Source organism: Thalassospira sp. MCCC 1A01148 (assembly GCF_001613795.1).
Classification (GTDB): domain Bacteria; phylum Pseudomonadota; class Alphaproteobacteria; order Rhodospirillales; family Thalassospiraceae; genus Thalassospira.
In genome coordinates, this window is the sequence record NZ_LPVZ01000012.1 from 171,672 (window position 1) to 286,320 (window position 114,649).

113 protein-coding genes (2 of these 113 only partly in view) are annotated in these 114,649 nt (G+C 54.4%); 84 read left to right on the forward strand and 29 right to left on the reverse strand.

From position 1 onward, the window contains the following. The 26 genes from AUQ43_RS03675 to AUQ43_RS03800 all read left to right on the forward strand — a co-directional run. On the forward strand, positions 1–203 hold the final stretch of the coding sequence (locus AUQ43_RS03675; RefSeq protein ID WP_062954581.1) for a biotin--[acetyl-CoA-carboxylase] ligase. The gene continues 556 nt to the left of window position 1, outside the view; 203 of the gene's 759 nt are visible here — the last part of the coding sequence; its start codon lies off the left edge, out of view; it ends in the stop codon at positions 201–203. A 43-nt stretch (positions 204–246) separates the two neighbouring features. After that, the gene (locus AUQ43_RS03680; RefSeq protein WP_062954584.1) at positions 247–1,038 is read left to right on the forward strand and encodes a type III pantothenate kinase; all 792 of its coding nucleotides are present in this window, start codon (positions 247–249) and stop codon (positions 1,036–1,038) included. Between the two features lie 87 nt (positions 1,039–1,125). Continuing rightward, on the forward strand, positions 1,126–2,802 hold the full coding sequence (locus AUQ43_RS03685) for a ribonuclease J (protein ID WP_181838573.1): 1,677 nt from the start codon (positions 1,126–1,128) through the stop codon (positions 2,800–2,802). A gap of 105 nt (positions 2,803–2,907) precedes the next feature. Next, positions 2,908–3,312, forward strand: a complete 405-nt coding sequence (gene mce / locus AUQ43_RS03690) for a methylmalonyl-CoA epimerase (RefSeq protein ID WP_062954586.1) — start codon at positions 2,908–2,910, stop codon at positions 3,310–3,312. 113 nt (positions 3,313–3,425) lie between these two features. Further along, on the forward strand, positions 3,426–3,665 hold the full coding sequence (locus AUQ43_RS03695) for a DUF1467 family protein (protein WP_062954589.1): 240 nt from the start codon (positions 3,426–3,428) through the stop codon (positions 3,663–3,665). 483 nt (positions 3,666–4,148) lie between these two features. Beyond that, positions 4,149–4,643 carry a hypothetical protein gene (locus AUQ43_RS03700; protein WP_232310573.1) on the forward strand — a complete coding sequence of 165 codons (495 nt, stop codon included), beginning with the start codon at positions 4,149–4,151 and terminating at the stop codon, positions 4,641–4,643. Between the two features lie 162 nt (positions 4,644–4,805). Then, positions 4,806–6,131 carry a proline--tRNA ligase gene (gene proS / locus AUQ43_RS03705; protein ID WP_062954594.1) on the forward strand — a complete coding sequence of 442 codons (1,326 nt, stop codon included), beginning with the start codon at positions 4,806–4,808 and terminating at the stop codon, positions 6,129–6,131. 120 nt (positions 6,132–6,251) lie between these two features. Continuing rightward, positions 6,252–7,502, forward strand: coding sequence for a lipoprotein-releasing ABC transporter permease subunit (locus AUQ43_RS03710; protein WP_062954596.1), 1,251 nt, complete (start codon positions 6,252–6,254; stop codon positions 7,500–7,502). Then, on the forward strand, positions 7,495–8,229 hold the full coding sequence (locus tag AUQ43_RS03715; RefSeq protein ID WP_084271981.1) for an ABC transporter ATP-binding protein: 735 nt from the start codon (positions 7,495–7,497) through the stop codon (positions 8,227–8,229). Before AUQ43_RS03710 ends, AUQ43_RS03715 begins: the two co-directional genes overlap by 8 nt. Positions 8,230–8,318: 89 nt before the next feature. Further along, a complete protein-coding gene (gene dnaE, locus AUQ43_RS03720; RefSeq protein WP_062954598.1) occupies positions 8,319–11,804 on the forward strand; it encodes a DNA polymerase III subunit alpha in 3,486 nt (1,161 codons plus the stop codon). Between the two features lie 231 nt (positions 11,805–12,035). Then, a complete protein-coding gene (gene rpsB, locus AUQ43_RS03725; RefSeq protein WP_062954600.1) occupies positions 12,036–12,815 on the forward strand; it encodes a 30S ribosomal protein S2 in 780 nt (259 codons plus the stop codon). A gap of 87 nt (positions 12,816–12,902) precedes the next feature. Further along, positions 12,903–13,826, forward strand: a complete 924-nt coding sequence (tsf, locus tag AUQ43_RS03730) for a translation elongation factor Ts (RefSeq protein WP_062954603.1) — start codon at positions 12,903–12,905, stop codon at positions 13,824–13,826. 166 nt (positions 13,827–13,992) lie between these two features. Next, positions 13,993–14,724: a UMP kinase gene (pyrH, locus tag AUQ43_RS03735; protein ID WP_062955241.1), complete on the forward strand. Its 732-nt coding sequence runs from the start codon at positions 13,993–13,995 to the stop codon at positions 14,722–14,724. A 2-nt stretch (positions 14,725–14,726) separates the two neighbouring features. Next, positions 14,727–15,290 carry a ribosome recycling factor gene (gene frr / locus AUQ43_RS03740; RefSeq protein ID WP_062954605.1) on the forward strand — a complete coding sequence of 188 codons (564 nt, stop codon included), beginning with the start codon at positions 14,727–14,729 and terminating at the stop codon, positions 15,288–15,290. A 2-nt stretch (positions 15,291–15,292) separates the two neighbouring features. After that, a complete protein-coding gene (locus AUQ43_RS03745; protein WP_062954607.1) occupies positions 15,293–16,033 on the forward strand; it encodes an isoprenyl transferase in 741 nt (246 codons plus the stop codon). Continuing rightward, positions 16,020–16,838 carry a phosphatidate cytidylyltransferase gene (locus AUQ43_RS03750; RefSeq protein WP_255356097.1) on the forward strand — a complete coding sequence of 273 codons (819 nt, stop codon included), beginning with the start codon at positions 16,020–16,022 and terminating at the stop codon, positions 16,836–16,838. The genes AUQ43_RS03745 and AUQ43_RS03750 overlap by 14 nt, the downstream gene beginning before the upstream one ends. Positions 16,839–16,877: 39 nt before the next feature. Beyond that, positions 16,878–18,038 (forward strand): 1-deoxy-D-xylulose-5-phosphate reductoisomerase, encoded by a 1,161-nt coding sequence (locus AUQ43_RS03755; protein ID WP_062954611.1) that lies wholly within the window; start codon positions 16,878–16,880, stop codon positions 18,036–18,038. A gap of 38 nt (positions 18,039–18,076) precedes the next feature. Continuing rightward, the gene (gene rseP, locus AUQ43_RS03760) at positions 18,077–19,180 is read left to right on the forward strand and encodes an RIP metalloprotease RseP (RefSeq protein ID WP_062954613.1); all 1,104 of its coding nucleotides are present in this window, start codon (positions 18,077–18,079) and stop codon (positions 19,178–19,180) included. Continuing rightward, entirely contained in the window at positions 19,180–21,501 is a 2,322-nt protein-coding gene (gene bamA / locus AUQ43_RS03765) for an outer membrane protein assembly factor BamA (protein ID WP_062954615.1), read from the forward strand. The genes rseP and bamA overlap by 1 nt, the downstream gene beginning before the upstream one ends. Continuing rightward, complete coding sequence (locus tag AUQ43_RS03770) at positions 21,501–22,079, forward strand: OmpH family outer membrane protein (RefSeq protein ID WP_062954617.1); 579 nt, start codon at positions 21,501–21,503, stop codon at positions 22,077–22,079. Before bamA ends, AUQ43_RS03770 begins: the two co-directional genes overlap by 1 nt. Next, the gene (gene lpxD, locus AUQ43_RS03775; RefSeq protein ID WP_062954619.1) at positions 22,079–23,098 is read left to right on the forward strand and encodes a UDP-3-O-(3-hydroxymyristoyl)glucosamine N-acyltransferase; all 1,020 of its coding nucleotides are present in this window, start codon (positions 22,079–22,081) and stop codon (positions 23,096–23,098) included. Before AUQ43_RS03770 ends, lpxD begins: the two co-directional genes overlap by 1 nt. A gap of 11 nt (positions 23,099–23,109) precedes the next feature. Further along, entirely contained in the window at positions 23,110–23,559 is a 450-nt protein-coding gene (gene fabZ / locus AUQ43_RS03780; RefSeq protein ID WP_062954621.1) for a 3-hydroxyacyl-ACP dehydratase FabZ, read from the forward strand. Between the two features lie 2 nt (positions 23,560–23,561). After that, on the forward strand, positions 23,562–24,365 hold the full coding sequence (gene lpxA / locus AUQ43_RS03785; RefSeq protein WP_062954623.1) for an acyl-ACP--UDP-N-acetylglucosamine O-acyltransferase: 804 nt from the start codon (positions 23,562–23,564) through the stop codon (positions 24,363–24,365). Beyond that, positions 24,346–25,209 carry an LpxI family protein gene (locus tag AUQ43_RS03790; RefSeq protein WP_062954625.1) on the forward strand — a complete coding sequence of 288 codons (864 nt, stop codon included), beginning with the start codon at positions 24,346–24,348 and terminating at the stop codon, positions 25,207–25,209. The genes lpxA and AUQ43_RS03790 overlap by 20 nt, the downstream gene beginning before the upstream one ends. Then, positions 25,199–26,365 carry a lipid-A-disaccharide synthase gene (gene lpxB, locus AUQ43_RS03795; RefSeq protein ID WP_062954627.1) on the forward strand — a complete coding sequence of 389 codons (1,167 nt, stop codon included), beginning with the start codon at positions 25,199–25,201 and terminating at the stop codon, positions 26,363–26,365. Before AUQ43_RS03790 ends, lpxB begins: the two co-directional genes overlap by 11 nt. Before the next feature lie 136 nt (positions 26,366–26,501). Then, positions 26,502–26,942, forward strand: coding sequence for a VOC family protein (locus tag AUQ43_RS03800; RefSeq protein WP_062954629.1), 441 nt, complete (start codon positions 26,502–26,504; stop codon positions 26,940–26,942). 97 nt (positions 26,943–27,039) lie between these two features. On the opposite strand, the gene AUQ43_RS03805 is transcribed toward AUQ43_RS03800, so the two are convergent. Next, on the reverse strand, positions 27,040–28,347 hold the full coding sequence (locus AUQ43_RS03805; RefSeq protein WP_062954632.1) for a citrate synthase: 1,308 nt from the start codon (positions 28,345–28,347) through the stop codon (positions 27,040–27,042). Between the two features lie 110 nt (positions 28,348–28,457). Then, the gene (gene gltX, locus AUQ43_RS03810; protein ID WP_062954634.1) at positions 28,458–29,864 is read right to left on the reverse strand and encodes a glutamate--tRNA ligase; all 1,407 of its coding nucleotides are present in this window, start codon (positions 29,862–29,864) and stop codon (positions 28,458–28,460) included. A gap of 171 nt (positions 29,865–30,035) precedes the next feature. On the opposite strand from gltX, the gene AUQ43_RS03815 reads away from it, so the two are divergent. Continuing rightward, positions 30,036–32,144 (forward strand): ComEC/Rec2 family competence protein, encoded by a 2,109-nt coding sequence (locus tag AUQ43_RS03815; RefSeq protein WP_255356098.1) that lies wholly within the window; start codon positions 30,036–30,038, stop codon positions 32,142–32,144. 85 nt (positions 32,145–32,229) lie between these two features. Here the strand turns inward: AUQ43_RS03815 and lexA are convergent, their stop codons facing one another. The 5 genes from lexA to AUQ43_RS03840 form a co-directional block, all read right to left on the reverse strand. Beyond that, the gene (gene lexA / locus AUQ43_RS03820; protein WP_062954654.1) at positions 32,230–32,937 is read right to left on the reverse strand and encodes a transcriptional repressor LexA; all 708 of its coding nucleotides are present in this window, start codon (positions 32,935–32,937) and stop codon (positions 32,230–32,232) included. A 162-nt stretch (positions 32,938–33,099) separates the two neighbouring features. Further along, a complete protein-coding gene (gene moaC / locus AUQ43_RS03825; protein WP_062954661.1) occupies positions 33,100–33,579 on the reverse strand; it encodes a cyclic pyranopterin monophosphate synthase MoaC in 480 nt (159 codons plus the stop codon). A 33-nt stretch (positions 33,580–33,612) separates the two neighbouring features. Beyond that, a complete protein-coding gene (gene trpC / locus AUQ43_RS03830; RefSeq protein WP_062954663.1) occupies positions 33,613–34,410 on the reverse strand; it encodes an indole-3-glycerol phosphate synthase TrpC in 798 nt (265 codons plus the stop codon). Beyond that, entirely contained in the window at positions 34,407–35,441 is a 1,035-nt protein-coding gene (gene trpD / locus AUQ43_RS03835) for an anthranilate phosphoribosyltransferase (protein ID WP_062955243.1), read from the reverse strand. Before trpD ends, trpC begins: the two co-directional genes overlap by 4 nt. A gap of 31 nt (positions 35,442–35,472) precedes the next feature. Continuing rightward, complete coding sequence (locus AUQ43_RS03840; protein WP_062954665.1) at positions 35,473–36,045, reverse strand: aminodeoxychorismate/anthranilate synthase component II; 573 nt, start codon at positions 36,043–36,045, stop codon at positions 35,473–35,475. Between the two features lie 271 nt (positions 36,046–36,316). Between AUQ43_RS03840 and AUQ43_RS03845 the strand changes: the two genes are divergently transcribed. After that, entirely contained in the window at positions 36,317–37,543 is a 1,227-nt protein-coding gene (locus tag AUQ43_RS03845; RefSeq protein ID WP_062954667.1) for a divergent polysaccharide deacetylase family protein, read from the forward strand. Between the two features lie 69 nt (positions 37,544–37,612). Here the strand turns inward: AUQ43_RS03845 and trpE are convergent, their stop codons facing one another. Together trpE and AUQ43_RS03855 are read right to left on the reverse strand one after the other, a co-directional pair. Continuing rightward, positions 37,613–39,112: an anthranilate synthase component I gene (gene trpE, locus AUQ43_RS03850; RefSeq protein WP_062954670.1), complete on the reverse strand. Its 1,500-nt coding sequence runs from the start codon at positions 39,110–39,112 to the stop codon at positions 37,613–37,615. 95 nt (positions 39,113–39,207) lie between these two features. Further along, complete coding sequence (locus AUQ43_RS03855) at positions 39,208–41,100, reverse strand: SurA N-terminal domain-containing protein (protein WP_062954673.1); 1,893 nt, start codon at positions 41,098–41,100, stop codon at positions 39,208–39,210. 328 nt (positions 41,101–41,428) lie between these two features. On the opposite strand from AUQ43_RS03855, the gene tpiA reads away from it, so the two are divergent. From tpiA to AUQ43_RS03915, 12 genes are all read left to right on the forward strand, one after another. Then, the gene (gene tpiA, locus AUQ43_RS03860) at positions 41,429–42,184 is read left to right on the forward strand and encodes a triose-phosphate isomerase (protein WP_062954675.1); all 756 of its coding nucleotides are present in this window, start codon (positions 41,429–41,431) and stop codon (positions 42,182–42,184) included. A gap of 134 nt (positions 42,185–42,318) precedes the next feature. After that, a complete protein-coding gene (gene secG, locus AUQ43_RS03865; RefSeq protein ID WP_062954677.1) occupies positions 42,319–42,654 on the forward strand; it encodes a preprotein translocase subunit SecG in 336 nt (111 codons plus the stop codon). A 124-nt stretch (positions 42,655–42,778) separates the two neighbouring features. After that, positions 42,779–44,407: a CTP synthase gene (locus tag AUQ43_RS03870; RefSeq protein ID WP_062954679.1), complete on the forward strand. Its 1,629-nt coding sequence runs from the start codon at positions 42,779–42,781 to the stop codon at positions 44,405–44,407. A gap of 60 nt (positions 44,408–44,467) precedes the next feature. Next, positions 44,468–45,325, forward strand: a complete 858-nt coding sequence (gene kdsA, locus AUQ43_RS03875) for a 3-deoxy-8-phosphooctulonate synthase (RefSeq protein WP_062954681.1) — start codon at positions 44,468–44,470, stop codon at positions 45,323–45,325. A gap of 103 nt (positions 45,326–45,428) precedes the next feature. Beyond that, positions 45,429–46,700 (forward strand): phosphopyruvate hydratase, encoded by a 1,272-nt coding sequence (gene eno, locus AUQ43_RS03880; RefSeq protein ID WP_062955244.1) that lies wholly within the window; start codon positions 45,429–45,431, stop codon positions 46,698–46,700. A 318-nt stretch (positions 46,701–47,018) separates the two neighbouring features. Continuing rightward, positions 47,019–47,372 (forward strand): septum formation initiator family protein, encoded by a 354-nt coding sequence (locus AUQ43_RS03885; protein WP_062954683.1) that lies wholly within the window; start codon positions 47,019–47,021, stop codon positions 47,370–47,372. 559 nt (positions 47,373–47,931) lie between these two features. Next, positions 47,932–48,945: a pyruvate dehydrogenase (acetyl-transferring) E1 component subunit alpha gene (pdhA, locus tag AUQ43_RS03890; RefSeq protein ID WP_062954685.1), complete on the forward strand. Its 1,014-nt coding sequence runs from the start codon at positions 47,932–47,934 to the stop codon at positions 48,943–48,945. A 53-nt stretch (positions 48,946–48,998) separates the two neighbouring features. Continuing rightward, positions 48,999–50,453: a pyruvate dehydrogenase complex E1 component subunit beta gene (locus AUQ43_RS03895; RefSeq protein ID WP_062954688.1), complete on the forward strand. Its 1,455-nt coding sequence runs from the start codon at positions 48,999–49,001 to the stop codon at positions 50,451–50,453. A gap of 64 nt (positions 50,454–50,517) precedes the next feature. Beyond that, the gene (locus AUQ43_RS03900) at positions 50,518–51,849 is read left to right on the forward strand and encodes a pyruvate dehydrogenase complex dihydrolipoamide acetyltransferase (protein ID WP_062954690.1); all 1,332 of its coding nucleotides are present in this window, start codon (positions 50,518–50,520) and stop codon (positions 51,847–51,849) included. A 94-nt stretch (positions 51,850–51,943) separates the two neighbouring features. Then, positions 51,944–53,341, forward strand: a complete 1,398-nt coding sequence (gene lpdA, locus AUQ43_RS03905) for a dihydrolipoyl dehydrogenase (protein ID WP_062954693.1) — start codon at positions 51,944–51,946, stop codon at positions 53,339–53,341. Between the two features lie 126 nt (positions 53,342–53,467). Next, positions 53,468–54,463: a lipoyl synthase gene (gene lipA, locus AUQ43_RS03910; RefSeq protein WP_062954695.1), complete on the forward strand. Its 996-nt coding sequence runs from the start codon at positions 53,468–53,470 to the stop codon at positions 54,461–54,463. Between the two features lie 44 nt (positions 54,464–54,507). Then, positions 54,508–54,972, forward strand: a complete 465-nt coding sequence (locus tag AUQ43_RS03915) for a type II toxin-antitoxin system RatA family toxin (RefSeq protein WP_062954698.1) — start codon at positions 54,508–54,510, stop codon at positions 54,970–54,972. Positions 54,973–54,975: 3 nt separating this feature from the next. On the opposite strand, the gene AUQ43_RS03920 is transcribed toward AUQ43_RS03915, so the two are convergent. Both AUQ43_RS03920 and AUQ43_RS03925 read right to left on the reverse strand, forming a co-directional pair. Then, a complete protein-coding gene (locus AUQ43_RS03920) occupies positions 54,976–55,473 on the reverse strand; it encodes a CinA family protein (RefSeq protein WP_062955245.1) in 498 nt (165 codons plus the stop codon). A 5-nt stretch (positions 55,474–55,478) separates the two neighbouring features. After that, complete coding sequence (locus AUQ43_RS03925; RefSeq protein WP_062955246.1) at positions 55,479–55,961, reverse strand: phosphatidylglycerophosphatase A; 483 nt, start codon at positions 55,959–55,961, stop codon at positions 55,479–55,481. Positions 55,962–56,181: 220 nt separating this feature from the next. Here AUQ43_RS03925 and AUQ43_RS03930 point away from each other — a divergent pair, with 220 nt between their 5' ends. Beyond that, the gene (locus tag AUQ43_RS03930; protein WP_062954700.1) at positions 56,182–57,507 is read left to right on the forward strand and encodes a peptidoglycan DD-metalloendopeptidase family protein; all 1,326 of its coding nucleotides are present in this window, start codon (positions 56,182–56,184) and stop codon (positions 57,505–57,507) included. Beyond that, positions 57,467–57,922 carry a polymer-forming cytoskeletal protein gene (locus AUQ43_RS03935; RefSeq protein WP_062954702.1) on the forward strand — a complete coding sequence of 152 codons (456 nt, stop codon included), beginning with the start codon at positions 57,467–57,469 and terminating at the stop codon, positions 57,920–57,922. Before AUQ43_RS03930 ends, AUQ43_RS03935 begins: the two co-directional genes overlap by 41 nt. A gap of 125 nt (positions 57,923–58,047) precedes the next feature. Here the strand turns inward: AUQ43_RS03935 and AUQ43_RS03940 are convergent, their stop codons facing one another. Both AUQ43_RS03940 and AUQ43_RS03945 read right to left on the reverse strand, forming a co-directional pair. Beyond that, positions 58,048–58,746 (reverse strand): haloacid dehalogenase type II, encoded by a 699-nt coding sequence (locus AUQ43_RS03940; RefSeq protein ID WP_062954704.1) that lies wholly within the window; start codon positions 58,744–58,746, stop codon positions 58,048–58,050. Between the two features lie 95 nt (positions 58,747–58,841). Then, complete coding sequence (locus tag AUQ43_RS03945) at positions 58,842–60,875, reverse strand: lytic transglycosylase domain-containing protein (protein WP_062954706.1); 2,034 nt, start codon at positions 60,873–60,875, stop codon at positions 58,842–58,844. A gap of 208 nt (positions 60,876–61,083) precedes the next feature. Here AUQ43_RS03945 and dapA point away from each other — a divergent pair, with 208 nt between their 5' ends. The 4 genes from dapA (at position 61,084) to AUQ43_RS03965 (ending at position 63,812) form a co-directional block, all read left to right on the forward strand. Then, positions 61,084–61,965 (forward strand): 4-hydroxy-tetrahydrodipicolinate synthase, encoded by an 882-nt coding sequence (gene dapA, locus AUQ43_RS03950; protein WP_062954708.1) that lies wholly within the window; start codon positions 61,084–61,086, stop codon positions 61,963–61,965. Between the two features lie 17 nt (positions 61,966–61,982). Continuing rightward, on the forward strand, positions 61,983–62,459 hold the full coding sequence (gene smpB, locus AUQ43_RS03955; protein ID WP_062954710.1) for an SsrA-binding protein SmpB: 477 nt from the start codon (positions 61,983–61,985) through the stop codon (positions 62,457–62,459). Between the two features lie 113 nt (positions 62,460–62,572). Next, positions 62,573–63,238 carry a sulfite oxidase-like oxidoreductase gene (locus tag AUQ43_RS03960; RefSeq protein WP_181838574.1) on the forward strand — a complete coding sequence of 222 codons (666 nt, stop codon included), beginning with the start codon at positions 62,573–62,575 and terminating at the stop codon, positions 63,236–63,238. An 82-nt stretch (positions 63,239–63,320) separates the two neighbouring features. Beyond that, complete coding sequence (locus AUQ43_RS03965; RefSeq protein WP_062954715.1) at positions 63,321–63,812, forward strand: glutathione peroxidase; 492 nt, start codon at positions 63,321–63,323, stop codon at positions 63,810–63,812. 38 nt (positions 63,813–63,850) lie between these two features. Here AUQ43_RS03965 and recQ read toward each other — a convergent pair whose 3' ends face one another. The 3 genes from recQ to AUQ43_RS03980 all read right to left on the reverse strand — a co-directional run bounded on the left by recQ (position 63,851) and on the right by AUQ43_RS03980 (position 67,037). Next, on the reverse strand, positions 63,851–65,683 hold the full coding sequence (gene recQ, locus AUQ43_RS03970; protein WP_062954717.1) for a DNA helicase RecQ: 1,833 nt from the start codon (positions 65,681–65,683) through the stop codon (positions 63,851–63,853). 19 nt (positions 65,684–65,702) lie between these two features. Then, on the reverse strand, positions 65,703–66,344 hold the full coding sequence (locus AUQ43_RS03975; protein WP_062954720.1) for a uracil-DNA glycosylase: 642 nt from the start codon (positions 66,342–66,344) through the stop codon (positions 65,703–65,705). An 84-nt stretch (positions 66,345–66,428) separates the two neighbouring features. Continuing rightward, the gene (locus AUQ43_RS03980) at positions 66,429–67,037 is read right to left on the reverse strand and encodes an NYN domain-containing protein (RefSeq protein ID WP_062954730.1); all 609 of its coding nucleotides are present in this window, start codon (positions 67,035–67,037) and stop codon (positions 66,429–66,431) included. 186 nt (positions 67,038–67,223) lie between these two features. Between AUQ43_RS03980 and folK the strand changes: the two genes are divergently transcribed. The 15 genes from folK to AUQ43_RS04050 all read left to right on the forward strand — a co-directional run bounded on the left by folK (position 67,224) and on the right by AUQ43_RS04050 (position 80,617). Beyond that, positions 67,224–67,772, forward strand: coding sequence for a 2-amino-4-hydroxy-6-hydroxymethyldihydropteridine diphosphokinase (folK, locus tag AUQ43_RS03985; RefSeq protein WP_062955247.1), 549 nt, complete (start codon positions 67,224–67,226; stop codon positions 67,770–67,772). A 112-nt stretch (positions 67,773–67,884) separates the two neighbouring features. Continuing rightward, complete coding sequence (gene rpoZ, locus AUQ43_RS03990) at positions 67,885–68,217, forward strand: DNA-directed RNA polymerase subunit omega (protein ID WP_062954747.1); 333 nt, start codon at positions 67,885–67,887, stop codon at positions 68,215–68,217. Between the two features lie 144 nt (positions 68,218–68,361). After that, positions 68,362–70,506 (forward strand): bifunctional (p)ppGpp synthetase/guanosine-3',5'-bis(diphosphate) 3'-pyrophosphohydrolase, encoded by a 2,145-nt coding sequence (locus tag AUQ43_RS03995; protein ID WP_062954766.1) that lies wholly within the window; start codon positions 68,362–68,364, stop codon positions 70,504–70,506. A gap of 131 nt (positions 70,507–70,637) precedes the next feature. Further along, entirely contained in the window at positions 70,638–71,348 is a 711-nt protein-coding gene (locus AUQ43_RS04000) for a DUF2062 domain-containing protein (RefSeq protein WP_062954780.1), read from the forward strand. Beyond that, positions 71,345–72,094: a pyridoxine 5'-phosphate synthase gene (locus AUQ43_RS04005; RefSeq protein WP_062954782.1), complete on the forward strand. Its 750-nt coding sequence runs from the start codon at positions 71,345–71,347 to the stop codon at positions 72,092–72,094. Before AUQ43_RS04000 ends, AUQ43_RS04005 begins: the two co-directional genes overlap by 4 nt. After that, the gene (acpS, locus tag AUQ43_RS04010) at positions 72,095–72,490 is read left to right on the forward strand and encodes a holo-ACP synthase (protein WP_062954784.1); all 396 of its coding nucleotides are present in this window, start codon (positions 72,095–72,097) and stop codon (positions 72,488–72,490) included. A 25-nt stretch (positions 72,491–72,515) separates the two neighbouring features. Beyond that, complete coding sequence (gene lepB / locus AUQ43_RS04015; RefSeq protein WP_062954787.1) at positions 72,516–73,262, forward strand: signal peptidase I; 747 nt, start codon at positions 72,516–72,518, stop codon at positions 73,260–73,262. Beyond that, a complete protein-coding gene (gene rnc, locus AUQ43_RS04020; RefSeq protein WP_062954790.1) occupies positions 73,262–73,945 on the forward strand; it encodes a ribonuclease III in 684 nt (227 codons plus the stop codon). The genes lepB and rnc overlap by 1 nt, the downstream gene beginning before the upstream one ends. Beyond that, positions 73,938–74,876 carry a GTPase Era gene (gene era / locus AUQ43_RS04025; RefSeq protein WP_062954793.1) on the forward strand — a complete coding sequence of 313 codons (939 nt, stop codon included), beginning with the start codon at positions 73,938–73,940 and terminating at the stop codon, positions 74,874–74,876. The genes rnc and era overlap by 8 nt, the downstream gene beginning before the upstream one ends. Before the next feature lie 49 nt (positions 74,877–74,925). Beyond that, the gene (locus AUQ43_RS04030; protein WP_062954795.1) at positions 74,926–75,156 is read left to right on the forward strand and encodes a hypothetical protein; all 231 of its coding nucleotides are present in this window, start codon (positions 74,926–74,928) and stop codon (positions 75,154–75,156) included. Then, on the forward strand, positions 75,156–75,323 hold the full coding sequence (locus tag AUQ43_RS20225; protein WP_157088431.1) for a hypothetical protein: 168 nt from the start codon (positions 75,156–75,158) through the stop codon (positions 75,321–75,323). Before AUQ43_RS04030 ends, AUQ43_RS20225 begins: the two co-directional genes overlap by 1 nt. Before the next feature lie 9 nt (positions 75,324–75,332). Then, a complete protein-coding gene (gene recO / locus AUQ43_RS04035; RefSeq protein ID WP_062954798.1) occupies positions 75,333–76,088 on the forward strand; it encodes a DNA repair protein RecO in 756 nt (251 codons plus the stop codon). A 130-nt stretch (positions 76,089–76,218) separates the two neighbouring features. Then, positions 76,219–78,462, forward strand: coding sequence for a DNA topoisomerase IV subunit A (parC, locus tag AUQ43_RS04040; RefSeq protein WP_062954800.1), 2,244 nt, complete (start codon positions 76,219–76,221; stop codon positions 78,460–78,462). A gap of 236 nt (positions 78,463–78,698) precedes the next feature. Beyond that, positions 78,699–79,244, forward strand: a complete 546-nt coding sequence (locus AUQ43_RS04045) for a TRAP transporter small permease subunit (RefSeq protein ID WP_062954803.1) — start codon at positions 78,699–78,701, stop codon at positions 79,242–79,244. After that, the gene (locus AUQ43_RS04050) at positions 79,244–80,617 is read left to right on the forward strand and encodes a TRAP transporter large permease subunit (RefSeq protein WP_062954806.1); all 1,374 of its coding nucleotides are present in this window, start codon (positions 79,244–79,246) and stop codon (positions 80,615–80,617) included. Before AUQ43_RS04045 ends, AUQ43_RS04050 begins: the two co-directional genes overlap by 1 nt. 144 nt (positions 80,618–80,761) lie before the next feature. Here AUQ43_RS04050 and AUQ43_RS04055 read toward each other — a convergent pair whose 3' ends face one another. From AUQ43_RS04055 to motA, 4 genes are all read right to left on the reverse strand, one after another. Continuing rightward, the gene (locus AUQ43_RS04055) at positions 80,762–81,856 is read right to left on the reverse strand and encodes a TRAP transporter substrate-binding protein (protein WP_062954815.1); all 1,095 of its coding nucleotides are present in this window, start codon (positions 81,854–81,856) and stop codon (positions 80,762–80,764) included. Between the two features lie 174 nt (positions 81,857–82,030). Beyond that, positions 82,031–82,777, reverse strand: a complete 747-nt coding sequence (locus AUQ43_RS04060; protein WP_062954816.1) for an arginyltransferase — start codon at positions 82,775–82,777, stop codon at positions 82,031–82,033. 119 nt (positions 82,778–82,896) lie between these two features. After that, positions 82,897–83,850: a flagellar motor protein MotB gene (locus AUQ43_RS04065; RefSeq protein ID WP_062954817.1), complete on the reverse strand. Its 954-nt coding sequence runs from the start codon at positions 83,848–83,850 to the stop codon at positions 82,897–82,899. 37 nt (positions 83,851–83,887) lie between these two features. After that, entirely contained in the window at positions 83,888–84,742 is an 855-nt protein-coding gene (motA, locus tag AUQ43_RS04070; RefSeq protein ID WP_062954818.1) for a flagellar motor stator protein MotA, read from the reverse strand. Positions 84,743–84,998: 256 nt separating this feature from the next. Between motA and AUQ43_RS04075 the strand changes: the two genes are divergently transcribed. Continuing rightward, positions 84,999–85,481, forward strand: a complete 483-nt coding sequence (locus tag AUQ43_RS04075) for a flavin reductase family protein (protein WP_062954819.1) — start codon at positions 84,999–85,001, stop codon at positions 85,479–85,481. A gap of 68 nt (positions 85,482–85,549) precedes the next feature. Here AUQ43_RS04075 and AUQ43_RS04080 read toward each other — a convergent pair whose 3' ends face one another. Both AUQ43_RS04080 and AUQ43_RS04090 read right to left on the reverse strand, forming a co-directional pair. After that, positions 85,550–86,770 carry a threonine ammonia-lyase gene (locus AUQ43_RS04080; protein WP_084271998.1) on the reverse strand — a complete coding sequence of 407 codons (1,221 nt, stop codon included), beginning with the start codon at positions 86,768–86,770 and terminating at the stop codon, positions 85,550–85,552. Between the two features lie 354 nt (positions 86,771–87,124). Next, entirely contained in the window at positions 87,125–88,612 is a 1,488-nt protein-coding gene (locus AUQ43_RS04090) for an aldehyde dehydrogenase family protein (protein ID WP_062954822.1), read from the reverse strand. A 243-nt stretch (positions 88,613–88,855) separates the two neighbouring features. On the opposite strand from AUQ43_RS04090, the gene AUQ43_RS04095 reads away from it, so the two are divergent. Further along, a complete protein-coding gene (locus AUQ43_RS04095) occupies positions 88,856–90,040 on the forward strand; it encodes a type III PLP-dependent enzyme (protein ID WP_232310576.1) in 1,185 nt (394 codons plus the stop codon). A 157-nt stretch (positions 90,041–90,197) separates the two neighbouring features. Continuing rightward, complete coding sequence (locus AUQ43_RS04100; RefSeq protein WP_062954823.1) at positions 90,198–91,715, forward strand: malonyl-CoA synthase; 1,518 nt, start codon at positions 90,198–90,200, stop codon at positions 91,713–91,715. A 110-nt stretch (positions 91,716–91,825) separates the two neighbouring features. On the opposite strand, the gene AUQ43_RS20055 is transcribed toward AUQ43_RS04100, so the two are convergent. Continuing rightward, positions 91,826–91,984 carry a DUF1127 domain-containing protein gene (locus AUQ43_RS20055; RefSeq protein WP_082923501.1) on the reverse strand — a complete coding sequence of 53 codons (159 nt, stop codon included), beginning with the start codon at positions 91,982–91,984 and terminating at the stop codon, positions 91,826–91,828. A gap of 479 nt (positions 91,985–92,463) precedes the next feature. Between AUQ43_RS20055 and AUQ43_RS04105 the strand changes: the two genes are divergently transcribed. Beyond that, the gene (locus AUQ43_RS04105; protein ID WP_062954824.1) at positions 92,464–93,435 is read left to right on the forward strand and encodes an HAD-IIA family hydrolase; all 972 of its coding nucleotides are present in this window, start codon (positions 92,464–92,466) and stop codon (positions 93,433–93,435) included. Positions 93,436–93,519: 84 nt separating this feature from the next. Here AUQ43_RS04105 and hemB read toward each other — a convergent pair whose 3' ends face one another. The 4 genes from hemB to AUQ43_RS04125 all read right to left on the reverse strand — a co-directional run bounded on the left by hemB (position 93,520) and on the right by AUQ43_RS04125 (position 97,993). Further along, a complete protein-coding gene (gene hemB, locus AUQ43_RS04110) occupies positions 93,520–94,527 on the reverse strand; it encodes a porphobilinogen synthase (RefSeq protein ID WP_062954825.1) in 1,008 nt (335 codons plus the stop codon). A gap of 56 nt (positions 94,528–94,583) precedes the next feature. Then, positions 94,584–95,777: an MFS transporter gene (locus AUQ43_RS04115; RefSeq protein WP_062954826.1), complete on the reverse strand. Its 1,194-nt coding sequence runs from the start codon at positions 95,775–95,777 to the stop codon at positions 94,584–94,586. A gap of 34 nt (positions 95,778–95,811) precedes the next feature. Further along, positions 95,812–96,573, reverse strand: a complete 762-nt coding sequence (locus tag AUQ43_RS04120; RefSeq protein WP_062954827.1) for a DeoR/GlpR family DNA-binding transcription regulator — start codon at positions 96,571–96,573, stop codon at positions 95,812–95,814. A gap of 133 nt (positions 96,574–96,706) precedes the next feature. Next, on the reverse strand, positions 96,707–97,993 hold the full coding sequence (locus tag AUQ43_RS04125; protein WP_062955249.1) for an O-acetylhomoserine aminocarboxypropyltransferase/cysteine synthase family protein: 1,287 nt from the start codon (positions 97,991–97,993) through the stop codon (positions 96,707–96,709). A 227-nt stretch (positions 97,994–98,220) separates the two neighbouring features. Between AUQ43_RS04125 and AUQ43_RS04130 the strand changes: the two genes are divergently transcribed. The 4 genes from AUQ43_RS04130 (at position 98,221) to AUQ43_RS04145 (ending at position 101,746) form a co-directional block, all read left to right on the forward strand. Further along, the gene (locus tag AUQ43_RS04130; RefSeq protein WP_062954828.1) at positions 98,221–99,360 is read left to right on the forward strand and encodes an acyl-CoA dehydrogenase family protein; all 1,140 of its coding nucleotides are present in this window, start codon (positions 98,221–98,223) and stop codon (positions 99,358–99,360) included. 3 nt (positions 99,361–99,363) lie between these two features. Then, a complete protein-coding gene (locus tag AUQ43_RS04135; protein WP_062954829.1) occupies positions 99,364–100,455 on the forward strand; it encodes an enoyl-CoA hydratase/isomerase family protein in 1,092 nt (363 codons plus the stop codon). A gap of 31 nt (positions 100,456–100,486) precedes the next feature. Continuing rightward, on the forward strand, positions 100,487–101,431 hold the full coding sequence (mmsB, locus tag AUQ43_RS04140; RefSeq protein WP_369813466.1) for a 3-hydroxyisobutyrate dehydrogenase: 945 nt from the start codon (positions 100,487–100,489) through the stop codon (positions 101,429–101,431). 123 nt (positions 101,432–101,554) lie between these two features. Continuing rightward, a complete protein-coding gene (locus AUQ43_RS04145) occupies positions 101,555–101,746 on the forward strand; it encodes a hypothetical protein (protein ID WP_062954831.1) in 192 nt (63 codons plus the stop codon). Between the two features lie 131 nt (positions 101,747–101,877). Here AUQ43_RS04145 and AUQ43_RS04150 read toward each other — a convergent pair whose 3' ends face one another. Continuing rightward, positions 101,878–102,297, reverse strand: coding sequence for a MucR family transcriptional regulator (locus AUQ43_RS04150; RefSeq protein ID WP_062954832.1), 420 nt, complete (start codon positions 102,295–102,297; stop codon positions 101,878–101,880). A gap of 464 nt (positions 102,298–102,761) precedes the next feature. On the opposite strand from AUQ43_RS04150, the gene rpiB reads away from it, so the two are divergent. The 9 genes from rpiB (at position 102,762) to thiL (ending at position 109,879) form a co-directional block, all read left to right on the forward strand. Then, positions 102,762–103,205 (forward strand): ribose 5-phosphate isomerase B, encoded by a 444-nt coding sequence (gene rpiB, locus AUQ43_RS04160; RefSeq protein WP_062954834.1) that lies wholly within the window; start codon positions 102,762–102,764, stop codon positions 103,203–103,205. 85 nt (positions 103,206–103,290) lie between these two features. Next, complete coding sequence (glyA, locus tag AUQ43_RS04165; protein ID WP_062954835.1) at positions 103,291–104,565, forward strand: serine hydroxymethyltransferase; 1,275 nt, start codon at positions 103,291–103,293, stop codon at positions 104,563–104,565. Positions 104,566–104,589: 24 nt separating this feature from the next. After that, complete coding sequence (gene nrdR / locus AUQ43_RS04170; protein WP_008891109.1) at positions 104,590–105,063, forward strand: transcriptional regulator NrdR; 474 nt, start codon at positions 104,590–104,592, stop codon at positions 105,061–105,063. After that, complete coding sequence (gene ribD / locus AUQ43_RS04175; protein ID WP_062954836.1) at positions 105,063–106,184, forward strand: bifunctional diaminohydroxyphosphoribosylaminopyrimidine deaminase/5-amino-6-(5-phosphoribosylamino)uracil reductase RibD; 1,122 nt, start codon at positions 105,063–105,065, stop codon at positions 106,182–106,184. Before nrdR ends, ribD begins: the two co-directional genes overlap by 1 nt. A gap of 4 nt (positions 106,185–106,188) precedes the next feature. After that, on the forward strand, positions 106,189–106,776 hold the full coding sequence (locus AUQ43_RS04180; RefSeq protein ID WP_062954837.1) for a riboflavin synthase: 588 nt from the start codon (positions 106,189–106,191) through the stop codon (positions 106,774–106,776). 6 nt (positions 106,777–106,782) lie between these two features. Then, positions 106,783–107,937: a 3,4-dihydroxy-2-butanone-4-phosphate synthase gene (ribB, locus tag AUQ43_RS04185; protein ID WP_062954838.1), complete on the forward strand. Its 1,155-nt coding sequence runs from the start codon at positions 106,783–106,785 to the stop codon at positions 107,935–107,937. A gap of 4 nt (positions 107,938–107,941) precedes the next feature. Next, complete coding sequence (gene ribH, locus AUQ43_RS04190; protein ID WP_062954839.1) at positions 107,942–108,406, forward strand: 6,7-dimethyl-8-ribityllumazine synthase; 465 nt, start codon at positions 107,942–107,944, stop codon at positions 108,404–108,406. Further along, positions 108,406–108,903 (forward strand): transcription antitermination factor NusB, encoded by a 498-nt coding sequence (nusB, locus tag AUQ43_RS04195; RefSeq protein ID WP_062954840.1) that lies wholly within the window; start codon positions 108,406–108,408, stop codon positions 108,901–108,903. The genes ribH and nusB overlap by 1 nt, the downstream gene beginning before the upstream one ends. Before the next feature lies 1 nt (position 108,904). Next, positions 108,905–109,879: a thiamine-phosphate kinase gene (thiL, locus tag AUQ43_RS04200; RefSeq protein ID WP_062955250.1), complete on the forward strand. Its 975-nt coding sequence runs from the start codon at positions 108,905–108,907 to the stop codon at positions 109,877–109,879. A gap of 29 nt (positions 109,880–109,908) precedes the next feature. On the opposite strand, the gene AUQ43_RS04205 is transcribed toward thiL, so the two are convergent. After that, the gene (locus AUQ43_RS04205; RefSeq protein WP_062954841.1) at positions 109,909–110,358 is read right to left on the reverse strand and encodes an outer membrane protein assembly factor BamE; all 450 of its coding nucleotides are present in this window, start codon (positions 110,356–110,358) and stop codon (positions 109,909–109,911) included. Positions 110,359–110,523: 165 nt separating this feature from the next. Between AUQ43_RS04205 and AUQ43_RS04210 the strand changes: the two genes are divergently transcribed. The 6 genes from AUQ43_RS04210 to AUQ43_RS04235 all read left to right on the forward strand — a co-directional run. Continuing rightward, positions 110,524–111,075 carry a ubiquinol-cytochrome C chaperone family protein gene (locus AUQ43_RS04210; protein WP_062955252.1) on the forward strand — a complete coding sequence of 184 codons (552 nt, stop codon included), beginning with the start codon at positions 110,524–110,526 and terminating at the stop codon, positions 111,073–111,075. A 13-nt stretch (positions 111,076–111,088) separates the two neighbouring features. Continuing rightward, a complete protein-coding gene (locus tag AUQ43_RS04215; RefSeq protein WP_062955251.1) occupies positions 111,089–111,667 on the forward strand; it encodes a DUF177 domain-containing protein in 579 nt (192 codons plus the stop codon). A gap of 256 nt (positions 111,668–111,923) precedes the next feature. Next, on the forward strand, positions 111,924–113,003 hold the full coding sequence (gene plsX, locus AUQ43_RS04220; protein WP_062954842.1) for a phosphate acyltransferase PlsX: 1,080 nt from the start codon (positions 111,924–111,926) through the stop codon (positions 113,001–113,003). A gap of 40 nt (positions 113,004–113,043) precedes the next feature. Continuing rightward, the gene (locus AUQ43_RS04225) at positions 113,044–114,015 is read left to right on the forward strand and encodes a beta-ketoacyl-ACP synthase III (protein WP_062954843.1); all 972 of its coding nucleotides are present in this window, start codon (positions 113,044–113,046) and stop codon (positions 114,013–114,015) included. A gap of 156 nt (positions 114,016–114,171) precedes the next feature. Then, entirely contained in the window at positions 114,172–114,462 is a 291-nt protein-coding gene (locus tag AUQ43_RS04230; RefSeq protein ID WP_008891097.1) for an integration host factor subunit alpha, read from the forward strand. Between the two features lie 11 nt (positions 114,463–114,473). Further along, on the forward strand, positions 114,474–114,649 hold the start of the coding sequence (locus AUQ43_RS04235) for a MerR family transcriptional regulator (protein WP_062954844.1). Its footprint extends 307 nt past the window's final position; 176 of the gene's 483 nt are visible here — the first part of the coding sequence; the start codon lies at positions 114,474–114,476; its stop codon lies off the right edge, out of view.

Genomic DNA, 114,649 nt, shown 5'->3' on the forward strand with positions numbered 1-114,649 from the left:
GGGAACAGGACGGTTTTGTCCCGATCCGCGAAGCCTGGCTGGCGCGGGGTTACGGGATCGGCAAGCCGGTTGCGGCGCGATTGACTGAACGCGAGCTCGCGGGAACTTTCGTCGGGCTTGATGACGATGGCTCACTTATCCTAAGAGAAGACAGCGGTGCCGAGCACCGTATCGGGGCAGGCGAAGTATTCTTTGCCGCCTGACACCATCCAATAGCTTGCTTTGTAGCGGAGGCTTGTAAGCATCATGTTGCTTGCGATTGACGCCGGGAACACCAACATCGTCTTTGCCGTTTTTGATGGCGATACCATTAAGGGCCAGTGGCGCTGTTCGACCACGACTGAACGCACCGCTGACGAGTTGGGTGTGTGGTTGCACCATCTTTTCACGCTTTCTGGCGTGCCCAAGGATGCGATCACGGGGGCCATTATTGCCACCGTGGTGCCTGCTGCGGAATTCAGCCTGAAAACCCTGTGTCGCCGCTATTTCAATGTCGAACCGATGGTGGTTGGCGATCCTGCGGTCAATCTTGACATGAAAGTCATCATGGACCGACCAAGCGAGGTTGGCGCAGACCGTCTTGTCAATGCGATTGCCGCCCATGAACTGTTTGGTGGACCGCTGGTGGTGCTTGATTTTGGTACAGCCACGACCTTTGACGTGGTTGATGACAATGGCGATTACCTTGGCGGTGTGATTGCGCCGGGTGTCAACCTGTCGATCAAGGCGCTGCATATGGCCGCCGCCCAGTTGCCAATGGTCGCGATTGAAGCGCCGCGCAGTGTGGTGGGCAAGAACACGGTCGAGGCCATGCAGTCCGGTGTTTACTGGGGCTATGTCTCGATGATCGAAGGATTGCTGGCGCGCATTCGCAAACAGCAAAATCTCGACCATATAAAAGTGGTGGCAACGGGCGGGCTTGCGCCGCTCTTTACCAAGGCAGTTGACGAAATTGAGCATCTGCATGGTGATCTGACCATGCTTGGACTGTTGATGATTTACCGTCGCAACAGCCAGCAGGCAGGTAAGTCCGCTTGATAAAGACTTGCGCCCTGCATGCCGAACGATTATTCCGCATCTAGGTCCTGACCCTAATCAACCTGCCGAAAACAAAGGATACCCTCTGTGGATTTGTATTTGCCAAAAGATGACGTTTTGTTCGTGCCGCTCGGAGGTTCCGGCGAAATTGGCATGAACCTGAACCTTTATGGCTATGACGATCAATGGTTGATGGTCGATATGGGTGTTTCGTTCGGCGAGGAAGGCCTGCCGGGCGTCGACGTGGTAATGCCCGATCCGACCTTTATCGAGGAGCGCAAGGACAAGCTGCTTGGTCTGGTTCTGACCCACGCGCACGAAGATCACCTGGGGGCCGTGCCATATCTGTGGCCGCGTTTGAAATGCCCGATCTATGCCACCCCGTTTGCCGCCGAATTCCTGAAGGCCAAGCTTTCCGAGACCGATTTCGCCGACGAAGTGCCGATCCATGTGATCGAACTTGGTGGTCGGTTCGAACTGGGGTGCTTTGATATCGAATTCGTCACCATGACGCATTCGATCCTGGAACCGAACGCGCTTGCCATCCGCACCCCCAAAGGCCTGATTGTCCATACTGGCGACTGGAAGTTCGACCCCGATCCCCAGATTGGCGAGGCATCGGATGTCAAAAAGCTCGAAGCACTGGGCGATGAAGGCGTTATGGCGCTGGTCTGTGATTCGACCAATGTGTTTTCTGAGGGCAAAACAGGCTCCGAAGGCGACGTTGCCAAAAACCTGTCCAAACTTTTTGCCGAACATCCACAAGGCCGCATTGCTGTTGCCTGCTTTGCCACCAACGTTGCCCGTGTGCAGTCGGTGATTGAGGCCGCCCACGAGAACGGGCGCTGTGTTGGTCTGGCTGGTCGGTCGCTTAATCGTGTAACAGAAGCTGCGCGCGAAGTCGGCTACCTGAAAGGCTATCCGAACCTTCTGACTGACGAAGATGCGATGGAGGTGCCCAAGGATCAGGTGCTTTTGATTTGCACCGGGTCACAGGGCGAACCGCGTGCCGCACTTTCGCGCATTGCCAAGGGCGATCATCCGACCGTCCAACTTGATCCGGGTGATACGGTGGTGTTCTCGGCGCGTGAAATTCCGGGCAATGAAAAGTCCATCGGCTATATCCAGAACATGCTGATCCGTCGTGGCGTCAAAGTCATTACTGCGCGCGATGAACCGATCCATGTATCGGGCCACCCCGGCCGCGAGGATTTGACGCGCATGTATCAGCTGACCCGGCCAAAGATCCTTGTCCCGGTTCATGGTGAAACCCGCCATCTGTGCGAACAGGCTGCCCTTGGTGCGGAATGCCAGATCCCAGAACAGGTGATTCCGCATGATGGCACGGTCATTCGATTGGCACCGGGTGATGCCCACGTCATTGGTGTGGCTGAGGCCGGTGTTCTTGCCCTTGATGGCGGTCGGTTGCTCAAACGCGATGCTGATACCTTCCGCAACCGCAATCGCATAGTCTGGAATGGCGTGATGTTTGTGACCATCGTGCTCAACCAGTTTGGTGAGATGGTCAACGATCCGATGATCACAGCCCCCAGCTTGTTTGACGAGCCCGGCGAAGAAACCCGTCTGGATCACTTTGCGGCCGAAATCGGCAATCGCATTGATCAGCTCAATGACGAAGAAGTTCTTGATGATTCCGCGGTGATTCTTGCCGTGCGTCAGGCGCTCCGGCGTCCGGTGCGCCAACGGATGGGCAAACGTCCGCTGATCGAGGTGCATCTGGTGCGCGTAAACGAGAACGGGTAATCGGTGATACACAGGCGCATTCGACCAAAAGCGCAGTTGTCTCCAACCGGCCTCAGACCCTAGATTGGCGTCAATCGGGCAGATTAAAGACGTTAGGAGAACACCATGATTGGACGGCTGAACCACGTTGCGATTGCTGTGCCGGACCTTGAAGCCGGGATTGCGCAATATCGCGATGTTCTGGGGGCAAAAGTCTCGGAGCCGCAAGACGAACCTGATCACGGCGTGACGGTTGTTTTTGTCGAACTGCCCAACACCAAGATCGAACTACTCTATCCGCTCGGTGAAAACTCTCCGATCAAGGGATTCCTTGAAAAGAATGCGTCGGGCGGCATTCATCATGTTTGCTATGAAGTCGATGACATTCTGGCTGCACGTGACAAGCTGCTGGCAAGTGGCGCCCGTGTGCTGGGGGATGGCGAACCAAAGATTGGCGCCCATGGCAAACCGGTCTTGTTCCTTCATCCCAAGGATTTCAACGGCACGCTTGTTGAACTCGAACAAGTTTGATCTCGTATCGGCTTTGACGAGACCCATCTCACAGCGTCCGGCCTTGCAAAAAGGGTCGGGCGTTTTTATCGTCTGCTGACCAAATAATTTGACCCCAACCCAAAGAGACATCCATGAACTGGTTTTCCGGAATACTTGTTTACATCGTTATCTGGTGGCTGGTGCTGTTTATGGTGCTGCCTGTCGGCGTAAAGCGGGTCGAAAATGTTGAGCCCGGCCATGACAGTGGTGCGCCGGAAAAAACGCATATGTGGAAAAAGATCCTCGCCACCAGCCTGATCTCGGCCATTCTTTGGGTTGTCGCATGGTTTGTGATTACCAGCGGCATGATCGAGGTGCGCCCGCCGAAATAAGTCGATTTCCGACAGGCCACAAAATATGAAACCCCGCACAAATTGCTGCGGGGTTTTGTCGTTCAGCCTTGCAGAAAAGTCATAGCTTGCAGGAGAGGGCAAAAAAAAAAGCAAGATCACAAGGATCTTGCTAAGACGCTATTTTTATAGCTGTTTTCCCGTAATCTTTTTATACTTCCTCCTCAAGACCTGGGCACGTAGCACAGGTTTTGTTTCGACGTCGCGCCAGCTTCTTGTATGCTTATTGGCAACAAAGCCTCCCGCAATTTTATGAGCGGCTGCGATACGCCATCCGCAACGATCTTGCGCCGTTAGCGGAGGACTAAAAAGCCACATGTTTCATTTTTATGCAAGATGTTTTGACCAAACTTCACAAATGAATCGTTGCTGCACTGCACACAGATAGGGCGAAGCTAAAACATGATCAATTTTCCATGGGTCCAGTCTATTGCTAGCGTCGGATTTGGTCATAAAATCAGACTATTGGCAGCTATTCCTGTGGTGATGTTGCTGGCGTTTCCGATGACCGCTGTGCTGGCCCAGGACGAATCCCCGTTCCCTTCTGGCAACGAAGGAACAGATAATGCTGTTGCAGGTGATGCTGCAGCATCGACCGAGCCAACGACACCGACAATCACGGTGTCGCGTTCAGCCTGCAAGGAACTGGTGCGCCATGTTGCCGATGATGACGTCACCTACAAACCGGGTGTGGATGTCCGTGGCAACAATGTCGCTCCGGCTGATTTGAATGGCGGCAGCAACATCTTGAAGTCATTGCCCAAGGAAATCGAGTTCCCGGTCTCCATCGACTTCTTTGAGTATTCCGGGATTGCGGTGCCCAATGGCGTGAGCGGCGAACAAAGCATTGGGAAAATCACCTACCGCAACGGACAGGTCTATTTCGACGACCAGCCGCTTGGCGATGCAGCCAACAGTGCAGAATTGATCGAGGCGTGCCGCAAGGCGGGCTTTCGCTGAACGCCCTTTGGGGGTGTTGTTCTCTATCGTAGTTTTGCCATCTTTGCCGCCTAATCGGCTATAGACGATATAAAGCAAGTTCCGGCTTGCGTTTCGGGCTGCTCTGTCGCATTTTCCGGGCAAGGTTACTAAACATTCAGATCTGATCATCACGAGGCATTGATGCGTCTTTCCCAGTTCTTTCTGCCGACCCTGAAGGAAACCCCTTCGGAAGCCCAGATTGCGTCCCATCGTCTGATGCTCCGCGCCGGTATGGTGCGCCAGCTGACCGCAGGGATCTATTCCTGGCTGCCACTCGGCCACCGTGTTCTTAAAAAGATCGAACAGATCGTTCGCGAAGAACAGGACAAGATTGGCTTTAACGAGCTGCTGATGCCGACCATCCAGCCGGCCGAGCTTTGGCAGGAAAGTGGTCGTTATGATGATTACGGCCTCGAGATGCTGCGCATCACCGACCGCCATGACCGCAAGATGCTGTTTGGTCCGACCAACGAAGAAGCGATCACCGACATCTTCCGCAAGGATGTGCGCTCTTATAAGCAACTGCCGCAGCTGCTCTATCATATTCAGTGGAAATTCCGTGACGAGATCCGCCCGCGCTTTGGCGTGATGCGTGGTCGCGAGTTCTATATGAAAGACGCGTACTCTTTCGATATCGATTACGAAAGCGCGCGTCACACCTATAACAAGATCTTCCTGGCCTATTGCCGGACTTTCACCCGTCTGGGTGTCAAGGCGATCCCGATGGTGGCCGATACCGGTCCGATCGGTGGTGATCTTAGCCATGAATTCATCATTCTGGCTGACACCGGCGAAAGCGAAGTTTTCTGCGACAAGAAGTGGCTTGATAAGGACCTGACCGGCAAGGGCGTTGATCTTAATGATCGTACCGGCCTTGAAAACTGGGTGCAGGGCACGCTGAAAGACTATGCCGCAACCGAGGAAATGCACGACGCCAATGACGATGCGGTTACCGCACTTGGTGATGATCTTGTCACCACGCGCGGTATCGAAGTCGGTCATATCTTCCACTTCGGCACCAAGTATTCCGAACCAATGGGCGCGACCGTTCTTGGCCCGGATGGCACCGAAGTTCCGGTTCAGATGGGCTCTTATGGCATCGGTGTGTCGCGTCTTGTCGGTGCGCTGATCGAAGCTTCCCACGACGAAAACGGCATCATCTGGCCCGAAGCCGTCGCACCGTATCAGGTTGGCCTGATCAACCTGCGCACCGGTGATGATACCTGTGATGCGGCTTGTGAAGATTACTATGCCAAACTGAACAATGCCGGGATCGAGGTCCTGTATGATGACCGTGACATCCGCGCGGGTGGCAAGTTTGCCGATATGGACCTGATCGGTCTGCCCTGGCAGATCGTCATCGGCCCCAAAGGTCTCAAGAACGGTGTTGTCGAGCTCAAGAACCGTAAATCGGGTGAGAAAACCGAAGTCACCTTTGAAGCGGCTCTTAATCAGATCAAGGGTTGATCTTGAAACGCATTTAAACGGGGCGGCCTATGCTGCCCCGTTGCCATTTCCGGTTTGGGTGCTAAGTCTTTTTTTATCCAACCCGGTTTCCTGTTCCGCTTCCACAAGGATCGATTGCCCATGTTCAGTCCGTTCGAGCGTATGGTGGCCTTTCGCTACCTGCGTCCACGTCGGCAGGAAGGCTTTGTTTCCGTCATCGCCATCTTTTCGCTACTCGGCATTATGCTGGGGGTTGCGACGCTCATCATTGTCATGTCGGTGATGAATGGTTTCCGGGCGGAACTGCTTGGCCGCATTCTCGGGCTGAACGGCCATATCTCTGTTTATGCACAGGGGAACGCGGGCATTGGCGATTACGCCAAGATCGAAGAACAGATCGCGACAACCGGCAATGTGGTGCTGAGCGTACCTGTGGTCGAAGGGCAGGTGATGGCATCGAAAAACGGTCGTGCATCCGGCGCCATTGTGCGTGGCATGCGCCCCGAAGATGTCAAGAAGCGCCAGACCATCGCGGACAATATCGTTTTCGGATCGCTTGATGATTTCAAGGGCGAGGACACCGTGATCATGGGCGCGCGTCTGGCCATGAAACTGGGCGTCGGTGTTGGTGATACGGTCAATCTGATTTCGCCAAAGGGGAATGTCACGGCATTTGGTTCTGTGCCGCGTGTGCGTGGCTACACCGTGGCGGGCCTGTTTGATATCGGCATGTATGAATATGACAGCGGCTTTATTTTCATGCCGCTGGCAGCTGCACAGACCTATTTCCGACTGCCGGAAAAAATCACCCATTTTGAAGTGATGCTCGAAGATATCGGCGCACTTGATGACACGATGGATGAACTGCTTGGCACGCTTTCCAGTTCACCGTTGCGTCTGGTCAATTGGCAGCAATCCAATGCCGGGTTCTTTAACGCGCTTCAGGTCGAACGTAATGTGATGTTCCTGATCCTGACCCTGATCATCCTTGTCGCAGCCTTTAACATCATTTCGGGCATGGTGATGCTGGTGAAGGACAAGGGGCGTGATATCGCCATCCTGCGCACCATGGGCGCGACCCGCCAGTCGATCATGAAGGTATTCTTCCTGGCCGGTGCCTCCATTGGCGTGCTCGGGACGATTTCCGGTCTGGTCATTGGTGTTCTGTTCTGCCTGAATATCGAGAATATCCGTCAGTTTATCCAAAGCCTGACCGGGACCGACCTGTTCAATGCCGAAATTTACTTCCTGTCGCAGCTGCCTGCTGACATGGATGTTGGCGAGGTTGTTATGGTCTGCATCATGTCGCTGACATTGTCCTTCCTTGCCACGGTCTATCCGGCATGGCGGGCATCGCGCCTCGATCCGGTGGAGGCCCTGCGTTATGAGTGATCTGTTGAAAACAACCGCCCAGCAACGCACGCGCAAGGTCGTACTGCGTCTTGAAAAGATTGATCGCATCTTCAATCAGGGCCCCGATCAGCTCGAAATCCTGAAATCGGTCGATCTGGAAATCCATCAGGGCGAAATCGTGGCCCTTGTCGGGCCATCCGGGGCGGGTAAATCAACTTTGCTTCAGATTGCCGGTTTGCTTGAAAAGCCTGATGGCGGGCTGGTTTCGATCGGTGGTAAGCGCAGCACGGATTTGTCTGACCTTGCGCGTACTGAAATGCGTCGCAGCCATATTGGCTTTGTTTATCAGTACCATCATCTGCTGCCGGAATTTTCAGCCCTTGAAAACGTCGTTATGCCGCAAATGATCAATGGCCTCAAACGGCCAGAGGCCGAAGAACGCGGGCTGGAATTGTTGCGCTGTCTGGGACTTGAAAACCGTGCGGGCCATCGTCCGGCGCGCCTCTCAGGTGGGGAGCAACAGCGCGTCGCGATTGCCCGTGCCTTGGCCAATGTGCCCGACGTTCTGTTTGCCGATGAACCCACCGGCAACCTTGATCCGCAAACGGCGGATACGGTGTTTGGGATGTTGATGACGCTTGTGCGCGAAACCGGTCTGGCGTCGCTGATTGCGACCCATAACCCAGAGCTTGCGCGTCAGATGGATCGGGTGGTCACCCTGCGAGATGGTCATTTGATCGAACTCGACCCGGCTGATCTTTCCTAAGCGATCAAAATTCTTTAAGCTGGTTTTGTCGTGCCCGTGATGGGCGCGACGATCCTGCATTTTTCTTATATTTCAGAGGTTTGGCTCCGATGGAAAACGGTTTCGTCCATCTTCGTGTACACACCAACTATTCGCTGGCCGAAGGTGCGATCACGACCAAGGAGCTGGCAAAACTCTGTGCTGCTGACGGCCAACCCGCTGTTGCAATGACCGATACCGACAACATGTTCGGCGCACTTGATTTCGCCGGTGCGCTAAGTGGTGCCGGCATTCAGCCGATCCTTGGCGTGCAGATGGGCGTGGAGCGTTATGGTGATAAGCCTGCTGTTGGCAAAATCGCCCGCGAACCGATGCCTGATCGCCTTGTTCTGATTGCCCAGAACAAGGAAGGCTATTTCAACCTGCTGAAAATCATTTCGCGCGCACACATGACGTCCGAGGCCGGCAGCGAGCCCAAGGCACTTTACGAACATATCCGAAAATACGCCGACCATATCATCTGCCTGACCGGTGGTCCGACGGGTCCGCTTGCGCGTTTACTGGGTGAAGAGCAGGTCGATAAGGCCGAAAGCTGCGTGGCAGACCTCAAGGATATCTTTGGCAATCGTCTTTATATTGAATTGCAACGCCATGGTGAGCCGCTTGAAGAACAGGTCGAACCCGGCCTGATCAAGCTGGCCTATGATCATGATGTGCCGCTGGTTGCGACCAATAACTGCTATTTCCCGACGGTCGATATGTATGAAGCCCATGACGTGTTTATTTGCGTCGGGCAGGGGGCAGTTGTTGGTCAGGAAGATCGTTGGAAACTCACCCCGGACCATCGGTTCAAGTCGGCTGCTGAAATGCGCGACTTGTTCGCCGATATTCCCGAGGCCTGCGATAATACGCTTTTGATCGCCAAGCGTTGCTCGTGGCACGTTGAAAAGATCGACCCGATCCTGCCGCCCTTTGATTGCGGCGAAGGCCGCACTGAGGTCGATGAACTGCGCCACATGTCCGAAGAGGGCCTGAAAGGCCGTTTGGAAAAATACGTCTTTACCGACGAAATGTCGGACGAGGAAAAGGAAGAAATCGCCAAGCCCTATTGGGAACGCCTTGATTATGAGCTTGGCATCATCAACCAGATGGGCTTCCCGGGTTACTTCCTGATCGTCGCCGACTTCATCCAGTGGGCCAAGGATCATGAAATCCCGGTCGGGCCGGGCCGTGGCTCGGGTGCGGGGTCGCTTGTGGCCTATGCGCTTTTGATTACCGACCTTGATCCGCTGCGTTTCTCGTTGCTGTTCGAACGTTTCCTGAACCCGGAACGTGTCTCGATGCCTGACTTTGACGTCGACTTTTGTCAGGACCGGCGCGGCGAGGTCATCGAATACGTTCAGAAAAAATATGGCCATGACCGCGTCGCACAGATCATTACCTTTGGTAAGTTGCAGGCAAAGGCCGCTGTGCGCGACGTCGGGCGCGTTCTGTCGATCCCGTATGGCTATGTCGACAAGATCTGTAAAATGATCCCGGGCGATCCGGCCAAGCCGATCCCGCTCAAGGAAGCAATTGATATGGAACCGGACCTGCGCCGCATTGCGCGCGAGGACCCGGATATTGATCGCCTGCTGTCGATCGCCATGCAGATCGAAGGTCTTTACCGTAACTCATCGACCCACGCGGCAGGTGTGGTGATCGGTGACCGTGACCTTGATGAACTGGTCCCGCTGTATCGCGATCCGCGTTCGGACATGCCTGTCACCCAGTTCAACATGAAGTTTGTTGAAAATGCCGGTCTGGTGAAGTTTGACTTCCTGGGGCTTAAGACCCTGACGGTGATTATCGAGGCCGTCAATTTGATGCGCCTTCGCAAAGATGTGCCACAAGACTTTGATATCAGTGCAATTCCCCTTGATGATCGCCCGGCCTTCAAGCTGTTGTCAGCAGCCGAAACCGTCGGCGTGTTCCAGCTTGAATCCCAGGGTATGCAGGATGTCTTGCGCGGGCTGAAGCCCGATACGCTCGAAGATATTATCGCTGTCGTGGCGCTGTATCGTCCGGGGCCGATGGATAACATTCCGCATTACATCGCGCGTAAGCACGGTCAGGAAGAACCTGATTACATGCACCCGATGTTGCAGCCGATCCTCGAAGAAACCTATGGCATCATGATCTATCAGGAGCAAGTCATGGAACTTGCCCAGATCATGGCTGGCTATTCGCTTGGCGGTGCTGACCTGTTGCGCCGTGCGATGGGTAAGAAAATCGCCGAGGAGATGGAAAAACAGCGTAGCCTGTTTGTCGATGGCGCGGAAAAGAACGGCGTTGATCGCGGGCAGGCGTCTGACATCTTTGATCAGGTCGCCAAATTCGCATCCTACGGCTTTAACAAGTCCCACGCGGCGGCCTATGCGCTGGTGGCCTATCAGACGGCATATCTTAAGGCGAACTATCCGGTCGAATTTATGGCCGCGTTGATGACGCTTGATATGCACAACACCGAAAAGCTGGCGATTTTCAAACAGGAAGTCGAACGGCTTGAAATCGAAATCCTGCCACCTTGCGTGAACAACTCCCAGGTCGCGTTTTCGGTTGAAAACCATGATGGCGTGCGCAAGATCCGTTATGCGCTGGCCGCGGTTCGAAATGTCGGCGACGCCGCAATGGAAAGCCTTGTTGCCGAACGCGAAGCCAACGGACCGTTCAAGGACATCACCGATTTCGCCTCGCGCATCGACAGTCGGGCGGTCAATAAACGCCTGCTTGAAAACCTTGTACGCGCAGGGGCGCTGGATTGCCTCGCGTCCAACCGCAAGGTCATGTTTGAAAATGTCGATAAGGTCATCGCCGTTGCCCAGCGTGAAATGCATGCGCGCAACGATGATCAGATTTCGATGTTTGGCGACAGCAGCGGCTTTGGCAAGGACCAGATCCGTTTGCCTGATGAACGCGACTGGGTCCCGATGGAAAAACTGACCGAGGAATTCTCGGCCATCGGGTTCTATTTGTCGGCTCATCCGCTTGATACATTTGGCAAAAGCATCCAGCGCATCGGTATCGCCCCGATCAAGGAACTGCCGGCCCGCATGCGTGCATCAAACAAGGGCACTATCCGCTTGGCTGGAACCCTGATCAACGCACGTGAAATGATTTCCAAAAAGAACGGTTCGAAATTCGCCTTTGTCATGTTCTCGGACCCGACCGGCAGTTTCGAGGTCGCTTTCTGGGCAGAGGCCTGGGCAGCCTATAAGGAAATCATCACTGCCGGGCGCCCGGTATTGTTAAATGTCTCTGCTGAAATGCGCGATGGACAGCTTCGCATTCAGGGGCAGCGTGTCGAAGATCTTGAAAAGGCCGTCGCCGGTGCTGCCGAAGGCATTCGCATTCGACTTAACCGCCCTGATCCCGTTGATGAGATCCGTCAACTGCTTGAGCAGGCAGGTAAGGGGCGTGGTCTGGTTACCCTGTCATCGGTTTGTGATGACGGTCGGATGGCCGAGATCGAGCTTGAAGAAAACTATAAGGTCGGCCCGTCGCTTATCGGGGCAATTGGCGCGATTCCCGGTGTGGAATTCGCCGAGGAAATCTGATGATTTCATCTGGTTGCAACAAGTTACCCCAGTAGCCCATCGGGAACCGCGCATTTGTGCGCATTTTAGGGGTTGCAATCTCGCGTTAGGGGGATTAAAACCCGCCCCGAACATCGCACGCGGAAGAGCGGCGACTGCCGTCATATGGCAACTCGTCCATCCGGTGTTTCATACATGGTGTATGGAATTCCCTTCCGCGGAGGTATTAACCGGAAAAAGGTAGGAATTATCATGGCTTTGCCAACCTTTACCATGCGCCAGCTCATGGAAGCTGGTGTCCACTTTGGTCACCACACCCGCCGTTGGAACCCGAAGATGAAACCGTACATCTTTGGTGCCCGTAACGACATTCACATCCTGAACCTGCAGGAAACCGTTCCGATGCTGCATCGCGCGATGCAGGCCGTTCGTGACGTTACTGCTTCGGGTGGTCGTGTTCTCTTCGTCGGTACCAAGCGTCAGGCTTCCCCGATCATTGCAGACGCTGCAAAGCGTTGCGGCCAGTACTATGTCAACCATCGCTGGCTCGGCGGCATGCTGACCAACTGGAACACCGTTTCCAACTCGATCAAGCGCCTCAAAGAACAGGACGAAATCCTGAACTCCGGTGCAGAAGGTCTGACCAAAAAAGAAATCCTGAACTTGACCCGTTCGCGCGACAAGCTTGAGCGCGCGCTTGGCGGTATTAAGGACATGGGTGGTCTTCCTGACATCATCGTCGTGGTCGATACCAACAAAGAATCGCTTGCTATTCAGGATGCCAAAAACCTGAACATCCCGGTCGTTGCGATCCTCGACTCCAACTCTGATCCGGCAAACGTTCAGTTCCCGGTTCCGGGTAACGACGATGCGATCCGTGCAATTCAGCTGTATTGCGATCTGTTTGTTGGTTCCGTTCTTGACGGCATCCAGGAAGAAATGACTGCTTCTGGCGCAGATCTCGGCGAAGCGGAAGAAGTTCCGGCCGAAGCAGCTGCTGCTTCTGAAGCTGCAGACGAAGCTTCCGCATAAGTTTCATTTTGTACCTGATGAAACGGCGGCTAGCATGCCGCCGTTTTGTTAGGTGTTTACCTGATCGCGTAATTAGGGGCTTTAAAAATGGCTATTACCGCTGCTCTCGTTAAAGAGCTTCGCGAAACCACCGGCGCTGGCATGATGGATTGCAAAAAGGCGCTGTCCGAAACCGATGGTGATCTGGACGCAGCTGTTGACTGGCTTCGTACCAAGGGCCTTGCTGCTGCTGCCAAAAAAGCTGGCCGTGTTGCTGCCGAAGGTCTGGTTGCAGTCGCTGTTGACGGCACCAAAGGTGCCGTTGTCGAGCTGAACGCTGAAACCGACTTCGTTTCGCGTAACGAAGACTTCCAGAAGTTTGTCGGCGAAATCGCAAACCAGGCTGTTGCTGCAAATGGCGACATCGACACCCTTAAAGCAGCTGCTTTCCCGGGGACCCAGCGTAACGTCGAAGAACAGGTCACGCACATGATCGCCACCATTGGCGAAAACATGTCCCTGCGTCGTTCTGCTGGCCTGTCGGTCGAAAACGGTGTTGTTGCTTCCTATGTTCACTCTGCTGTTGCCCCGGATCTGGGCAAGATCGGTGTTCTGGTGGCACTCGAATCTGAAGCGGATGCTGGCGTTCTTGATGCCCTTGGCAAACAGATCGCAATGCACATTGCAGCAACCAACCCGGCATCGGCAACGGTTGATGATCTTGATCCGGAACTGGTAGAGCGCGAAAAAGCCGTTCTGACCGACCAGGCCAAAGAATCGGGCCGCCCGGCAGAGATCATCGAAAAGATGATCGAAGGTCGTATCCGCAAATATTACGAACAGGTCGTTCTGGTTGAGCAGACCTTCGTGATTGACGGTGAAAACAAAGTCAAAACCGTTATCGAGAACGCTGCCAAAGAAGCTGGCAAGCCGATTACGCTCAAGGGCTTTGTTCGCTTCGAACTCGGTGAAGGCATCGAGCGCGAAGAAAAAGACTTTGCTGCAGAAGTTGCTGAGCAGCTGAACAAATAAAACATCTGATCGAAATGGTGCGTTTGCCACCATTTCGTGTATGATCCAGACCGGCGAGGTCGGCAGCGCATATCCGCCCTGTTACTCGCCGGTCTTTTTATATCTGAATTTTGCATTTCCCATGTTCGGGCAATGCGTTACATCGGCATTTAAGAGGCAATCCGACATGGCAGAAAACGGCCAACTGAAGTTTCGTCGCGTCCTTTTGAAGCTCTCTGGTGAGGGGCTCCTGGGCAATCAGCAATACGGTATTGATCCTGAAACGGTTGACCGGATTGCCAGCGAAATCAAAGCCGTTCACGACATGGGTGCCGAAGTCTGCATGGTGATTGGCGGGGGGAACATCTTCCGCGGCGTCAAAGGTGCCTCCCAGGGCATGGAACGCGCAACTGCCGACTATATGGGCATGCTCGCCACCATCATGAACGCACTGGCCGTTCAGAATGCGCTGGAACGCCACGGCATTCAGACCCGCGTTCAATCTGCCATCCCGATGTCTTCGGTTTGTGAACCCTATATTCGTCGTCGTGCCGTGCGTCACATGGAAAAGGGTCGTGTTGTGATCTTTGCCGCAGGGACCGGTAACCCGTTCTTCACCACCGATACCGCTGCTGCCTTGCGCGCGGTCGAAATGGGCTGTGATGCGTTGCTTAAGGGCACCCAGGTTGACGGTGTCTATACTGCGGATCCGAAAACCGATCCGACAGCAGAGCGTTACGACGAACTTACATACATGGAAGTTTTGTCCAAAGATTTGCGTGTTATGGACGCATCGGCTATTTCTTTGGCACGCGAAAATGATATTCCGGTTATCGTATTTTCTTTGCATAATCCGGGTGCCTTTGCAGACGTTGTTACTGCAAAGGGGACGTTTACGATTATTTCGAATGGAGACTGAACGTGTCTGACGTTGCTGGCCTAAAAAAGGACCTGTCCCGCCGTATGGAAGGGGCTGTCGAAGTACTGCACAAGGAATTTACCGGTCTGCGCACCGGACGTGCCAGTGTAAGCCTTCTTGAGCCGGTTATGGTTGAAGCTTACGGCGTTCCGACCCCGCTTAACCAGGTAGCATCTGTCAGCGTTCCAGAATCGCGCATGCTTTCTGTTCAGGTCTGGGACAAGTCGATGGTGAAATCCGTCGAAAAAGCCATTCGTGAGTCCGGTCTTGGTTTGAACCCGGCGGCTGATGGCACACTTGTTCGTGTTCCGATTCCGGCCCTTAACGAAGAACGTCGCGCTGAACTGTCGAAGGTTGCCGGCAAGTATGCCGAGCAGGCCAAGGTTTCTGTTCGTAACGTTCGCCGCGACGGCATGGACCAGCTGAAAAAGTGGGAAAAGGACGGTGACATCTCCAAGGACGAGATGCACAACGAGGAAAAAGAAGTTCAGAAGCTGACCGACAAGGTCATTGGCGAGATTGATGAAGCGCTCTCGCACAAAGAACAGGAAATCATGCAAGTCTGATTATGGCTGTGCTTTCTTCGCAACCCCAAGCTTCAGATCTGACCTGTGTACCGCGCCACGTTGCCATCATTATGGATGGCAACGGACGCTGGGCCCGTGGTCGTGGGCGTCCCCGTACCATAGGGCATCGTGCCGGTGTCGATGCGGTGCGCCGCACGATTGAGGCATCGGCCGAACTCGGTATCGAGTATCTCACGCTGTATGGGTTCTCGACAGAGAACTGGAAGAGACCTGAAAGCGAGGTCAGCGATCTGATGGGGTTGCTGCGCCTGTTTCTGAAGCGTGAATTGTCCACTTTGCACAAGAATGGCGTGAAAATTCGTATTATCGGTGATCGTTCGCGGTTCGCCGACGATATTCGCGAACTTCTTGCAAAGGCTGAAAATCAGACCCGTGATAACACGCGCCTGAACCTGACCATCGCGCTGAGCTACGGTGCGCGGGCTGAAATCACTCAGGCTGTGCGGGACATTGCGGCCAAGGTTGCAGCAGGTGAACTTTCTGCAGATTTGATTACAGAAGAGCTTATCGAGGAAAATCTGTCGACGGCAGGTATCCCGGATCCGGACCTTCTGATCCGGACCAGTGGTGAGCAGCGCATTAGCAACTTCCTGCTTTGGCAGTCAGCTTACACGGAATTCGTCTTCGAAGATGTTCTGTGGCCGGATTTTGATCGCAGCCACCTTGAAAAAGCTATCGATAACTTTGCCGGGCGGGAGCGGCGTTTTGGTGCCGTCATCTGAGACCAAAGATCAAAAAGATACCAATTCCGGTTTGCTCCCACGCGTTCTTTCTGCGTTGGTCATGGCACCCGTGGCTGTCGCGGCTGTCTGGTTCGGCGCTCCTTATTTCGACATATTGCTGTTTGTATTCTGCGCCGGGATGATGTGGGAATGGTCGCGGATGTGTGCGCCCAAGTATTACAATGGCATCTCGGTTGTAACGGCTGTTGCCCTTGCGGTTGCCATGATGATGTATGTGACCGGTCAGGAAGAGTACATCATCATGCCGGTTGCGATTGGTGTGATCATCGCCGCGGCGCGGTCGGGACGAAACTGGCTGCTTGCAGGTTTCGGTGTGCTGTATATCTCGCTTGCAGCATTAGCGGCCCTTTGGCTGCGAACCCACGAGGGTGATGGTCTCCTGATCATTATGTGGTTGTTCTTCCTTGTTTGGGCCACGGACACCGGTGGTTATGTCTTTGGCAAGACCATCGGCGGTCCGAAACTGGCACCACGCTTTAGCCCAAAGAAGACCTGGGCGGGATTGATTGGCGGCATGATCTGTGCCGGGATCATCGGTGGTCTGGTAACCTATTTCAGTTCCGCCTCAGTCAATTGGATCATTGTTGGCGTCAGTATGGTGCTGGCGATTGTTGCGCAGATCGGTGACCTTGGTGAGTCCGCCCTTAAACGCCGTTTCGAGATCAAGGATAGCAGCGGTCTAATTCCGGGCCATGGCGGATTGCTTGATCGCGCTGACGGGATGTTGTCGGTGTTCCCGGTTGCCTTTGCTATTATCTGTTTCGCAGGGCTTTCTCTGCGTTAAGGCAGTCAAACTCTTGGCTGCTGTCCTTACAGGTGTTTGATGACTTTAAAGAAATCCGTCAGTGTCTTTGGTGTTACGGGCTCAATTGGGGCCAGCACCGTTGATGTTCTGAAGTCCCACGCTGACAAATATGCTGTTGAGGCCGTTACTGCTCATCGCAATGTCGATGCACTGGCAAAAGCAGCGATCGAGCTTGATGCCAAATGCGCTGTCATTGGCGATCCGGCCTTCTTCGGGGCGCTACAGGATGCCTTGGCGGGCAAAGGCATCGAACTTGCTGCTGGCGAAGATGCATTGATTGAGGCAGCGGAACGTCCATCTGACGTCGTCATTGCCGCAATTGTTGGCGCCGCAGGACTAAAACCGACTTTGGCTGCTATTCGTCGCGGTGCACGCATTGGTCTGGCCAACAAGGAAACGCTGGTTTGTGCCGGCGCGTTGATGACGGCCGAAATCACCAAGCACGGCGCGACCTTGATCCCCGTGGACTCAGAGCACAGTGCGATCTTTCAGGTGCTCGAAGATCACGAGGAATCCCGCGTTGATCGTATTTTGCTGACGGCCTCTGGTGGACCTTTCCGCGCATGGCCTCTGGACGATATGCGTTCGGTGACCCGTGCACAGGCCCTGGCACATCCCAACTGGGAAATGGGTGCAAAAATCTCGATTGATTCGGCAACCATGATGAACAAGGGCCTTGAACTGATCGAAGCATGGCATCTGTTTCCGGTGGCAGAGGAACAGATCGAGATTGTTGTTCATCCCCAATCGGTTGTTCATAGCATGGTGGAATATTCCGATGGGTCCGTCCTCGCTCAACTCGGCACACCCGACATGCGGACCCCGATTGCCTATGCGCTTTCATGGCCGGACCGGATCAAGGTTGACACACCGCGTCTTGATTTTGCCACGATCGGCAGCTTGAAGTTTGAAAAGCCGGACACAGATCGTTTCCCGGCACTTCGTCTTGCGCGACAGGCCTTGCAGGAAGGTGGCACGCTGCCTACTGTTCTGAACGCTGCGAATGAGGTTGCGGTTGAGGCGTTTCTAAAAGACAGAATCGGTTTTCTGGATATTGCCGTGACTGTTGAAAAGGTGATGACAAGACTTGGAAGCGAAGCGCTGACCAGCCTTGATCAGGTGTTTGAAACAGATGCGATGGTGCGCCGGGAAACGATGGCGTGTCTTGCTTCCGCTTAAATTAAAATCGCTGGTTCGACCGGCTTAGGGAACTTTTGATGGAAACCTTGCTTGCTTTTCTTTTTGTGCTCTCGGTGCTCGTGTTCGTTCACGAATATGGTCACTACTGGGTGGCAATCAAAAACGGCGTAAAGGTCGAAGCCTTTTCAATCGGGTTTGGCCCGGAACTTTTCGGCTGGCAGGATAAAAAAGGTACTCGTTGGAAGGTCAGCCTTATTCCGCTTGGCGGTTACGTCAAGATGTTTGGCGATATGAACCCGGCCAGTGCCGGTGGTCGGGATGACCTGGATGCAGAAGAGGCGAAACATGCCTTCCATCACAAAGGCGTTGCGGCACGTGCGGCAATCGTTTTTGCAGGGCCGCTGGCCAATTTCATCTTTGCCATTATCGTCTTTACGTTCCTGTTTGCTGTGGTCGGACAACAGCGTGCCTTGCCGGTTGTTGGTGAAGTTCTTGAAAACAGCCCGGCATCTAGCGCGGGCCTGATGGCCGATGACCGGATCACGGCGATCAACGGTCAGTCGGTTGAATGGTTTTCCGAGCTTTCTGACATTGTGCGCGCAAATCCCGGGCAACCGATTTCCGTCACGGTCCAACGCGACAGTGAAATCGTTGATTTGGCCGTAACGCCCGAAGCCGTCGAAGTCGACGAGGGTGGAATGACCGCGACTGTCGGGCGTCTTGGCATTACAGCGGGTGATTTTGAGATGAGCCGGACCGGCGTTGTGGAATCCGTTGGTCGCGCCTTTGAGACAACCTATTCGCTGACCACTCAAACATTCTCTGCACTTGGTGAAATGATCAGTGGTGATCGTGATAGTTCCGAACTGGGTGGCCCGATCAGGATCGCTCAAATGTCAGGGCAGGTGGCCGAAGGGGGCATTGCACCGCTTCTGTTCTTCATGGGCTATCTTTCCATCAGCCTTGGGTTGATCAACCTGATGCCTGTTCCGGTTCTGGATGGTGGTCATCTTGTGTTCTATGCGATTGAGGCAATTCGCGGTAAGCCATTGGGGGCAAAAGCACAAGAATATGGTTTCCGTATTGGCGCGGGTTTGGTATTCAGCTTAATCATTTTCGCAACGTGGAACGATTTGACGCAATTGGGTGTCTTCAGTTTCCTCAAAGGACTTGCTGGCTGATGAATGACAGCAACAGGGGGGTTAACTTGCTGCGTAAGGTAAAAGCGGCAGTGGTCATTACGGCCCTGCTTGGCGGAACGGCGCCATTGATTGTTCCTGTGGCTGTGCATGCCCAGTCAGGTATCATTCGCGACATCGAAGTCGAAGGCAATAACCGTATCGAAAGCGCAACGGTGAATGCCTACCTGACCGTGGCCCCCGGTGACTCCTACGACATTCAAAAAATCAACAGCTCGCTTAAGGCTCTGTTCTCGACCGGTTTGTTTGCCGACGTGTCCTTTTCCTTTAATCAGGGAATATTGCGGGTAAACGTTGTTGAAAACCCGATCATCAACCGGATTGCCTTTGAAGGTAATCAGCGTCTTGACGATGAAACACTGGGTGCGGAACTGCAGTTGCGCCCGCGTGTTGTTTACACACGTACCAAGGTTCAGGCGGACGTTCAGCGTGTTCTTGAACTCTATCGCCGCAGCGGTCGTTTCGCCGCCACCGTGGAGCCGAAGGTCATCCAGCTTGATCAGAACCGTGTCGATCTGGCCTTTGAAATCGACGAAGGGGATGCAACCGGCATCCGCAAGATCAACTTTGTGGGTAACAAGGCTTTTGATGACGGCGAGCTTTCCGATGTTATTCGCACGACCGAAAGTGCCTGGTGGAAAATCCTGACGGCTGACGACAACTATGACCCGGACCGCGTGACTTTTGACCGCGAATTGCTGCGTCGTTTCTATCTTGCGGCTGGCTACGCCGATTTTCAGGTCCTGTCATCTGTTGCAGAACTTACGCCTGATCGTTCCGACTTCTTCGTGACCTATACGGTAAGCGAAGGGCAGCGCTATCAGTTTGGCGAGATCAATGTTGTTTCGCTGATCGACAAGATCGACCCTGAAACCCTGATGCCGCTGATCGAGATCGAAAGTGGTGAATGGTATAACGCGACGCTCGTTGATGATGCTGTTGATGCACTGGCCGATCGTGTCGGTGACCAAGGCTACGCCTTCATTGATATTCGACCGAATGTAGAGCGCAACCGCGAAGCTGGTACGATTGACATTACCTTCAACATTGCCGAAGGCCCAAAAGTCTATGTCGAGCGCATCAATGTTGTCGGGAACGTCCGAACCCTTGATGAAGTGGTCCGTCGCGAGTTCCGTCTGGTCGAAGGCGATGCCTTTAGCAGCTCCAAAATGCAGCGCTCCAGACAACGCATTGAAAACCTGAATTTCTTCAAGTCGGTCGATGTCAAAACGCTGCCTGGATCCTCGCCCGATCAGACCGTGATCGAAGTTGATGTCGAAGAAAAGTCAACTGGCGAGTTCTCTATCGGTGCAGGCTACGGAACGGATAACGGGGCATTTGGTCAGCTTGGTATTCGTGAACGTAACTTGCTTGGTAAAGGCCAGGATCTGCGCTTGAACTTCACATTGGGTTCAACCGACCAGCAAGTAGACCTTTCCTTTACAGAACCCTACTTCCTGGATCGAGAAATCGCGGCAGGCTTTGATCTCTATCGCCGCGAAGAAGATAACCAGGACGAAAGCTCTTACGACGAAGAGCAGACCGGTGGTCGTCTTCGTGCCGGATTCCGCTATAACGAAGAACTGTCGCATTCGTTCCGTTATACCCTCGAGAGCAACAGCTATTCGAATATTGATGCAACTGACGCGTCGCGGCTTCTCTTGGCGGAAGACACTGATTTTGTTGAATCCGTGATAGGCCATACACTGACCTATGATGAGCGCGACAGCACGATTGCACCGACCGAGGGCTATTTTGCACGACTGTCGAACGATGTTGCTGGGCTTGGCGGGGACGAATCCTATTTGCGTACGCGCGTTGAAGGCGGTTACTACTACCCGCTTGACCGTCAACACGAGTGGGTTCTGTCGACCCGTGGCGCCACCGGGTACATCTTCGGGTTTGACGACGACACCCGGATTTCCCAGCGGTTCATGGTCGGTGGCGCTAACTTGCGTGGTTTCGAGGCGGCTGGTGTCGGTCCACGTGATATCGCGACTGGGGATGCGTTGGGCGCGAAAATGTATTACACCGGTTCAGTGCAAATGGACTTCCCGCTTGGCACACCTGACGAGTTTGCCCTGACCGGTCGTATTTTTAGTGATTTCGGCTCCAGTCAGGATGTTGACGGCGCACGGCCGGGCGAGATTTACGATACCGGAACGCTGCGTAGTTCGGTTGGTGTTGGCGTTGGCTGGGAATCTCCGTTTGGCCCGATTGGTGTTGATATCTCTCAGGCCATCACAAAAGAAGATCACGACAAAGAGGAAATGTTCCGACTTAACTTCGGAACCAGATTCTAATGCATATGATCAAAACTCTACGTAATCTGCTGGTTCTTTCCGCCCTGTTTGGTTTCACCGCACACATGTCTGTTGTGCAGGCCCAGGAACCAAACCCGGACAACTTTGCCTCTGTGATGATTGTTGATTTTGCCGGTATCATGCGCGAAGCGTCTGCCATGCAGGATGCCCGTAAGCAGATCCGCGACCGTCAGGTTGCCTATCAGCAGGAAATCGAAACCCGCGAACAGGCCCTGCGCGAGGAAGAGAAACAGCTCGCTCAGCAACGTACACTTCTGGCGGCTGACGTTTTTCAGGGCAAGCAAAAGCAGTTTCAGCAAAAGGTTGCTGACTTCCAGAAATTTGCCCAGGCCCGCAGCCGCGTTCTCGATCAGGCCCTGGCCGAAGCACAGTCAAGGTTCTCACAGGCACTGAATGAAATTATCGGCAGCATCGCCGAAGAACGCGGTGCAAACCTTGTTCTTCATCGTGGGCAGGCCGTTCTGTTTGCAACATCAATGGATGCCAGCAAGGAAGTTTTCGAGCGCGTAAATGCCGAAATCCCAACCATCACGGTTGAATTCAAGGAAGGCTCCTGATGGCGGATGCGCGTTTCTTTAGCCGTAAGGGACCATTCAGTGTAGCCGAAATCGCTGCGCTAACGGAAACAACACCGGTAAACGCACCCGATGAATCCAGGGTGTTTCAAGACGTCTCGCCGCTACAGAATGCTGATAGCGAAATTCTGAGCTTCTTTGACAATCGCAAGTACCTTTCCGCTTTCGAAAGCAGCAAGGCCGGTGCCTGCTTTGTCCGCCCGGAATTTGCAGAACGTGCCCCCGAAGGCATGGTTTTGTTCACCACCAAGGACCCTTATCGCGCCTATGCAAAGGCCGCGACGGCCTTCTATCCGTTTGAAACCGGCAATGGCGTTGTTTCCGATCATGCTGTGATTGATCCGACGGCCAAGCTGGGCAACGGTGTACAGGTCGATGCTGGTGCCGTGATCGGGGCCAATTGCGAAATCGGTGACGGTACGATCATCGCATCAAACGCGGTCATCGGTGAAGGGGTTGTTATCGGTGCTGGATGTAAGATTGGTGCCAATGCTTCGATCAGCCACAGCCTGATCGGCAATCTGTGCCTGATTTATCCGGGGGCGCGCATCGGGCAGGACGGTTTTGGCTTTGCAATGGGGCCGCAGGGCCACGCCAAGGTCCCGCAGTTGGGCCGGGTCGTCATTGGCAACGACGTTGAAGTCGGCTCAAACAGCACGATTGACCGTGGTGCGGGCCCGGATACGGTGATTGGCAACGGCTGTCGTATCGACAATCTGGTGCAAATCGGCCATAACGTTGAGCTGGGCATGGGGTGTGTCGTCGTCTCGCAAGTCGGGATTTCGGGTTCAACCAAGCTTGGAAATTTTGTCGTGCTTGCTGGTCAGGCAGGCATTACAGGGCACCTCGAAATCGGCGATGGCGCGAAAGTCGCAGCCCAGTCAGGTGTCATGAAAAATGTGGGGCCGGGGGAAACAGTGGGTGGAAGCCCCGCCGTTCCGGTCATGGAATATCATAAACAGACGGTCGCCTTGTCGCGTCTGATACGAAAAAAGAAATAAGGGCTACACACATGACCGAACTGGTAAGTGTCGATATCCAGCGCATTCTGGAAATGATTCCGCATCGCTATCCGTTCCTTTTGATCGACAAGGTCATCGACATCGAAACCGATGTCCGTGCCACCGGTATCAAGAACGTGACGATGAACGAGCCGCAATTCACCGGCCATTTCCCGCAGCAGCCGATCATGCCGGGTGTCCTTATCATTGAAAGCATGGCGCAAACCGCGGCTATTCTGGTGGTACAAACGCTTGGTGCGGACGCAGAAGGCAAGCTGGTCTATTTCATGAGCATCGACAATGCCCGTTTCCGCAAGCCGGTGACCCCGGGGGACGTCATGCACATTCATGTGACCAAGAAACAAAGCCGTGGTCCGGTCTGGAAGTTCGAAAGCCAGGTCAAGGTCGACGGTCAGGTCGTGGCCGAGGCCACCATCGCCGCGATGATCCGGGATAGCTGATAATGTCAAAAGTGCATCCAACCGCCGTTGTCGAAGATGGCGCGCAGATTGGTCAGGATGTCGAAATCGGGCCCTATAGCGTGGTCGGTCCGAATGCTGTCTTGGGTGATGGTGTCAAACTGCACAGCCACGTTGCTGTCGCGGGTCACACGACCCTTGGCGATCAGTGCGAAGTCTTTCCGTTTGCCTCTGTCGGTCACGCACCGCAGGATCTGAAATTCAAGGGCGAGCAGAGCCGTCTGATCATTGGCAAGCGTACCAAGATCCGCGAAGGTGCGACCCTGAATCCCGGCACCGAAGGTGGCGGCATGGAAACCACCATCGGTGATGATTGCCTGCTGATGACCGGGGCCCATGTTGGCCATGATTGTCACGTGGGAAACCATTGCATCTTGGTCAATAACGGGACGCTCGCCGGTCATGTGCTGGTAGAGGATTTCGCGATTGTTGGTGGCCTGTCGGCCGTGCACCAGTTTGTCCGAATTGGTAAACACGCCATGATTGGCGGTATGACCGGTGTTGAAAGCGACGTCATTCCCTACGGTTCCGTAATAGGTAACCGCGCGTATCTGTCGGGTCTGAATATTATCGGACTGAAACGCAGGGGTTTTGATCGTGAAACCATCCATTCGCTGCGCAAGGCCTATCGTTTGCTGTTTGCGCAGGAAGGCACCCTGGCTGAACGTGTTGAAGAAGTCGCCAAAGACTTCGAGGGTGTTGGTCCGGTGATGGAAATCATCAATTTCCTCCAAGCGGAAAGCATGCGTTCCGTATGCACACCAAAATATGACAGCTCCGCAGGATAGTTCGCAGCCAAAATTGGGAATTATCGCCGGGGGCGGGGCGCTTCCCGCCCGTCTGGCGGCCGCCGCGATCACGGCCGGGCGTGATGTCTGTGTTGTCAAACTGGATGGCTATGCTGATGATGCGGAACTTGATCGCTATCCGAATGTGACGGCGCGCTTGGGTGCAGCTGCAAAAATCCTTGATGCCATGCGTAACGAAAACTGTCAGGACGTTGTTCTGGCTGGCAAAGTCGCGCGACCGAGCTTTTCATCCATCCGACCGGACTGGCGCGCGGCCAAACTTCTGATGAAAGTCGGCTCAAAGGCACTTGGCGATGACGGTTTGCTCAAACTTGTGGGCAAAGAGCTGGAGCGCGAGGGTTTTCGCCTGCTTGGTGCTCATGAAATCCTTGGTGATCTTGCCGTTGAGGAAGGCGTAATCGGTTCAGTTGCGCCAGATGAGCAGGCGATGTCTGATGCCCGCCATGGACTTGCCGTCGCCCGCACATTGGGTCAGGCCGATGTCGGGCAGGGATGTGTGGTCCAGCAGGGGTTGGTCCTTGCCCTTGAGGCGATCGAAGGCACCGATGAAATGGTCCGCCGCTCAGCCCGCTACAAACGCGATGGCGTTGGCGGTGTGCTTGTAAAGTCGGCGAAACCCCAGCAGGATAAGCGCCTTGACCTTCCAACCATTGGCATAACCACAATTGAAGAAGCCCACAAGGCTGGTCTGCGCGGGGTAGCATTGCTGGCCGGTGGCACCATGATCATTGACCGCACGGCGGTCATTGCCCGTGCCAACGAACTGGGGCTGTTTGTGGTCGGTCTTGCCCTTCCGGACAAGGAAACCGCCAATGGCGGATGAAAAAACGCCGTCAGGCCCGAAGATCATGCTTGTTGCCGGTGAGGCATCAGGCGATCAACTTGGTGGTCGTCTGATGGCGGCGCTTAAGGCCAACCAGGATAATATCAAATTCATTGGTGTCGGTGGCCCCCGCATGGAGCGCGAGGGCCTGAAAAGCCTGTTTCCAATGAATGAAATGTCGGTGATGGGCCTGACCGAGGTCGTTCCGCATATTCCGCATTTGCTCAAGCGCATATCCCAGACCGCAGATTTTGCCAAATCCGAACGACCTGATGTCGTCATCACCATCGATGCGCCGGATTTCAGTTTCCGCGTCGGCAAGAAGCTCAAGGGGAAGGGTATTCCGCTTGTCCACTATGTAGCTCCCTCGGTCTGGGCGTGGCGCGAAGGCCGGGCAAAGAAGATTGCAGGGTTTCTCGACCACTTGCTTGCACTCTTGCCGTTCGAACCGCCCTATTTTGAAAAAGAAGGCCTGCCAACCACCTTTATTGGCCACTCAGCCGTCGAAGAACGTCATGACGGGGATGCACAACGCTTTCGCACCCAACATGGCCTGAGCGCGGATAAAAAGCTTTTGGCGGTCCTGCCGGGAAGTCGTAACTCCGAGGTCAAACGTCTTCTGCCGGTCTTCAAGGATGTTATCGACGACATTGCGGCCAAATATCCCGACGCACGTATCGTGGTCCCAACCGTAAGCAAGGTGGCTGATACGGTGACCTCGGAAATGAAATCATGGCCGCTTGACCCAATTGTCGTGACATCTGATCAGGATCGTCACGATGCCTTTTCTGCTGCCAATTGCGCCTTGGCGGCATCAGGTACGGTTTCACTGGAACTGGCCATTGCCGGCGTCCCGCATGTCATTGCCTATCAGCTCAATGCGGTGACAGGCTGGATTGCCAAACGTCTGATCAAGGTTGATACGGTTACGATTGTTAATCTGGTGCTTGGCAACAAGCTCATCCCGGAATTCCTTCAGAAAAACTGCAAGGCAAATAACATCACGCAGCATCTTGAGGCCCTGATGGCAGATGGTCCGGAACGCGCGGCCCAGATCGAGGGTTTTGACAAAGCCTGTACCTTGCTTGGGTTTGGGGATCGCCCGCCCAGTGAAAAGGCCGCTGATCAGATTTTGAAAATCATCGCCAAAAAATAAGCTGTTACGGGTAGCGTCAAATCCCCATTGCAATTAGGTTCTGAGGGTCCAAACTCATTCACATGACCGCCCGGGCAACTGATATGTGAATGAGTTTGGACCCTAGCATTGATCAATTCATAACGGAGACCATGTTATGCGCTACCTGCACACGATGGTACGTGTCGAGAATGTTGATGAGTCGTTGAAGTTCTATTGTGACCTTCTTGGCATGCAAGAGACCCGCCGCATCGAAAGCGAGCAGGGCCGTTTCACGCTGATCTATCTCGCTCCACCGGCAGATGTTGAAAGTGCAAAGGCCAACAAGGCGCCTGAACTTGAACTCACCTACAACTGGGATCCCGAAAGCTATTCGGGTGGCCGTAACTTCGGGCATCTGGCTTACGAAGTCGACGATATCTACGCTCTTTGCCAGAAGCTGATGGATGCTGGTGTTACCATCAACCGTCCGCCGCGCGATGGTCGTATGGCGTTCGTGCGCTCCCCGGATGGTATTTCCATCGAGTTCCTGCAAAAGGGTGACAACCTGGCGCCGGCAGAGCCGTGGGCCAGCATGGAAAACACCGGCAGCTGGTAAATCCATAAATATCGCGGGGCAGGGGAAACCTGCCCACCAATATAAAAAAGGCCCGGAAACTTCCGGGCCTTTTTCTTGTCGATAGGTCTTGTGCGGCTTAGCGCTTGTCGACCGGAACGAACGGACGTTCTGCAACACCGGTAAACAGCTGACGCGGACGACCGATTTTCTGAGACGGATCTTCGATCATCTCTTTCCACTGGGAAATCCAGCCAACGGTACGTGCGACTGCGAACAGCACGGTGAACATGCTGACCGGGATGCCCATCGCCTTGAAGATGATACCCGAATAGAAGTCGACATTCGGATAGAGTTTCTTCTCGATGAAGTACTCGTCTTCACGCGCGATGCGTTCCAGTTCCTGGGCAACGTCAAGCAGCGGATCCTGAATGTTGAGTTCCTTGAGAACTTCGTGACAGGTTTCCTGCATGACCTTGGCGCGCGGATCGTAGTTTTTATAAACGCGGTGACCAAAGCCCATCAGACGGAACGGATCGTTCTTGTCTTTTGCTTTTGCAACGAATTCCGGAATGTTTTTCACATCGCCGATTTCGTTCAGCATTTTCAGAACGGCTTCGTTCGCGCCGCCATGTGCCGGACCCCAGAGGGACGCGATACCAGCCGCAATACACGCGAACGGGTTGGCACCCGACGAACCGGCCAGGCGCACGGTCGAGGTCGAAGCATTCTGTTCGTGGTCAGCATGCAGGATCAAAATACGATCCATTGCCTTGGCCAGAACCGGATTGACTTCATAGTCTTCACACGGGTTGCCGAACATCATCTGCAGGAAGTTTTCTGCATAACCAAGTTTGTTGTTCGGGTAACGGAACGGCTGACCAATCGAATACTTGTAGGCCATCGCAGCGATCGTCGGCATTTTCGCAATCAGGCGATAAGCCGAAATCATGCGCTGCTGCGGATCATTGATGTCGGTGCTGTCATGATAGAAAGCAGACATCGCACCGATAACACCAACCATGATAGCCATCGGATGCGCATCACGGCGGAAGCCGTTATAGAAATTGCGCATCTGTTCGTGGACCATGGTGTGCATGGTAATGTCGTTTTCGAACTGGCTTTTCTCGGTGGCGTTCGGCAGCTCACCATAAAGCAGCAGATGGCAGACTTCGAGGAAGTCGGCGTTTTCTGCAAGTTCGTCAATTGCATAACCGCGGTGACGAAGGATACCAACGTCGCCATCAATATAGGTCAGTTCGGACTGGCAGGAGCCGGTCGAAGTGAAGCCCGGGTCATAAGTGAAATATCCAGTTTCAGCATAGAGCTTGCGAATGTCGATGACAGACGGGCCTACGCTACCTTCAAGCACCGGCATCTCGAACGACTTGCCAGAAGCATTGTCGGTCAGGGTCACGGTGTGGGAAGTCTTGGAATTAGATGCCATGACTATTTTTCCTTCCCTGTTTGAACGAACACGGTTTCAAGTTGGGTGCAGCATAATGCTGCGGCGCACAAAGCGCAAACGGCTTAATTGTTTTTCTTTATTCGCTGTTGTTATGCATCAAAATGGCGAATGCGTTTCAGCGTTTGTGTTTTGCCAAGCACAATCATTACTTCGAAAATGCCTGGGGAAGAGTTGGAGCCTGTAAGCACCGCCCGCAAGGGCTGCGCAACTTTGCCAAGCTTTAACTCGAACTTCTCGGCGATGGCACGAACACTTGCGTCAACGTCCTCTTCAGTCCAGCTATCAAGCGCTTCAAGACTGTTGGCCAGTTCCTTGAACAGACCTTCAGGTGCACCATCAATCAGGGACTGGGCTTTCTCGTTAAATGACAGTACGCCATCGGTAACATAGAAGGCCGAAGAGTCGGCGAGCTCGGTGAGAGTCTTGGCCCTTTCTTTAAGGCCTGACATGCCGTTGATCAAGATTTCTTTTTGCGATGCATCAAGACTGTCGACGCCAATCTGCTTGGCGATCAGCGGTGCGATCTCGTCTGCAAGGCGGTTGTCATCGGCCTGACGCAGGTAGATACCATTCAGGTTGGTCAGCTTCGCGAAATCAAAGCGCGCCGCACCTTTGCCGACATCGGTAATGTCAAACCATTCAATTGCCTGCTCGGTTGAGATAACCTCATCATCACCATGGCCCCAGCCAAGACGCAGAAGATAGTTATTGATCGCTTCGGGCAGGAAGCCCATTTCATCGCGATAGGCGTCTACACCAAGCGCACCATGACGTTTGGACAGTTTCGCCCCGTCCGGCCCATGGATAAGCGGGATATGCGCAAAGGTCGGAACGTCCCAACCCATTGCGTCATAAATGACTTTTTGGCGGAACGCGTTGGTCAGATGGTCATCGCCACGGATAACGTTGGTCACACCCATGTCATGGTCATCAACCACGACTGACAGCATATAGGTCGGCGTGCCATCACCGCGCAGGATTACGTAATCATCAAGCTGTTCGTTACCGACACGAACTTCACCCTGTACCTGATCATTGATGATCGCACCGCCTTCCTGCGGGGCTTTCACACGCACGACCGGTTTGACACCTTCGGGTGCTTCGGATGCATCACGGTCACGCCAGGTGCCGTCATACTTCATCGGGCGGCCTTCAGCGCGGGCTTTTTCGCGCATGGTCGTCAGCTCTTCTTGCGAGCAATAACAGTAATAGGCTTTACCGGCATCAAGGAGCTGCTGGGCGACTTCTGCGTGGCGGTCGCGACGAGAAAACTGGAAAGTCGGTTCTTCGTCCGCGCTCAGGCCAAGCCAGTTCAAGCCGTCAAAAATGGCATCAACTGCCTCGGGCGTTGAACGTTCACGGTCGGTATCCTCGATCCGGAGCAGGAACTTGCCGCCGGTATGTTTGGCATAAAGCCAGTTATATAGTGCGGTGCGTGCGCCGCCGATATGTAGAAACCCGGTCGGAGACGGGGCAAAACGGGTAACAACCGTCATTCAATCTATCCGTTATTTGGATGTTGTCGCTTGTCCTGGGGACTTTTGGCGTGCAGGCTATAACACAAATGACACGCTGTTGCACCACAGCGGATGTTAGATAGAAATAATGCGGCAGGCGGGCTATTGGACATTCGTCGTAGGGCGGCAGGCAAAATTGAATTAAAACAAATGGTTGTGAGTGTTCTCTCGCAAACTAATTTTGTTGTTACAAGCCAAAGAAATAAGTGGTTCCTGTCTTCGGTTATATTCTTTGGGTTGGGATGTGCCGGGTATTTCTTGCTTCCAGCGCGTATCGGACTTGGACAAATCGGTCTTTCCGTGATTCTGTTATGCTGCGCGTTCTGGATGTCGCGGCGCATAGCCGTTCTGGCATTTGTATTTCAATTGCTTGCCAGCTTGGCTTTCGGGGCTCTGACAAGTGCGGTTCATACCGAACTCGGCCCCGATGATATTCCAACCAAAACTCTGTACGCGACGGAGGTCACCGGCACCATTATCGGGCTGGAACCACGCAACGGACGTATCCGGGCCACTGTGCGCCCCTCTGAAATCGAAGGCATTCCAAAGGATCATCTGAACTGGAATGTCAGGCTCAGCTTTCTTGGGGACAGTGTTCTTGCCATTGGCGATCAGGTCCGTGCAAGCGCGCGTCTCTTTCCATTGCGCCCGCCATCCGTGCCCGGTGATCCCGATTTTTCACGCAATCTTTATTTCAGCGATATTGGCGCATCCGGGTTTGTGTTCGGTCGGCAATTTGAGACTTTTAAAGATGGTAAAGTAAATAATAACAATGCGTTGATTTCGGAAGTTGAAAGTGCGCGTCAATATATTTCGGCCGCCATCAGCGACGCAATGAGCGGGCCGGAAACCGGAATTGCCAAGGCGCTCATTATCGGCGAGCGCGGTGAAGTGACGTCCCAAATTGCCGATAACCTTCGAAAGTCCGGCCTTGCGCATCTGTTGGCGATTTCCGGTCTGCATATGGGATTGCTCTGCGGGACGGTGTTTTTCCTGATCCGTTTCGGGCTGGCCGCCATTCCAGCGATTGCCCTGCGTTATCCGATCAAGAAATGGGCCGCAATGGGCGCGATGCTGGCGGGGCTTGTTTATCTGGGATTGTCCGGGGCAACCATCCCGACCCAGCGCGCCTTTGTCATGTTGCTCGTTGTATGGTTGGCGTTGCTCTTGGATCGCCGCGCCATATCACTCCGTCTGGTCGGGGTGGCAGCCATTGTGGTGCTGGTCTTGCGGCCCGATGCGGTGCTGGGGGCAAGTTTCCAGTTATCCTTTGCTGCTGTTGGCGCGCTTGTCGCCTTTTATGACGGGCCGGGGCGTCACTGGCTGGATCGACAGGGGATGTTGTCCTGGTATCAGCGTGCGGGCCTTTATCTGGCTGGTTTGCTCCTGACCAGTCTGATTGTCACGGCCGTGACCGCACCGATCATCGGCTATCATTTCGGGCGGATCTCGATGCTGGGGATATTTGCCAATCTGGTGGCCATTCCGGTGATGGCGTTTTGGGTAATGCCGTGGATTGTGATCACACTTGCACTCATCCCGTTCGGGCTTTCAGGCTTGTCTCTGGCGGCAATGAAACCGGGATTGACCATCCTTCTGGAAACCGCTGATCTGGTCGCGGCACAGGACTGGGGGCTTTGGTATGTTTCCGGTCTTGATATGCTTGCCGTCGCGCTTGCATCTCTGGCGCTGGCATGGATCATCATCTGGCGCGACAAGGCGATGATTTTACCCGTAATGCCGGTGATCTTGGCTGCTATTGTTTTTCAGGTGATGCATGACGAGCCTGAAGTTCTGATCTCTGGTGATCGCGAAAGCTGGGCGGTTTATGATCCGGATGCGGAAATCCTGCATGTTTCGCGCGGGCTACGGGGTTTTCAAAAAGACATCTGGATGAGCCGCTTTGGCATTCGACCGGAACAGGCAAAAAGCCGCGTAAAAGCCTGCGAAACGGACCCGTGCTATCTGAGCCTAACCTCGGACGGAATACCCTCACGGATTATTCTGGCAAGCAACATTGCCAACCCGTTTTATGCCTGTCGCAATGCAGATATCGTTGTAAACCAACAGACAGATCTGCCGACCATCTGTCAGGAGGCCGGTGTGCGTCTTGTTGTTGATGACGATGTGCTGTGGTGGCAGGGTGGTGCGGCAATCAAGTTACCGGCCACTGCGGTCAAGCAGCCCACAATCAAAACCGTGTGTGAAGACAGTGGCAATTGGCCGTGGATCATCATTGGTGGCAGCGCAGGGCGCTAGGCATCGGCCCCAGTCATAACTATTCGAAAACAAAACGCCCGGGCAAAAGCACCGGGCGTTTGATCTTCAGAATGCGGGCAGGAAATCAGTACTGACGCAGCAGCCCGACCAGACGACCCTGAATTTGCACCCGGTCCGGTGACAGGGCACGGGTTTCATAGCGCGCATTGGCCGGTTCCAGCAGAACTTCGCCACGGCCACGTTTAAGGCGCTTCAGGGTGGCTTCGGCGTCATCAACAAGGGCGACAACAATGGTGCCATCATGGGCCTGTTCGCAACGCTGGATCAGGACCGTATCACCATCAAGAATGCCAGCCTCAACCATGGAATCACCCGAAACTTCAAGCGCGTAGTGATCACCGGTGCCAAGCAAGGCCGCCGGGACCTGTACCATGGTGCTTTGATCGCGAAGCGCCTCGATCGGCGTACCCGCAGCAATCCGCCCATAAAGCGGCAGTCCAATGGATTCCCCGGCTTCGGAAAAGGCGGTTGGCACGGTGGCGGGCCGGTGCGGGGCCTTTCGCGCACTGGCGATTGAGGTCACGTTGTTGGGCGTTTCCGGCCCGTCATCTTCATTGTTTTCAGGCAGACGCACCACTTCAAGTGCGCGGGCACGATGGGCGAGGCGGCGTATGAAACCGCGTTCCTCAAGGCCCGTAATCAGGCGATGAATGCCGGATTTGGATTTAAGGTTCAGGGCCTCTTTCATTTCATCGAAAGAGGGCGAAATCCCGTGATCGCGAAGGTAATTGTCTATGTAGACCAGCAACTCATATTGCTTGCGCGTCAGCATGATATTTCCCGAACCTGTAAAAAGAACAAAAAGGATACATAAATGTTCTACTTTAGTTCTTTTCGTGGGTCAAGCGGGTCCGTGCGATTAAAAACCAAAATTGAATAATCGCGGCGTTCATTCAAAAAATGTGAATAATAGGCGGTCGTTCAGGGCAATGCGCTAGTCTGCGGTGAAGGTCCCCGACTTGCCACCTTCTTTCCGGGTGACCCGTAAATCGGTAATCCTCATACTTTTATCAACCGCCTTGCACATGTCAAAAACCGTCAGCGCAGAAACCGAGGCCGCGGTGAGGGCTTCCATCTCGACACCGGTCTTGCCGGTTGTCTTGCAGGTGGCGGTGATATCGACCGCATCGGCATCTTCTGCAAGTTCCAGATCGACCGTGACCGAGGTCAGGGGCAGGGGATGACAGAGCGGGATCAGGTCGGGGGTCTTTTTCGCCCCCATGATTCCGGCCAATTGGGCGATGCCAAGAACATCACCCTTTTTATGACCGCGATCCGCAATCAGCTTGGCGGTTTCCGACGACATCAGAACCCGGGCCTTGGCAATCGCGATGCGTGCGGTTTCCGACTTGGCCGAAATATCGACCATGACGGCATTGCCACCGGCATCAATATGGGAAAGCTTGTCTGCCATTCGTTCTGTCCGATCCCAAGTCGTGTTCTGTCTTCAGGCTGCGAGGCCCAGAAGGTTGCGGGTGGCGGTTGTGACGTCGTCCTGACGCATCAGGCTTTCACCGATCAGGAAGCACTGCGCACCAACCTTTGCCATGCGGGCCAGGTCATCCGGGGTAAACAGGCCGCTTTCGGCCACCAGCAAACGATCATCACCGACCATGGCTGCCAGTTCCTCGGTCGTGGTGAGGGATGTTTCCATGGTCTTGAGGTTGCGGTTATTAATGCCCAGCAAACGCGATTTGAGTTTCAGCGCGCGTTCGAGTTCCGGGGCATTGTGCACCTCGATCAGGACATCCATGCCAAGGCTGTGCGCGGCATCTTCAAGCTCAGACGCCAAGCTATCTTCAAGAGCTGCCATGATCAGAAGGATGCAATCAGCCCCCAAGGCACGCGCCTCGGTCACCTGATAGGGGTCCACCATGAAGTCCTTGCGCAGGGCCGGAAGGTCGACCGCCGCGCGGGCAGCGACCAGATAGCTGTCATCGCCTTGGAAATAGGGAATGTCAGTCAGAACCGACAGGCAGCTTGCCCCGCCGGCCTTATAGGCCTTGGCCAGTTCCGGCGGATTGAAGTCCGGGCGAATTAGCCCCTTGGACGGTGATGCCTTCTTGATTTCGGCGATCAGGCCATAGCGGCCATCGGCAACACTGGTTTCAAGGGCCGCGATAAAGCCGCGCGGGGCGAATTGTGTCTTTGCCTCGGCCTCAAGGGTAGCAAGGGACGTGCGCGCCTTGCAGGCCGCGACATGTTCGCGCTTGTCGTTGCAGATCTTGGTCAGTACGTCGCTCACGCCGGGTTTCCTTCGTTGGTGATCGCTACAAGGCCCTGCAGGGTTTCGGCAGCCTTGCCGCTATCAATGGCATCAGACGCCTTGTTGATGCCATCTGCAAGATCACTGGCAATGCCGGTGACCACAAGTGCCGCCCCGGCATTCATCAGAACGATATCGCGGTACGGGCCTTTCTGTGCGGCCAGCAGATCAAGAATGGCCTTGGCATTGACATCGGCATCGCCGCCCTTGAGGTCATCAAGGGTCGCAGTTTCAAGACCGAAATCGCTTGGCGAGATTTCAAACGTGGTAACCTTGCCGTCCTTGACCTCGGCGACATGGGTCGGCCCGGTGGTCGAGATTTCATCAAGGCCGCTATGGCCATGCACAACCCATGCATGGACCGAGCCCAAACGGTTCAGGACATGGGCAATCGGTTCAACCCACTGTTTGGCAAAAACACCAAGAACCTGGCGTTTGGTCTTGGCCGGGTTGGCCAGAGGACCGAGCAGGTTAAAGATCGTGCGCGTGCCCATTTCAACACGGGTCGGCATGACGTGGCGCATGGCCGAATGGTGGCGGGTTGCCATCATGAAGCAAAGATTGATGTCGCGAAGCGCCTTTTCAAGAAGCTTCATATCCGCATCAAGATTGACACCAAGCGCCATCAAAACATCGGCAGAACCGGATTTGGATGAAGCCGCACGGTTGCCGTGTTTTGCAACGGTGGCACCCGCGGCGGCTGCGACAATCGCAGCCCCGGTCGAAATGTTATAGGTGCCGCTGCCATCACCACCGGTACCGCAGGTATCGACCGCGTTTTCCGGGGCGATAATGCCGGTTGCCTTTTCACGCATGACACGTGCGGCGCCTGTGATTTCATCAATGGTTTCACCGCGAAGGCGCAAGCCCATCAGGAAAGCCCCCATCTGCGATGGCGTTGCCTGACCCGACATCAGCACGTTAAAGGCCACTTCGGCCATGCTTTCGCTCAGTTTCTCGCCATCTGCGACTTTGGCCAAAATAGGCTTCATATCATGATCAGTCGACATCGGGTCTTCCTTGGTTGCGGTCCAGCGCCGGTCAGGCACCGGTATAGTCGATAAAATTCTTAAGCAATGCGTGACCATGTTCCGAAGCGATGCTTTCGGGATGGAACTGGACACCATGAATTTGATGGGTTTTATGACGAACGCCCATAATCAGACCATCTCCGCTTTGGGCGGTGATTTCAAGGCTATCGGGCAAAGTTTCGCGCTCAATCACCAATGAATGATAACGGGTGGCTTCAAACGGGCTTGGCAGGCCGGCAAAAACGCTGGTGCCCGAATGGGTCATCGCATCGGTCTTGCCATGCATGCATTCGGGCGCACGGATGACCTTGCCACCAAAGGCCTGACCGATTGATTGATGACCAAGACACACCCCAAGCAGTTTGACCGTGCCCGCCGCAGCCTTGATCAGATCAAGGCAGATACCGGCTCGTTCCGGGTCACAGGGACCGGGCGAAATCACAATGCCTTCGGGATTGAGCGCCATGGCCGCATCCACGCTGATCTCATCATTGCGGCGCACTTCGACCTCGGGGCCGAGTTCGCGCAGATAGTGCCACAAATTGAATGTGAAACTGTCGTAATTGTCGATGAGGAGATACATCAGAAAGCGGGCTCATGCACATTAAGGTCGGCAGAGAATAAACGCCATTGTCGCTACGTCAAGCAGAAGCAGAGCAAGGCTTTTTTCGCTTTCGGCGCGTCCGTGATCGCGTGAGGGGTAATCCTTTAACCGTGCGCTAACCAGAGACGTTTTAAAAAGATTAAAATCATGCCGACAAGATCGGTGTATAATCACCATATGGGAAGCGGTTGTTCAGTGAACGAAACAGCCGCTACGAGCATCCCAGCAAACGAATACTGGAGACCACAGCGTGGCACGCCGGGCAACCCGGGCAACGACCGCCAAACGTAAGAAGGCGGCACCCAAGAAATCCTCTCGTAAGAAGACCGCCCCGAAAAAGAAAACGGGTGGTATTGGACGTCTGATGCTGGGCGGGGCTTTTGTCGCGGGTACATTGTCGGCGATTATTGCGGTCGGCAGCATGCTTGAGCTTGATCGTGCCTCGGACGAATTTGGCCGTGCAGCGGATCAAAGCGCACCGAACTATGCCCTGGCCGAGCCGGAACCCACCCCGATGCTGCGCAAGGATTACAAGCTTTCAGATAAGGCTTCGGTCTCGGAACGTGGACGCACCGGGTATCTGGTCAGCGACAATGGCGAACCGGCATCAGAGGATGTGCAAGAGAGGACAGGCGGGTTATCGGACTTTGTAACCTCTCCGGCGTCACGCAAGCCAAAACGGGATGAAGACATTCTTCCGGGTGATAGTGGCAATGATGGTCCTGCAAGCGCGGTCGCGTCAGCAGATCAGCCTTGGCGGAAATATGCCGCACTCACACAGGATACCGGCGACAAACCAGTGATCGCGATTGTGATTGATGATGCCGGTCTGGATCAGCCACGCACGGCGCGCACGGTTGAACTGCCGGGGCCAATTACGATTTCATATCTGCCCTATGCCCGGGATTTGCAGGCACAGGTCAATGCCGCGCGCAATGCCGGGCACGAAGTGATGCTGCATATGCCGATGGAACCGTCATCGGCCACGATTGATCCGGGACCGCATGCCTTGCTGGCGCGCTATGATCGTCAGAAAATCCTTAATGAGATGACCTGGATGCTGGATCGTTTTGATGGCTATGTCGGTGTGAACAACCACATGGGCAGCAAGTTTACCGCCGACCCGGAGCGCATGCGTGTTGTCATGGAAGTCATGAAATCACGCGGCCTGATGTTCCTTGATAGCCGCACCAGCGCAGACTCGGTCGGCTATTCAACGGCAAGCAGCTTTGGCGTTCCGGCAATCACGCGCGACATCTTTATTGATGATGCCGATGATGCGGCCAAGATCGCCGATATGCTGGCCCGCACCGAGAATGTCGCGCGCAAGCAGGGATTTGCCATCGCCATCGGCCATCCACGCGATCTGACGATTGGCGCGCTTAGAAAATGGATCCCGGAAATTCAGGCCAAGGGCTTTGTGCTGGTGCCGATTACGGATGTTTTGCGCCGGTCGATGCAAAGTGTGACGGGGTAGGGTTCGCTGACGGACATGAATAAAGGGCTGCAGTTATCCTGCAGCCCTTTTTGTTTGCGCGATACGAGATCAGGCAAACCGATGGGCCTCGCGGGCAGCGGCCATGAGCGCGCCAGCCTTGTTCTGGCATTCCTTGTGTTCAAGTTCCGGTTTGCTGTCGACGACGACACCGGCACCGGCCTGAATGTGGATTTTCTCGTCCTTGATGACGGCGGTGCGGAGCGCAATGCAGGTATCCATCGAACCGTCGGCCGAGATATAGCCGATACAGCCGGCATAGATGCCACGCCGCACCGATTCAAGTTCATCAATGATTTCCATGGCGCGAACTTTGGGGGCCCCTGATACGGTTCCGGCCGGGAAGCCTGCCTTGAGTGCATCCATGGCGTCGTATTTGGTCTCGTCAATCTGTCCGACCACGTTAGAGACGATATGCATGACGTGCGAATAGTATTCGATCTGTTCGCGGTCGGTGACGCGCACGGTGCCCGGTTTGGAGACGCGCCCAACATCGTTGCGGCCAAGGTCCAGCAACATCAGATGTTCCGAGCGTTCCTTGGGATCATCCAGCAGGTCTTGCGCCATGATCTTGTCGTCATCGGGCGTTTTACCGCGCCGACGGGTTCCGGCAATCGGGCGAATTGTGACTTCGCCGTCGCGCAGGCGCACCAGGATTTCCGGGCTGGCACCGACGACCTGAAAACCACCGATATCCAGATAGAACATGAAGGGCGACGGATTGATCCGACGAAGCGCTCTGTAAAAGGCAAAGGGCGGGAGCTGATAGGGCAGCGTGTAGCGTTGCGACAGGACCACCTGAAAGATATCGCCCGCCCGGATATAGTCCTTGGCCTTTTCGACCATGTCATGGAACCCGGCCTCGGTCACGCTGACCTTTGGTTCGGGCAGGGTGTCGGGCACGGATTTGGAGCGACGGTCGATAAACAGGTTGCGTTGGAACTGCTGGACCACGTCATTGAGATGCGCGCAGGCCAGATCATAGGCTGCATCAGCCGAAATGCCGCTTTCCGGGCGCACTGGCGTCACCACGGTCACTGTGTCTTCGATGGTATCAAAACTTGCCGTCACAGTCGGGCGGATGAAGATGCCATCGGGAACGTCAAGCTCGTCCTTGTTGCTGTCTGGCAGCTTTTCCATCAGGCGGACGGTGTCATAGCCCATATAGCCGACCAGACCGGCGCTCATGGGCGGCAGGTTGTCGGGCAGTTCGATGTAGCTTTCGGCGATCAGTTTCTTGAGGCTATCAAGCGGGGCGTCGGCTTCTGCCACAAAGGCATCTGCATCGGCCATCGCACGACGATTGAGTTCGGCCTTGTCACCAAAACACCGCCAGATCAAATCGGGTTTGAGGCCGAGGAAGGAATACCGTCCACGAACGGATCCGCCTTCAACAGATTCAAGCAAATAGGTGTTTGGCATGCCTTCGGCGATCTTGAGAAAAGCCGAGACCGGCGTATCAAGATCGGCTGTCAGCGCGGTCCAGAGAACCTGCGAAATGCCGTTATCGTAGTTTTGCTTGAAACTGGTGAAATCCGGTTTGATTTCCATGGTCTGTCCGATGGTTGGGCTTGGCCGGGTTGGCTATGTCGTCTTCGAGATAGAAAAAGGGCGACCAGATTTTCCCGGTCGCCCTTGTTTGCCTATCAGTTTGCAGCGGTCGGCGTATAGAGCTCGTTGATCACGCTGTTATTCACACTGACCGAGATTTCCTCGTTCAGGTAGTTGAGATATTGCGCAAGGATGTCCTCGTTCAGGGCTTCCTTGAGCTCGTCATTTACCGGTTTGGCATCGGCCGTGTTGATGTCGGCGGCCTGAATGTCATCGAGCTTGACCAAGATGACGTCTTCGCCGGTCCGGATGGCTTTGGCATTGCCGTCCTCGAGGGTGAAGAGGGCCGCGGCAATTGCCGGGTTTACATCATCAGCAAGGCCACGGCCGGTACGACGGGTCATGCCGGTTTCGCGAACCGCGGTTGCGTCGTCGGCTGCAAGGGTTGCGATATCCGCGCCGGTATTGTTGATTTTGTCAGCCAGTTCTTCGGCCTTTTCCATCATCAGGCGCTGGCGTTCTTCGGCGGTCCATGCGGCGACAACTTCGTCGCGGACTTCGTCAAACGGACGCAGGGCCGACGGGGTTACGTTTTCAACACGAACGACATAGCGCGTACCCGAAGCGGTTTCTTCAAGGAAGCTTTCCTCGCCGTTCTCGAGTTCGAAGATCTTGGCGTTGATTTCTTCTGCGCCGTCAACGTTTTGACCAGCAAGCCCTTCGCCGCGAACAACACCGTCAAGCTTGTAGGTGCGTGCACCAACATCACGTGCGGCGTCTTCGATCGGGGTGCCAGCACCGAGTTCTTCGTCAAAAGTGGCGGCAAGATCATAGATCGCGTCTTCGGCTTTATACTGCTTAAGCCCGTCAACAATGATGTCACGTACTTCGTCAAGGCTTTGCGTGCTGCCCGGCGTCACGGACGGAACGCGGATAATGTGCCAGCCAAGGGCTGTTTCGACCGGCTCGGAGATGCCGCCTTCTTCAAGGGCAAAGGTGGCTTCGCTCAGGTCCGGCAAGATGTCATTGGCGGTGAATTCACCAAGTTTGACCATGGCTTCAGTCATGCCGGCATCTTCGGCAACCGCCATGAAGTCAGCACCTTCCGTCAGGCGGTTATAGGCTTCGCGCGCGGTCTGTTCTTCGTTCGGGGCAAACAGGATTTGCTCGACCGTACGTTTTTCCGGGGTCTGGAATTCCGGTTCGCGCTGCGCATAGGACTGTGCGATTTCTTCCTCGGTCACGGTGATGGTCTGGACCAGGTCAGCCGCACTTAGTGTTGCCAGCGTGACATCGCGGCTTTCAGGTGCTGTGAACTGTGCGGCGTTATCTTCGTGATAGGCCCGAAGGGTTGCGTCATTGGCGACCGGGATGTTGGCAAACTCGTCCTTGCTTAGCGCAAAGAAAGACCCGCTGCGCTGTTCATTGCGATAGGCAACGATTTGACGCGCCATGATGTCCGGGACGGTGGCAGGGCTGGTCAGGCTGTCAACGACCTGCTGGCTCATCATGTCACCACGCACACCATTGATGAATTCGTTTTCGGTGTAGCCTGCCTGATAAAGCGCCTGCATGAAGCGGTCACGGCTGAACTGGCCGGTGGCCGGGTCCTTGAAGCTGTCAGACGAGAAGATCTGTTCGCGGACTTTATCGTCGCTGATGCCGATGCCGATATTCTTGGCATCTTCACGCAGGATCTTCTGGGATACGAGCGACTGCACCGTATTGTTCAGGAGGCCCATCTGGATGGCCTGCTGCTGGTTAAAGTTCGGTCCGAACATGTTTCGCATATTCTGGACGCTGCGCTGGAAGGCGCGGTCCAGTTCGACCGGGGTGATTCTTTGGCTGCCGATTTCGGCAACTTCACGCGAGGTGCCCAGATTGAGCATCGATGCGTTCAGGCCCCAGATCACGAAGCTCAGTGCAATCACGCCGAAGATGATCTTGGCGAAGATTGATTTCGAAAATGTGCGAATGCCAGCAAGCATATGATAAGCCTAACAATCCGTGGTTTGACGCCAAAATCAGGCTTTGGCGTCGTTTCATTATGATCGTTCGGGCGCATCGGCCCGAGCAAATTTGCCGCGCATCTTAATGGCGAGTGTTATCAGCGGCAACAGGCGATTGTATCGAAGATGACAGGGATCACATCTTAAATATACCAACAGGCGTCTTCGGGTACTTGGCCCCGGTGGACTGACATGCTAAAACCCGCGTCGAAACAGGTCCTGTAACAAATCGTAACGGCTGCAAAGCTTTTGTGATCATTTTGATACAAGGACAATATGTGAACCTGATCAGCACGAGGTACCTCTCATGACCCAACGCCGTCCCCTGATTGCCGGAAACTGGAAAATGAACTGTTTGCGCGCAGATGGTCTTGCGCTGGCATCTGGCTTGGCGGCAAAGGCGTCTGAGAGAGGATCGCTTGGTTGTGATGTTCTGGTTTGTCCGCCGGCGACACTTTTGTCCGAGGCGGTCGGTGTGACCAAGGACAGCCCAGTCGCGGTCGGTGGCCAGGATTGCCATGCGGCAATTTCGGGGGCGCATACCGGTGATCTGGCGGCCCCGATGCTTGCCGATATTGGCGCGCAATATGTTTTGGTCGGGCATTCCGAACGTCGTGCCGATCATGGTGAAAGCTCTACCGATATTCGCAAAAAGGCGATTGCGGCCCATGATGCCGGTTTGATCGCGGTGGTTTGCGTTGGTGAAACCGAAGAAGAGCGCGATCTTGGCGCGACGTTGCCAGTGGTGAACGGGCAGGTGGCTGTATCGCTTCCCGATGGGGCGAATGCCAAAAATACGGTTGTCGCCTATGAGCCGGTCTGGGCCATCGGTACAGGCCGCACGGCAAGTGTTGAAGAAGTCGCCGAAGTTCATGCTGCAATCCGCGCAGGTCTGATGGCACGGTTTGAGGATGGCGATCAGTTCCGAATTCTGTATGGTGGTTCGGTCAAGCCGTCGAATGCTTCGGAATTGATGGCTGTCGAAGATGTCGATGGCGCACTTGTTGGCGGGGCGAGCCTCAAGGTTGAAGATTTCTGGCAGATTATTGAATCTTGTGCCTAACGGACTGCGGTGCAGATTTTGTTTAATATGCTCTAGCCAACAGCCATAAAACGCGTTAAATACGCATCAAATTTATGCCCGATCCGGGCCGAATTGCGTTTGGATCGGTAGATTAGGACAAGAGTTTCGACACCATGCAAACAGTCATTCTGGTAATCCACCTTCTTCTTGCGCTCGGCCTTATTGCCGTGATTCTCGTGCAGCGCAGCGAGGGCGGTGGGCTTGGTATCGGCGGTAACAGCGGCGGTGGCGGCGGAGGCGGCGGCTTCGGCGTGATGAGTTCACGCGGCGCTGCGAACCTGCTGACCCGTACCACTGCGATTCTGGCAGGCGCATTCATGATCACCAGCATCATCCTTGCCCTTCAGTCGAACACCCATACCCAGCCGGCCTCGATCCTTGATCAGGCACCGGCACCGGCGGTCACTGAGCCCGCCGAGGATACCGGGCCCGCGGCTCCGACCCGATAAAAAATAAACCGACGACATGAGGCGGCAAACTTGCCGCCTCAATTTTTGATTGTTGTATTCCACGGTTCGTGATGCACTAAACGGCATTGAACCGAGGCTTTGTGCTTTGAGATGAGGCAAAGAAATGACTCGTTATATCTTTATTACCGGTGGCGTTGTTTCTTCGCTGGGCAAAGGTCTGGCTTCCGCTGCTTTGGGTGCGTCCCTGCAGGCACGCGGCTTTACAGTTCGTCTGCGTAAGCTTGATCCGTATATCAACGTCGATCCGGGCACCATGAGCCCGTACCAGCATGGCGAATGCTATGTGACCGAAGACGGGGCCGAGACCGACCTTGACCTTGGTCACTATGAACGCTTTACCGGTGTGTCTTCGCGCCGTTCCGATAACGTTACCACTGGTCGTATCTATTCCAACGTGATCGCGCGGGAACGTCGCGGCGATTACCTTGGCGGGACTGTGCAGGTCATTCCGCACATCACCGATGCGATCAAGGAATTCGTGATGTCCGATGCGACCGAGGATTTCGTCCTGGTCGAGATCGGCGGCACGGTAGGGGATATCGAAAGCCTTCCGTTCCTTGAAGCCATCCGTCAGATGGGCAACGACCTTGGTGATGGCCGGGCATTGTTCATGCACCTGACGCTTGTGCCTTATATTTCCTCGGCCGGCGAGCTTAAAACCAAGCCGACCCAGCACTCCGTCAAGGAATTGCAGAGTGTCGGTATTCAGCCTGACATTCTTCTGTGCCGTTGTGATCGTGAAATTCCGATCAATGAACGCCGCAAGATCGCACGTTTCTGCAACGTCCGTGAAGCAGCGGTTATTCCGGCCTATGACGTTGACAATATCTATCAGGTGCCGATCAGCTATCACCAGTATGGCCTGGATAACGAAGTGCTCCATCACTTTGGCCTGCAGGCGCAGGAACCGGATCTGCAGCCGTGGGAAGATATCTGCAACACCATCCGTAACCCGGAAGGCGAGGTTACCATCGGTATCGTTGGTAAATACATCCAGCTTCCTGATGCCTATAAATCGCTGACCGAAGCTCTGACCCATGGCGGTATTGCCAACAAGGTGCGTGTCAATCTGGAATGGATTGCGTCTGACGCGCTTGAAAAAGAAGGCAACGTCAACGAAATCCTGTCCAAGCTTGATGCCATCATGGTACCGGGCGGCTTTGGCGAACGTGGCGCAGAAGGCAAGATTGCCGCAGCCCGTTATGCCCGCGAAAACAAGGTTCCGTATTTCGGGATTTGCTTTGGCATGCAGATGGCCGTTCTTGAGGCGGCCCGTAACCTTGCGGGGCTCAAGGATGCGTCGTCGTCCGAATTCGGCCCGACCAAGACACCGCTTGTCGGCCTGATGACCGAATGGGCGAAGGATGGCGGCTCGGTTGAGCGTCGCTCGGATGATGATGATCTCGGCGGCACCATGCGCCTTGGCAATTATGAGTGCAAGCTGGTTGACGGTACGCATGCGCGCGACATCTATGGCAGTGAAACCGTTCTTGAACGTCACCGCCATCGCTACGAGGTGAACGTCAACTTCATGGGCCAGCTTGAGGAAAAAGGACTGAAATTCTCGGGCCTGTCGCCGGATGGTCGTTTGCCGGAAATCGTAGAATATCCGGATCATCCGTGGTTCATAGGCGTTCAGTTCCACCCGGAACTGCGTTCGCGCCCGCTGGATCCGCATCCGCTGTTTGTTTCCTATATCAAGGCGGCCAAAGAACGTAGCCGTCTGGTGTGATCGTGGCGGTTTGACCGCTAAAACAAACAGCCTAGAAGTGATCGACTGAAAGTCATTGCAATGACCAACATTAAAACTGTCAAAGTCGGCAATATCGAAATCGCCAACGACAAGCCGTTTGCCGTTCTGGCTGGCCCGTGCGCGATCGAAAGTCGCCAGCACGCTTTGGAAATGGCCGCAGCCCTCAAGGAACTGTCCGAGGGGCTTGGCATCGGGCTTGTTTACAAAAGCTCGTTTGATAAGGCCAACCGGACCAGCACGACGTCTAAGCGTGGTGTCGGTCTGACCGAGGGGCTTGATATCCTGGCCGAGGTCAAGGAAACCACGGGCCTTCCGATTGTGACCGACGTGCATCTGCCCGATCAGTGTGCGGCCGTTGGCGAAGTTGCCGATATCCTGCAGATCCCGGCATTCCTGTGCCGTCAGGCGGATCTGTTGCAGGCCGCTGGCAAGACCGGGCGTGTGGTCAATGTCAAAAAGGGCCAGTTCCTGGCACCTTGGGACATGGCCAATGTGGCCAACAATCTGGCTGCGACCGGCAATGACAATATTATGCTCTGTGACCGTGGGACCAGCTTTGGCTATAACACGCTCGTCACGGACTTCCGTGGACTTCCCACCATGGCCCGGCAGGGCTATCCGGTTGTCTTCGATGCGACCCATTCGGTTCAGCAACCGGGCGGACAGGGCACCTCTTCAGGTGGTCAGCGCGAATTCGCGCCTGTTCTGGCCCGCGCGGCCGTTGCGGTTGGCATCGCGGCACTGTTTATCGAAACCCACGATAACCCGGCGACGGCCATCTCCGATGGCCCGAACCAGATCCCGTTGAACAAACTTCCCGAAGTTCTTTCGGTTCTGATGGAACTGGACAAAGTGGCAAAAGCCAATCCGGTCCGTCTGGACATGTTTGACGCATAATATCAAATGCCGCCAGTCAGTGATTGCCGGCATTCTTTTTTGCTGCAACCTGCATGCCTGAGAAACAGGTATGGTTCCTACCAGTGAGGAGAACGTTTCTGTCATGACCGCTATTATTGATGTTCGCGGCCGCGAAATCCTTGACAGCCGTGGTAACCCGACGGTCGAAGTTGATGTCACCCTGGAGAATGGCGCCTTTGGTCGTGCTGCCGTTCCGTCGGGCGCATCCACCGGTGCACACGAAGCCGTCGAACTGCGCGACAAGGAAGACCGCTATCTTGGCAAGGGGGTGACCAAGGCGGTCGCATCGGTCAACGGTGAGATTTTTGAGGCGCTGGCTGGCATGGATGCCGAAGACCAGCTTGCCATCGACAATGTCATGATCGAGCTTGATGGCACCGAAAACAAAGGCCGTCTGGGTGCAAACGCCATTCTGGGCGTGTCGCTGGCAACGGCCAAGGCCGCCGCCGAAGACGCGGGTCTTCCGCTTTATCGTTATGTTGGCGGCGCCTTTGCCCGCACACTGCCGGTTCCGATGATGAACATCATCAATGGCGGCGAACATGCCGACAACCCGATTGATGTTCAGGAATTCATGGTAATGCCGGTGTCGGCAGAAACCGGATCGGATGCCATTCGCATGGGTGCGGAAATCTTCCATAACCTGAAAAAGGCCCTGTCAGCAGATGGCCTGAACACCAACGTTGGTGACGAGGGTGGCTTTGCGCCGAACATCGCATCGACCGAAGCTGCCATCAGCTATGTCATGAAGTCGATCGAAGCAGCTGGCTATCGGCCGGAAGAAGACGTTGTGCTGGCCCTTGATGCGGCATCGACCGAGTTCTTCAAGGACGGCAAGTATGTTCTGGCCGGTGAAGGAAAGACCCTTGATCCGAGCGAGATGGTCAAATACTGGGCCGATCTTGTGGGCAAATACCCGATCTTCTCCATCGAAGACGGCATGGCCGAAGACGATTGGGACGGCTGGGCAGAACTGACGTCTGCCATTGGCGCGAAAACCCAGCTGGTCGGTGATGACCTGTTTGTCACCAACCCGAAACGTCTGGCCGATGGCATCAAGAAGGGTGTCGCCAACTCGATCCTGGTCAAGGTCAACCAGATCGGCACGCTGTCGGAAACCCTTGAAGCGGTCGAGATGGCCCACCGTGCCGGTTACACCGCCGTTATGTCACACCGTTCGGGCGAAACCGAAGACGCGACCATTGCCGATCTGGCGGTTGCCACCAACTGTGGTCAGATCAAAACCGGTTCGCTGTCGCGTTCGGACCGCATGGCAAAATACAACCAGCTGATCCGCATCGAAGAGCTTCTTGATGCCGGTGCCTACTTCCCGGGTCGTTCGATCCTGAAGTAACAGCAAACACACAATTCGATGTGTCAGCAGGCCGCTTTCCGAAGGGAAGGCGGCCTGTTTTGTTTCCGGAACGGGGCAATAAATTCGAATATCAGGATTAGCGGATTGACCGTAATCGCATCAGTTTGCGCTGATGGTTTAACTCTATTTTTACCCGGTTATGCGCAAGGTGAGGGGTAATGTTACCGGGCTTCTCGCTATGTTTGATGGTAAGTCACTGTCAAGCAAGGGAAATAACGCATGCAGTTTTTGCGTTGTGAACCCGGAATGGTCTGTTTTGTCGCCAAAACGCACAAATGTGCAAGGGGCATAGGGTAAATGTCGTCCAACTCACCGGTTTTTCGTCGCCTTAAGCAGGCCGTTGCACCGGTTATCGCATTTACAGTCATGGCATATTTCATCTTCCACAGCGTGGAAGGGGAGCGTGGCCTGCTGACCTATTGGTCGATGCAAGACAGGGTGCGCGAGATTGCCAATGTGCTCGAAGAAACGACCGCGCAGCGAAAGGCACTTGAACAGCACGTTATTTCGTTGCGTGCGACCCACCTTGATCCGGACCTGCTTGACGAGCGCGCACGCGCAATGCTCAATGCAGCGCATCCGGATGATTTGATCATTTTCCATCACGACGGCTACGGTGATCTTGCGGTGATGACGGCAGACGCCAATTGACCGTGTCGCGCATGACTGTTGTTTGACGTCTGGCGTGCAAAAGAATCCGAGTGCGACCAATTGATGTTTCAAGCGCAACTTCGCGTCCTGGTCAGTCTTATAAAATGTCCTTGGGCAGAAATTCTTGGTTGTGAATTGCGTTCAGTAATGTGCCTAACCGGGTAAGTCGTTGTTTAAACTGACTTATGGTTTAAGCCAGTTTTCCGGTCATCCTAGTAGAGGTCGTTGATAAGCAATGCATTCTTGCAGTTGTTTTCCATTGTGCGCTGCTATGCGGAATTATCCTCACGAAAGCATAGCATTTGTGACGTGTGGGAATGAAAGGGTTTTAAGGCATTGCCCCAAGTCGCTGAAAAATCTGTATCTCTGCAAAAACACGTAAAGTTACAAATTAACCATAATGTGGTTTATTTGTGATTGTGCGTTGCAAAACAACAGTTTAATCGAAGTTAGATTGCTTGCCCTTGTGGTCTGTTTTAGGTAGTCATTTCGGTGGTCCAGTACCGAATTAAGCACTCATACATGATGCTTAAGCGATAGCCATCCACCGGGAGGAAACATGGCGACCACACCAAAACGCAAACGCGGCACGACGCGCGCTGACAATCAGGCGAGCAGTGACGATCTCCTCAAATATTACCGTGAAATGCTTCTGATCCGTCGCTTTGAAGAAAAAGCCGGTCAGCTGTATGGCATGGGTCTCATCGGTGGTTTCTGCCACCTTTATATCGGGCAGGAAGCCGTCGTTGTCGGCATGCAGGCTGCTGCATCGGACGAAGACGGTGTTATCACCAGCTATCGTGACCACGGCCATATGCTTGCAACAGGCATGGATCCGGCTGGTGTCATGGCCGAACTGACGGGCCGCGAAGGCGGGTATTCCCGCGGTAAGGGCGGCTCGATGCACATGTTCTCCAAGGAAAAGAACTTCTATGGTGGCCATGGCATCGTGGGTGCGCAGGTTCCGCTTGGAACCGGTATTGCCTTTAATTACAAATATCGCGGTGAGAACAGGGTCTGCATGACCTATCTTGGTGACGGTGCCGTCAACCAGGGTCAGGTCTATGAAGCCTTCAATATGGCAGCCCTTTGGGAACTGCCGGTGATTTACTGCATCGAGAACAACCAGTATGCGATGGGCACCTCGACCAAGCGTCACTCGTCCAGCCCGGACCTGTATGAACGCGGCAAGGCCTATGGCATTCCGGGTGAGCAGGTTGACGGCATGGATGTTCTGGCGGTCAAAGCTGCCGGGGAACGTGCTGTGGAACATTGCCGTTCTGGCAAGGGGCCATACATCCTTGAACTGAAAACCTATCGTTATCGCGGTCATTCCATGTCCGACCCGGCGAAGTACCGTACCAAGGACGAGCTCGACAAAATGCGTAAAGAGCACGATCCGATCGATATGGTCAAAAAACTCCTGATCGACGGCAACATCGTTGATGAAGCCGGTCTGAAAGACATCGACAAGGAAGTTAAGGCCGAAGTCGCAAAAGCGGCCGAGTTCGCGCAAAACAGCCCGGAGCCGGATGTTTCCGAACTGTTTACCGACATTCTGATCGACGCGTGATCGCAGAGACTGCGAACCGCTTTTGAACGATATTTCCCGGGAGAGAGGGAACAATGCCGATTGAAGTTTTGATGCCGGCCCTGTCGCCGACCATGACCGAAGGCACACTTGCCAAATGGAACGTCAAGGAAGGCGACACTGTCGCATCCGGTGACGTGATCGCAGAAATCGAGACCGACAAAGCCACGATGGAAGTCGAGGCCGTTGACGAGGGTACCATTGGTAAACTTGTCATCGATGCCGGTACCGAGAATGTCGCGGTCAACCAGGTGATCGCCTATATCCTTGAAGAAGACGAAGACGCGTCAGCACTTGATAACGTCTCTGCGTCCTCTGAACCCAAGAAAAATGCCGAACCGGCAAAAGAAGATGACTCTTCCAAAGAAGAATCATCGGACAAGGCCCCGGCATCCGCATCGTCTAACGCTGCACCGGTTTCTGCCAGTGGTGCGATTGAACGTTCAGAAGCTGAGCCGCGCGCAATGAGCGTGATGAACAGCACCCAGGACGAAAAGACCTATACCAGCTTTAAAACCCAGACCGTGCGTGAAGCCCTGCGTGATGCAATGGCCGAAGAAATGCGCACTGACGAAAACGTCTTCGTCATGGGTGAAGAAGTTGCACAGTACGAAGGGGCCTATAAGGTTACCCAGGGACTGCTTGATGAATTCGGTGACAAGCGTGTGATCGATACCCCGATCACCGAGCACGGCTTCACCGGCCTTGCAACCGGTTCGGCCTTTATGGGGCTTAAGCCTGTTCTGGAATTCATGACCTTTAACTTCGCAATGCAGGCGATTGACCAGATCATCAACTCTGCTGCGAAGACACTGTACATGTCCGGTGGCCAGCTTGGTTGCCCGATCGTGTTCCGTGGTCCGAACGGTGCCGCATCGCGCGTTGGTGCCCAGCACTCGCAGTGCTATGCATCCTGGTATGCACATTGCCCGGGCCTGAAAGTTGTCGCACCTTGGTCGGCAGCAGACGCGAAAGGCCTGCTTAAGGCTGCGATCCGCGACCCGAACCCGATTGTCTTCCTTGAAAACGAAATCATGTACGGTCAGAGCTTCGAAGTTCCTGACGACGAAGATTTCGTCCTGCCGATTGGTCAGGCCAAGATCGAGCGCGAAGGGACCGATGTTACCATCGTTGCTTTCTCGATCATGGTTGGCAAGGCGCTGAAAGCTGCCGAACAACTGGCGGAGCAGGGCATTTCGGCCGAAGTCATCAACCTGCGCACCATCCGTCCGCTGGACGTGAACACCATCGTGCGTTCGGTCATGAAGACCAACCGTCTGGTGACGGTCGAGGAAGGCTGGCACTTCTCGGGCATTGGTGCGGAAATCGCATCGGTTGCCATGGAACATGCATTTGATTACCTCGATGCACCGGTTGCGCGTGTCACCGGCGAAGATGTTCCGATGCCGTATGCAGCCAACCTTGAAAAGCTTGCGCTTGCGCAGGACAGCCACATCGTTGCCGCGGCCAAGGCCGTTTGCTATCGCTAAGTAAGACGGACAGGGGCAGGACGCGGGTCAAACCGCGCCGCCCCGTTACCGGGAGAATGCGTTCATGCCTGTAAAAGTATTGATGCCGGCCCTGTCGCCGACCATGACCGAAGGCACCTTGGCGAAATGGCACGTCAAGGAAGGCGACACCGTTGAGTCGGGTGACGTCATCGCCGAAATCGAAACCGATAAAGCCACGATGGAAGTCGAAGCCGTCGACGAAGGGAAAATCGGTAAAATCCTTGTTTCTGAAGGCAGCGAAAATGTTGCGGTGAATGAAGTCATCGCCCTGCTTTTGGAAGAAGACGAAGATGAAAGCGCGCTTGAGGGTGCGGATACCTCTGCTGCAAGCACTGGTGGCGGCGAAAGCGCGCCAGCCCAGGACGACGCCAAAGAGGAAAAAGCACCGGCTGCTGATGACAAACCGGCTGCATCAGGCGGTGACAAGCCAGCCCCGGCCGCACCGGTTTCCGGTGGTGAACGGATCAAGGCAAGCCCGCTTGCACGTCGTATTGCTGCAAATGAAGGTGTCGAGCTTTCCGGCATTTCCGGTTCGGGCCCGCGCGGTCGTATCGTGAAACGCGACATCGAAGCTGCTCTTTCGTCCAAACCAGCCGAAAAAGAAGCCGCTTCCGAAGAGAAGAAATCGGATGCCGCGCCAGCCGCCGCACCGGCCGCTTCGGGCTGGAACCCGGATCTTACGGGGCTTCCGGAATACGAAGAAATTCCGAACAGCGGTATGCGCAAAACCATCGCGCGCCGCCTGACCGAGTCCAAGCAACAAGTTCCGCACTTCTACCTGACGGTCGATTGCGAACTCGACAATCTGTTGGCAACTCGCAAGCAGCTGAATGAAAAAGCGGGCGAGGGTGTCAAGATTTCGGTCAATGACTTCGTCATCCGTGCGGTTTCTCTGGCGCTGAAAAAGGTCCCGGCTGCGAACTCCATCTGGACCGACAAGGCGACCCTGCAGTGCAAGAAACAGGATATCTCGGTGGCGGTTGCTATCGAAGGTGGCCTGATTACGCCTGTGGTCCGTGATGCCGGTTCGAAAGGCCTTGCTGAAATCTCATCGGAGATGAAGGCACTGGCTGGCAAGGCACGCGATGGCAAATTGAAGCCGGAAGATTATCAGGGCGGGACCTTCTCGGTATCCAACCTGGGCATGTTCGGCATCAAGGACTTCTCGGCGATCATCAATCCGCCGCAGGGCTGTATCCTTGCGATTGGTGCCGGTGAACAGCGCCCGGTCGTCAAGGACGGTGCACTGGCAATCGCCACTGTCATGACCTGCACGCTTTCTGTTGACCATCGTGCCGTCGATGGTGCAGTCGGTGCGGAATTCATGGCCGAATTCAAAAAGCTTATTGAAGATCCGCTGAGCATGTTGCTCTGAGGGTCCAAAGTTGCGCGGGGGCTTTAATAAGTCCCCGCAAGCATTTGAATTTACAGACCTGCAATCTTAATGGGCAGGCGAAGGAGATCCTACGATGGCGGATAACAATTTCGACGTAATCGTGATTGGTGCAGGCCCGGGTGGTTATGTAACCGCAATCCGTGCGGCCCAGCTTGGCCTGAAAACGGCTGTTGTTGAACGTGAACATGTTGGCGGTATTTGTCTGAACTGGGGCTGCATCCCGACCAAGGCGCTGCTGCGTTCGGCCGAAGTTTATCGCAACATGCACCACGCAAAGGATTACGGCCTTTCATGTGAAAAGCCGTCCTTTGATCTGGATGCGGTGATCCAGCGTTCGCGTGGCGTATCCAAGCAGCTCGCCGGTGGTGTTGGGCACTTGCTAAAAAAGAACAAGGTCACCGTGATCAACGGTGAAGCCAAGTTCGACGGCCCGAAAAAGATTGTGGTCGAAGGCAAGGACAAGGGCACCTATACGGCGAAGAACTATATCATCGCGACCGGTGCACGTGCCCGTTCACTGCCGGGGCTTGAGGCCGATGGCAAGGTTGTTTGGGATTACAAAAAGGCGATGACGCCAGACAAGATGCCCAAAAGCCTTGTTGTGGTGGGTTCCGGTGCCATCGGGATCGAGTTTGCCAGCTTCTACCACACCATGGGTGCGGATGTGACCGTGGTGGAAATCATGCCGCAGATCATGCCGGTTGAAGACAAGGAAGTCGCAGGTCTGGCGCAGAAAATGATGACCAAGGACGGGATGAAGATCCTGACCGAAGCCAAGGTCACCAATCTGAAACGCAATTCCGATAACGTTGTCGTCACGGTCGAAACCAAGGACGGCAAGAAACAGGAATTGACCGTTGATCGCGTGATTTCGGCCGTGGGTGTCATCGGTAATACCGAAGGTCTTGGTCTTGAAACCACCAAGGTCAAGGTTGATCGCAATGTGATCGGCACGGATGAATATTCGGCAACCGCAGAGCCGGGCATCTATGCCATTGGTGATGTTGCAGGTCCGCCGATGCTGGCGCACAAGGCAGAGCACGAAGGTGTTGTTTGCATTGAAAAGATTGCCGGTGTCAAAGGCGTTCATCCGATTGATCCGCGCAAGATTCCGGGTTGCACCTATTGCCATCCGCAGGTGGCAAGTGTTGGTCTGACCGAAGCCAAGGCCAAAGATGCCGGTTATGAAGTCAAGGTCGGCAAGTTCCCGTTCATCGGCAACGGCAAGGCGGTTGCCCTTGGCGAAGCCGAAGGTCTGGTGAAGACCGTGTTTGATGCCAAGACTGGTGAGTTGCTTGGCGCGCACATGGTGGGTGCGGAAGTGACCGAGCTGATCCAGGGCTTTGTGGTTGCGATGGGTCTTGAAACGACCGAGGAAGATTTGATGCATACGGTCTTCCCGCATCCGACGCTGTCGGAAATGATGCATGAGTCGGTCCTTGACGCCTATGGCCGTGCGATCCACTTCTAAAGCTTAAGACGTTGTGTCGTGCCGGGCGGACATGCCCGGTATGATCACCTTTTTACGAATGTCGGTTTGACAAATGCGCGGCGTGGCGGCAAATTGCCGCCCGTCCAATCCTTCGGAGGTAACTCTATGTCGACGGCGCCCAGCGAACAGAAACCCGTTCGTCACCCGGAAAAGCAGAAACGGCCAGACCGCCCATCGGGGCGCAAACCGTCCTGGATCAGGGTCAAGGCTCCGACCTCCAAGGGCTATCAGGAAACCCGCGAACTTGCGCGTGGTCTGAACCTTCATACCGTGTGTGAAGAAGCCGCATGCCCGAATATCGGCGAATGCTGGCAGAAGAAACACGCATCCTTCATGATCATGGGCGATACCTGCACGCGTGCATGTTCGTTCTGTAACGTCAAAACGGGCATGCCAAATGCGCTGGATCCGTTCGAGCCGGAAAACCTGGCGATGGCGGTTGCAGACATGCAGCTCAAGCATGTTGTGATTACGTCGGTGGACCGTGATGATCTGGCCGATGGCGGGGCAGCCCACTTTGCCCGCGTGATCGAGGCGATCCGTCACAAATCGCCGGAAACGACGATTGAAATCCTGACGCCGGACTTCCGCGACAAGCCGGGTGCGGTTGAAATCGTTGCCAAGGCGCGTCCGGACGTGTTCAACCACAATCTTGAAACCGTGCCGCGGCTTTATACCAATATTCGTCCGGGTGCGCGTTATTACCAGTCGCTGCGCATTCTTGATCGCGTCAAGCAGATTGACCCGACGATCTTTACCAAATCCGGCCTGATGGTTGGTCTGGGTGAAGAGCGCAAGGAACTGGCACAGGTGATGGATGATCTGCGTGTGGCGGATGTCGACTTCCTGACGATTGGCCAATATCTGCAGCCGACCCTTAAGCACGAGCCGGTCCACAAGTTCGTCACGCCGGACGAATTTGATGATTATGCGTCGATGGCGCGTGGCAAGGGCTTTTTGATGGTATCGGCGACGCCGCTGACACGTTCGAGCTATCATGCGGACCGCGACTTCGAGCAGCTGCGTGAAGCCCGCGAGAGAAAGCTGGCCGCCGCAGAAGCCGCAAAGGCCAAGGCGGACGCGGTTACCGCCGCGCAGTAAAAGTCAGATCAAACCAATTACGCGACGATCAGGGGAGATATCGAGTGCCGACGCATGCAGAGCGCAGGAAACTGCCCTATACGCCGGAACAACTCTTTGATCTCGTTGCGGATATCGATTCCTACTCGGAATTTCTGCCGTGGTGTGTCGCGTCGCGCGTGCGCAAGCGCGATGGCGACGTGCTGAAGGCCGATCTGGTGATCGGCTTTAAGATGTTTCGCGAGAAATACACATCCCAGGTAACCCTGCAACGCCCGGACCGGGTTGATGTCGAGTATCTGCAAGGGCCGTTCAAGTACCTTAACAACCACTGGGTATTTGAGGAGGACGAGGATGGCGGCACGTCGCTTGATTTCTTTGTCGATTTCGAGTTTCGGTCAGCACTTTTGCAGAAAATGATCGGCGTTGTGTTTAACGAAGCCGTCAAGATGATGGTAGGGGCGTTTGAAACCCGTGCCCGCGAAGTGTATGGCGAGCCGAAATTGCCGACATCTGAAAATCAGGCCTGATTCCTAGCGATCGAGCATTTCTTCAATCAGGGCAAAGGCCTTGAGGACCGTTGCCTTGCGCACGGTGTGACGATCACCGGGAAAGACCGTGTGGGTCGTGATGGTATCGCGCCCCTTGGCCGCACAGCCAAAATGAACCAGTCCGACCGGTTTGGTGTCCGTTCCGCCGCCCGGACCGGCAATGCCGGTGACCGAAACGGCGATAGTCGCATTGGGTGCACGATCAAGCGCACCTTCACACATCGCACGCGCAACAGGTTCCGAGACAGCGCCATATTCGGCCAGCAGGTCGTTGCCAACGCCGATCAGGTGATGCTTGGCCTCGTTTGAATAGGTCACAAACCCGCAATCGACCACAGACGAACTGCCATCCACGCCGGTCAGTGTGCCCGTGATCAGGCCGCCCGTGCAGGATTCAGCGGTTGCGATCATCTCGCCCTTGGCCTTGCATCGTGCAATCAGGCTGCTTGCTGCATCAAGAAGATCGGTGTCATGCGTCATGTCGGTCATCCACCAATCAGGTGAACAAGGATGGCCAATGCAATCATCGCAAAAAGGCCAGCCAGTACATCATCGAACATAATACCAAAGCCACCGTCCACGCGTCGATCAACCCAGCGTATCGGCCAGGGTTTGAGCACGTCAAAAAAGCGGAAGGCAACGAAGGCGGCAAACAGCCAGACAAGGTCCATCCATTCACCGGCAAGTGGAACGACAAGCAGGCACATCCATTGGCCGACAACCTCGTCAATGACGATTTCACCTGCGTCATGTATGCCGAGCATGTGGCTATACATATGTGCTGCCCAGACACCGATGGCAAAGATGGCGATACTGGCAAAGATGAGTGCGCTATTGCCACCATACGCCCAAATTAACCAGCCAAAGGGCAGGGCGGCAAATGATCCGGCTGTGCCGGGGGCCTTGGGACTTTTGCCGCTGTAAAACCAGGTGGCGGCAAAGGTGATCAGAAATCTGTAAAACGCCATTTGCAGCAAACGCATAGGATGTGAAAGATGGTGATTGGTAACACAGCATAAGGGATGGAGGTGAAAATTTTGCGATTAAGGATGTGTTAACAGGCTTGCTTGAACGCTGAGTTACAGGTAGCGTAAAGAAAAGGCGACAAAGTCGCAGGCGGGGTCATAAACTCTGCATAATCGGGTAAACCGGGCGTGCATACGGGCAACTAGGGGTTAGACACTGAATATGTCGGCGTTTGAACGCATTCGTCGGGTGGTGGATAAATGGTTTCCGGATCGGCAGTTGCTTATCCGGTCAAATGATTCTGTTTACCAGCTTCGGCTTGGAAAATATGCGCAGGTCGCATTGGCCTCTTTCGGGGCGGCAGTTATTACCTGGACCGTGGGCGTCACAGGTTATAGCTGGTATCTTGACCAGCGTCTTGCGATGCGTGAAGAACAGCTGTTCAGAAGCGAGCTGTCCTATAACCGCCTGATTGCGCGTGTTACCGATAGCCAACGACGTTTTGGCGAGATTACCGCCCAAATGGAAGACACCCATCGCAACCTGTTGTCGATGGCTGAAAAGAACCTGCAGCTTCAGGCGCGGGTACAGGATTATACGTCCAAGCTTGCGACGAGCGAGAAGGAAAAAGTCCGGATTTCCGCGCTTCGCACGTCGATGGACAATCAGATGAATGCCCTGCAGGGTCAGATTGACGGCATTACCAACCGTAACCTTGCGCTGCGCGATGAATTGGAAACGGTTGAAACCGTGATGTCACGGGTCATGCGCGAACGTGATCAGGCATTGCAGCGGTCCAAGAAGCTTCAAGGTGAACTGAGCCAGGCACGCCAGCGTATTGCCGATTTGCATTCGATCCAGCAACAGGCGATGCAGCGTGTCGCCCAGACAGCGGATACCACCATTCTTGAGCTTGAGAATGTTCTTGAGATGACCGGATTGCAGCCGGAAACCTTCATCCTGCCGCCGATGAAGCCAGACCAGCCTGGTGTTGGTGGTCCGTTCGTGGCATTCGAGCCCGAACATCCGCAGGACGAGGAATTTGTGAATACTGCAGTGGCACTGAATGATCGTATGGATCACCTTGCCAATCTGCATGACAGAATAAAAAGGACGCCAATCGGCGAACCGGCGACGAAATACTATTTATCGAGTTCGTTCGGTAAACGAAAAGACCCGATCAATGGTCGTTGGGCTTTTCATTCCGGTGTTGATCTTGCCGGACCGATCAAGACACCAATTTTGGCAACGGCACCGGGAAAAGTGGTGCATGCCGGATGGAGTGGCAAATACGGGAAGATGGTCGAAATTGATCATGGGAACGGTGTTCGTACCCGCTATGGCCACTTATACAAGGTCCTCGTAAAGAAGGGCGACGAAGTGCAGTACCAGGATCACATTGCCCTTATGGGAAGCACGGGCCGCAGTACCGGTAGTCACGTGCATTATGAAGTTCTGGTCAATAATAAGCCGGTCAATCCTGTAAAATTTATTGAGGCGGGACGTTATGTTTTCAAAAGCGAGCAAGACGACACAAACAACGAGTAAGAACGGCAGCAACTCGACTGCTGAGAAAAAGGGTGGCCTTTCGGTCATCAATGCTGATCTCCGTGTTACCGGGGATCTGATTTCGGAATCCGACGTGCAGGTGGATGGTTCGGTCAATGGCGATATTCGCACCCGGACACTTACCATTGGCCAGAATGGCGAAGTGCGCGGCGAAATCGTTGCCGATAAAATCCGCATTTGCGGTTCGGTTGTCGGTCAGGTCCGTGCGAAAGATGTTTCACTTTCAGATACCGCACGCATGATCGGCGATATTCTTCATGAAAGCCTTTCAATCGAACCGGGCGCCCATATCGAAGGCCATTGCCGCCGTATCGAAAGTGCGGAAGAAGGCGGCCTGACAGTTATTCAGGCAGGCCAGGTGGTTGCGGCCAACGTGAAGAAAGAAAACAAATAATCGCTTAAGTGATTTGATCCGGTTTTGGATGGCGGGTCCGGTCATTTCCAGAACCCGGTACAGAAACAAAAAAAGGCAGGTTCCAGACGCGGAACCTGCCTTTTTCTTTGTTGGCTATGGGCCGTTCAGGCCTTTTGCGGTTCACCGACCAGCGGCAGCAATTCATCAAGGCCGTTCAGAACCACGTCTGCCGTGTGTGACAGTCGTTCAGCCGGGCTATGTGCGCGGTTGATCCATGCGGTGCGGAAGCCGAAATGTCCGGCACCGGCGATATCCCAGCCATTGGATGACTGGAACGAAATTTCGGCCGGTTCAACTTCAAGCTTGTCAACGGCAAGCTGATAAACATCAGGATGGGGTTTGTACGTCTTGAGATCATCGACACAGATGATCTGATCAAACAGCGACAGAATGCCCGATGCTTTGGCGGACGAAATCAGCATATGCTTCGCCCCGTTTGACAGAATGGCCAGCTTGTGCCCCTGTTCCTTCAGCGTCTTGAGCGTCTCGACGACTTCCGGGAAGGTATCAAGAGACAGATAGGTGTCCATCAGCTTGGCACGCAGTACCGGATCTTTTTTGCCAATCTGGTCAAGCGCGTAATCAAGGGCATCGCCCGTAACGGTCCAAAAATCGGCAAATTCGCCCATCAGGCTGCGCAGCCATGTATATTCAAGTTGTTTCTGTCGCCAAAGCGCTGAAAGGCGATCTGCCTCATCGCCAACGCTGTCGCGCAACTTGGCGACGGCTGACCCGACATCAAACAGGGTGCCATAGGCATCGAAGACAAAAGCACGGCAGGAAGACAGTGCGTTATCGGACATATTGCTGACCTCTTCTGACAAGCAGTATTGATCAAATATGGGGTGCATACCCGCAAGCGCAAATCATGGAACACGGCGTTTGTAACGTTATATCCCTATTCTGCGCCTTCAGTGTCACTTTGGCCCATTGCGATCTCGTCGCGGGCAAAACGCCGGCGATAGACATAAGTTCCCTCCATTACGCGCTGAACGTAGTTTCGGGTCTCGCTATAGGGGATCATTTCGATCCAGTCGACCAGATCGACGTCCGGGTCGCGCGGATCACCATATTCGTTGATCCACTGGCGTACGCGGGTCGGCCCGGCATTGTAGCTGGCGATTGTCAGGACTTCCTGACCATCCCAGCGATCAAGCAGTCGGCGTACATAGGCGCGCCCAACCGCAATATTGAAAGACGGATCTTCGGTTAAACGATCGGTGTTGTAATCGAGTTTCAGCGACTGCGCCATGCGCTTTGCCGTGGCAGGCATCAGCTGCATCAAGCCGCGTGCACCGGCCGACGAAATCGCATTTGGATTAAACAGGCTTTCCTGGCGCATGATCGCGTGAACCAATGCCGGATCCGGGGCACGGCCCAGCGGAACCTGTTCATGGATCGGGTAGGCGGCATCAAGATAGCCACTCCCGGTGCGAATGCTGCGCTTTGCGGCAATAATGCCAAGGTCGGTGCGGCCATATTCGCGTGCGAGATCTGTCGCCATGGCAAGGTATTCCGGTTCATCATGTTCGTAAACCAGCGCCATGATGAAGGGCCGAATGATGTTGCCAAGGCCCATCGCGCCCAGCTTGCGCACAACCTGTGTGAGTTCCTGAGCTTCGAACGCGGCGCGCTGTTCCGGCGTTGGAACCGGTTGTTCAACGGAATATGACGGTTTGCTGCCAAGCTTGTCGATGGCGAGCTGGCCATAGAATGTGTGGGCGTGATCGGCGGCAATTGTGTACCATTCCCTGGCGCGTTTTTCATCACCAAGGGCCTCGTTGGCACGGCCCGCCCAATAGGAGCCGCGTGCAAGGCTGATCGGGTATTGCACAACGTCATAAAGGTTCTGGAAGTGGGTCAACGCAATGTCGGCATCACCGAGAAATTCAAGCGCGATCCAGCCTGCATACCATTCTGCCTCGGCAATATCGCCGGCATCCACCTGACCATGGTTGGCGACAAGGCGATAGGCATCGGTGATATGGCCCTTTTGCAGGGCACGCCTTGCAAGAATGGCTTTTTCCAGCCACCAGTATTGCGGACGGATAGAAATATAGGCGAGATCATTGGCCTGTGACAGCAGCAGGTCACGCGCATCCTGATCACGGTCCTTTTTGCGGCGCCAGCGGACGCGTTCGTAAATCAGGCCCGGATCATCGCGATACTTTTCCGGCACGCGATTGATTGCACCATCAACACCACCACGCATGGCACGCAGGGATGCGCGGGCCTCGGCCAAGCGACGGTAATCCTCGTTGACATGCTTCATCATGCGCGCGGCTGTCGTCAGGCGACCTTCCCACAACAGGCGGTCGAGCCGCTGCTGATGGGTTTCCTGATCAATATATTCGCCGTAGCGATCAAGGAAGCGGCGTTCCTGACCGCTGCCGAAATTCTCGTTAATCCAGCTGTGACGCACCAGAACGATGGCAGCCGATTCCTGCCCGGCACCCAGCAATGCCTTGATCTGGCGGGTTGCGCCGTCGGCTGTGACAGGGGCAGAGCGTTTGAACCATGCCAGAATTTCGTCGTCGGGCACGGCATCGGTCATGGCTTCTTCGGCGCGTTGGCGAAGCAAAGCCTGACTTGGCCATTTCGGATGGGCGTCAATAAAGGCGGTGATTTCCTCGAAGCTGTGACCGGAGTTTGGGGCGGTCAAAAGCATCCATTCGGCTGCCTTTTGCAGCAGAGGATCATCAAAATTGGTCAGAAGTTGCTTGAAGGTATCTGTCTTGCCGTCTTCAACAGCATCAAGAAAGGCGTTCAGGCGCGCCCGACTGACGGCCGAATAAAGCGGCGAGGGCGGCTGCGTCTGAAGAACGCTGTCTTCATTCGTTGCGGCCTGCACCTGATAACTACCTGGTATCAGTATCGATAAGCCCAGTGCCAATGCGCAGATCGAGATCTTGCGGAAAGACGCTTGCGCCATGTGATGTTCCCCTTGTGCCTTGCGGCAACGAATGCTCTCCCGAGCCCGGCATTATGGCAGCGAATTTGATAAAAGCCAAACAGTCCTGACGGGAAATTTCCGACCCGATCAAGGATCGTCTGGATAATCGTATACAGTGCTTGCGGGAAACCCCAACAGCGGCTATTTTCGCGACCGCTTTCAATACATCCCGAATTTGGAGATCTCTATGTTTAAGGGTTCAATCACAGCTTTGATCACACCATTCACGCAAGATGGTGCGATTGATGAAAAGGCGTTCCAGTCTTTTGTGGATTGGCAACTTAAACAGGGCACGACTGGTGTTGTGCCAGTCGGAACCACGGGTGAATCTCCGACCCTTAGCCATGCCGAACACCATCGCGTTGTTGAACTGGCACTTGAAGTTGCCAAGGGCCGTGGGCCGGTGATTGCCGGTACGGGTTCAAACTCGACCGCTGAGGCCGTCTCGCTGACCCGTCATGCGCAGAATGCTGGCGCCGATGCTGCACTTGTCGTGACACCATATTATAACAAGCCGACCCAAAAGGGCCTGTATGCGCATTTCAAGGCGGTTCATGACGCGACCGATATCCCGATTGTGATTTACAACATTCCGGGACGGTCGATCGTGGATATGAATGTCGATACCATGGCAGAGCTTGCGAAATTGCCGCGCATTGTTGGTGTCAAGGATGCGACCAGTGATCTGGAGCGCCCGGCCTTGACCCGTCTGGCGGCCGGTGCCGATTTCTGTCAGCTGTCGGGCGAGGACGGCACAATTGTTCCGTTCCTGGCACAGGGTGGACATGGCTGTATTTCGGTAACGTCGAATATCGCACCGAAGCTTTGTGCTGATCTGCATGCGGCTTGGGCTGCCGGGAACATTTCCAAGGTTCAGGAGTTGAACTATCGACTGATGCCGGTTCACAAGGCGATGTTCTGTGAATCCAGCCCCGGACCGGTGAAATACGCCGCCGAGCTTCTTGGCCTGTGCGGCAGCCATATGCGTCTGCCGATGGTCGAGATTGCCGAAGAATCTAAACGCAAGGTCGAAGCCGCGTTGAAAAATGCCGGTATTCTCGGCCATTAAGCGATAACAAGCGTCTTATGGCACCCAAAAAAGAAACAACTAACAACAAGATTGTCGCGCAAAACCGGCGGGCCCGCTTTGATTATTTCCTGACGGAAACATTCGAAGCTGGCATCGCCTTGCGCGGTACAGAGGTTAAATCGCTTCGTGACGGCAAGGGGAATATTCAGGAATCCTATGCCGAAGCGAAGAATGGGGAAGTATGGCTGATCAACGCCTATATCCCGGAATATCAAAGCAAAATGCCGTTCGGCCACGAAGAGCGCCGACCACGTAAATTGCTGTTGCACAAACGCGAAATCACCAAGATGCACGATGCCCTGAACAAGAAGGGTTTCACCCTTGTTCCGGTCAAACTGTATTTCAACGAGCGCGGTATTGCCAAACTTGAACTCGCCATCGCCGAGGGCAAGAAAAAGGCTGACAAGCGTGAAACCGTCAAGGAACGCGATTGGCAGCGTGACAAGGCACGGATCATGCGTGACTTCGGCTGATTATTATTTGTCGGTCGCATGCTTGTGACTTGCCAGACCCTAAATGGCGCTGACATGGTGAACATGTTGGCGCCATTTTTCGTATGCCCTTATCAGCAACGAAGGAACATCCCGTGACTGAGAGCTTTTCAGGCAAGATCAAGGACAAGTTGATTGCGGCCAAGCGCAAGTGGGCCGAGGACGCGCGTTTGATGACGGGCGCACCGGACACTGAACGTGCAAACCGCTTGCCGCCGGGGCAGCGACTGGTGACGGATTGGCCTGTGCTTGACCTGGGGATCACGCCGCATGTGTCGGCGGACGACTATCAGCTTGAAATCAATGGGCAGGTCAAAAAGCCCGTGACATTGAGCTTTTCCGATCTGCTTGATCTTCCGCATGTTACGGCCATGAACGATATTCACTGTGTGACCAGTTGGTCGCGCTACGACAATCACTGGCAGGGTGTTTTGGCAAAAACTTTGGTCGAGCTTGTTGAGCCATTGCCGGCTGCGCGTCACGTCCTGTTTACCGCCCATGACGGCTATACGACCAATGTTCGGATCGAGCAGTTCCTTGATGACGACGTGCTATTGGCACATCATTGGGAGGGTGAACCTCTTAGCGAAGAGCATGGCGGGCCGCTGCGCGTTGTGATTCCGAAGCTTTATTTCTGGAAGAGTGCAAAATGGGTGCGAAAAATCACTTTTGCGCGCGATGACAAGGCCGGTTTCTGGGAAGAACGGGGATATCACAACAATGCCGACCCGTGGACGGAGGAGCGATATGATACGGACTGATCGACGGAATGGAAAAAGCCTTCAGTTCGTTGTATTCTTTGTCTTTACCACTGTTGTTGCAAGCTTGTCCTGGAGGGAGACAATGGCATCGGATGATGCGCCATCGGCTTATGATTTTTCTTTCCCGGCGATTGATGCCGGTGAAATCCATCTTTCAGAGTATAACGACAAGGTCGTTCTGCTGGTAAATACCGCCTCGATGTGCGGGTTTACGCCCCAATATACCGGCCTGCAAAAACTGTGGGAAGATTACCGCGACGAAGGGCTTGTTGTTCTTGGTGTGCCGTCGGCCGACTTTGGCGGGCAGGAATACAGTGAGGACGCCGATATCCTTGATTTCTGTGAGGTCAATTTTGATGTCGATTTCCCGCTGACATCGAAAACCACGGTCAATGGGCCTGATGCCCACCCGTTCTACAAGTGGGCGGAGCAAGAACTGGGCGCGGAAAACGCCCCGCAATGGAATTTCCATAAGTATCTGATTGGTCGCGACGGCAAGCTTGTGAAAAGCTTTGACAGCCGCACCAAACCGGAAGACGAGGAAATTGTCAGCGCCATTCGCGCAAGCCTGTAAATTGACAGTTTCTGCCTGCGACTTGACAGGGCGGCGGGTTACCGCCGTCCGTCCATGACATCAAGAAACGGCAATCCATACTGATCAAGCTTCTTGACGCCGACACCGTTGATGGATGCCATGTCTTCGAGGGTGCGGGGTTTGAAGCGCACCATTTCCCAAAGTGTCCGGTCACTGAAAATGACATAGGGCGGGACGTTCTGGCTGGTGGCCAGTTCACGACGCAAGGTGCGCAGACGTTCCCAAAGGTCGCGGTCTTCCTCGTTTTCGAACTCTGTATCGAAATCACGCAGGCGTTTGGTCATGGCGCGCTTGTTTTCACCGGGGTCCTTGCGCATTTCGACGACTTTTTCCCCACGCAGAACCGGTCGGGATTCCTCGGTCAGGTAAACGCCGCCATGGCCTTCGACATCGACTTGCAGGTAGCCCATTGCCAGAAGCTGCCGAAAGACCGATCGCCATTGTGGCAGGGCGATGTCTTTGCCGATTGCATAGACTGACAGCTGGTCATGGCCATTCTGGCGGATTTTTTCAGTTTTTCGGCCCATCAGGACTTCGATGACATGCGCCGGGCCAAAACGTTGGCCTGTGCGATAAACCGCTGAAAGTGCCTTGCGCGATGCCTGTGTTGCATCCCATGTTTCAACCGGTTCCAAGCAGGTATCGCAATTGCCACATGGGTCGTGCCGGTCTTCGCCGAAATAGGACAGGATCACCTGGCGACGGCATTTGGTGGTTTCTGCCAGTCCAACAAGTGCGTCAAGCTTGCGCGATTCAATGCGTTTTTGGGCTTCGGGTGCCTCGGAACCGGCGACCATGCTTCGGATCGAAACAATGTCAGACAGGTCGTAATTCATCCATGCGTTGGCCGGCAATCCATCGCGTCCGGCGCGGCCGGTTTCCTGATAGTAGGCTTCCATGCTTTTGGGCAAGTTGAGGTGGGCGACAAAACGGACATTCGGTTTGTCGATGCCCATGCCAAACGCCACGGTCGCACAAATGATCAGCCCGTCTTCACGCAGGAAACGATCCTGATGAAGTTGCCGCGTTTCCTGTGTCAGTCCGGCGTGATATGGCAAGGCCGGACGACCGTTATCAGACAGCCACTGCGCGACGTCTTCGGTCTTTCGCCGTGACAGGCAATAGACGATGCCTGCATCCTTCGGGTGTTCGCGATTAAGGAACGACAACAGGCGCTGCTTGGCATTGCCCTTGGTTTCAATGCGATAGGTGATATTCGGCCGATCAAAACCGGTGATGAAGCATTGGGCATCGGTAAGTTGCAGGTTTTCTGCGATATCCTTGCGCGTCGGGGTGTCGGCCGTTGCCGTCAGTGCAATGCGCGGCGCATGGGCAAAGCGCGTTGGCAGCAGGTCAAGACGGCGATATTCCGGGCGAAAATCATGGCCCCACTGCGATACACAGTGCGCTTCATCAATCGCAAACAGTGAAATGCTGATCCGGTCCAGCAAATTCAAAAACCGGTCAGAAGCGAAACGTTCAGGGGCGACATAAAGAAGGTCGATGTCGCCATCAACGGCACGCGTTTCAATTTCGCGCGCAGCGTCGGGGGCGAGTGTTGAATTGATAAAGGCGGCCTTGACGCCAAGCTGGTTGAGCGCATCAACCTGATCTTTCATCAGTGCAATCAGCGGTGATACGACAACAGCCGTACCCGGACGACAGAGTGCCGGAACCTGATAGCAAAGCGACTTGCCGCCGCCGGTCGGCATCAGGACAAGTGCATCGTTTCCTGCAATGACATGGTCAATGATTTCAGCCTGTTGGCCGCGAAAGCTGTCATAGCCGAACACTTCTTGCAGAACGTCAATCGGCTGACGTTGTACAGGTCGGTCGAGAAGGTCGGGCATGGGTGATGTATCGGGCAAATTAACCGTCCAGATGTGCACGAATTCCGGCAAAGACGTTTTCAAACATCTCTGGCGTCAGGCGATAGGTCTGGGTGTTGTAGCGCGAACAGTGATAGCTATCAAACAATGTGATGCCATTTTCCATTTTATGCGAAGCGCCATGGCCGAATTTCAGCGATGACAGCTTAAGTCCGAAGGTCCGCAACATCGCCTGATGGGCCACCTGTCCAAGGCACAGGATGGCAGACAGGTTTTTCATCGCATCAAATTCGCTGATCAGGAACGGACGGCAGGTATTGGCTTCTGGCCCGGTGGGTTTGTTTTCCGGGGGGACACACTTCACGGCATTGGTGATGCGGCAATCAAGCAGTTCCAGCCCATCATCAGGGCGTTTGTCATAGGTGCCCTTGGCAAAACCGAACTTCTTGAGCGTGTCATAAAGAAGATCGCCCGCGTAATCCCCGGTAAAGGGACGTCCGGTGGCATTTGCCCCTTTAAGTCCGGGCGCAAGACCAACAATCAAAAGGCGTGCATCAAGAGGGCCGAATGGTCGAACGGGGCCGTTGTGAAAATCGGGGAATTTTTCCTGATTTTTACGGCGAAATTCAACAAGGCGCGGGCAAAGCTGACAATCGATATCGGGTTGCTGATAGGCGGTCATGGCATGTCTGACTTTTTGCCGGTCACAGTGCGGGCTGTGACCGGTGGTGATCAGGGCAGGGTGACGGGTGACACGCAGTCACGATCATTCGTAAGTGAATTCATCCAGATCAGGATGTTCCGGATGATCATCTATATCAGGGTGGTCATCGTCGCGGCGTTGCTGAACCTTGCGGGCGATGGTGCCTTCGAGTTCGGTCAATTCGATAAAGTTATCGGCCTGGCGGCGCAGTTCGTCGGCGACCATCGGAGGATTGGATTTTACGGTCGATACCACCGTGACGCGAACGCCTTTACGCTGGATCGCATCGACCAGGCGACGGAAGTCACCGTCCCCAGAGAAAATCACAACATGATCAAGGTGTTGCGCCATTTCCATGACGTCAATTGCCAACTCGATATCCATGTTGCCCTTGATCTTGCGGCGACCGGTTGCATCGGTGAATTCCTTGGTCGGTTTGGTGACCATGGTGTAGCCGTTATAATCAAGCCAGTCGACGAGCGGGCGGATCGGGGAATATTCCTGATCCTCGATCAGGGCGGTATAGTAGAAGGCGCGGATAAGCTGACCTTTTTGGGAAAAAAGCTCTAAAAGGCGTTTGTAATCAATATCAAAGCCAAGAGCCCGGGCTGCGGCGTACAAGTTGGAGCCGTCAATAAACAACCCGATGCGTTCCTGCGGGTAAAAAATCATCGTAAAATTCCTCAAACATCAAATTTAATTATGCAGTTCCCAAAAAAACGGAACACTTAATATCTACCGTGGCACAGGATACAAAGAAAGGCGAAAATATCGTGGACAGAGTATGATGGCTCCCTTAGATATGCCGTCTTTCCGATCCAATTGTTCCGTCCAGACACTGAACTGAAAGTCTTCTTTGTGCGCAAATTATCACCGACAAACACCGGCACGAACGCGGATGACGCGATCCTGATCGCTTTCGGTGCAAATTTGCCTACCGAGGAATATGGTGCGCCTGCACAAACATTGAAAGCCGCCCTGCGTCGTTTGGCCGAAAATGGCGATATTTCGATTGATCTTGTGTCATCGTTTTATGAAACCGCACCGGTTCCGATTTCTGACCAGCCCTGGTACGTGAATGGCGTTGCACGCATTTCGACGGAACTGTCTGCACACGATCTGCTTGAACGTTTGCACGAAGTTGAATCCGAATTCGGACGCGTGCGGCGGGAACGCAATGCAGCCCGTGTCATAGATCTTGATCTGATTGCCTATGGTCGTGAATTGTTGCGTGAGGAGGGCGGCATACAGGTGCCTCATCCGCGCATGGCCGAGCGGGCATTCGTTCTTTTGCCATTGCATGATGTTGTTGACGACTGGGTACATCCGGTTCTTGGACGCAGCATCAAGAATCTGATTTCCGACCTGCCTGACGATCAGCAAATTCGCAAACAGGCCGAAAGCTGATAATCACGCGCAAGAAAACCTGCCCGAAAGAGTGGTTTCGCTGTTGCAACACAAGTAATCCGGCGCTATAAAGCTCGGTCTGGACACCCCAAAAGTATTTCTGGAGACATTTATGGCGCGCGTTACCGTCGAAGATTGCGTTGACAAGATTCCGAACCGCTTTGAGCTTGTAATGCTTGCTGCTCAGCGTGCACGCAACATTTCGGCCGGTGCAGAACTGACCATTGATCGTGACAACGACAAGAACCCGGTTGTTGCGCTGCGCGAAATCGCCGAAGTAAAGGTTGATTTCGACGAACTGCGCAATGGCATGGTGCAGGGTCTGCAGCGGCATGTTGAAACCGACGAGCCGGAAGAAGCCGAAGACGATTTCGGTCCGAAACTGGTTGCTGACGCGGTTGAAGACGCATCTGCTGGCGTCGTTGCTCCGTCGGAAGAAGAATAAGGTCAGACTGGTTTTGATCTGAACCTTTCCAAAAGAAGAGCCACGGTGTTTATCTTCCGTGGCTTTTTTTTGTCCAGATCGTACTATCTTATGAGAAGGGGATGGTTTTTGTCCCCATGCCGAGTATCGCGGAGATGCCCCTGAATGATGCGCCAATACGAACTTGTTGAACGGGTTAAGACATACGACCCCGATGCGTGTGAAACCACGCTGAACCGGGCATATGTCTATGCAACCCAGAAACACGGTTCGCAAAAGCGCGCATCGGGTGATCCGTATTTTTCGCATCCGATCGAAGTCGCAGGCATTCTGACGAATTACAAGCTCGATTGCGACACGATCATCACCGCACTTCTGCACGATACCATCGAAGATACCGATGCGACCCCCGAAGAGATCACCAAGCTTTTCGGGCCCAACATCATGAAGCTGGTCGATGGTGTGACCAAGCTGACGCAGATTGAACTGAAGTCCGCAGATTCCAAGCAGGCAGAAAACTTCCGAAAACTGCTTTTGGCGATGTCAGAAGACATTCGCGTTCTGTTGGTGAAGCTTGCGGACCGTCTGCACAATATGCGGACCCTGCACTATATTTCCAAACCCGAAAAACGGGTCAGGATCGCGGCCGAAACACTTGAGATTTATGCGCCGCTTGCCGAACGCATCGGTATGCACGACATCAAGGAAGAGCTTGAAGACCTTGCCTTCCAGCATATCAATCCTGAGGCAAGGGATTCGATCCTTGCGCGCCTCGAATTCCTGCGTGAGAAGGATGACAACGTCGTCAGCCGGATTGTTTCCGAGCTGCAGGATGTGGTATCGCACCAGGGGCTCAAGGTCGACATCTATGGACGTGAAAAACGCCCATACTCGATCTGGCAGAAGATGCAGCGCAAGAACATCACCTTTGGTGAGCTTTCTGACATTATGGCGTTCCGTGTTCTCGTTAGCGAAATGCCGGAATGCTATGAAGTTCTTGGCTATCTGCATGCCAATTACAAAGTCGTGCCGGGCCGGTTCAAGGATTATATCTCGACGCCAAAACCGAACGGATACCGTTCCATTCATACCACGGTGCTCGGCCCGGAAAACCACCGGATCGAGGTCCAGATCCGAACCCGGCAAATGCACGAGGTCAACGAAAACGGTGTTGCGGCGCACTGGGCCTATAAGCAGGAAGAGCCCACCGGTCCGCAGAAGGAAGGCGTTCAATACCGCTGGCTGCGTGATCTTCTTGATATTCTGGAACATGCGTCCGAGCCCGAAGAGTTCCTTGAACATACCAAGCTTGCGATGTTCCAGGATCAGGTGTTCTGCTTTAGCCCGAAGGGCGATGTCATTGCGCTTCCGGCCCGCGCCACACCGGTTGATTTCGCCTATATGATCCATACCCACATCGGGGATACCTGTGTCGGGGCGAAGGTCAATGGCGCGATGGTGCCGTTGCGTACTGTTTTGAACAACGGTGATCAGGTTGAAATCGTAACATCGAAGGCGCAGACGCCGAATCCGACCTGGGAGCGGTTCGTTGTTACCGGTAAGGCACGCGCACGAATTCGCCGCTTTATCCGCCAGCAGCAGGAAGACCAGTACAAGGATCTTGGCAAGGCGATCTTGCAAAAGGCGTTCCGTCAGGAAGGCTATGACTATTCCGACAAGGCGCTTGAAGGGGTTCTTAAAATCTTCAAGCAGCCTTCGGTCGAGGCGCTTCTGACCCTTGTCGGCGCCGGGCATCACACCGGGCGAGAAGTGGTTCATGCCGTCTTCCCGGGGTCCAAGGACAAGGAAACGGCGCGCAAGGTTGTGCCGCTGGACAAGGTTCGGGCGCGCAAACATGATCACGCCATACCGATCAAGGGCCTTATTCCGGGGATGGCTGTGCATTATGCCGGATGTTGCCATCCATTGCCGGGGGACCGGATTGTCGGGATTGTCACAACCGGCAAGGGCGTGACGATCCATACGATTGACTGTGACACGCTGGAAACCTTTACCGAGCAGCCGGAACGTTGGCTTGATGTTGGTTGGGATAACGAAGGCGAGCCGGAACACTTCATCGGTCGTCTTGGATTGACGGTTGGCCACGAGCAGGGCGCGCTGAGTTCAATTACCAGCGTGATTGCCAAGAACCATGGCAACATTACCAATCTGCGCTTTACCAATCGCACGACAGATTTCTTTGAAATGCTGATCGATATCGATGTTGTCGATGTCAAACACCTGACCAATATTATCGCCGCCCTGCGCGCGACACCGGTGGTGAATGCCGTCGAACGTGCCCGCGGATAATGCCAGACTGTAAACGTCTTCACCTTTTAGGTTAATTTGGCGCAAAAGCCTTGCCAATCACGCGGTCAGCACTTACCCATATGCTTCAAGATTTCACAGCGTTACCTGATTTGATCCAGAACTGACCACGCATGTTTCGGCGCCGCATCAAACCTTCTTCTTTCCAGCGTGTACGCAACGTGGTCTGGCCACGGGGCGGCTGGCGCCGTTCGTCGCAATATTTTGCCCATCGGGTTGCCCGTTTGCCCGGGTCGCCCTATAGCATTGCGTCGGGCTTTGCCATTGGGGCGGCTGTCTCGTTTTCGCCGTTTATCGGTTTCCACTTTGTCATTGCGACGCTTGTAAGCTTGCTGACGCGCAGCAACGTTGTTGCGTCCCTTTTGGGGACGGTGGTGGGCAATCCGTGGACATTTCCGTTTATCTGGCTATGGCTTTACACCTGCGGCAACTGGATCCTTGGTATCCATTCAAGCAGTTCGACCGTTCATTTTGATATGGCCGTCCTGTGGGAATTCGTGGTTCTTGGGTTGAACTATGTCGGCGGCGGGCTGATTTTCGGGAATTGGGACGGCGCGGACCAAGAGGCCCTTGGGCAACTGTGGGCCGGGATTGTTGATATCATCTGGCCGATGGTGGTTGGTTGTATACCGACGACAATTGTGATCTGGATGCTGTTCTACTTCCCGATCCGGCGGGCTGTTGTGATTTATCGCCATAACCGCATCTTGCGCCGTATGAAAAAGACTGAACGTCACGGCTTGGGTCCGATGCTTGAAAGTGCCAAGGAAAAGATCGGAACGGCCGCAAAGCATGCCACCAAAAAGCAGGATGAAACATCATGAGTTCGAAATTGCGCCTTGGGGTCAATATTGACCATGTTGCGACCATTCGAAACGCGCGAGGCGGGAACTTGCCCGATCCGGTACGCGCCGCCGCACTTGCCAAGGCGGCTGGCGCTGATGGCATCACCGCACATCTGCGCGAAGATCGCCGTCACATCCGTGATGACGATATGAAAAAACTGCGCGAAGAGGTTGATCTGCCATTAAATTTCGAAATGGCGGCAACTGACGAGATGCTAGCAATCGCGCTTGAAACAAAACCGCACGCGGTTTGCCTTGTGCCTGAAAAACGCGAAGAGTGCACGACAGAAGGCGGACTTGATGCGGCGGGTGGACATAATCACCTGAAACACTTTGTCTCGGAACTGGGCGAGGCGGGCATTCGCGTATCTTTGTTTATTGAGGCTTCGGAAGCGCAGCTTGACGCGGCAAAGAGCCTTGGTGCGCCGGTGGTCGAGATCCATACCGGTGCCTATTGTGATGCCGAGACCGAGGAAGAACGTGCCCGCGAACTGGACCGTATTCGCCGTGCCGTGCAATATGGGGCCGGGATCGGGCTTGAGGTACATGCCGGACATGGCCTGAACTTTGAAACTGTCCAGCCGATTGCTGCCATGCCAGAGATCGCAGAGCTGAATATCGGCCATTTCCTGATCGGGGAGGCGGTGTTTATCGGGCTGGAAGCCGCGATTGCCGAAATGCGCCGTTTGATGGATGAGGCACGCACGCAAGCAGGTTATGCGTAAATGATTATTGGGATTGGCACGGATCTGTGCGATATCCGTCGGATAGAAGCGACACTTGAACGCCATGGCGAGCGTTTCATGAAACGCGTCTATACCGATATCGAGATTGCACGTGCCACCCGCAAGCCGCATCGTACTGCATCTTCGCTGGCCATGGCATTTGCCGCCAAGGAAGCGTGTTCAAAGGCACTGGGAACGGGATTTCGTCGCGGTGTTTATCACAACACCATGGGTGTGGTGCATCAGCCCAGCGGCAAGCCTGACATGGTGCTGATTGATGGTGCGCTTGAACGACTTAAAGAATTGACCCCGGAAGGGAAAACTGCATCTGTGTATGTAACCCTGACGGACGAATATCCCCTGGCCAACGCGGTCGTGGTGATTTCGGCAGATTGACAAAAATTGATTGGTTGAACACGGAATGGAAAAGCTTGTGCATAAAAAGAAAACGGGTGGATTGCTCGACACCTTGAAAACCGTTTTCTGGGCCATTGTCATTGCACTTATGGTTCGGACCTTTGCTTTCGAACCGTTTAATATTCCCTCCGGTTCCATGATCCCGTCCTTGCTGGTTGGTGATTACCTGTTTGTTTCGAAATTTTCTTACGGATACTCGAAGCACAGCATGCCATTCAGCCTGCCGATCATTCCGGGCCGTGTGTTTGAAAGCGAACCGGAACGTGGCGATGTTGTTGTCTTTAAACTGCCGTCCGATACCTCGCAGGACTATATCAAACGCGTGATTGGTCTTCCGGGTGACACCATCCAGGTCAAAGAGGGGCGTCTTTACATCAACAACAAGATTATCGAGCGCGAGCGCATCGAGGATTACATCCTGACCGATGGTGGCGGACGTTCAGCCGCGGTTCCGCAATATATCGAAACCCTGCCCAATGGCCGTGTGCACCGCATTCTCGAAATGTTTGGTGATCAGGGGCCGAGCGACAATACCGAAGCTTTCACGGTACCGGACGGTCATTTCTTCATGATGGGTGATAATCGCGACAATTCGGCTGATAGCCGTGCTTTCCCGTCGCGCTTCCGCTTTGTACCGATCGAAAATCTGGTTGGGCGTGCAGAATTCCTGTTCTATTCCAAGGATAGCTCCCAACCGGTCTATGATCTTGGCAGCATCCGCTTTGATCGCCTGTTTCAGGGGGTTAACTGATGAGCGACGGCTTGCCGGTGATCGCCGAGATTGATCACGGTTTTTCTGACCCGGATCTTTTGCGGGTAGCGCTTACCCATCGCAGTGCGGCCAAGGGCAAGGATATGCTGAGCGGCGGCAACGAGCGCCTGGAATTTCTTGGTGATCGCGTTCTGGGACTTGTTGTAGCCGAAATGCTTTACACCCGGTTCGGACGTGAGCGCGAAGGGGCGATGGCCAAGCGGTTTGTCGCACTCGTGCGTCGCGAGACCCTTGCGCGGGTGGCTGAACAGATCAAACTGGGTGAACATATCCAGATGGCAAAGGGGGAACGTGCCGCAGGTGCGGACACCAACCCGGCGATTTTATCTGATTGCATGGAGGCGGTGATTGCCGCACTCTATCTTGACGGTGGGCTTGAACCGGCCCGGCGTTTCATCGAGAAACTGTGGACGCCGCTTTTGGATGAAGCTAACAAGCCGCCGCAGGATGCCAAGACGCAGCTGCAGGAATGGCTTCAGGGGCGGGGCAAGCCGCTGCCGAAATATGAAATGGTCGGGCGTGAAGGTCCGGCCCACGCGCCGGTATTTACCATCGAACTGACCACCGGAGACGGTGAAAGTGTCAGTGCGGAAGGCAAATCGAAACGCGAGGCGGAGCAACTCGCCGCCAAATTGATGTTGGAAAAACTTAGTGATGAATGAGGTTCCCGAACCGGTGGCCGAAGACAGATTACCTTATCAGCAACGCTGTGGCTTTGTGGCCCTCGTTGGTGCACCGAATGCTGGCAAGTCGACGCTTTTGAACCAATTGGTCGGCACGAAAGTGTCGATTGTCTCGCCGAAGGTCCAGACGACCCGTACCCGTGTCCGTGGTATCGTTATGACCGAGGACGCGCAGATCGTTTTCATTGATACCCCGGGTATCTTTGCCCCGAAACGCCGTCTTGACCGCGCAATGGTCAAAGCTGCCTGGAACGGTGCGGATGACGCGGACCTTGTTGTTCTGGTGATTGATGCCGGAAGTGGGGTCACCGATGAAGATCTGGCAATCATCAATCAGCTGAAAGATCAGAATCGCAAGGCGATCCTGGCGTTAAACAAGGTCGACAAGGTTGCGGACAAGGAAAAGCTTTTGCGGCTGTCGCAAGACCTGTTCGCGCATGAAGTGTTTACTGACGTCTTCATGATCTCGGCTAAGAAGGGTGCCGGGACGCAGGACCTTGTGAACTTCCTTGCTGCGAAGATGCCCGATGGTCCGTGGATGTTCCCGGAAGACGATGTATCGGATATGCCATTGCGTCTTCTGGCGGCTGAGATCACGCGTGAAAAGCTGTACTACCAGCTTCAGCAGGAGCTTCCCTATTCCGCGACGGTCGAGACCGAGCTTTGGGAAGAACGCAAGGATGGGTCGGTCAAGCTGGAACAGACGATCTTTGTCGAACGTGAAGGCCAAAAGGCCATCATTCTTGGCAAAGGTGGCAAACGGATCAAGGCGCTTGGCAGCGATGCCCGCAAGGAACTTGAAGCTATTTTCGAGCGCCGCGTACATCTGTTCCTGTTTGTGAAGGTGCGCGAAAACTGGGGGGATGATCCCAACCGCTTCGCCATGTGGGGCCTTGACCATAACGCATGATCGCGTTTTTGGCGGCATGCCAAGTGACCAAACATTTGCCGGGTAAGTAATGGAAATCGGATCCGTCTGGGGAATTGTCATGATTGTTGTCGGCGCTGCTGCCGCAATGATTGTTGCGCGTGTTGCCAGACGGCCGTTTCGTAACCGCAATTCCGGTGCGTCTGTGCCACGCGAGAAATCATTCCTGCACAAACCGCTTAACCTGATTGCCCTTTTGATCGCGATTGCCGTTTTTGTGCTGGGCTTGTTCTGGCGCATAACTGGCGGAGGACCCGGCTGATGCGCAATGATTCAAATGATCCGCTGACAGATGCCATCGAAGAAGTCCCCAACCGTCCGATCCTGCGCAAGGTCGTGTTTGGTCTTGCCTTGTTCAGTTTGGCGTCTTGCCTGCTTGGGTTCTTTTTCCTTGTGACCCGTCTGATTGTGCCGAGTGGCTTTTTCTAAGGTGCCCTGATGGATTGGCGGGATGATGGTATTGTACTTTCAACACGCAAGCTTGGTGAAAGCTCGGTCCGTCTTTCTGTTCTGACCCGCGATTATGGCCGTCATGCCGGCCTGGTCCGGGGCGCAACCAGTAAATCCATGCGTGGCACCCTTGAACCCGGCAATGAAATCCGGGTGGGGTGGTCGGCCCGGTTGTCCGAGCATCTTGGACAGTTTCGCTGTGAGTTGACCGGCGCACATGCCGCAGACCTTTTATTGCAGGCCGGGCCGTTGATGGCGATGAGTTCGGCCTGTGCGATGCTTGATGCGACGTTGCCCGAACGTGAAGCCCATCCGGACCTGTATCGCGGTACGGTGGCACTTCTTGGTGCACTTAAAGCCGAACAATGGCTGCCTGCCTATATACGCTGGGAAATCGGGTTGCTTGAGGAACTGGGCTATGGCCTTGCGCTTGACCGTTGCGCGGCAACCAATGAAACCGAAAACCTTGCCTATGTCTCGCCCAAAAGCGGGCGTGCTGTGGGGGAAGCATCGGGGAATGCCTATCGCGACAGGCTATTGCCGTTGCCGGCCTTTCTGGCAAGCGGGCGGGCAGCGTCATCGCGCCAGACCATCTCTTTGAGCGAACAGTTTCGAGATGGTTTGAAGCTGACCGGGTTTTTCATTCACCGTGATATTTTCGAGGCAAAAGGCATTAAACCCGTGGCAGCGCGTGACCGCCTTGTCAGTCATGTCTGGCGCGCAGATATCGGTGAAGAAAAATAAATTCGGCAATTTGTTCGCCATATGTTGACCAAGCCCATGCCCGGCGTAGTATGTTGCAAATAACGTAAGGTGTTCGGTTTCGAACGCACTTGCACATGTCCATTTTGACAAGAAACAAGAAAAATCGTTCATGAGCACCAAGACTTCTGATCCGGCCGGTTCCGGACAAATCAGGGAAACCCGCCTTGCCGACGCGCTAAGCGAACGTTATCTCGCCTATGCGATGTCGACGATCATGTCGCGTTCCCTGCCTGATGTGCGTGATGGCCTCAAGCCCGTGCATCGCCGTCTTCTTTATGCCATGCGTCAGCTTAAACTGAACCCGGAGCACGGGTTCAAGAAATGCGCGCGTGTTGTCGGTGACGTGATCGGTAAGTATCACCCGCATGGTGATCAGTCGGTTTATGACGCGCTTGTCCGTTTGGCGCAGGATTTCGCGGTGCGTTACCCGCTGGTCGACGGTCAGGGCAACTTCGGTAACATTGACGGCGATAACGCCGCGGCAATGCGTTACACCGAAGCACGCATGACCGCAATTGCTGCTGCCCTGATGGACGGCCTTGACGAGGACGCGGTTGATTTCCGACCGACCTATGATGGCGAGGAGCAGGAACCGGTTGTCATGCCGGCGGCCTTCCCGAACCTTTTGGCCAATGGTGCGGCCGGTATTGCCGTGGGTATGGCGACCAATATTCCGCCCCATAACGTTGGCGAATTGTGTGCGGGTCTGATCAAGCTGATTGATGATCCGGAAACATCCATTGCGCAGCTTGCCCGTTGTGTGCCGGGCCCGGATTTCCCGACCGGTGGTGTTCTGGTAGAGCCGCGCGAAAATATTCTGGAAGCCTATGCCACGGGCCGCGGATCCTTCCGTCTGCGGGCCAAGTGGGAAGTCGAAAAACTGAGCCACGGTCTGTATCAGGTCGTGATCACCGAAATTCCCTATCAGGTGCAAAAAGCCAAGCTGGTTGAACGCATCGCCGATCTGATGGTGGCAAAGAAATTGCCGCTTCTGAACGATGTCCGCGATGAATCGACCGATGAGATCCGCCTGGTTTTGGAACCGCGTACCCGCGCGGTCGAGCCGGAACACCTGATGGAAATGCTGTTCAAGAATACCGAACTGGAAATCCGGTTTGGTCTGAACATGAACGTTCTGGATGCGGATAACACCCCGCGTGTCATGAACCTGCGTGAAGTTTTGCGTGCGTTCCTTGCACACCGTCAGGAAGTCCTGATCCGTCGTTCCAACCATCGGCTGGCCAAGATCAATCATCGTCTTGAAGTGTTGGAAGGCTATCTTGTTGCCTATCTCAACCTCGATGAAGTGATCCGTATCATCCGTTATGAGGATGAGCCGAAAAACGCATTGATGAAGGCCTTCGATCTGACCGAAGTGCAGGCCGATGCGATCCTTAATATGCGTCTGCGGTCTTTGCGCAAGCTTGAAGAGATGGAAATCAAAAACGAGCACGCCAAGCTGACCGAAGAAAAACAAGGGCTTGAAGCGCTCCTTGCCAGCGAAAGCATGCGTTGGGAAAAGATCCGTGACGAGATCGAGGTCATGCGCGAAAACTTTGGCAAGAAAACAGCCATTGGCAAGCGCCGCACCGAAATTGGCGATGCTCCAGAAGAAATTGAAGTGCCACTTGAAGCCCTGATTGAACGTGAACCGATTACGGTGATCTGTTCGAAAATGGGCTGGGTGCGTGCGTTGAAGGGCCATGTTGCAGATGTCAGCGACCTTAAATTCAAGGATGGTGACGAGCATCGCTTTGCGTTGAAGGCCTTTACCACGGACAAGCTTTTGATCCTGTCGACAGCCGGGCGTTGTTATACCATGTCGTGTGACAAGCTGCCGGGTGGTCGCGGACATGGTGAGCCAATCCGTCTTTCGATTGATCTGCCGCAGGAGCATGACATCGTTTCGATGGTCGTTCACAAGGACGGACGTAATCTGCTTGTGGCAAGTTCCGGCGGACGCGGCTTCCAGGTGGCCGAGAAAGAGGTGGTTGCGCAGACAAAGAACGGCAAACAGGTTCTTAACCTTGGCGCTGGTGAGGTCGCCAAGATTTTCGAGCCGGTCGAATGCGATCACGTGGCTGTTCTGGGCGATAACCGAAAGCTTCTGATTTATCCGGTTTCGGAAATCCCGGAAATGACCCGTGGGCGTGGTGTAATCCTTCAGAAATATCGCCAGGGCGGCCTATCGGACTTGATGCTGTTTAACCTTGAAGACGGTCTGAGCTGGACCATGGGTGGCAGTGAAGGGCGTACGCGAACTGTGACCGAACTCACTGAATGGATCGGCAAACGTGCAGGGGCAGGGCGCTTGCCGCCAAACGGCTTCCCGCGGTCCAACAAGTTCGAATAACGGCCGGTAAAAGACGTTTAAGAAAGCCGGATGGTGTGACGCCATCCGGCTTTTTCTTTGCGCGGTTGGCGAAAAATGATGCAGTACCGAACATTTGTTGCATTTCCCGGCAGAAATGGCCGCAATTCGGTGCAAAAGATATAGCGTTTTGGACGGTTAATATGTAACTTCCCAACCTGTTAAGCAGGATGCCCGCAATTTTCCTGTGAGATTCAAAAAGGGCTTGGGAGTGAAAAGTGAGATTTCTCGGAAATTTCGTCCGCGTGATCGACAGTCTTAATGACTGGATCGGACGCGGAGTGGCCTGGCTGGTGATCCCGATGGTCGTGATCACGTTCTTGGTGGCCACATTGCGTTACGGCTTCTCGATTGGCTGGGTGTCGATGCAGGAAAGCTACATGTGGCTGTATGGCATCATGTTCATGGTAGGCGCCGGCTATACGCTGCTGCATGGTGGTCATGTCCGTGTTGACGTGTTCTATCGTCCGGCTTCGGCACGTTACAAGGCATGGGTTGATCTTTTTGGATCCCTTTTCCTTCTGGCACCGGTCATCATCATGATGTTGATGTACAGTTACCCTTATGTTGCCACGAGCTGGCATCGCCTGGAAGGCTCACACGAAACGGGCGGGCTTCCGGGATTGTTCCTGTATAAATCAGTGATCCTGATCTTTTGTGTCCTGATGCTGCTTCAGGGGCTGTCGCTTGCGGCACGCAGCATTCTGGTACTGGCGGGTCACAAAGAGTTTGAAATTCAAGAAGAAGAGCACGAGGGCGTCTGATGTCGGGGGAAATTCTTAGCCTGGTAATGTTCGCCGTTGCGTGCGGCGTGCTTCTTCTTGGTTTTCCGGTTGCCTTCTCGCTTGCGGGCACCGGTCTTGCTTTTGCGCTTATCGGTAATTCGATGGGCGTGTTTGATATGCCGCTTCTTGGCTCTTTGCCGTCACGCTACTTCGGTGTGATGACCAACGAGCTTTACGTTGCGATCCCGCTGTTTGTGTTCATGGGTGTGATGCTTGAACGTGCTCGGATCGCCGAGAAGCTCCTGACCACCATGGGCATGCTGTTTGGCACCATGCGCGGCGGCCTTGGTATCTCGGTTGTTATTGTTGGCATGTTGCTCGCGGCATCGACCGGTATTGTCGGTGCGACGGTTGTCACCATGGGCTTGCTCAGTCTGCCGGCTATGCAGAAAGCCGGATATGATCCGAAACTTTCGACCGGTGTGATCTGTGCATCGGGTACCCTTGGTCAGATCATTCCGCCATCCATCGTTCTGGTTCTGCTGGGCGATATCCTGCAGGGGGCTTATGCCGAAGCGCAGCGTTCGCTGGGCAACTGGGCACCGGAACCGATTTCGGTGATGGATCTGTTTGCAGGGGCCTTCATTCCGGGCCTGATGCTTGTCGGGCTTTATATCGGCTGGATCATCATCAAATCATTGATCGATCCTGAATCCGCCCCGGCACTTGTTGAAGGCAAACGTCCCGAAGGTCTTTGGGGCGAAGTTCTGCGCGCCTTGCTGCCGCCGGCTCTGCTGATTGTTGCGGTTCTTGGATCGATCCTGACCGGTATTGCGACCCCGACAGAATCAGCGGCCTTTGGTTCTGTAGGTGCGACAATTCTGGCTGCGTTCTATAAGCGTCTTGATATGGCTGTGATGCGCCATGTTGTGCGCCAGACCGTTCAAGTCAGTGCGATGGTGTTTGTCATCCTGCTTGGTGCATCGGTGTTCTCGCTGGTGTTCCGTGGTCTGGGTGGTGATCATCTGGTCGAGGAACTGCTGCACAACCTTCCGGGTGGTGTCTTCAGTGCGATGCTGGTCGTGATGTTGCTTATGTTTTTCATGGGCTTCTTCCTTGATTTCATCGAGATCGTGTTTGTCGTGATCCCGATTGTCGGCCCGATCCTGCTGAAGCTTGATATTGATCCGGTTTGGCTGGGTGTGATGATTGCGATCAACTTGCAGACCAGCTTCCTGACGCCGCCATTTGGCTTTGCGCTGTTCTATCTGCGCGGTGTTGCCCCGGCGGCGATCAAGACACTTGATATCTATCGCGGTATCATTCCGTTCGTGGTCATTCAGATGCTGGGCCTGTGTCTTGTTGCAGCCTTCCCGTGGCTGGCGACCTGGCTGCCAAGCATTCTGTTCTAAGCAGAGCGAACACATACTTTCGAAGAAAAAGGCACCCGGACGGGTGCCTTTTTTATGTCTGACGACCTTGTGGCGTGTAAGGGCGGGGCAAATAAAAAGGGCTGGCATCTGCCAGCCCTTTGTCGTTTTCCGGTATCGGAGAACTTAGTATTTGAACGGCAGGATACGTGCCTGTGCGAATGCCGATTCCGAGAATTTCGACCATGCGATCGACTGGGTACGGAATGCGATGAGGCTTTCGAACACTTCCTGTGACAGCGGGTTCGAAGCAACGAGGTCACGCAGGACTTCACCGGACAGTTTGCCGAGGTTGGTGAGAATGTCGTCAGAGAACGGACGAACATCAACGCCGTGCTTGTTACGCAGGGTATCAAGCGCCTGAACGTTACGGGCGGTGAATTCAGACAGAACCATCTGGTTCACCGCGCGGTTTGCCTGCTCGACGATTGCCTTGAGATCATCCGGAAGTGCATTCCATGCATCCAGGTTGATGAAGTTATCAAGAACGGTCGCCGGCTCGTGCCAACCCGGGTAGTAGTAGTATTTCGCCGATTTATACAGGCCGAACGCCAGATCGTTGTACGGGCCAACCCATTCGGTCGCGTCAATTGCGCCCGACTGCAGTGCCGGCGGAATTTCACCACCCGGAAGGTTCACAACGTTGGCGCCAGCGGCTTTGACAACTTCGCCACCAAGGCCTGGAATACGCATTTTCAGACCTTTATAGTCGTCAATGGTGTTCATTTCCTTGTTGAACCAGCCGCCCATCTGGGTGCCGGTGTTGCCCGACGGGAAGAACTTACAGTTCAGTTCTGCATAGACCTTGTCGGCCAGTTCCTGACCGCCACCCCACTGGAACCATGCATTCTGTTCCTGTGCGTTCAGACCGAACGGCATTGCTGCGATATACTGGGTCGCATCAACCTTGCCCTTCCAGTAGTACGGCGCGCCGTGACCCATTTCGACAGTCCCGCTGCCGACAGCGTCGATGGCTTCGAATGCCGGAACAATTTCACCAGCGCCGAAAACGGTCACTTTCAGACGACCTTCGGATGCCTTGGTGATGTATTCGGCAAGAAGGTTCGCACCGGTGCCAAGGCCCGGAAAGTTTTTCGGCCAGGTGGTGATAAGGCGCCACTCACGGACGTCCTGGGCAATTGCCGGTTTGGCGAAAGTTGACGCGGCAGCAGCAGTCGCACCTGCTACGGCAGCGCCGGAAAGAAATTGACGACGTTTCATTGGTTACAACCTCCCAAAGATGCAAGCTCATGATTTATCAGTAAAAGCCGTTCAATCGGCTATGAACCGCAGCTTATATGCGTCTGCAAGGGTAGGCAACCGGGGATCGAGTGGTTGCGTAGGACTTTAGTCTAATAAGGAGGGGTGTCCAGATTGTAGAGGGCAATGGCGTTATTAATCGGACTGGGTGTCCGTGTCTTTAAATGCCATCGAGACCCACTGACCGTCCTGGAAACCTTCAAGGGGCTGGAAGCGCATTTTATAGGACATCTTGCGACACTCTTCGATCCAGTAGCCAAGATAGATATGCGGAAGCGATAGCATTTTGGCTTCATTGATCAGATCAAGAATGATGTAGGTGCCCAGTCCGCGACGGTCTTCTGCCGGATCGAAAAAGCTGTAAACCGCCGACAAGCCGTCGGCCAACGTGTCGACCAAAGCGACGGCAATCAGGCTGTCATCCTTGCGGCGATACTCAAAAATCGAGCTGTCTACAGTACTGTCTTCGATCATTGCGCGGTAATCACGTGCATCCATCCGCGCCATGTCGCCATTACCGTGGCGGACATCCTGATAGGTGCTAAAGAGCTGATACTGCTCTTGTGTTGCGGTCGGTGGCATCACTGTGCGGACAAGGTCGTTATTTCTATTGTTTATGCGGCGAAATGATCGGCCGGGCTTGAACCCGTCACAGCATACCCTTACCGGCACACAGGCGTTGCAATCACTACAGGCCGGAAGATACGCAATGGAATGACTGCGGCGAAAACCTGAGCGCGACAGCAGATCATGGACATTGTTGGCTTCCGGGCCACGCAGTTCGGTAACCAGCTTGCGTTCGAAGCGGCCGGGCAGGTAGGGGCACGGCATCGGTGCGGTCATGAAATAATGCTGTGTCAGGCGCCGCTGGTTTACTGTCATTTCGTCCGATCAGTTCCGGTCATATCAAAGAGAGCTACTCTATGAGATTAGGTGCTGTTTATGACAGTTTAAAGGCCTGACGTTCAAAAGGGCACTGAATTCTGAAGCGTTGTCCGAAATCACTGCTGTGCAGGAACCGAGAATGTCGGGCGACGCTTTGTTTCGCCTTGTGCCGGTTGATCGACCGGGGCTGCTGGTGTTGCGCTGGCCGGTGCAGACTGATTGTCTGTTGCTTCGCCTTCCGGGGCTGTACGTTCGCCAGTCCCGCGCAGCAAGGTAATGCTGATACGGCGGTTGCTTTCATTTTCCGGTGCTTCGGGCAATAGCGGATCGGTGTCAGACAGGCCGGCAACCTTGGCAAACCGAGCTGTATCAAGACCCAAACCTTCAAGTGCCCGCCGTGTCGCCAGCGCGCGGTCTGCCGAAAGTTCCCAGTTGGAATACCCATCTGTGCGATTGAACGGCACAGCATCGGTATGGCCTTCGATTGAGACGTCCTGAGGCATGTTTTCGATCACGCCTGCGACCTGTTGCAGCAAAAGGCGCGTATGTTCAGCCATGGCGGCACTGCCGCTCGGGAACATGGCTGTGCCATCTTCGTCAAGGATCTGGATGCGCAAACCTTCATCGGTGTTTTCGATGCGAATGTTCTTTTCAAGTCCCTGAAGTTCTTCGTTAGCTTCAATCGCCTTAAGGAGTTCTTCCTGGGCCTCGTTGAATTCCTGTTCTTCCATCTGCGCGACCCGAATGGCTTCGCGTTCTTCGGGCGTTTGAACCGGTGGGATATCCATGCTGACGGTAGGTGCCCCGAATTCAGAACGCAGAGCGCCTTCTTCGGCAAGGCTGGTCCCGCCCAGCAAACCGCCAGAGCCGGATTCATTTTGAGAGATTGTTTCTGGCGTGAAATACATCGACACGCCTTGCAGCTGTTCTTCCGTCGCGCTTGAAAGCAGCCAAAGCAACAGGAAAAACGCCATCATTGCCGTCACGAAGTCAGCATAGGCGACCTTCCAGGCACCGCCATGGTGGCCGTGGCCACCTTTCTTTACTTTCTTGATGACGATATCAGGCATGCGTCATGGGTTCCCTAGGCCTTGGCGTTCACTGAAATCAGACGGACGGTGCGTCTTGCAAGGCTTCGTCAAGTTCCTTGAAGTTCGGACGGAGATCATGTGGCAGGGTTTTGCGCGCAAATTCGACAGAAACTTGCGGTGCGTAGCCCTGCATATGACCAATCAGTGCCGCCTTGATGCAGTTGTAGTACTTGGCGTCGGTTTCAACAGTGTTTTTGATGATCGATGCTGTCGGACCCACAAAGCCATATGCGCCGAGAATACCAAGGAAAGTACCAACAAGGGCGGCTGCAATCAGCCCACCAAGGATTTCTGGCGGTTCTGTTACCGAACTCATAGTGACAATCACGCCAAGAACCGCGGCCACAATACCGAGGGCAGGAAGGCCATCGCCAGCAGTCTGAACCGCGGCAGCAACAGCGTGCTCTTCCTCGTGATGGGCTTCCAGTTCCTGATCCATGACTGCTTCAAGTTCATAGGCATTGGTTGTGCCAAGGGTGAGCAGACGGAGATAATCACACATGAATTCCAACGCGTGATGGTCTTTCATCAGCATTGGGAAATTGGAAAAAAGGTTTGAGCTCTCCGGATTCTCGACGTGGCTTTCAAGCGCAAGGTCACCTTTGGACTTTGCCAAGCGAAAAACCGCATACAGGCAAATCAGGAGCTCCTGATAAGCGGCCTTTTTCTTGGGGCCTTTCATGGCACGCAGCGTGTAGGTGAAAGATCTTTTGACAATACCCAACGGGTTGGCCGTCAAATAAGCACCGAAGGCGGCCCCGAAAATGATCAGGACTTCAAGCGGCTGGACAAGAATGCCGAATTCCCCGTGCGGTAGATAACCACCGAGGACAGAGCCGATTACGACGATATAACCGATTATCAAGAACATTCTGTTTTTTACTCCGCTACCCCAAGCAAGACACCTGAACCGTTACCCAAAGCTCATTGAAATATATGGTGTCTGCGCCCGTGCAGATCACGTTTCTGGTATCTATATGCTCTTATTAAGTTTTAATCTTGTTAACATCGCGTTTAAATTAGCAGCGAGTTAGGTTTGACAGCGCGGTGATTAGACGCCATTTTCCCCAAGCCCTGCAGATGGGTGCGTACACCATCCGAATTTGTATACAAGAGCATTCTTAAATATGTCTTTCTCTCCGCGTGATTTTCGCGACTGCCTTGGCCAGTTCACAACTGGTGTGGCCGTTGTTACGACCCGTACCGCCGACGGCGCAAAAGCGGGAATCACCATCAACAGCTTTGCCTCGGTATCGCTTGAGCCAGCTTTGGTCTTGTTTTCGGTTGATCATCGTGCTGCTACGCATGCGCTGTTCACCGGGGATGCGACGCGTTTCTGCATCAACATCCTGAGCCAGGACCAGAAACAGGTTTCCGAGCTGTTTTCTGCACCCGGTCAGGACGGCTGGGAAAAGGTCGCCTATGAGGATGACAGTCTTGGTATGCCGCGCCTGACCGGCAGTGTTGCTGCTTTTACCTGTGAGCGCCATGCACTGCATGAAGGCGGCGATCACAGCATCATCGTTGGCCATGTGCGCGAATTGGTGATGGGCGAAACGGGGGCGCCATTGCTTTATTATGGCGGCCGTTATCGTGCCTTGGGCGATTAAGTCTAGGTTGAAGCACACACGTAAAAAGGGCCGCGGTGACATACCAGCGGCCCTTTTCTTTTCCTCGATTAATCGAGCGAGGTGTTACCGAGCAACCGCCCGCCAAAGCCTTCCTTGATGAGGCGGTCGATCACGTCCTGACCATGGCGGGTATCGCGGACTTCAAGCACCATATCGACGTCGGTTTGCTTGGCTGGCACATCATAGAAATGGCGCTGATGATAGACTTCAATGATGTTTGCCTCTTCTTCGCCGATCAATGCGCTGATGGTGGACAATGCGCCCGGGACGTCCGGAATTTCGATCCGGACACGCACAAGACGCCCTTCACGCGCCATACCACGCATCAGAACCTGCGCAAGCAAGCGGGTGTCGATATTGCCGCCACTGACAATCAGACAGACTTTCTTGCCCTTGAAGCGATCCGGGTGATCCAGCAGGGCTGCGAGCGGGGCTGCACCGGCACCTTCGACAACGCTTTTCTCGATCTCGATCATCATCTGGATGGATCGTTCGATCGAGCTTTCTTCGACCGGAACGACGTCATCGAGCTTTTCCTTGCAGATTTCAAGCGTCAGGCCGCCGGGCTGTTTGACAGCGATGCCTTCGGCGATGGTGACGCCACCGCCCGTGAATTCTTTGCCGTGCATGCCTTCATACATTGACGGGTAAAGCTTGGTCTCAACCCCCACGACTTCGATATCGGGGCGTCGTGACTTGATCGCGGTGACAACACCGGATGCCAGACCGCCACCGCCAATCGGCACCACAATGGTGTCGATGTCTGTATTTTCATTGAGAATTTCGAGCCCGACGGTGCCCTGACCAGCGATGATATGTGGGTCATCAAAGGGATGAACAAAGGTCAGGCCGCGTTCCTGCTGGATGCGACCGGCGGCTTCAAGGCTTTCGGCAAAGACGTTGCCGGTCAGAACGACTTCGGCGCCGTGCGAACGCGTATGGTGGACCTTGGTGTAGGGGGTGTTTTTGGGCATTACGATGGTGGCGGGAATGCCAAGACGCTTGGCGTTATAGGCAACGCCCTGCGCGTGGTTACCCGCCGAGACGGCGATAACACCCTTGTCGCGTTCTTCTGGTGTCAGGCTTGCCAGTTTGACATATGCGCCACGTTCCTTGAAGGACGCGGTATATTGCTGGTTTTCAAGTTTAAGATAAACTTCTGCCTGGCAAATATTTGAAAGCGTTAATGATTTTACCAGTGGTGTTTTCGCGACGATGTCTTCGAGCAAGCCGGATGCGCGAACAATGTCGTGATAGGAAACAGTCATAATTTCCATGCTCCTGCGGCCACCACCTGTCTGGTATGGTGGCAATAATATCATGTGTTGGGTGAAAAACGGTAATCAACCGGACCTGTCATCCGCAGATGACAGGGATCACATTCGCAGGTCGGAAATCCCCATAATCATGGCGATCACACCGGCACGAAGCGTCGGGCGGGAGTGTGATTCGAGGATGTCAGTAGCTGCAGACATAGCCATGTACTTTCCGGGTTTGGATGTGTTTGAGAAACGCACCTTTGCGGATTGCACGCGCAAGGTCAAGTACGTGAAGAGAAAAACCGGGTTGCGTGACATGCAACCCGGTTCCCTGATGTTCTTTGTGTTCAGCCAGTCGGCGCTTTATTCCATGTTCAGGATCACGGTCTTCTTGTAGGTGAAGTGTTCAAGCATGCTTTCAAGCGATGCTTCCTTGCCAAGTCCGGAAAGCTTGATGCCGCCATAGGACAGGTTCGGTTGCACGACGAGGTTCTGGTTGACCTGCACAAAGCCCGCCTCAAGGCGTTTGGTTGCGACAAGTGCAGTTTTAAGATCCGTTGTCCAGACGGTCGCGGCCAGACCAAAATCACTGTCATTGGCAAGTTCAAGGGCCTCTTCAAAGGTTTTGAACTTGAAGACACAGGCGACAGGGCCAAAAATTTCTTCCCGGGCAACGCGTGCGTTTGGATCAACATCGGTGAAGATCACCGGGCGGACGAACAGGCCATCGGAAAGGGCGCTGTCAGTGGGAAGGGCGCTTAGTTCATTTTTGGTTGCGCCTTCTTTTTCGCCGGTTTCGATATAACCGCAGACCTTGTCGAACTGTTTGCGGTTGATGATTGTGCCGATGTCGGTTTCTTCATCCAGCGGGTCGCCCATTTTAAGGCTGTTGACCTTGTCAATCAGGCGTTTGACGAATTCGTCATGGAGGCTTTCATGCACCAGCATGCGCGAAGCCGCCGTGCAGCTTTGTCCCTGACGGGTGAAGCGCATGCCACCAATCGCACCGGCAATCGCCTTATCAAGGTCGGCATCACCCATGACGATCATCGGTGACTTGCCGCCGAGTTCGAGTGTGACCGGAATGAGTTTTTCGGCAGCGGCGCGATACACCGTGCGGCCGGTTTCAACCGATCCGGTGAATGAAACCTTTTTGACGTCCTTGTGTTCGACCAGCGGGCCACCGCAAGAAGGGCCAAAGCCCGAAAGGATGTTGAACACACCAGCCGGAAGAACTTCCTGCATGATTTGGCAAACGCGCAGAACAGCAAGCGGAGTATCTTCTGCGGATTTGACGACGACCGCGTTACCGGCAACCAGTGCCGGGGCCACCTTGATCGCCATCAGCATCATGGGCACGTTCCACGGAATGATCGCACCGACGACGCCCACGGCTTCGCGGGTGGTCAGGGTCATCATGTTCGGGTTGAACGGAACCGTTTCGCCCTTGAGTTCGGATGCCAAGCCACCGAAGAAGACAAACATGTCGGCCAGAACAGATGCCTCCACGCGGCTTTCGGTACGAAGGGCCTTGCCCGATTCCAGGGCAACCAGACGTCCGAGTTCTTCGGAATGGGACATCAGAATGCGACCACATTCGGCCAGCAACTTGCCGCGTTCACGTGCAGGGCGTTCTGCCCAATCCTTCTGGGCGGCTTTGGCCGCTGCGACGGCAGTTGCGACGTCATCGGCGTCACCATCTGCGGCCTGACCGATGACCTTGCCCGTTGCAGGGTTGAGAACATCAAAGCTCTTGCCGTTTTTTGGGGCGACAAGTTTTCCGTTGATCAGGTGATAGCCAGACAGTTCCTTGGCCAGAACGGTAGGATCAAGGATCGGATCGATGGGCATTTCAGGCTCCCTGTAGGTTGATGTGCGAGTGCGGAAAACCGCGTGGGGCGCACAATATTGGTTATTTGGTATTGGTTTACCAAATTATCGACAGGGCGACCCAATATCAAGCGCAATTAGCACCCTAATCGGTGCAGAGCAGATGCAAGTCGCATGACAGGGGGCAAAAGGGCTGTTACCCTTGGCAGGCTGAAAGGCCAGCCCGGCGGCGGTACGTGTCTGGGCGCCTGATATTCGCAAACGATGGAGTATATTGTGCCACGTCATTTCGATACGACGTTCGATGTTGTTAAGGAACTCAAACCTTCCTATCCGGTGTATTGCCTAAGACCCAATATTCTTCGAGAAACAGCGCAGCGCTTTGTCGAAATGTTCCCGGGAGACGTCCTTTATGCGGTGAAGTGCAACCCGCATCCGGAGGTCATGCGATATCTTCATGAAGGCGGGGTGCGCCATTTCGACACCGCGTCGCCAGAAGAGATTTCCATCGTGCGCCGCCAATTCCCGGGAATGAAGGCCTATTTCATGCATCCGGTCAAAAGTCGTGATGCAATTCGTAATGCCTATCGGGTGTTCGGGATTGATCACTATGTGATTGATACCATCGAAGAACTTGAGAAAATCCGCGAGGAGACCGAGGGCGATACGAACCTGGTTATCCATGTGCGTCTTGCGACCCCGCCAGCTGGTGCGACCTATAACCTTTCCGCCAAGTTTGGTGCGCGTCCGATGGTGGCAGCCGAGCTTCTGAAGAAAGTCGACGAATATGGCTATCACGCTGGCCTGTGTTTCCATGTCGGGTCGCAATGCACCACGCCAACCGGTTACCGCATTGCGGTCGAACTTATCCGTCAGGTCGTCGATTTCTCGGGGGTTAAGGTCAAGCATATTGACGTTGGGGGCGGTTTCCCCGGTCAGTATATGAACCAGCGCGGGGCTAGCCTTGACGAGTTCATGGACGAGATCAAGGATTGTATCCGCTGGCTTGATATGCCCGACACGACTTATATGTGCGAACCGGGCAGGGCGTTGGTTTCCAGTGGTATTTCCCTGATCACGCAGGTGCATTTGCGCAAGGAAGATACGCTGTTCATCAATGATGGTGTTTATGGCAGCCTTTCGGAGACAGTAACCGGGCAATTGCGTTATCCGGTGCGCCCGATGCGCATTGATGGCGATTTTGATCCGCATGAAACGCTCGACTTCACGATCTATGGACCGACCTGCGACAATATGGATGTATTACCGGCAACCGTGACCTTGCCTGCCGACATTCGCGAAGGTGACTGGATCGAGTTTGGTCATATCGGCGCCTATAGCAATGCGCTTGCCACACATTTCAACGGGTTCCATCCCGAGGTGCAGGTAACGGTTAGCGAAGCGTTCCCTTATATCGACGGTGAGTTTCCGTCGGTCGCGATGGACTAGGGCGTAAACACAAGGGCGTTGGGAAAAACCGATAAAATTGATCATTACGGTAAAAAGGTACTTGTTTACCTATAATGGTTGATTGCACTATGCTGCCCGCACGAATGACCGGCAGGGAAACCTGCCGGTCAGAACGATTTCTTGGGGAAGCAGTACAGTGACCAACAGCCTTTTCATGCGTATCCGTGACCGGTTTCCATCAGATTTGTCTTCGGTGCTGATCGAGACGCCGGGTGGCAAAACCTATAGCTATGGGGATGCAGAAACAGCATCTGCCCAGATTGCCGGTCTTCTGACGTCGCTTGGTGCGAAAAAGGGCGACAGGGTTGCCGTTCAGGTCGATAAATCCCCCGAAGCACTGTTTCTTTATCTTGGCTGCATTCGTGCGGGTCTTGTGTATCTGCCGCTGAATACCGCTTATCAGGCGGGTGAGCTTGCCTATTTCATGGATAACGCATCGCCGGTGATCTTCGTGTGCCAGCCCCATCGTGAGGATGAGGTCAAGGCAATCGCGAACGATCAGGGCGTTGCGCATGTTCTGACTTTGGGCATGGAATCCGAGGGAAGCTTGATGGATGGGGCGGCATCGCAACCATCGGACTTCGCCCCGGTTGCCTGTGATGATGACGCGCTGGCGGCTATTCTTTATACCTCGGGCACAACAGGCAAGCCCAAGGGGGCGATGATGACCCAGATGAACCTGTGGTCCAACGCGGCAACGCTTGAAAAGCTGTGGGGCTTTAACGGCGACGATACGCTGCTGCATGCCTTGCCAATCTTCCATACCCATGGCCTTTTCATCGCGTGTCACTGTGTGATGCTGTCGGGATCAAAAATGTTCTTCTTGCCGAAGTTTGATCGTGATCAGGTAATGTCCCTTTTGCCGCGCAGTACCGTGATGATGGGGGTACCAACCTTCTACGTCCGTCTGTTGTCAGGCGAAGACTTTACCGCCGATGTTACATCAAACATGCGGCTGTTCATTTCCGGGTCCGCGCCGCTTCTGCCCGAGACATTTACCGCCTTCAAGGAGCGCACCGGCAAGGCGTTGCTGGAACGTTACGGCATGACAGAAATGGGCATGGCAACATCCAACCCGCTGGTTGGAGAACGGATTGTTCATACGGTCGGTCCGGCATTGCCCGATGTGGATGTCCGTGTATGTGATGAAGACGGCAGTGTTCTGGGTACAGACGAGATCGGCGTGCTTGAAGCGCGTGGACCGAATGTATTTTCCGGTTACTGGCAGATGCCTGAAAAAACCGCCGAGGAATTCCGTGAAGGCGGATTCTTTATCACTGGCGACATCGCCAAGATCGATGCCAAGGGATATGTCCATATTGTCGGGCGTGCCAAGGATCTGGTGATTTCCGGCGGATTTAATGTCTATCCCAAGGAAATTGAAACCCTGATCGACAAGATGGATGGTGTTGTTGAAAGTGCCGTGATTGGCGTTCAGCACCCCGATTTTGGCGAGGCGGTTGTTGCCGTGATCGTGCCGGAAGAAAAGGGCGGTCTAAGTGAAGAGGGCGTGATTGCCACGATCAAATCCGAACTGGCCAACTTCAAGGTGCCCAAGCGGGTTTTCTTTGTCGATGAACTGCCACGTAACGCAATGGGCAAGGTGCAAAAGAATGTCCTGCGCGAGGAACACAAGGCCTTGTTTGCCAACTGACATATGGCGAACGAGACGGGGCTTTTGATCCCGGATTATAAGATGCAGACAAAGAAAAAACCCCGACAGAGCTTCTGTCGGGGTTTTTTCGTGGACGCTACGGTCGTGGCTTAGCGACCGAAAGCAACACGGTGTGCTACATCGTCGATCATATCGCGGTTCAAACCGATGTCAGCCAGTTCGCGCGTATCAAGCTTACGCAGCGCATTCTGGGTCTGGTACTGAACGCGCAGAGCGCGAAGGAAAGCAAAAATCTTGGTTACGATCATTTCATCACCTATTTCAAACCGGCCGATTATTCGGCGTCTATTCAGTTAACCGGCATGTTCTCACCGAGATATTCCGCATCGGAATAGTTAGCTGGTTTGACGTGTCGGTTTGCATGGGATGTATCGAATGATCAACTGCTTGGTGGCGCATTCATCAGTCGATACGTCCTATTCATTTCGTGAAGGCAATCTACGGGTGATTGCGGATATAATCCAATGCGTTTTTTGCATGTCAGCGAATTGAAAAGCGCAGAAATCCCTGAAATCTCTCGTTAATGGGTCGGTTTTTCGACGGGTAATGTCATTTGTCGCTATTTATTGCTATGCGTGGGGTGCATGGGTTCTAAAGTTGCGTGACATGCTATGGTTGATTACCGGACTTTGTGGTGTTGCGAATAATTTTAGGTGTAATTAAAGCGCTAATCGGTTTGAATACGCCGGAATTTGAATGACGTGCCGTTCGTGTGGGAGAAGCGACTATGAGTGCCAATCGGTTACAACTGGATTTTGCGCAGGCGATGGATGCCTATTTGCGCTATGCGCCGCGTCTGCCGCAAGTTCAGCCCGATGCCGTGCCCGCAGCGACTGATTATGTTGATAATCTTCTGGCGATTGCCGACCAGTTTGATTTGATCGTGTTTGATGCCTTTGGCGTGCTTAATAGTGGACAAAGCGCCATTCCCGGTGCGGTCAAGACGGTCGCCGCCCTTCAGGAAATGGGCAAGAAGATCGCGGTTGTGACCAATGATGCCTCAAGCTCGGGCGAGGCCATTCTGGCGCGTCATCGCAGCCGTGGTTTTGATTTTGACAATAACAGCCTGATCAGCAGCCAGCAGTTCGTCGCCCCGCTGATGGGCGGGTACGCCGATATCACCCATTGGGGCGCAATGGCGCCGACCGACTGGCCGTTTGACATTCTGCCCGGTCTGGTGGAGCCGCTTGGCAGTGATCGGACGCTTTATGATGCGGTTGGCGGGTTCCTGCTGATTGATTCTGATAGCTGGACCGATACGCAGCAGTCCCTTCTGGAACAAAGCCTGAAAGCGAACCCGCGTCCGATCCTGGTGGGCAATCCGGATATCTGCGCACCGATGGGGGATTTCCTGTCGGTTGAGTCGGGGTACTTTGCACATCTGGCGGGCGATGCATCCGGTGTCATGCCGCAATGCGTCGGCAAGCCGTATCATCATGTATTCGAGGAAGTCCTCAAACGACATCCAGATATTGATCGCAGCCGTGTTTTGATGGTCGGCGATACGGTGCATACCGATGTGCTGGGTGGTCTGGCGTCGGGGATCAAGACGCTTCTGGTTCATCAGGGCGGTTTCCTTGACGGACAGGATATTGAAGGTGCGTTTGCGCGATCCGGTCTGCGTCCGCATTTCTGTGCGCGAGCTATCGGCCATGGCATTGAAGACGATGTCGATGCGGTTGCCGTTCAGTCCGCGTGATCTGTTGCAGGATACACGAAAACAAAAAGGGCCTCGATTGAGGCCCTTTTTTATTCCAGAGTCTGGTGCAGCGTGGCGGGAAGGTCAGCCTTCCAGTGCCTCGGCGACTTCAATCGCGCTATAGGTCAGAACACCTGATGCGCCGGCACGCTTGAAGCAGGACAGGGTTTCAATCGCGCAGCCGATATAATCAAGCCAGCCATTCTGCCCGGCCGCACGCATCATCGCGTATTCACCCGATACCTGATAGGCAAAGACCGGAACACCGAATTCCTGTTTGACGCGATAGAGCACATCAAGATAGGGCAGGCCCGGTTTTACGATGACCGAGTCTGCGCCTTCATCAAGGTCATAGGCGACTTCGCGCATGGCCTCGTCGCTGTTGGCGGGGTCCAGCTGATAGGTTTTCTTGTCGGCCTTGCCCAGTGCACTGGCCGAGCCAATCGCATCGCGGAACGGGCCATAGAAGGACGATGCGTATTTTGCCGAGTATGACATGATCTGAACGTTTTTGAGATTGGCATCCTCAAGCGTCTTGCGGATCGCGCCAATGCGGCCATCCATCATGTCGGATGGTGCGACCACGTCACAACCGGCTTGGGCCTGCACAAGGGCCTGACGCACAAGCGCCTCGGTCGTTTCGTCATTCAGGATCTGCCCATCGACAACGATGCCGTCCTGTCCGTCGGCATTGAAGGGGTCCAGGGCGACATCGGTGATGACACCCAGATTGGGGCAGGCATCCTTGATCGCCTTGACCGCGCGGCAAACCACATTGTCAGGGTTGTAAGCCTCGCGGGCATCCTTGGTTTTCAGGCTTGCCTCGATATAGGGAAACAACGCCAAGGCCGGAATGCCAAGCTTTTCGGCATGTTTGGCGGTTTCAACCAGAACATCGACAGACTGGCGTTCGACACCGGGCATCGACGGGATCGGGGTGCGTTCGTTTTTGCCGTCAATGACAAATACCGGCAGGATCAGATCATGGGAGGTCAATCGGGTTTCCGCGACCATGCGGCGCGACCAGTCGGTCATGCGGTTACGGCGCTGCCGGGTGCTGGGAAAGGTGCCATAGGCGAATTTATTGACCATGATCTGTTCTCTATACTGTGAGGCTGGGCAATTTATGGGACAGATTGCACCTTTGATCAACCATTGCCCGCAATTTGCAAACGCCTGCGCATGGTGAGCATGTAAACCGGAATGATCATGGCAAGGAACAGGGACGTCAGGGCAAAGGCCGTCACCAGCCCCACGGCTTCGCCAATGGCGCCAATTACCGGCGGTCCGGCCATAATGGCGGAATAACCGGTCGCGGCAATGGTCGATACCACTGCGCCGCCACCCTTGCCGGTTGCCTGGGATGCCGCCGACAGCAACAGGGGCAGTATTACGGCAAGGCCCATCCCGGCGATTCCACACCCGATCCAGGCAACGACGATATGTGGTGAAAAGGTCAGAACGAGCGTGCCTAGTGATGCCAGCACCGAACTTGTCAGCAAGACCCGAACCCGACCAAAGCGCGTGACAAGCGCATCGCCCGACAAGCGCGTGGCGGCCATGGCAAAGGAATAAACGGCAAAACCGACCGCGGCCAATGTCGGGCCCGATGACAGTTCTGAATTCATGAATACCGTCGCCCAATCGGTCAGAACCCCTTCGCCGAACTGGCCGATAAAGGCGCAAACCCCGAAGGGCAGCAGCATCAGGAACAGGTTGCGGTCCTTTGAGGGCAGGGTGGCCGACTGCTTACCATCCTGTTCATGGGCGAGATAATCCGTTGCATCTTGGTCGGTCAGAAGCCCGGCCTGGGCGATCACATGTGCGATGAGAAACAATGAAAGCACGACAGGAAGGTGAAATTCATTACCAACCGGCAGGGCAAACCACGCAGCGGCGACGCCGGCGCCGACAAATCCGCCCAGACTCCAGAAACCATGCAGGCCCGACATGATGCTGCGGCCCTTGACGCGCTCCACCTGCAAGCCATTTGCATTCATCGCGACATCCAGAAAGGCACCGGAAAAGCCCAGTGCGAACATTGCGATTGAAATACTGAGATAACTCGGCATGAAGGCGGGCATCCCGACCGCGATGAAATAAAACAGGCCTGAGTACCGCACCACCCGTTCGCTGCCAAAACGATCCGCCAGCCGTCCGGCAATCGGCATAACGGCAAGAACCCCGATGGCGGCGGCCAGAAGTATGCCGCCCAGTTCATCATGCCCAAGGCCAAGGCGTTCCTGCACAAGCGGAATATGAGGCACCCAACTTGAAAAAGCTGCACCATGTAAAAAGAAGATGGCGCGCACCCGGTTGTACGCAGTGGCGTGGGTTTGCATTTAACGAGTTTCTCCGCAAGGCGAGGGCAGCCGATCAGGCCTGAATGACGTTCAAGCCACGCCGGGTGTAATTGGCAAGATAGCCGTTTGAAAGCTTGCGCCCCGTAACCAGACAGGAAATCGCATCAATGTCGCAAACCCGATGCGGCAGGCTGGTTTCCAGTTTGTCCGCGGTGGTGATGGCAATGACCTCGGCCGATTGGGCAATCATCGTGGCCTTTGTTGCGCGTTCTTCTGTGCTGCTGGTGGAAAGGCCAGCCTCGGGGTGAAGCGCGCAGGTGCCAAGCAGAGCGATATCGGCATTAAAGTTTCTGAGTTGATCAAGGGTCGTCGGACCGCAAACCGCCATATCGATTTTGCGAAATGTACCGCCGAGCATGATGACTTCAGCATTAGGATGATTGGCAAGTTCGACTGCGATCATCGGATTGACCGTAATCACGGTGCCGCGAAAGGACGGTTTGAGGTTGCGTGCAACCTCGCAGATGGTTGTGCCGCTATCGAAAAATGCCACGCAATCATCCGGGATCAGTTCACGCGCGGCTTTTTGGGCGATGGCAGTCCGTTCGGGTTGCAATTCCTGCGCACGTTCGGTGTAGCTTTCAAGGGCCGTATTGGGCAGAACCGCGCCGCCATGAATGCGGCGCAGATAGCCACCTTCTTCCATCTGACGCAGGTCGCGCCTGATCGTATCAAGGGATGCGTGAAAAAGGGCGGCTAGATCGTGGATATGAACTGTGCCTTGGCTTCGCAGAAGTTTGTGGATCTCGTCCTGGCGGCTTGAGACGCTCGACATTTTCTTTGCCCATTTTGCATGTTGTGCATGTATTGCCCGTATTGGTTATCCCGGGCACGCAAAGCGGTCAATAGAAAAACCGGCCAGATGAAGGTCTGGCCGGTTCCCTGAATTTCAACGATGCGGTGTTTGATCAGGCTTTATCAAGCGCCTGGGTCAAATCCGCCAGGATGTCGTCGATATGTTCGATGCCAATGGACAAGCGTACATAGCCATCAGTAACACCGGATGACAGCCGGTCTTCCTCTGATAGCTGGCTGTGAGTCGTCGTGGCCGGGTGAATGGCAAGGGACCGTGTATCCCCGATATTGGCCACGTGATAGAGGAGCTCCAGCGAATTGATGAATTTCTCGCCAGCACCCTTGCCGCCAGCCAGTTCAAATCCCATCAAGGAACCCAAGCCACCCTTAAGGTATTTGTCCGCACGACGGCGGGCCTCGCCATCCTGTTTGCTCGGGTGGATGACCTTGGTGACTTTCGGATGTGCTTCAAGGAAGTCGGCCACCTTGATCGCGTTTTCGCAATGGCGTTCCATGCGCAGCGGCAAGGTTTCCATGCCCTGAATGGTCTGGAACGAATTGAATGGCGATGCAGCCGCGCCGACGTCGCGCAGAAGGGTACAGCGCAGTTTAATCGCGTATGCGACCGGGCCAATCGGTTTGACGGCCTCGGTCCAGACAGCCCCGTGATAGCTGGGGTCCGGTTCATTGAGAAGCGGGAAGCGCTTGGCGTGTTTTTCCCAATCAAACTTGCCCGAATCAACCACGATCCCGCCAACCGAGGTGCCGTGACCGGCAATGAATTTGGTGGTCGAGTACATGACGATGCTGGCGCCATGCTCGATCGGTTTGCAGATCACCGGTGCTGCGGTGTTGTCCACAATCAACGGAATGCCAAGGTCATCGCCAATATCGGCAACTTCGCGGATCGGGAAGACCTGAAGTTTCGGGTTGGGCAGGGTTTCCGCATAGAAAGCACGCGTTTTGTCATCGGCAAGGCGACGGAAGTTCTCCGGATCCGATGGATCGGCAAAGCGGACTTCGATGCCCATCTGCTTGAAGGTGTTGGCAAACAGGTTCCAGGTGCCACCATAAAGGTCGGTGGAACTGACAATATTGTCGCCCGCCTGTGCGATGTTAAGAACCGCAAAGGTCGAAGCTGCCTGACCCGATGCCAGTGCGACAGCCGCAGCACCACCATCAAGGGCAGCAACCCGCTGTTCAAGCACATCATTGGTCGGGTTCATCAGGCGGGTATAGATGTTGCCAAGTTCCTTAAGCGCAAACAGGTCTGCAGCATGCTGGGTGTCACGGAACTGATAGCTGGTTGTCTGATACAGCGGAACGGCAACGGACCCGGTTGTCGGTTCGGCCCGATAGCCTGCATGAAGGACAATGGTTTCCGGCTTGGTCGAAGACATGATGAATGTTTCCCTGATTTTTCGTTGTTCCTGATGGGAGGAGGGTATGCGCAGCACCCCGGTATCTGCAAGGAACATTTGGCGAAATGGATCATATCCGGGAACGCACGGGGCGAGGATATGCGTAATTGTGATAATTCGGTACGATTATACCGAATGAATTGACAAGTGGCGGGTTTCACGTTTACGTAAAGGGAAAATACAAAAGTAAAAGAGGCGGCGATCCAATGGAATTCAACCTGTCTGAAGATCAGCAGGCATTTGCCCAGGCTGCGCGTGATTTTGCTCAGAATGAAATGGCACCATATGCAGGTGACTGGGATGCAAATCATATCTTCCCCGAGGAAACCTTGCGGAAGGCAGCCGAACTTGGGTTTGCCGCGATTTATACCGGCGAGGAACATGGTGGCACAGGCCTTGGACGGCTTGATGCAGCGGTCATTTTCGAAGAACTTGCCTCAGCATGCCCATCCACTGCGGCGTATATTTCGATCCATAATATGGCTTGCTGGATGATCGACACGTTCGGCAATGACGCACAGCGTGCGAAATATCTGCCGAAACTCGTCACGATGGAGCATTTCGCGAGCTACTGCCTGACCGAGCCGGGCGCCGGATCGGATGCCGGATCTCTTCGCACTCGTGCCGAACGCGACGGCGATCATTATATCCTCAATGGTGAGAAGGCGTTTATTTCCGGTGGATCGCGCAGCGATATCTATGTCGTGATGGCGCGTACTGGCGATGACAGCCCAAAAGGCATCTCCACCTTTATCGTGCCAAAGGATGCCGAGGGACTGTCATTTGGCAAACTTGAAGAAAAAATGGGCTGGAACAGTCAGCCGACCGCAGCCGTTATCTTTAGTAATTGCAAGGTGCCTGTCGAAAACCGTCTGGGTGAAGAGGGCGAAGGTTTTAAGTTCGCCATGAAGGGCCTTGATGGTGGGCGGTTGAATATTGCAGCCTGTTCGATCGGCGGCGCACGAGCGGCAATGGAACACGCACGCGACCATATGAAGGTGCGTAAGCAGTTTGGCAAAAGTCTGGATCAGTTTCAGGCGCTGCAATTCAAGTTTGCCGATATGGTGACCGAACTCGAGGCGGCAAGACTGATGCTGCATAAAGGCGCATGGAAGCTGGATCACAAGACAGACGATGCCACACAGTTCTGTGCTATGGCCAAGCGCTTTGCGACTGATACCGGCTTTAATGTCTGTAACGAGGCGCTGCAGCTGCATGGCGGATATGGTTATATTCGTGAATATCCCATCGAGCGGCTTTTGCGTGATCTGCGGGTGCACCAGATCCTTGAAGGTACCAACGAAATCATGCGCCTGATCATCGCGCGCGCTGCCCTGAAAGACTAGGTTATGAGTACTGTTTCAAATACATCTGACAATACCGCTGAAACACCCATTCTGTTTTCGCAGGATGGCCCGGTTGGGCGCATCGTTCTGAACCGCCCCAAGGCGCTGAATGCGCTTGATCTTGTGATGGTCGATATGATGATGGCGCAGCTTAAATCCTGGGAACAGGATGAAACGGTCAAGGTCGTCGTTGTTGAGGGGGCAGGTGAAAAGGCATTTTGTGCCGGTGGAGATATCCGTGGCCTTTATGATGCACGTCAGGTTGACAACGACGAAATGCTCGACGCGTTTTATCGTCGCGAATATCACCTGAACCACTATATCGCGACCTATCCAAAGCCATACATTGCACTGATGGACGGGATCACGATGGGTGGTGGTGTCGGGGTTTCGGTCCACGGCCGGTTCCGCGTTGTGACCGAGCGTACCTTGTTTGCCATGCCCGAGACCGGCATTGGCTTCTTCCCCGATGTTGGCGGGGGATATTTCCTGCCGCGTTGTCCCGGCAAAGTCGGGATGTATCTTGGCCTGACAGGTGCAAGGGTCAAGGCTGCCGATTGTCTTTATGCCGGGCTGGCGACACATGGCGCGGAAAGTGCAAAGCTTGATGCGATCAAGAATGCGCTGGCCAACGCGACGTGGGACGGAGATGATTTCGCCATCGTCGAGGACATCCTTAATAAGCATGAAGCACCGTTCGGCTCAGCGCCACTTTCAGAAATTCGCAGCGAGATCGACCATTGCTTTGCTGGCGACAGTGTCGCGGCGATTTTCGAATCCCTGCAAGATGCCAATAGCGCGTTTGGGACAGAAACCCTTGAGACATTAAATGGCAAATCGCCCACAGCACTTTGCGTCAGCTTCGAGCAGATCCTTCAAGGTGCAGACATGTCGCTGGCAGAGGTCCTGAACATGGAATACCGCTTGGCGCAGCGCATGGTTTGCAAGCCGGACCTGTTTGAAGGCGTCAGGGCAGTGATTATCGACAAGGATCATGCGCCGAAATGGCAACATGGAGATGTTGGCCAGGTCGATCCGCGTGAAGTAGCGGAATACTTTGAAATGCTGCCAGAAGACAAAGAACTGAATCTTTAAAACAGAAACGACGGGAATATCATTCCGTCAGATGAATACAAAATCAGAACAAAACGCCCGGTTCGGGTGTCAGAGGAGACTTCAAATGGCAAATATCGGTTTTATTGGTCTGGGCAATATGGGTGGCCCGATGGCGGCCAACCTGGTCAAGGCGGGGCACGCGGTGAAGGTTTTCGATCTTTCGGCGGATGCGGTTGCAAAAGCAGAGGATGCCGGTGCAACCAAGGCGTCATCGGTCGCTGATGCGGCCAGCAATGTTGAGTATGTTGTTACCGTTCTGCCAGCGGGTAAACATGTCCTTGCTGTTTATGACGGACCCGATGGTGTCATTGCGCATGCCAAGCCAGGTACTGTTCTGATCGACAGTTCGACAATTGATGTGGACTCGGCGCGCAAGGCATCTGATCTGGCCCGCGCTGCCGGCCTTGGCGTGGTCGATGCGCCGATTTCGGGCGGAACAGCCGGTGCGGCCGCTGGAACCCTGACATTCATGGTTGGTGGGGCGGAAGCCGATTTTGCCAGTGCCGAACCCATTCTGGCTGGTATGGGCAGTAACATCATTCATGCAGGGGACAGCGGTGCCGGGCAGGCGGCAAAGATTTGCAATAACATGGTTCTCGGTGTCAGCATGATTGCTGTTTCGGAGGCCTTCATGCTTGCCAAGCGTCTTGGTCTTGATGCGCAGAAGCTGTTTGAGGTTTCATCCAAGGCATCGGGTCAGTGTTGGGCGCTGACAAGCTATTGCCCGGTTCCCGGTCCTGTCCCGGCATCACCGGCCAATCGGGATTACCAGCCGGGCTTTGCGGTTGATATGATGCTCAAGGACCTCAAGCTGGCACAGCAGGCATCGGCATCTGCTGGCGCGACGACGCCGATGGGGGCACTCGCCGAAAGCCTTTATGCGCTTTATTCCAATGGCGGAAATGGCGGCATGGATTTCTCGGCCATTGTAAAAATGCTGGATGGCGAGAAATAAATAGTCCTCTGTACAGGTCAAGGAAGCGGGTCCGGTTTGCCGGGCCCGTTTTGTTATATGTTGCGTTGTTGGAAAATGGCGGCACAATAGCATCATCCGTATTTTGACAAGATCAGTGCAGCAATGGCCACACGCTATAACACGTCGAACGAAATCTATTTTGAACTGCGCAAGGTGGGTACCTATTTGCGGTGCACAGCGATTGATGGAAAGACCGGTGTCGAAGTGACGGTGGCCGGACCAATCAGCCGCAATCCCGAACAGCTAAAGCGTGTTGCGGCCCAAAAACTTGAATATGTCCTCAACAAGAAGTGATCTTTTCCGTTCAGTTCCGTTTGCAGTCATCATGTATTGCGCGATCTGGCCTGAATTTGGATTAAGCAAAGAAAAACGCCGCCCGGGAATTGGGCGGCGTTTTCTGTAATCGGTTTTGCTTGGGCAGGGCGTTATTTCGCCTTGCGACCCAGACCGATTTTCTTGGCGAACTGCGAACGCTGTTTGGCGTAGTTCGGGGCAACCATCGGGTAATCGGATGGCAGCCCCCATTTCGCGCGATATTCGTCCGGAGTAAGGTTGTAGGTCGTCCGCAGATGGCGTTTGAGCATTTTCAGCTTTTTGCCATCTTCAAGGCAGACGATAAAGTCGTCACCAATGGATTTCTTGATCGGGACAGCCGGTTTCAACGGTTCCTGTTCCGGTTCTTTGTCCACTTCGTGTATTTCATCAAGAGAAGCAAAGACGGTTGAAATCAGTTCCGGAATCTGTGCCGCAGCAAGGGCATTGTTGCTGACATACGCAGACACAATGTCGACGGTCATCTGTAAAAGTTCGTCGCGGTCAAGCACGCTGTTCTCGGTTTCAGCCATAATTGAAGTAATCCTTCATTCGGTAAATCAGATTAAAATTAATTCTGTATTCTTCCGATATAGTCAAACAACAGAAAAACACAAGAAGAATTGTTGTTCAATACCTGTATTCAAATAACTATCAGCTGTATTAAGAGAAAATTTTTATACTTCGTCATTTCACGCTCATTGATTTTAGGTCCGCATGTAAATGCAACCTGTCCGATTGCGCAATGCTACTGTTTAAATGGCAGGATCGTTCTGTACGGCGATATTACCATTCTGATACCCCAGTTGACCTTGTTGACGGCGATAAAACCGACATATGTGTTCAGTAAGTGGAGCGTCTGAATCAAGCCGGTTTTACTGCGCCCGTTCTGTTTGGAAAACTTGCTGATTTGGGTGAGCTGCGCGTTGGCAGGTTCGACGCTATATGCTACAAGGCGCTCAATTTTAATCTTCTGCTTTGGGATGAAGGCACACCTATGACCGTCAAGACCCTTGCCATTGCTTCCGATCACGGTGGTGTTGAGTTGAAATCAGCAATCTCTGATGCCCTGAAAAAGCGCGGAATTGACGTGCTTGATCTTGGTACAGATGGAACGGCGTCCGTGGATTATCCGGACTTCGCACAAGCGGTTGCCAAAACCATTATCGATGGCAAGGCCGAGGCAGGCATTCTTGTCTGTGGGTCGGGCATCGGCATGAGCATGGCTGCCAACCGTTATCCGGAAATCCGGGCGGCACTGGTTCATGATCGTCTTTCGACTGAACTTTGCCGTCAACATAATAACGCAAATGTCCTGTGCCTTGGTGCGCGCCTTATTGGCGAAGCCACGGCAATGGATTGCGTGGATGCGTTCTTGTCGACCGAATTTGAAGGCGGTCGCCACGAAGGTCGCGTTGCAAAAATGTCCTGCTCCGTCTGATTTTATCGCCATCTGGCATCAACCGGAACGGGCAGGCGGCCCCAAGGGTCGCTCCCCGTCACATCTCATCGAAAGAGGCCCCCGCATGTCGTTCAAAGGCTTTTTCACCACCAGCTTGTCCGAAGCTGATCCGGCACTGTTCAAATCTGTTACCGACGAACTTGATCGTCAGCAGAACCAGATCGAAATGATTGCTTCGGAAAACATCGTTTCCAAAGCAGTTATCGACGCACAGGGCACTGTCCTGACCAACAAATACGCCGAAGGTTATCCTTCGCGCCGTTATTACGGTGGTTGCGAGTATGTTGACGTTGCTGAACAGCTGGCAATTGACCGCGCCAAGGAAATCTTCGGCTGCGAATTTGTCAACGTTCAGCCCCATTCCGGCGCCCAGGCAAACGGTGCGGTAATGCTGGCCCTTTGCAAGCCGGGCGATACCATTCTGGGTATGTCGCTTGATGCTGGTGGTCACCTGACGCACGGTGCGCGTCCGGCCCTGTCGGGCAAGTGGTTCAACGCGGTTCAATATGGCGTTCGTGAAGATGACCTGACCCTTGATTACGATCAGGTCGAAGCCCTTGCTGTTGAACACAAGCCGGCGCTGATCATTGCCGGTGGTTCGGCCATTCCGCGTCAGATCGACTTCAAGCGTTTCCGTGAAATCGCTGACAAGGTGGGCGCGCTGTTGATGGTTGATATGGCGCACTTCGCTGGCCTGGTTGCCGGTGGCGTTCATCCGAGCCCGCTTCCTTATGCCGATGTTGTTACCACCACCACGCACAAAACCCTTCGCGGTCCGCGCGGCGGCATGATCCTGTCGAACAACCTTGATATCGGCAAAAAGATCAATTCGGCGGTCTTCCCGGGTTTGCAGGGTGGTCCGCTGATGCATGTGATTGCAGCCAAGGCTGTTGCCTTTGGTGAAGCACTGCGTCCGGAATTCAAGGAATACGCACAGCAGGTCGTTGATAACGCCAAGGCGCTGGCCGAAGTCCTCGTCAAACGCGGCTTTGATATCGTGACCGGCGGTACCGATACGCACCTTATGCTGGTTGACCTGCGTCCGAAGGGCCTCAAAGGCAACACGGCAGAAGTCGCACTGGAACGCGCAGGCATCACGTGTAACAAAAACGGTATTCCGTTTGACACCGAAAAGCCGACCATTACGTCTGGCGTGCGTCTTGGTACGCCGGCTGGTACCACGCGTGGTTTCGGTGTTGCCGAATTCCAGCAGATTGGTGAACTGATCGGTGACGTTCTGGATGCCATGGTCGATAGCCCGGAAGGCAATGCCGAAGTGGAAGCCGCCGTCCGTGCGAAGGTTGAAGACCTCTGCAAGCGTTTCCCGATCTATTCCTGATCGATTTGAGGCTTAGATAAAAATATGCGTTGCCCGTTTTGCGGACATACCGATACCCAGGTTAAGGACTCCCGTCCGACCGAAGAGCATCATGCCATTCGCCGTCGCCGGTTCTGTCCTGCCTGTGGTTCACGCTTCACGACATTCGAACGTGTGCAGCTGCGTGAGTTGATGGTTGTGAAAACAGACGGGCAACGCGAATTGTTCGACCGCGACAAGCTGGCGCGGTCAATCTTCCTTGCCTGTCGCAAGCGCCCGATTGAAGACGAACGCGTTGAAAAGGCCCTGAACGGTATTCAACGCCGTCTTGAAAGCAGTGGCGAAAGCGACATTTCCACCGATACCATTGGCGAAATGGTGATGGAGGCGCTTAACGCCCTCGATCAGGTGGCGTATGTACGCTACGCTTCGGTGTACAAGAATTTCCGTGAAGCACGCGATTTTGAACAATTCGTCGAAAAAATGCATGATGGGGAAGAAGAGGCGGACGCAGAGTAATGACAGCCCCCGCGTTTAGCGAAGACGACCGGCATTTCATGCGGGTCGCATTGAGCCTGTCAAAACGCGGTTTGGGAAATGTCTGGCCGAACCCGTCGGTTGGCTGTGTCCTTGTTTCTTCCGATGGGATCATCGTCGGGCGCGGTCACACGCAACCTGGCGGTCGCCCGCATGCCGAACGGGTTGCCCTTGATATCGCCGGTGATCGGGCCCGTGGGGCCACCGCCTATGTCACCCTTGAACCCTGCAGCCATGTTGGCAAAACGCTGCCCTGTGCAACCGGTCTTATCGAAGCAGGGGTGTCGCGCGTTGTGAGCGCACTGACTGATCCTGATCCGCGTGTATCGGGCAGGGGGCACAAAATGCTGCGTGATGCGGGTATTCAGGTTGATGTCGGGCTTTATACCGACGAGGCCCGCCATGTGAATGAAGGATTCCTGTCCAAGGCTGAGCGTTCCCGTCCGTTTGTCACCCTTAAACTGGCATCAACGCTTGATGCGCGATCCGCTACCGCGAATGGTGAAAGCCAGTGGATTACCGGCCCGGCGGCACGCGAAGCTGGCCATGTTTTGCGTGCCAACCATGATGCCATTCTGGTTGGGGCCAAAACCGTTATTGCTGATGATCCGAGTTTGACCTGTCGCCTTGCCGGGCGAGAGTATCAATCCCCGGTGCGTGTCATTCTGGACCGGACAGGCGACGTGCCGGTTGCAGCAAATCTTGTTCAGACAGCAATTGACGTGCCGACATGGTTGGTGACGACAGAGCAGAATTTCGCCGAACTATCGGAAAAATTTGCAAAAACTTCGCTAAAAGTGATTGCTGCGGGATGCGCAGACGATCATCTGGACCTACATGACGTCATGCGCAAGTTGGCAGACAAAGGTCTGACACGTGTTCTTGTTGAAAGCGGCGGCAACCTTGCTGCTGGTTTGATCAGGGCCGGTCTTGTTGACCGCATTATTCATTTCGTCGCGCCATCTTTGATCGGTGGCGATGGCAAGGCGATGATTGCGGAACTTGGCCTGAACAAGCTTGCTGAGGCACCGCATTTCGAACGCACTTCGACTCAGAAGATGGGTCAGGATATTGCGGTAACTTACGATAAAATAACGGAATAAATGAATGTTTACTGGCATCATCACCGACATCGCAACGGTTCGTGCAATTAAGAAGACAGGCGACACCAGATTCGAGTTTACGACATCCTTTGATACGTCGAAGATTGTTCTGGGGGCGTCAATCGCATGCAACGGTGCCTGCATGACCGTGGTTGAAACAGGCGATGACTGGTTTGCGATCGAAGCGTCGGCAGAAAGCCTGTCACGCACGACGCTTGGTGATCTTTCTGTCGGGTCCAAGGTCAATCTTGAGCAAGCAACCCGCGTGGGTGATGAGCTGGGTGGGCATATCGTCTCGGGACATGTCGATGGTGTCGCTATACTGACCAAACGCGTGCCCGAGGGGGACTCTTTGCGCCTGACATTCGAAGTGCCGGATGAATTCGCGAAATATATCGCATCCAAAGGATCGGTCACGCTTGAAGGTGTCTCATTGACCGTCAATGAGGTTGACGGGAACACGTTTGGTATCAATCTGATACCTCATACCCAAACCGAAACCACATTGGGTTCGAAACAGCCGGGCGACCGGATCAACTTCGAAATCGACATGCTGGCACGCTATGTCGCGCGTATGCTGGGCAAGGATTGATAAATAATGCCGCACAATTACCTTTCGCCGATCGAAGATGTCATTGAAGAAGCCCGCAATGGTCGGATGTTTATTCTGGTTGATGACGAGGACCGCGAAAACGAGGGCGATCTGGTCATTCCGGGCCAGATGGCAACCCCGGATGCGATCAATTTCATGGCGACCCATGGCCGCGGCCTGATTTGCCTGACGCTTGAGTCCGAGCGCTGCGACGAACTTGGTCTGACAATGATGAGCGCCCATAACGGCACCCGCCATGAAACGGCCTTTACCGTCTCGATCGAAGCCAAGACCGGCGTTACCACCGGGATTTCGGCGCCGGATCGTGCGCGCACGGTGGCGGTTGCGATTGATCCCAATGCCGGACGCCACGACATCGTAACACCGGGTCATGTCTTTCCGCTGCGTGCCCGTCCGGGCGGGGTGCTTGTCCGTGCCGGCCACACCGAAGCATCGGTGGATATCGCACGTCTTGCCGGATTGAACCCGTCTGGCGTTATTTGCGAGATCATGAGTGATTCGGGTGAAATGGCGCGCCTGCCGGAGCTCGTTGAATTTGCCAAGAAGCATGATCTTAAAATCGCGCAGATTGCCGATTTGATCCGCTATCGTCGCAAGCATGAAAAGGTCGTCCAGCGTAAAGCGACAACGAAGATCAAAAGTGTGAATGGTGGCCAGTTTGACATGCATCTTTATGTCAACAACGTCACGTATGCAGAACATATCGCGCTGGTCAAAGGCGATATTTCCGATGACGCACCTGTGCTGACGCGGGTGCATGCACTGAATGTCATCGAAGATGTTCTGGGTGATACTCAAACCGAACATCAGGGGCAGCTTGCGGCTGCCATGCGCCAGATTGGCGAGGAGGGCCGTGGCGTCGTCGTTCTTATTCGCGAACCCCGGCCCAATACCCTGTCATCGTCAATTGCCAAACTGATTGAACTGAATGGCGGCGATGGCGATGCCCTGCGTCAGGAACTGGCAGACGAGAACGGCGATGGCGATTTGCGTGATTACGGCGTCGGTGCGCAAATCTTGCATGATCTTGGCATTCGCGACATGATTCTGCTTTCAAATACCAAACGCCACATTGTAGGACTTGACGGCTTCGGTCTAAATCTGGTTGATCAGCGTCCGCTTGTCGTCTCGGAGGAATAAAATCATGAGCAACGCCCCCCACATTCTGATTGTGGATGCGCCTTATTACACACATATCGTCGAGGACCTTGTTAAAGGGGCCGCATCGACGCTTGAAGCTGGTGGCGCAACGTGGGACCGCATTTCGGTTTCGGGTGCGTTTGAGGTGCCAATCACCATCCGGTATGCTGTACAGTCGATGGAAGAGCTGGCAACCGGTCCGCGCTATGATGGTTATCTTGCGTTGGGCTGCGTAATTCGCGGCGAAACCACGCACTATGATCACATTTGCGAAGAAGCCAATCGGGCGCTGATGCAGCTTTGCCTTGAATATAAACTGGCGATCGGCAATGGCATCCTGACCGTCGAGAATGAAGCACAGGCACTTGCACGCGCCAAAGCTGACGAAAAGAACAAGGGTGGCGAGGCTGCCAAGGCTGTTCTGCGTCAGATTGAAGTTCAAAACCATTTTGGAATACATCACAAGTAATGACCGATAAACCAAAGGCATCAGCCGCACAGCGGCGCAGCGCGGCGCGTTTTGCCGCTATTCAGGCGCTTTATCAGGCAGAGCTGTCGCAACTGTCAGCTGCTGATATTGTGCGCGAATATTCCGATTTCCGCCTTGATGGGACGGGTGGTCGCGATATCGAAGTCCCCAACGAAGACCTGATTGATCCGGATCGCGGTTTCTTTGCCGATCTGGTGCAAGGTGTTGCCGCGCGGATGGTTGATATTGACGCGATGATTAATGGTGCCCTTGAAAAAGGCTGGACCACGCAGCGTCTTGAAACGGTTCTGCGCAGCATTTTGCGTGCGGGCACTTATGAGCTGATCGCGCGCGAAGACGTGCCGATGCGGGTCGTGATTACGGAATATGTCGATGCGGCACATTCGTTCTTTGATGAGAACGAACCAAAGTTGGTCAATGCCGTACTTGACCGGATCGGGAAGACCCTGCGTCCCGGTGAAGCCGGACAACATTGATATGGCAGCGCGATCCGGCGAATTTGAACTGATCGCGCGCCATTTTGCGCCCATCGCGCAAAGTGATCCAGCCGCATTGTCCTTGCAGGATGATGCGGCTGTGTTTTCTCCGCCTGCCGGGCATGAGGTTGTTGTGACAACTGATGCGCTGGTGGCGGACGTCCACTTCCGAAGCATTGATGATCCCGATCTGATCGCAAAGAAGGTTCTGCGCGTAAACCTGTCTGATTTGGCGGCAATGGGCGCCAAACCGGGCGGCGTGGTTCTGAGTGCGGGCTACAATCGTGACCTGTCCGATGAATGGGTCGAACAGTTTGCCAAGGGCTTTGGCCAAGACTGCAAATCGTTTGGCGTATCGCTTTGGGGTGGTGATACCGTTGTGACCCCGGGGCCGACATTTTTCAGCCTGACCGCATTTGGCTATGTCCCGGCGGGACGTGCGCTGCGACGTGATATGGCAAAGCCGGGGGATGTTCTGGCTGTGACCGGCACCCTGGGGGACGCGGCCTTGGGGCTGGCGGTTTTGAATGATGAATTCCCTGATCTGGACAAGGACTTGGCAGCGTATCTGCAAGACCGATACTTGTTGCCAAAGCCGCGTCTTGATGAAAGCGCGGTTTGTGCCGCGGCAAATATCCGCTTGGCAGCAATGGATGTCTCTGATGGATTGGCGGGTGATTGCCGCAAAATCTGTGCTGCGTCAAATGTCGGGCTTGTCATCAATCGCGATGCAATCCCGCTTTCTGATGCAGCAAAGAGCATCGTGGATGTTGATGAAAGCCAGTGGGAGCGCGTTCTTGCTGGTGGTGACGATTATGAGCTGCTGATTGCCGGATCGCCGGACGATATTGCCGCACTTGGCGATATGGTAACCGTCATCGGTGGCGTGACCGACGAGGTCGGCACTGTGTCACTGGTCGGGGTAGATGGCAAAATGGCCGAACTCGCAGATAGCGGGTTCGACCATTTTAAATAACGGCAAGGATGTTGCCGGGTTCAACGGGCTTATTGCCCTTCGCTGAACCGGCCGAGGTTGCCAAACAGCTGTTGCAGAATCGTGATTTCACGACCGGCGGTCGGCGTCACACGGTCTGTCGGGATGACCGGTTTGCCGTCCTCAAGGTCATATTCGCTGAGGATTTCGACGCGGTTGGCCGCATCAAAACTGATCAGGATAACCTTTTGTTTGACTGTTTCAGGTTCGAAGAAGGCGACGGTTTCGGTCACGCTTGAGATGTAAAGCCAGACATTTTCGTCAAAGGCCGCAACCGAGGACGGCGAACCCAGAATGTTGGTGACATCACCCTTGGTCGATTCTCCGACAGAGATCTGTTCAAGCTGTTCTGGTTCCGGCGCGTTACCGCGGGTCGCAATTCTGGGGCTGCAGGCAGCGACAAAGGCAACGGCCAGTCCTGCCAGCATGATCAGGGGAATGCGGGTAGTTTTGTTATGCATGAAGCTCACCTGAGCGACCCTCTTGTTGAAGCCAAACCGGAATTGCCTTGAGTTTCTGCGCGAGGCGCATGATATTGCCGGGCAATGAATGGGGCAGACATGCCCCAATGAGATTTACGGCATTCTGCGTGCCATGACAGGAATGTCAACGAAGGAGTGTTACTGTTGTTTGGATGGCTAAAGAAAAAGGACCGCAAGCAAACTGCTGCGTTCGAACTTTACACGGCAATGGTAACCCAGGCGCGTCAGCCAGACTTTTATGCAAAGCTGGGTGTGCCCGATACGTTGGAAGGTCGTTTTGACCTTATCCTCGTTCATGCCTTCATTCTGTTTCGCCGTCTTAAGGCCGACGATGGCGACCGTGATCTTGCCCAGCACATATTTGATGTGATGTTTGCCGACCTTGACCAGAATATGCGCGAAATGGGGGTTGGAGATGTCGGCATCCTCAAACGGATCCGAAAAATGTCTGAATCCTATCATGGTCGCATTGTTGCCTATGAAGAGGGTGTTCAGTCAGGCGCAGCCGAGCTTGCCGCCGCTCTGAACCGCAACCTTTACGCTGATTGTGATGCCAGTGACGCACAACTGATGGCGATGGTTGGTTATGTGCATGACGCACTGGCCAAGCTTGAAAATCAAACCATTTTGCAAATGCAGAACGGCGCGGTGCATTTCCCCGAAGTGCCCGATGTCGCCGTGTCTGAACCGCAATAGAAAGAAAGACCTGATGTCTGATAAATTTACTCCCGAGTTTTCCCGAATTGTCAAAACCGAAGAGATGGTCAGTGGCAAAGAGAAACTTGTCGTTGAAGCCAATGAAAAAGAGCGCGCCGCCCTTGCTGAACGGTTCGAGCTGGTGTCCATCAATAGCCTTCGGGCCGAACTTGAAGTCAAGACAGCGTCAAATGGCGAAGTCACAGTACGTGGCCCGATGAGTGCCGAAATCGTCCAAAACTGTGTCGCGACCCTCGAGCCAGTGCCGGAAACGGTCGAGGATACGGTGGAAGTCCTGTTTTCCCCGCATGTGTCCGAAGATGACATGCCGTCAAACCCGGATGATCTTGAAAACCTGTCCGAAGAAGAACTGATGGCGTTGCTCGAACAGCCAGAGCCGCTGGTAGATGGCAAGATTGATCTTGGTGAAGTGGTCGCACAGTTTCTGGCCGTTGCGATGGACCCGTATCCGCGCAAGGACGATGCCGAGTTGCCGGAATCGATCCAGTCCGAAGAAGAGGCTGACGCCGACAAACCTAATCCGTTTGCCCAGCTGGCAGGTCTTAAAGAGCAGCTTGAAAAGAAAAAATAGTGGTCATTGGGACCGGAACGTCTGATGATTAGGCGTGATGAATATGCCGGTATTTACCGGCATTTCACTTTTGAACGGCATTATGACTGTGTTTCAGCTGTTGTACTGTTGGTCGCCTGACTCGGCTTTACCTTGTATCTGGTGGAGAATTCCGGTAATTACGGGCGTTCCGGCCTATGGATGACGGGCTTGTCCCAATTGGCTTGTCTGCCGGGTATCCGGTTCAGAGATTTTAGAACAACCATAAGAGAATACGTTGCCTGAACAGGTTTGCATATCACTTGACGCGATGGGAGGAGACCACGCGCCTGAGATGGTTTTGGCTGGTGCCGAAATTGCGCTCAAGCGGCTGCCCCATCTCAAGTTTCTGATGTTTGGTGATGAAGCGCGGCTCAAACCGCTGCTGGCCAAGTATCCAACGCTGGAGGCTGTCAGCGAAATCCGCCATGCGTCCCAGGAAGTGTCGATGGAAGACAAACCTTCCGTCGCGCTACGCCAGCGCCGGGATTCCAGCATGCGTCTTGCCATCAATGCTGTGAAAGAGGGAGACGCACAAGGTGTGATCTCTGCCGGGAATACCGGTGCATTGATGGCCATGGCCAAGTTTGTCCTTAAGACCGTTCGCGGGATCGACCGCCCGGCAATTGCGACTTATATGCCAACGCAGCGTGGCGAAACAGTCATGCTTGATCTTGGCGCGAATATCGAATGCGACGAGCACAACCTTGTGCAGTTTGCCCTGATGGGCGAGGTATTTACCCGCATTCTGTTCGGTCTTGAAAAACCGTCTGTCGGGTTGCTCAATGTTGGTATCGAAGAGCTCAAGGGCAATGAATCGGTCAAGAAAGCCGCAGCAATCCTGCGCGAAATTGATCTGCCGATCCGATTTGAGGGGTTTGTCGAGGGGGATGACCTTGCCAAGGGGACCGTTGATGTCATTGTGACCGACGGTTTTACCGGCAACGTCGCACTGAAAACCGCGGAAGGCACTGCGCGCCTGCTGGTGCATTTCCTGCGTGAAACCTTCAAAAGTTCTTTCTTTGCCAAGATCGGTTATCTTCTTGCCCGTCGCTCGTTGCAGCGTTTCCGTGACCGGATGGATCCGCGCCGTTACAACGGCGCGATGTTGCTTGGGCTGAACGGTATTGCGGTCAAAAGCCATGGGGGCACCGACGCACTCGGGTTCTCCAATGCCATCGGGGTTTGTCACGACCTGATCGTCAATAACCTCAATGACAGCATCAAGCATGAACTTTCCGTATTTGAAGAGGCCATGAGCGGCCTTGAAGATGCGGAGCAAGAAGATGTTGCCGTTCCTGTTGGTCAAACCAACTGATTAACCCACCAGAAAACAGAAAGCCGGCGGTTCCCATATCATGACAATTCGTTCTCGCATTATTGGTTGCGGTTCATATCTACCTGCAAACGTTGTAACCAATGATGATCTGGCCAAGCGCGTCGACACGTCAGATGAATGGATCGTTGCGCGGACCGGTATCCGTCAGCGCCATATTGCTGCCGAGGGGGAAACTACCAGCGATCTGGCCTTTGCCGCAGCGAACAAGGCGATGGAGCATGCCGGTGTCACGTCAGAAGACATCGACCTGATCATCGTGGCAACCGCAACGCCCGACAATACGTTTCCCGCAACCGCTACCAAGGTGCAAAACCGCCTTGGGGTCAAAGGTTTTGCCTTTGATGTACAGGCCGTGTGTTCCGGTTTTATTTACGCGCTGACGACCGCGGATATGTATATCCGCAACGGTCAGGCCAAAACTGCCCTTGTCATCGGTGCAGAGACCTTTTCGCGTATTCTTGACTGGGAAGACCGCCGGACTTGTGTGCTGTTTGGTGACGGTGCCGGTGCGGTTGTTGTTCAGGGCGTTGAAGGCAAAGGCACGATGGAAGATGTCGGCATTCTTGCCAATCGCCTGCATTCCGATGGCAGCAAATACGAACTTCTGTATGTCGATGGTGGGCCGTCTGCCACGCAAACGGTAGGTCATCTTCGCATGGAAGGTCAGGAAGTCTTCCGCCATGCCGTGACCAACCTCGCCAGTGTGATCCGCGAGGTTCTGGCCGACACGGGGCTTGAGCCAAATGACATTGATTGGCTTGTGCCGCATCAGGCCAACCAGCGTATCCTTGACAGCACCGCGCGCAAGTTTGGTATTTCCAAAGACAAGGTGGTCGTGACGGTCGATCGTCATGCCAATACGTCTGCGGCATCAATTCCGTTGGCACTGGCTGAAGCGGTTCATGACGGACGCGTTAAGCGCGGTGATATCGTCGTGCTTGAAGCCATGGGCGGCGGGTTCACATGGGGTGCATCGCTGGTGCGCTGGTAAGCACGCACGTACTTGCGCGGAATGGCTCAAAAACACGTGAAATTCTTAATTTTCACAACATTCCGTCAAAAAGCAGTGTATCCTGTTGATATTGACTGATTTCGCTACCAGATATAGCCTTGTAAATTAAGTCCCGTAATTAGGAGGCGGCCTGTCATGTCGGAAACAACGATTACCCGTGCGGATCTCGCTGAAGCCGTTTACCAAGAAGTAGGTCTGTCGCGGAACGAGTCCGCCCAGCTGCTGGAAACTGTTCTTGATGAAATTTCGTCTGCCTTGATCAAGGATGAAGTCGTGAAAATTTCCTCGTTCGGAAGTTTCTCGGTTCGTCAGAAAGGACAACGCATCGGTCGGAACCCGAAAACGGGTGAGGAAGTGCCGATCCTTCCGCGTAAGGTGCTTGTCTTCCGACCGTCACAGGTCCTGAAAGCCCGCATTAACGCTTAAGAAAAAGACTCATGAAAACGAACTTGGGGGCTGCGGCGGGGAATTCCCGCCGGACAGCAAAGTCCGACTCTGCTTTTCGTACAATTAGCGAGGCTGCAAAGGAGCTTGGTCTTCAGCAGCACGTTTTGCGGTTCTGGGAATCCAAATTCCCGCAGATCCAGCCGATGAAGCGAGCAGGGGGGCGACG

Excerpts from the sequence above, each read along its gene's own strand:
- AUQ43_RS04000 (WP_062954780.1), top strand. The coding sequence starts at position 70,638 with ATGTTTCGGCGCCGCATCAAACCTTCTTCTTTCCAGCGTGTACGCAAC.
- lpxA (WP_062954623.1), top strand. The coding sequence starts at position 23,562 with ATGTCAAAAGTGCATCCAACCGCCGTTGTCGAAGATGGCGCGCAGATT.
- kdsA (WP_062954681.1), top strand. The coding sequence starts at position 44,468 with ATGACCAACATTAAAACTGTCAAAGTCGGCAATATCGAAATCGCCAAC.
- mmsB (WP_369813466.1), top strand. The coding sequence starts at position 100,487 with ATGAATACAAAATCAGAACAAAACGCCCGGTTCGGGTGTCAGAGGAGA.
- AUQ43_RS03855 (WP_062954673.1), bottom strand. The coding sequence starts at position 41,100 with ATGCTTGCTGGCATTCGCACATTTTCGAAATCAATCTTCGCCAAGATC.
- AUQ43_RS20225 (WP_157088431.1), top strand. The coding sequence starts at position 75,156 with ATGCGCAATGATTCAAATGATCCGCTGACAGATGCCATCGAAGAAGTC.
- AUQ43_RS04230 (WP_008891097.1), top strand. The coding sequence starts at position 114,172 with ATGTCGGAAACAACGATTACCCGTGCGGATCTCGCTGAAGCCGTTTAC.
- AUQ43_RS03815 (WP_255356098.1), top strand. The coding sequence starts at position 30,036 with ATGGTTGTGAGTGTTCTCTCGCAAACTAATTTTGTTGTTACAAGCCAA.
- ribH (WP_062954839.1), top strand. The coding sequence starts at position 107,942 with ATGAGCAACGCCCCCCACATTCTGATTGTGGATGCGCCTTATTACACA.
- AUQ43_RS03715 (WP_084271981.1), top strand. The coding sequence starts at position 7,495 with ATGAGTGATCTGTTGAAAACAACCGCCCAGCAACGCACGCGCAAGGTC.
- nusB (WP_062954840.1), top strand. The coding sequence starts at position 108,406 with ATGACCGATAAACCAAAGGCATCAGCCGCACAGCGGCGCAGCGCGGCG.
- AUQ43_RS04125 (WP_062955249.1), bottom strand. The coding sequence starts at position 97,993 with ATGTCTTCGACCAAGCCGGAAACCATTGTCCTTCATGCAGGCTATCGG.
- bamA (WP_062954615.1), top strand. The coding sequence starts at position 19,180 with ATGAATGACAGCAACAGGGGGGTTAACTTGCTGCGTAAGGTAAAAGCG.
- eno (WP_062955244.1), top strand. The coding sequence starts at position 45,429 with ATGACCGCTATTATTGATGTTCGCGGCCGCGAAATCCTTGACAGCCGT.
- smpB (WP_062954710.1), top strand. The coding sequence starts at position 61,983 with ATGGCACCCAAAAAAGAAACAACTAACAACAAGATTGTCGCGCAAAAC.
- glyA (WP_062954835.1), top strand. The coding sequence starts at position 103,291 with ATGTCGTTCAAAGGCTTTTTCACCACCAGCTTGTCCGAAGCTGATCCG.
- AUQ43_RS03930 (WP_062954700.1), top strand. The coding sequence starts at position 56,182 with ATGTCGGCGTTTGAACGCATTCGTCGGGTGGTGGATAAATGGTTTCCG.
- AUQ43_RS03800 (WP_062954629.1), top strand. The coding sequence starts at position 26,502 with ATGCGCTACCTGCACACGATGGTACGTGTCGAGAATGTTGATGAGTCG.
- AUQ43_RS04080 (WP_084271998.1), bottom strand. The coding sequence starts at position 86,770 with ATGACTGTTTCCTATCACGACATTGTTCGCGCATCCGGCTTGCTCGAA.
- AUQ43_RS04120 (WP_062954827.1), bottom strand. The coding sequence starts at position 96,573 with ATGTCGAGCGTCTCAAGCCGCCAGGACGAGATCCACAAACTTCTGCGA.
- AUQ43_RS03790 (WP_062954625.1), top strand. The coding sequence starts at position 24,346 with ATGACAGCTCCGCAGGATAGTTCGCAGCCAAAATTGGGAATTATCGCC.
- ribD (WP_062954836.1), top strand. The coding sequence starts at position 105,063 with ATGACAGCCCCCGCGTTTAGCGAAGACGACCGGCATTTCATGCGGGTC.
- hemB (WP_062954825.1), bottom strand. The coding sequence starts at position 94,527 with ATGGTCAATAAATTCGCCTATGGCACCTTTCCCAGCACCCGGCAGCGC.
- rpsB (WP_062954600.1), top strand. The coding sequence starts at position 12,036 with ATGGCTTTGCCAACCTTTACCATGCGCCAGCTCATGGAAGCTGGTGTC.
- gltX (WP_062954634.1), bottom strand. The coding sequence starts at position 29,864 with ATGACGGTTGTTACCCGTTTTGCCCCGTCTCCGACCGGGTTTCTACAT.
- AUQ43_RS04150 (WP_062954832.1), bottom strand. The coding sequence starts at position 102,297 with ATGGCTGAAACCGAGAACAGCGTGCTTGACCGCGACGAACTTTTACAG.
- AUQ43_RS04105 (WP_062954824.1), top strand. The coding sequence starts at position 92,464 with ATGAGTGCCAATCGGTTACAACTGGATTTTGCGCAGGCGATGGATGCC.
- AUQ43_RS04065 (WP_062954817.1), bottom strand. The coding sequence starts at position 83,850 with ATGCCTGATATCGTCATCAAGAAAGTAAAGAAAGGTGGCCACGGCCAC.
- rpiB (WP_062954834.1), top strand. The coding sequence starts at position 102,762 with ATGACCGTCAAGACCCTTGCCATTGCTTCCGATCACGGTGGTGTTGAG.
- trpD (WP_062955243.1), bottom strand. The coding sequence starts at position 35,441 with ATGTCGACTGATCATGATATGAAGCCTATTTTGGCCAAAGTCGCAGAT.
- AUQ43_RS03770 (WP_062954617.1), top strand. The coding sequence starts at position 21,501 with ATGCATATGATCAAAACTCTACGTAATCTGCTGGTTCTTTCCGCCCTG.
- dnaE (WP_062954598.1), top strand. The coding sequence starts at position 8,319 with ATGGAAAACGGTTTCGTCCATCTTCGTGTACACACCAACTATTCGCTG.
- lepB (WP_062954787.1), top strand. The coding sequence starts at position 72,516 with ATGGAAAAGCTTGTGCATAAAAAGAAAACGGGTGGATTGCTCGACACC.
- mce (WP_062954586.1), top strand. The coding sequence starts at position 2,908 with ATGATTGGACGGCTGAACCACGTTGCGATTGCTGTGCCGGACCTTGAA.
- AUQ43_RS03975 (WP_062954720.1), bottom strand. The coding sequence starts at position 66,344 with ATGACCGCCTATCAGCAACCCGATATCGATTGTCAGCTTTGCCCGCGC.
- AUQ43_RS04030 (WP_062954795.1), top strand. The coding sequence starts at position 74,926 with ATGGAAATCGGATCCGTCTGGGGAATTGTCATGATTGTTGTCGGCGCT.
- tsf (WP_062954603.1), top strand. The coding sequence starts at position 12,903 with ATGGCTATTACCGCTGCTCTCGTTAAAGAGCTTCGCGAAACCACCGGC.
- lipA (WP_062954695.1), top strand. The coding sequence starts at position 53,468 with ATGTCGACGGCGCCCAGCGAACAGAAACCCGTTCGTCACCCGGAAAAG.
- pdhA (WP_062954685.1), top strand. The coding sequence starts at position 47,932 with ATGGCGACCACACCAAAACGCAAACGCGGCACGACGCGCGCTGACAAT.
- rseP (WP_062954613.1), top strand. The coding sequence starts at position 18,077 with ATGGAAACCTTGCTTGCTTTTCTTTTTGTGCTCTCGGTGCTCGTGTTC.
- AUQ43_RS03895 (WP_062954688.1), top strand. The coding sequence starts at position 48,999 with ATGCCGATTGAAGTTTTGATGCCGGCCCTGTCGCCGACCATGACCGAA.
- AUQ43_RS04060 (WP_062954816.1), bottom strand. The coding sequence starts at position 82,777 with ATGACAGTAAACCAGCGGCGCCTGACACAGCATTATTTCATGACCGCA.
- AUQ43_RS03940 (WP_062954704.1), bottom strand. The coding sequence starts at position 58,746 with ATGTCCGATAACGCACTGTCTTCCTGCCGTGCTTTTGTCTTCGATGCC.
- lexA (WP_062954654.1), bottom strand. The coding sequence starts at position 32,937 with ATGCTGACGCGCAAGCAATATGAGTTGCTGGTCTACATAGACAATTAC.
- AUQ43_RS04130 (WP_062954828.1), top strand. The coding sequence starts at position 98,221 with ATGGAATTCAACCTGTCTGAAGATCAGCAGGCATTTGCCCAGGCTGCG.
- nrdR (WP_008891109.1), top strand. The coding sequence starts at position 104,590 with ATGCGTTGCCCGTTTTGCGGACATACCGATACCCAGGTTAAGGACTCC.
- trpE (WP_062954670.1), bottom strand. The coding sequence starts at position 39,112 with ATGGAAATCAAACCGGATTTCACCAGTTTCAAGCAAAACTACGATAAC.
- lpxB (WP_062954627.1), top strand. The coding sequence starts at position 25,199 with ATGGCGGATGAAAAAACGCCGTCAGGCCCGAAGATCATGCTTGTTGCC.
- AUQ43_RS04225 (WP_062954843.1), top strand. The coding sequence starts at position 113,044 with ATGACAATTCGTTCTCGCATTATTGGTTGCGGTTCATATCTACCTGCA.
- moaC (WP_062954661.1), bottom strand. The coding sequence starts at position 33,579 with ATGGCAGACAAGCTTTCCCATATTGATGCCGGTGGCAATGCCGTCATG.
- AUQ43_RS04180 (WP_062954837.1), top strand. The coding sequence starts at position 106,189 with ATGTTTACTGGCATCATCACCGACATCGCAACGGTTCGTGCAATTAAG.
- AUQ43_RS04095 (WP_232310576.1), top strand. The coding sequence starts at position 88,856 with ATGGAGTATATTGTGCCACGTCATTTCGATACGACGTTCGATGTTGTT.
- lpdA (WP_062954693.1), top strand. The coding sequence starts at position 51,944 with ATGGCGGATAACAATTTCGACGTAATCGTGATTGGTGCAGGCCCGGGT.
- AUQ43_RS04215 (WP_062955251.1), top strand. The coding sequence starts at position 111,089 with ATGTCTGATAAATTTACTCCCGAGTTTTCCCGAATTGTCAAAACCGAA.
- secG (WP_062954677.1), top strand. The coding sequence starts at position 42,319 with ATGCAAACAGTCATTCTGGTAATCCACCTTCTTCTTGCGCTCGGCCTT.
- AUQ43_RS04055 (WP_062954815.1), bottom strand. The coding sequence starts at position 81,856 with ATGAAACGTCGTCAATTTCTTTCCGGCGCTGCCGTAGCAGGTGCGACT.
- AUQ43_RS04090 (WP_062954822.1), bottom strand. The coding sequence starts at position 88,612 with ATGCCCATCGATCCGATCCTTGATCCTACCGTTCTGGCCAAGGAACTG.
- AUQ43_RS03805 (WP_062954632.1), bottom strand. The coding sequence starts at position 28,347 with ATGGCATCTAATTCCAAGACTTCCCACACCGTGACCCTGACCGACAAT.
- AUQ43_RS04005 (WP_062954782.1), top strand. The coding sequence starts at position 71,345 with ATGAGTTCGAAATTGCGCCTTGGGGTCAATATTGACCATGTTGCGACC.
- proS (WP_062954594.1), top strand. The coding sequence starts at position 4,806 with ATGCGTCTTTCCCAGTTCTTTCTGCCGACCCTGAAGGAAACCCCTTCG.
- rnc (WP_062954790.1), top strand. The coding sequence starts at position 73,262 with ATGAGCGACGGCTTGCCGGTGATCGCCGAGATTGATCACGGTTTTTCT.
- AUQ43_RS03900 (WP_062954690.1), top strand. The coding sequence starts at position 50,518 with ATGCCTGTAAAAGTATTGATGCCGGCCCTGTCGCCGACCATGACCGAA.
- acpS (WP_062954784.1), top strand. The coding sequence starts at position 72,095 with ATGATTATTGGGATTGGCACGGATCTGTGCGATATCCGTCGGATAGAA.
- recO (WP_062954798.1), top strand. The coding sequence starts at position 75,333 with ATGGATTGGCGGGATGATGGTATTGTACTTTCAACACGCAAGCTTGGT.
- AUQ43_RS04050 (WP_062954806.1), top strand. The coding sequence starts at position 79,244 with ATGTCGGGGGAAATTCTTAGCCTGGTAATGTTCGCCGTTGCGTGCGGC.
- AUQ43_RS03945 (WP_062954706.1), bottom strand. The coding sequence starts at position 60,875 with ATGGCGCAAGCGTCTTTCCGCAAGATCTCGATCTGCGCATTGGCACTG.
- AUQ43_RS03745 (WP_062954607.1), top strand. The coding sequence starts at position 15,293 with ATGGCTGTGCTTTCTTCGCAACCCCAAGCTTCAGATCTGACCTGTGTA.
- AUQ43_RS03710 (WP_062954596.1), top strand. The coding sequence starts at position 6,252 with ATGTTCAGTCCGTTCGAGCGTATGGTGGCCTTTCGCTACCTGCGTCCA.
- AUQ43_RS03695 (WP_062954589.1), top strand. The coding sequence starts at position 3,426 with ATGAACTGGTTTTCCGGAATACTTGTTTACATCGTTATCTGGTGGCTG.
- AUQ43_RS03920 (WP_062955245.1), bottom strand. The coding sequence starts at position 55,473 with ATGACGCATGACACCGATCTTCTTGATGCAGCAAGCAGCCTGATTGCA.
- AUQ43_RS03925 (WP_062955246.1), bottom strand. The coding sequence starts at position 55,961 with ATGGCGTTTTACAGATTTCTGATCACCTTTGCCGCCACCTGGTTTTAC.
- AUQ43_RS04115 (WP_062954826.1), bottom strand. The coding sequence starts at position 95,777 with ATGCAAACCCACGCCACTGCGTACAACCGGGTGCGCGCCATCTTCTTT.
- parC (WP_062954800.1), top strand. The coding sequence starts at position 76,219 with ATGAGCACCAAGACTTCTGATCCGGCCGGTTCCGGACAAATCAGGGAA.
- dapA (WP_062954708.1), top strand. The coding sequence starts at position 61,084 with ATGTTTAAGGGTTCAATCACAGCTTTGATCACACCATTCACGCAAGAT.
- AUQ43_RS04075 (WP_062954819.1), top strand. The coding sequence starts at position 84,999 with ATGTCTTTCTCTCCGCGTGATTTTCGCGACTGCCTTGGCCAGTTCACA.
- AUQ43_RS04145 (WP_062954831.1), top strand. The coding sequence starts at position 101,555 with ATGGCCACACGCTATAACACGTCGAACGAAATCTATTTTGAACTGCGC.
- AUQ43_RS04135 (WP_062954829.1), top strand. The coding sequence starts at position 99,364 with ATGAGTACTGTTTCAAATACATCTGACAATACCGCTGAAACACCCATT.
- AUQ43_RS03885 (WP_062954683.1), top strand. The coding sequence starts at position 47,019 with ATGTCGTCCAACTCACCGGTTTTTCGTCGCCTTAAGCAGGCCGTTGCA.
- rpoZ (WP_062954747.1), top strand. The coding sequence starts at position 67,885 with ATGGCGCGCGTTACCGTCGAAGATTGCGTTGACAAGATTCCGAACCGC.
- AUQ43_RS03680 (WP_062954584.1), top strand. The coding sequence starts at position 247 with ATGTTGCTTGCGATTGACGCCGGGAACACCAACATCGTCTTTGCCGTT.
- AUQ43_RS04205 (WP_062954841.1), bottom strand. The coding sequence starts at position 110,358 with ATGCATAACAAAACTACCCGCATTCCCCTGATCATGCTGGCAGGACTG.
- pyrH (WP_062955241.1), top strand. The coding sequence starts at position 13,993 with ATGGCAGAAAACGGCCAACTGAAGTTTCGTCGCGTCCTTTTGAAGCTC.
- motA (WP_062954818.1), bottom strand. The coding sequence starts at position 84,742 with ATGTTCTTGATAATCGGTTATATCGTCGTAATCGGCTCTGTCCTCGGT.
- recQ (WP_062954717.1), bottom strand. The coding sequence starts at position 65,683 with ATGCCCGACCTTCTCGACCGACCTGTACAACGTCAGCCGATTGACGTT.
- AUQ43_RS20055 (WP_082923501.1), bottom strand. The coding sequence starts at position 91,984 with ATGATCGTAACCAAGATTTTTGCTTTCCTTCGCGCTCTGCGCGTTCAG.
- thiL (WP_062955250.1), top strand. The coding sequence starts at position 108,905 with ATGGCAGCGCGATCCGGCGAATTTGAACTGATCGCGCGCCATTTTGCG.
- fabZ (WP_062954621.1), top strand. The coding sequence starts at position 23,110 with ATGACCGAACTGGTAAGTGTCGATATCCAGCGCATTCTGGAAATGATT.
- ribB (WP_062954838.1), top strand. The coding sequence starts at position 106,783 with ATGCCGCACAATTACCTTTCGCCGATCGAAGATGTCATTGAAGAAGCC.
- AUQ43_RS03980 (WP_062954730.1), bottom strand. The coding sequence starts at position 67,037 with ATGATTTTTTACCCGCAGGAACGCATCGGGTTGTTTATTGACGGCTCC.
- AUQ43_RS03755 (WP_062954611.1), top strand. The coding sequence starts at position 16,878 with ATGACTTTAAAGAAATCCGTCAGTGTCTTTGGTGTTACGGGCTCAATT.
- AUQ43_RS03840 (WP_062954665.1), bottom strand. The coding sequence starts at position 36,045 with ATGTATCTCCTCATCGACAATTACGACAGTTTCACATTCAATTTGTGG.
- AUQ43_RS03965 (WP_062954715.1), top strand. The coding sequence starts at position 63,321 with ATGGCATCGGATGATGCGCCATCGGCTTATGATTTTTCTTTCCCGGCG.
- lpxD (WP_062954619.1), top strand. The coding sequence starts at position 22,079 with ATGGCGGATGCGCGTTTCTTTAGCCGTAAGGGACCATTCAGTGTAGCC.
- AUQ43_RS03935 (WP_062954702.1), top strand. The coding sequence starts at position 57,467 with ATGTTTTCAAAAGCGAGCAAGACGACACAAACAACGAGTAAGAACGGC.
- era (WP_062954793.1), top strand. The coding sequence starts at position 73,938 with ATGAATGAGGTTCCCGAACCGGTGGCCGAAGACAGATTACCTTATCAG.
- AUQ43_RS03995 (WP_062954766.1), top strand. The coding sequence starts at position 68,362 with ATGATGCGCCAATACGAACTTGTTGAACGGGTTAAGACATACGACCCC.
- AUQ43_RS03870 (WP_062954679.1), top strand. The coding sequence starts at position 42,779 with ATGACTCGTTATATCTTTATTACCGGTGGCGTTGTTTCTTCGCTGGGC.
- tpiA (WP_062954675.1), top strand. The coding sequence starts at position 41,429 with ATGACCCAACGCCGTCCCCTGATTGCCGGAAACTGGAAAATGAACTGT.